Below are 115,343 nucleotides of genomic sequence, written 5' to 3' on the forward strand. Positions count from 1 at the left end.
ACAAATCAAACACTCCAGAGATATGCAAGCACCCCAGCCACCCTAAGCTTCAAAAGCTTAGCTACCCCGGATTTCCCGCGCGATCACTGGGAAGCAAGCCCCTCCCATACACACGTTTTGTCCTATAACCCGCCCTTATGGGGAACATATCTTCTATCGCTTTCACGGTGGATAGAACATATATCCACATAGCGAATTACACCCATGTAATTCGCTCCGAGCTCTCCGTAGCGTGGAATGTAATCCACCCGCCGAGCTGAGGGAGCACCCCATGAAACCGTCAACTTCTGGATACCTACGCCACCTAGACGAGCCCCGCGAGCACCTAATTTGGCGCAAATCACCACCTAGACTGCCCCAAAACGGTCTGTGCAAGGCCGTTTTGCCACCTAGCCCTGTTTTCACGATCTAGCCTGCGAAGTGAGCCGCATGTCGGGCATCCACAAAAACAGAAGGCTAGGTCGCGTGTTCGATTCAGAGGTGCAACGAATCCTGGACTTCGTTGCACGCGGCATCGGAGTGAGAGTTGTCGGGGCACCGGGTAGCGGCAAAACGACGGTCCTACGCAGCGTCATGAGCAACTTGGAGAAGGCCGGAGTGTCCGTGCACTTCATCAGTGGCCTCCGCACGCATCGAACCATCCCCTACGCAGCCATCAAAGGACTCGGGCTGGACGTGAGGCCGGGCCGCAGCGGTGTGTTTGACATCGCTGACGTGTTCTCCAGCCAGCTCTCCATGGCAGGCAAACACTTGCTGGTTGTTGACGATCTTCACTTGGTGGACAGCGAATCCCTGGCTGTCCTTGAGGCCGTCAGGCGGAGGTCGGATTGTCCTATGGTTGCTTCAGCCCCCGAAACATGGGCCTTCTCCAGAGGTCAGTTGGCCGTCCTTAACAACGGCCGGGAGGCGCACCTGCAACTGGATCCGCTCCACTATGAGCAGGTCCACTTCCTCATCGCACAGGTTCTCGGGGCCCCGGCCGATGCTGACACAACTGCCCGCATCCTCACCAAATCCGCCGGCAACCCGCGCCTCATAGTGCGGATCGCGGAGACCGCCTCACTGAGCAACCTTCTGGTCATGAAGGACAAGCAATGGTCCATGACGGCCGAAACCCTATGGAACGAGCACCTACGCGGCACACTCGAGGCACTCCTGGCTGAATTGAGTGCTGACGAGTTCACAGCACTGCACATCATGGCGATTCTTGGTACGGCACGTGTGGACATACTTCGAAAGGTCATACACACGGACGCCTTGGAAGGCCTGGAACGTAGGGGCTTCCTCTCCGTACTGGCAGATCAACACAACGGCTCGATAGCCGCGATCAGCCCGCCCGTCATCGCCGACTATTTCCGCGGGAGCAAGAATCTACGGGACCGCAAGTTACTGCGCAGCAAGATCGCAGGCGTCCTTGAGGCAGCTCCACACGAGATCCCGGAAGAGCGCGCCACCTCGGACGGGCTCTCGCGGGTGCTGTCATCGCTCCGACTTGAGAAAGGGGACGACGACGCCGTTACCTCCCGGCAAATCCACGAGCACAATGCGGACCGGGAACGCATCCGTTTTGAACGCTGGCAGGCCAACAAGTCAACGGCAAACGCCGCGGCATTCCTCCGCATCTACTGGGGTGCACCCTTGGACGTGGAACGCGCCAGCCGCGTCTGCGCAGAAACAACAAACTTCGACGCCGATCCCAAGGACCTCCTGTTTGTCACCATCACAGAGGCCATGCTTGCCATTCACACCGGACGCGGCCCGAGCGCCGCCGTTGGCATTCTCCAAAAGTTCGCAGTGAACAACCCGAATTTGAGTGCCGAAGTGGAAGATGCCATCTTGTTCCTCAGTGCCTCGCACGGCAGGGTTCCGGTGGACACGGCTCAAGACCCAGGAGCTCATGAAGGCGCTAACCCGGGAATGGGGAGCTTGGTCCACGGGTTGCTGGATCTCTACCGTTTCAAGCCCGTAGCAGCCCTGGACGCTTGTGATGGCGAGGGAGACGACGATGCCTTCTCCTACCTCCGCCCTTTCATCCGCAGTTTCGCATTGTTCGCGGCAGGCCGGGTGGAAGAGTCCTTGGTTCTTGCCCTGGACTGGCGAACCGAAGCGCGAAAGAACCTGGACCAATTCGGTGTCATCACCAGCAGTTACGTGGCCGCCCAGGGCCTGCTCTACCGGGGTCACTTCGAAGAGGCGGAGTACCTCATGAGCAGTGTCTTTGCGATGGGTCGCCCAGGCTTCGTGGTCGACTCGCTCTACGATGCAATGCTCAGGCTCGCAGGGCTCAGGCACGCAACAACAGCCATGGAGCCTGCCCTCTCCATAGCCGCCCAGGCGCGAACAGAAGTATCGGATGTGGGGCCGCTTCCCGGCATCGGCAAGGGAGCTTATGAGCTGGTGGCCCACCACAGCACGCAGCCCTCAGCATTCGACCGAAGAGCCTCCCAACTTATCAGGCGGCAGTTGAAGAGCGGCTACGTCCTCGAAGCCATGATGACGGCTCTGCTTTGTACGTGCCTTTGCCCGGGACGGCCGGTTCTGGACCTCCTGCAGAAGATCCTGCGCGAGAGTGGCCTGACAGTCCATGACCAACTCCTAGCCATCGCGTCGGCGGTGGTGGAGGGGGACCATAAGATGCTTGGGCTTCTGCTCAAACACTACGAGCCTGACGTTGACACCTATCAAGTTGGAATGCTGCTCCGGGGAGCTCTCAAACGTCACGTGATCGACGGCGATGCCACCGCAGCTGATGCCATGGCGCAAGCTTCCTCTGTCTTCGCTGTCCGATTCCCGTCAGCAAACGAGCAGCTCTCCTACAACTCCTTCAGGAGCACGCCGCTCACTGAACGAGAGATCGAGGTTGCCACCTTGGCCGGACACCTTACTAATGTGGAGATCGGCGAACAGCTGGGGATCAGCGCCAGGACAGTGGAGAACCACATCTCCAACGCATTGCGTAAATCGGGCGCCACGTCCCGAAATAGCCTCTTCATGCTCGTGGGGAATTCACTTTCGCCACGCTGAGCCGGGATAGGGTGGACCCACCTCAAATCGCGGGTGTTAGTCATTCCCAGCTACGCCCGGATCCCCAGCGCGAAGGGTTTCAGTGAGCAATTCTCCGGCTTTGGCCCGCCGACTAGGCACGTTCGACGCATCACTGATTGGGCTAGGGTCCATGATCGGTGCCGGTGTTTTCGCTGCCTTCACGCCGGCTGCTGCAGCCGCAGGATCAGGGCTGCTCATCGGACTGGTGGTGGCCGCCTTCGTCGCCTTCTGCAACGCCACATCATCGGCCCAGCTCGCTGCCGCCTACCCGACCTCCGGCGGCACCTACATATATGGTCGAGAACGGCTCGGCCCATGGTCCGGGTTCCTGGCAGGCTGGGGATTCGTCATCGGCAAGACCGCCAGTGCAGCGGCCATGGCGATGACCTTCGCGGCCTACGCCGCACCGCAAGGTTGGGAGCGCCCGGTGGCGATTGCCGCCGTCGTGGTTCTGACGGCGGTGAACTATCACGGGGTGACCCGCACAGCCGGGCTGACCCGGGTGCTGGTGATAGCCGTGCTTGCTGCCCTGGCCATTGCCCTGGCAGCGGTGTGGGGCGGCTCCGGCCCGGACTTTGGCAGCTTTGTGGGTGACGGGCTGCTGGCGCACGGCTGGTACGGCATTCTGCAATCGGCGGGGCTACTGTTCTTCGCGTTCGCCGGGTACGCAAGGATCGCGACAATGGGCGAGGAAGTGCGCGAGCCCAAGCGCACCATCCCACGCGCGATCAGCATTGCCCTGGGTATCACCATCCTCATCTACGCCGTCATAGCGGTTACCCTACTGGCGTCACTTGGCCCCGATGGAGTAGCCGCTACGCCCACGCCATTAGCCGATGCTGTGAGCGCGGGTACCTGGGCTTGGGCTGCGCCGGTGGTCCGCGTTGGTGCGGCCGTGGCCTCACTCGGTGCGCTGCTGGCACTCATCGCAGGGCTCGGAAGGACGAGTCTCGCGATGGCCCGGGAACGCGACCTGCCACACTGGCTATCGGCGGTACATCCTCGCTATAAGGTCCCGCATCGTGCCGAGATCGCGGTCGCCGCGGTGATCTGCGTGATCATCGCTGTGGCTGATCTTCGCGGAGCAATCGGATTCTCGTCCTTCGGTGTTCTGCTCTATTACTTGGTGGCTAACATCGCCGCCTACACCCAGCCAGCGGTAGACCGCCGATATCCGAAGTTCCTGCAGGTGGCAGGCGCGGTTGCCTGCGTGGTTCTTGTTGCCACCCTTCCGCCGGTGTCCGCGTGGTTGGGTGTGCTCATGTTTGCAGTGGGCATCGCGTACCGTTTGGTGCGATTGCGGCTGAGCCGTCCAACCCGCTGACGTTCCGGCTAGGCGCGGCCCCACCAGGGGGTGGTAGGTGGAGCCGCGCCGTAGTGCCTCCAACGCCAGGGCGGTTGGGACTCCCGCCGGACACCGGGATATCCGCCCCGGAGGCACAAGAAGAGATTATGGGCAGTTTTTGGGATCTAGGTGGTACAAAGAGGAAAATAGGTGGTGAAATGGCACAAATTAGGGGTAGTCGAGGACCAAAATAGGTGCTGGACGGTGGCACCTAGGTGTTGGCCCGCCGTCGAGCGTTTCTGCGCTCAACAGATTCCATGTACGTAATGATGCTGGCAATAGTCAGGGCCAAGGAGCAGACAACGGCCAGCATGGTGGACGTTTCCTGAAAAGGAACCACCACCAACGGGCTCAGCATCATGGCATTGCCGAAACCTGAGGCAGCAAACACGCCCGCTTTGAGCAAAAGGCATTTGAGGGAACCTGCAATCAACATCCCTACTGGCGCCACCACTCCCAAAGCCATGGTGAGAACCACAGCGGTGGTCCTCACGTCTGAGGGGTCAAGGATGTCCAATCCTTCCGGCGGAGGGGCTGCTCCCAGCAAGGTGGCGGACACGGCGGAGCACACAGCGATGACGCATGTGATGACGCGCAGTAAGGCTGGGTAGAAGTGTGTGATCACTGGCAAGTCCTCGTCTTTGTCGGTCAACCCCGTTCCATAGAGGTAGTAGCCCGGACCGCGGACATGTGACGCGAAACCACTCCGCGGCACTGGCAGAATGGCGGACATGGAATCACCCGCCACCGTTCCCGCCGTCGAACTGCGCATTTCCATCAGCGAAACTGAGCCGCTGATCTGGCGACAACTCGTTCTCCCCGAAACGGCCACAGTCTCTGAGCTGCACGAGGCCATTCAGTGCGCGTTCGGTTGGAAGAATTCGCACCTATACGCCGTTGCCGGCCATGACAGCGCGGGCAAGAAACGCATCATCATGGAGGTTGACGACGGCGACCTCCCCGCAGGTAGCGAGATATCGGCTGGAGTGCGGCTACTCGAGCTCTTTGACGCGCAGAAACCAGGGGAGTCGGACCTTGAGTACGACTACGACTTTGGGGACAACTGGACCCACGAGATCGAAGTTGTTGGGCCCGGCGTGCTTGAGGGCAATGCCATCACGTGCACCGGTGGAGCAATGCGGGGTCCTGTGGAGGATTCCGGGGGAGCCCACGGCTACGCAGATATGGTGGCCGTGGTTTCCAACCGCAAGCATCCTGAGCACCGAGAGACTGTGGAATGGCTCGAGTCCGTGACGCAGGAGCATGCATCGAAATTCGACCCGACTGCCTTTGACCTGGTTGCGACCAATGAACAACTCCTCAGTCTGGCGCAACGGTTGTGGCCAGGTGAGGTTACGGCCGCCGACCACCAAGCCGTTCTTCGACCAATTTTATGGTTTCTCAACGAGGCCCAGCCGGACGGGCTGCCGCTGACGTCAGCCGGGTATCTGAAACCCGCCTTCGTGAAGCGGGCCATGACCGAGCTTGGCTGGGACGACGAATGGATCTCCGCAGGACGAGTGGAAGTCAGCACCCCGCCCATCAGAAACCTCCGGGAGCACTTGCAGGAGTGGAAGCTACTACGCAAGCTGAAGGACAAACTGCTCCTGACGCCCAAGGGACGGAAACTTGCAGGGAATCCCGCTGGCCTGTGGGATTTCCTCGCCGACCAGTTGGCGAATCCGGGCACCGACGCTGAGAAGATCGCAACACCCGTGCTGGTCCACTGGGAACTAACCGGAGAAGAACCGCCCTACCAGGTGAGGGATCAGGTTCTTCAAAGTGCGCTTCATCAGGCTGGGTTGAGGACCAGAGCGGGCAACGGCGAAATACCACTTTCCTGGGCTACTGACCTCTACTACGACATCAGTCGCCGTTTGCACGGGCAGGAGCTGTGGGAGAGGCCCAGTTGGGCTCGATACGACGAGACATTATCCGACGCCGGCATCAAGTTCCTGCTCGACGTGCAGAGCCGCTGGGACGGCCGCAGTATCTAGGACTGCGGCCGCTCCAGATGACCGTTACCTCTCGCAGCCGATCCCGTCTTTATCGTTGTCAAGCCCGTAAATGTCGGACCCTGTAACCGTCACAGGGCCCCTCACATAGGATGGTCCGTTGCCACTTCCGCCGGCGCAGTCCACGTCCGAATCAATAGGGACACATCCGGAGTAGTTGGGGTCGCAACCGCCCTGGGCAGGAGGAGCAGCCGGAACTACCTTTGCTTTCGCTTGGGCTTGGGCTTGGGCTTGCGCTGCAGCAGCATCCGCGGCCGCCTTGGCTGCGGCTGCATTATCTGCTGCCGCCTTTTCGGCAGCCGCTTGAGCAGCCGCTGCTTGAGCTGCCGCTTGATCGGCGGCCGCCTTGTCCGCTGCCGCCTTTTCGGCCACTACTTTGTCGGCCGCGGCTTTCTCCGCGACTGCCTTTGCCGCAGCTTCCGCAGCCCGCTGATCCGAGAGTTTCTTGGCGCTCGCAGAGTCCAGCCAGGTCAACTTGCCAGCTTGGTCAACCACGCAAATGTACGTCTGGCCGGATGAAGTCTGGGCTGCCTTCTCAGTGGTGCAGACGGTGCCAGCGACTTTGCTGGGCGTCGGAGTCGGTGTTGCGGATTGCGTTGCCCCCGCACTATTTACAGAGCTGGCGCCTGTTGGTGCCCCTTGAGCACAGGCTGCCGTTGTGAGAAGCAGCGATGTGATGGCCACCAGCCCTAGTGCTTTTCGCCCTTGTGACGACGAAGACTTGCTTCGGAAATGCCGGTTTTTGGCCGTGCGAATAGAACCCTTTTCCAATGTATTGCCCCCTTGTAAATGCGCCGATGCGATGGCGCGTCCAGTGACCATAACACCCTGCGCAACAGCAAAGGGAGGAGAAGTTTTCTATGACTTAGCGCGCCGCGTGCTTCTTCAAACCCGCAGGCTTCGCAGCGCCACCCTCTGCACCAGTCACCGAAGCGCCCGTCCCCAACCCGCGGACCGTCCACCCGGCACTCCGCCAGGCCTCAGCGTCCAGTACGTTGCGGGCGTCCAGCACCATCCGGCGTCGTACCAGTGCTCCCGCCACAACAGGCGAGAGTGACACGTACTCGTCCCACTCCGTCAGCAGCAGCACCAGCTCGGCGCCTTCAAGGGCGCGCTCGGTGGAGGCTTCGAAGCGGATCTGTGGGTAGCGGATCCAGGCGTTGTTGATGGCTTTGGGGTCGGTGACGGTGACGTGCGCGCCGGCGGCGGAGAGTTGTTGGGCGACGTCCAAGGCGGGGGAGTCACGGATGTCGTCGGTATCGGGTTTGAACGCCGCGCCAAGGATGGTCACGGTGCGCCCGGACAGGAAACCGCGGCACATCTCGCGGGCCACCTCCACCGCACGGGAACGCTGGTCCAAGTTCACCGAATCAACCAGGGCCATCCACTCATCCACCGACGGCACCGAAAGCTCGCGCGCCTGCGCCCGGAAAGACCTGATGTCCTTCGGCAGGCAACCCCCGCCGAAACCGAGCCCGGCGTGCAGGTACCGGTTCCCGATGCGCGGGTCCAGGCCCATCGCCTCGCTCAGTTCACTCACGTCAGCGCCCGACGCGTCGCACAGCTCAGCCATCGCGTTGATGAAACTGACCTTCGTCGCCAGAAACGCGTTCGACGCCGACTTGATGAGTTCCGCCGTCGCGAAATTGCAAACCAGCCGTGGGATGCCGGCGCTGATGAGGGGCTCGTACACGGCGTCCAACACCGCGGTCACTGGCGCGCCGGCAGCGGCACCCTTACCGCCGGGGACGCCGTAAACGAGGCGGTCTGGAACCAACGAATCCTTCACGGCTGTGCCCTGCCGGAGGAACTCGGGGTTCCAGCCGAGCAGGACGTCCGAGCGTCGGGACAGGATCGCACGGAGAGTCTCCACCGTGCCTACCGGCACTGTGGATTTACCCACGACGGCGGCACCCTTGGACAAGTGCGGCAGGAGGCTCTTCGTGGCGCCCATCAAGTAGGAGAGGTCAGCGGTGTCAGAGGTTTTGGACTGCGGAGTACCCACGCACAGGAAGTGCACTTCAGCATCGGCCGCAAGGGCGAAGTCCGTGGTGAACACGAGCCGGCCAGTGGTACGGCCATCGCGCAGGAGCTCATCCAAACCAGGTTCATGGAAAGGAGCCAGCGCCTTGTTCAGCTGCTCAACTTTGGAGGAATCGACGTCGATGCCCACCACGGTGTGGCCCATCGAAGCGAGCGTCGCGGCATGGACAGCGCCGAGGTAGCCGCAACCGATCACGGAGATCTTCATGAGGAGGGTCCTTTGCTTGAGGTGAATTCGCTGGGCCCGGATGTTCCGATGGGCACGCCAGCGATGACGTCGTTGTAATGGCGCACCAGGTCTGCGCTGAGCACGGGCCACGTCCGCCCCTGGACCGAGGCGTGCGCTGCCGTGGCGAACGCGCGGCGCTTGGCGTCGTCGCCGATCAAGTCCTGCACGTAACCGCGCAGCTGAGCGAGATTACCGGGTTCATACAGCCAGCCGGTGCGCGAATTCTCCACGAGATCCAAGGGGCCGCCACGGCCAGTCGCCACCACGGGAACGCCCGATGCCATGGCCTCCTGGATGGTTTGGCAGAAGGTCTCGAACTCACCGGGATGGACGAAGAGGTCGAAACCGGCCACGGCCTCCGCCAAGGCATCTCCGCCAAGGAAACCGGCGAAGTGGGCGGTAGGGAGTGCTGCTTGCAGTAATTCTTTCTGGGGGCCATCGCCGACGATGACCAGCTTCGTGTTCGGCAGATCGGCCAGCACCGCCAGATCTTCAACCTGCTTCTCGACGGCGAGCCGGCCAACGTAGCCGATGATCCGGTGACCGTCGGGCGCTACCGAGCTACGCCACGCCGTCGAACGCTTAGCAGGGCTGAAGCGCGCGGTATCCACACCACGACGCCACATATCCACGCGCAAAATGCCCCGTCCGCGCAACTGGTTCAGCGCGAACGTGGACGGCACCAAGGTTCGGGTGGCCAGAAGGTGGATGTTGTCCACCCGGTTCCAGGCCCAGTTCTCCAGGAACGGCACGCCATAACGGGCTGCGTAGCTGGGGACCTCCGTTTGGTAGATCGCCACAGTGGGGATGCCCAGCTGATGGGCGGCCTGCACGGCGCGCCAGCCGAGAACGAACGGGGAAGCGAGGTGCACGACGTCGGGGGAGAAATCGGCAAGGATTCGCTTGACCCGATTCACACCACCCAACGCAACCCGCACATTCGTGTAACCGGCCAGCGGCACCGAAGGAAGCCGGTGCACATACGCACCCTTCTCGACGCTCGAAACATCAGTGTCCGACGTCGACGGCGCGATCACCATCACCTCATCCCCGCGCTCCTGCAGATGCTCCAGCACCCGCAGTATGGAGTGGGTTACCCCATTCATCAATGGCAGGAATGATTCGGCGACGATTGCGATCCTCACGCTTACAACGGTGGTCTGGGCGGTTGGCTTAGCGGGTTCGAACTGGTGGCTTGTGGGGGAAGAGTTGGTTAACAGGAGGGGGGCCTGTTTTGTCTGAGGGCGGTTGTAGACTTCCCATATTCGACGTGCTGGGCGTCAAAAGTTCTGGGGGTTTCAAAAATGGGTGCTGTTGATGATTTTTCGCGCGCGCTTGGGAGAGTAAACGTACGACGACGGCGCCGGGCAGCGGCGGGGACGGTCGCCGTCGGTTTGGGGCTGACCATGCTGCTGGGAACCGCGGCGTCGCCGGCACTGGCCGACGACGTCGCCAACGTGATTCCCGTTGGCGAGCGGCCGACGTCAATCGCCGTCAACCCGGTAACGGATAAGGCCTATGTGGTCTCGGGCGACGGCGTTTCCATCGTAGGCGGCACCGCGTCCGAAGGCATGCTGTACTACACCGGAGACAGGCCAGCGGATGTGGCCGTGAACCCCGTGACCAACAAAGTGTTCGTCAGCGAGGTTGGCGGCTCGGTTGCCGTGGTGGATGGAGCCACCCGTACGTCCACCTCAGTACCCGTGGGCGCATCCCCTGGGACCATCGCGGTGAACCCCGTGACCAACAAGATCTACGTGGGAGTAAATAACGGCGTCACCATGATTGACGGTGCCACGCTGAAAACCACGCCCTTGCCCCTCGCGGGCGCCCAAGAGATCTTCGTCAATGCCACCACTGGGAAGGTCTACGTCCTGGCTGGCGGGATCATCAAGGTGGTCGGCGCCGGCGGTACCGTCACGTCTACCATCAACATTGGTGCAGGCGGCATCCTGGACCTGGCCATCAACGAGCAAACCAACAAGATCTACTTCACCACCCTTGGCAAGTACGGGGCCAGCGTGCGGGTGATCGACGGCATCACGGACACCGTCACGGCCTCTGTTCCCACCACCAACAACGTGGGCAAATTGGCGGTGAACCCGGTAACCAACACCATCTACGTTGCCGCGGACAGCACCTCGATTGACGGCTTTGTGACGGTCATCGATGCCTCGACGCTCTCTCAGGTCGCCGAGCTACGGACCCCCACCCGGATCAGGGACATAGTGGTCAACTCAGCCAGCAACAAGGCCTACGCCCTCCTGAGTGGCAGGGGCGTGACGGTGGTTGAGGGTGACAACACCGCCACCGCCGTTTTCTCCGGGCAGGAGCCTTTTGATGCGGCGGTCAATCCGACCACGGGCCGGGTATACGTCTCCAACACCAACAGTTCCTCTGTATCCGTGATCGACGGCACAGTTGCAGCGCCGGTCCGGAATGACTTCAACGGTGATTCCTTCCCCGATGTCCTGGCGCGGGATGCCTCCGGAGTTTTGTGGCTGTATCCGGGCAACGGATCAGGCGGCTGGCTTCAGCGGATCCAAGTTGGGCAAGGTTGGAACGTCATGAATGCCATGGTGGCGCCCGGCGACTTCAATGGTGACTCCTTCGCCGATTTGTTGGCCCGTGACTCCGCCGGAATCCTGTGGCTGTACCGCGGAAATGGAAAAGGCGGCTGGTTCCCCCGCGTCCAGGTAGGGCAGGGATGGGAGGGCATGAGCGCAATCGAACCCATCAACTTCTTCGGCGACGGCTTCGGTGACGTGGTGGCGCGCGACCGCATCGGTACGTTGTGGCTTTACCGCGGCGACGGCAAGGGTGGCTGGTTGCCCCGCATGTGGGTGGGATCAGGCTGGTCCGCAATGTCCGAGATCACCGGTGTTGGCGACTTCAACGGTGACGGCGTGACCGACCTGGCAGCCCGCGATAGTGCAGGCGCCCTCTGGCTTTACCCGCCCACAGGAAGCAGCGGATGGCTGCCCCGGCAGCAAATTGGAAACGGCTGGAACAGCATGGATTCTCTGGTTGGCCCCGGCGACTTCGACGGCGACGGACGCGAGGACATCCTTGCACGTAACTCCGCCGGTGAGCTCTGGCTGTACTCCGGCCAAGGCGGATACGCGTGGCCGACTGCCAAGCGTGTGGGAGCTGGCTGGGGAGTGATGACTGCGATCCTTTAGTAGTCAGCCTTAGACGAGGTCAGTACCAGGCATTTCTTCTGAAGGAATTTCGGCATGTTGGAGTTGAATTGTGTTTGTTGTCTGGTCTATATATCCTGTCGGATTAGCTATTCCGTCCAAGGTCGAGAACTTCGAGAAGGCTTCCTCCAAGGCGGCGCTTTGGCTCGTCGCGCTTAGCTTTTCGTCAGTCCGGAGCTCGACCTTGAAAGGCAGAGACCGCAACGTTTTGCGCGAATCTGAAGACGGTTTTCCGGCAAAAGAAATGATACCTTTCGGACCAGAACCGCCTGTCCACTCAGCTTTGGAAAAATTTGGATCGGACGCTTCGATCGATGCGACCGCTGCGCTGAAGTTGTCCTGGCCGAGAAGTTTGTTCGTGACTTCCTCGACTGAGAGGCCCATGGAAGCTGTGGCCGCGGCAATGTCTTGGGTCGAAAGGATTCTTAGTGGTTCTGGAGCTTCATTGCCGACCAGAACTCGTCCATCAGTTTTCGCGCTGAAAAGCTCGCAGGGGCTCCCTGGAACGCGAGTGCCAACACTGAAGCGCAAACGAATAGGTGCCGCCATGACCCTGCTCGAGCAGAATTTGGGTATTTATAACGCATATTTTCCCCTTCTCAATCGAAACTTTCGATTGATGAATGGGAGGCTACGTTGAAAGTGCGGTTCTATAAAGTCAAGTCATTAGGAGGGCTATAAATCAGAATCCTGAATTAAGAAAGCAGCCTTAGTGGTGGGGCATTGATCAATGCTGACGGTAGAGTCCATGACGCCACCTCCGACTGAGATTTGAGTGTCTGTGGCGAAATTTGTGCCCTTCGGAAGAGTGACCCCGCTGTCAGTGGCATGTGAGCCGCTGGGAAAAATGAGAATCATTTCCCGCCCGTCATCCATCACCCCGACCAGGCAACCGTCTACATCTTCCTTGAGTGTCCCTGAAAGCAGTGCTTGCTGTTCCATGTTCCGAGGTGGCCCTGCGTACACAGCTGCCTTGTGGACAGAGTGGCTGGCATCTACTTGAACAACGGTCATGTGAGTGGTCCCGGGTGTGCATGCGACGGCGCCTGCAGCAATCGCCATCAAGCCGAGCACTAGTCTGTGATTTTGACCCATGGAACCCCCGTCGATAATGAATCTGACGCTACTCTACAGCGTGGTTTCAGCGACGGTCGTCTGGTGGCGTGGTGGCCGGGCTCCGGAACTCTTACGCGGATGCCTGCATCAGCGATCGCTTAGGTGCACTCATAAGCACGGCCGTTTGCTGGGTCTTGAGCAGGTCTACTGGTCGTTGGTTTCGCAACGCCGGGCATTCGGTCGTCATCCAGGCTGCGAAGTAGCCTCTTCTACGCCTGTCAAGGCGTTTGTGTTGCTGTTGCTGAGGCGTTGAGCGTGCGGTAGATATGGCGTGTTAGATACCGCTTGATGCAGCGGCGTATCTCCTTGTTGGTTCGCCCTTGGGCGCGTCGTTTCTCCGCATACTCGCGGGTTTTGGCGTCATGGGCCATTTCGGTGACCGCGACCATGTGCAGGGCACTGTTCAGGGACCCGTCTCCGCCCCTGTTCAGTCGGTGGCTGAACGTGTTCCCGGATGATGCGGGTATGGGATTCACCCCGGCCAAGGATGCGACCGCCGCCTCGTAACGGACTCTTCCTTCGTGCGACCAGGGGGTGAGGCACTTCGCTGCGCTGATCGCTGCGAACCCTGCCTCCTCCAGTAAGGGTGCGGCCTCGCTGGCCTTGACCAGCTCATCGAGCTGGTTCTCGTTTACGGTGAGCTGCTCATCGATGGTCAGGACGTGTCTAGCCAGCCGCACGGCCTCGGCGCGGGCGATGGACAAGGAGAGTTCTTCCTCTCGGGACCGCCACTTTGAGACCTCAGTGACCTGGGTGCTGGTGAGCTTCTTGCGGGCGTCGATGCCCAGGCCATTGCTCCGCACCAGGGCGGTGAGCGCATTGACCGACCGGATGCGGTCCTTGCTCATGGATCCCCGCGCCGTCATCAGAATTCTCACGCCTTGACGGACCCCGTCATGCAGGCGGGGGCGGCGAAGCTTGTCCACCGGCAGTGGCAGGGTCGAGATGGCGATCTGGCGGGCGTCCAAGGCTCGGTCTTGCCCACCCCACGGCGCTTCCTGGCATCCATGCGCGGTGCCTCTGCCACAGGGAATCCGTGGCTGGCTACAGTGCCGGCAAGGATCGCCCCGTAGGACGCGGCACCTTCGATCACCCAGGGGGTATCGGAATTACCATCGGTGCGGCGGGCGACCCAGTCGATCGCCCGGTTGATCCCGGCCCCGGTCGCGGGGAAATCCTGGGATTCGAGCAAGGCGCCTGTATTCGCGGCGAGGATCGCGTAGACGTGGTTACGGGCGTGTGTGTCGACACCGACGACAGATGGATGGGTATGCGCGACGATAGACATGGCGGTCATTGGTACCTTTCCTCTTCACGGACGTGGTCATGGCCGTCGCCGGCCGGTACCAGTCCGGACCGAGGTCACCAAGGAACAGCACCGTGATGGGTCACGCCCCCAAAAAGGGGGGTGGACAATCTTCTGATCAAGCTACCGAGGTGGGCCGGACAGGTGCCGGCCGGCCCCCAGTGGACCGACAAATCTGAGTAAAGACACCATGCGGGTCAGTTGGGTCACGAGTCACATCCACGGGGCGGAACGGCCTGCACCCATCCTGCCAGCCAGTCCCAGACCAGCCACGGTCAAGACTCACAGAACCGCGGCCAGATTCCGCTACGAGGGTAGATCTGCCGCTGAACTATGAGCCTCGCTTGGAGGACGCTTTTGGGGTGGAGCCATGACGGTCTATCCGGCGCGCTAAGCTCCGAATTCGTAATCACCGTATGGGTCAGTGCCGATAGTGGCGCTGGCGCTTCCCGAAGAAAATACGTAGCGCCCCGACTTACTTTGACCCATTCGATCTTCCTCGACGAGGTCATCTCGGCCAACTGATGGACGATTCGAATTGTCCGTTCTTCATGCGCTTCCACTGAGGTCGACCTTTCTGAGAGTGAGTTGTGACAGTTCCCCAAAGTCAGCCGTTACCTTGGCGACTGCTGCAACCTGTGAGCTGCCCAGTTCTGCATCTGGGGCGCCTTTCTCGGAGGTAAGACTGCGTAGTTGACCAGCAACGGTTATTGACGTCTGAATGTTTCTGTTGGTCCTCTTATGGGTGGGCTCTTCGTCATCGAGGAGCCCACGGAGCTGTCCAGCCTGCCATCGCCACCGGGTGATGAGCTTGAGCAGGAGCTCTTGCTGATTCGCATGAACTGCCCGCACTAGCTCACTCCCGCACTCCTGCAACTGTGGAATGAGGATCAGGGCGGAACTATTCTCTAGGCGTGTCGCTGCGTCTTCCGCAGCAGCCTTGGCCGAATCGGCGGATGACTTGGTCTTCCTGATCTGCCAGAGTGCAACCCAGAAACCAGCCACGGCCAAGGGGATGGATGCAAGCGTGTTGATGTTCTATGCCCAGAGCCAAAGCGGCTCGGTCGTGTTGTCCAAAGGGCCCCTTTCGCGTGCACAGACTACGGTACATGCACTTGCAAGGCCTTATATGCATCTCGTCACACCGCACCACATGGTTGGTGAGCTACAGTTGCCGGTTTGATATGTGCGTCAGATAGTTTCGGGCTTGCCCAACATGTGCGCGTTCACCGGGCCTATCTGTCCCCACCCCGCGCCCGCCTCAGATCCTTCCGCAATCCCCGGTTATCCTCCCGTAGCCCCCGATTGTCATCAGCCAACCCTTTGTTGTCCTCAGTCAGCCCCCGGTTCTCAGCCTCCAGCTCCAGCACCAGCTTCACACCGGCCAGGTTCAGGCCCTCATCCAGGAGGGTCGCTATCCTTCGAAGGGTCGCTAGGTCGTTGTCGCTGTATCGGCGGGTGCCGCCGTCGGTCCTGCCCGGGGTGAGCAGGCCCTTGCGCTCGTACTGGCGGATGTTCTGCTGTCCCGTCCCCACCAGTTCGGCTGCGACGGAGATCGCGTAGACCCCGCGCGCGCCCGGGCCCGCAGCAGAGGTGCCGTCCCCACCAGGAGCCACCAGTCCGCCGTCGTACTCCTCAGCGGCAGTCCCGCCGTCCGAACGCGCCATGCAAACCTCTCCAAAAAATCTCCCGAACAACTACTTGCATCCACTCTCTCACTGGTGCTATAAAAAATCTATACCAGCCACCACAGATCGAACAGGCTGGTACGAACAACAGAATCAGCATCAAGATCAAAGGAGTGAGAACCAATGCTGATGCGCACTGACCCGTTCCGCGAATTCGACAGGCTCGCACAACAGGTTTTTGGCACAACAGCACGCCCGGCCGGAATGCCGATGGATGCGTGGCAGGAGGACGGACAATTCGTTGTTGCCTTCGATCTGCCAGGGGTGGATCCGCAGACCGTTGACCTCGACGTCGAACGCAACGTCCTTACGGTCAAGGCCGAACGCAAGTCGCCCGCGGGCGAGAACACCGAGATGATCGCCGCCGAGCGCCCCCAAGGCGTGTTCAGCCGCCAGCTCATCCTCGGTGACACCCTGGATACCGACGGTGTCGAGGCAAGCTACGACGCAGGGGTGCTCACACTCCGCATCCCCGTCGCCGAGAAGGCCAAGCCGCGGCGCATCGAGATCCAGTCCCATGGGCAGGGGCAGGAAATCAACGCCTAAACCCGTTCGCCCTGCCGGAAGGCTCACCCGGGGGGTGGCCAACCGACAGGGCGACAGCCGGGAACAACGGAGGCGGCCGCATCGGAATAGTTGGGCGCAGGCTTCGCGCCACGTCACCGCGTTTCTTAGCGCACAGGAAAGCGACCCCCGCCCGTCGTCTCCCGAGTGATGGCCCCCGGTTCGCGCCGGGGGCCATCCCCAAATCCGCAGCAGGAATCGGAACCACCAGTGAGCACGCAACCCGACCACTACGCCACCCTCCACGTGTCGCCGGACGCGACCACCCGTGAGATCACCCGCGCCTACCGTGCACTGCTGCGGACCCACCACCCGGACACGCGTCAAAGGCTCGACGACGGCGACACCACCTCCGCGGCCAACCTCCAGGAACTGCACGCCATCATGCAGGCGTACGTCGTTTTGTCGGACCCAGGAAAGCGGGCGGCATACGATCGCGCGCGGACTGCCGGCGGTAAGGGCGGAACGTCTGGCGTCACGGGCGGGACACCGGTGAAAGTGCGCTTCCACCGTTCCGCGCCTCAGCAGCGGGAACAATCACCGCTGACATTTGGGCCATCCCGTTGGGAGCCCTCACCCCAGAGAACACCGAGGAGTAATCCATGAGCGCTTGGCGTCCGTACGACGGTCACATCATTCCCGCGTTCTACGAACGGTTCGAGAAACGTTGGGGGAGGGGAACAGCGCCGTTCCTGGACCCTGAAGTCCACGAACAACCCTTGCCCCGCGCCCAGTGGATCAACCCGGACACCGGGGCCGCCGTAGCAGTGGTCCCTATCTGGACTGACGACCCCGAGCACCGCTCTTTCGGTGTGTTTTACCTCCCGCCAGCCGGGGATATTTGGATGCTCCGCCCGGGCCCAACGACGTTCCTGGAACCCAATGCCGGAGCCAGTCGCGAGCAAGTGACTCTCCGCAACGATGCCTTCAAGAAAGCCGTCAACCACGCCAAGGAGTTCATTTACGGCCCGCAGCTTTAAGCGGCGCGTGTACCGCATCGAGGGGTGAGCTCTCGGGTCTAAGGGTGCCCCAAAGGGCGGAGATCCCGCCCCTCGCGCAAGTTGCAGCCAAAAAGAAGGCTGGTGCAGCCTGTGGAACGAATTCCGAGGCGGCTGCACCAGCTGCTAGTACGACTTTCTGCTATGAGTTGTGACACCTATTCATTGGCCGCTCCTAGTTCCCGGCTTCGATGGTTTCCGGGCCTTTCAAAGTCTGTGCAGGGCGGGGAGGAGCTGAGGTTGGTGGTTGAGGGCTCCGTCCCCGGGAGAACACCTCCCATTTTACGGCGGCCCTTGGGAAAAAGCGCTGGAATTCGCGGTATTTCAGGGGAGCCTGCCGGGGGAGCGCGGCGTACCGTGGCACGATAGATCACGATGAAACTGCGCGCTGATCAGACCGGAAACCGTGGCCTCCCGATGCCCCTTTGGCTACAGGGTGGTTTGGAAGCGGCTCAGGCAGCGTTCATTTCCGCCATTGTTGTGATTCTTCCCTTGGTGGGGGTGTGGGCCACAGACGGGTTCCAGGACCGGAATGTGGACTCCCTGGCCCGTTTGGCGGGCCAGGCCTGGCTGCTGATTCACGGTGTTCCGCTGGAGCTGGCGCACGTGAACCTCGGCACTGCGGCTCAACCCGGTTCGGGGCTGCTGTCGCTCATACCCCTCGGCCTGACCTTGATTCCGTTCCTGCTTGCCTGGCGGGCAGGCCGGCGACTGGCCCGGGCGTCCTACACAGACCAGTTGTGGCAGGCGTTCCTGGGCGCGTTCGTGGTGTACGCGTCGTTCGGTACGGCCACCGGTTTCGTGTGCCGTACCCCGGAAGTTGTCATCAATCTGTGGTTCGCCATGACCATTCCGCTGATCTCCTTTGGCCTCGGCATGATCGTGGGAGCCCGACGCGAGGCAGGCTCGTGGAGCAGGTTGATCGGCGTGGACGCGGTTGCCTGGCTCGCGAAGACCAGCCAGCATTCCCGGTGGGCGGGCTCGTACGTGGGTTCTGCATTAAAGGCGGGATTTGTAGCCGCCATGGCCGCTGTTTGCCTGGCCGCACTGCTCCTGGCTGTGACTATTGTGTGGCATTGGACGGACATCATTGCCGTCTATGAGGGTTTGAAAGCCGGGGCCCTTGGCGGTGCCGTGCTCACCATCGCGCAACTGGGCTACCTGCCCAACCTCGTCATCTTCGCTTTGTCGTGGTCAACCGGCGCCGGCTTCTCGCTCGGCGTCGGTTCAACAGCGGGTCCGCTGGGCACCGCCGTCGGACCGCTCCCGGCCGTCCCCGTTCTTGGCGCACTTCCCGCCGGACAATTCGACGCCGGGGCCATGGCCCTCGCGCTGCCGGTGGTCGCCGGGATCCTGGCCGGTTGGTGGTTCCTGCGCGAAGGCGAGAACCACTTTGACGAGTGGCTCTCCATCAAAATCAAAGCCCGCTGGTTCACCGCCACCGTTTCCACCCTGTTCCTGGGCGCATTCATTGGCGCCGTCGCGGGGCTTCTGGGCGGGGCGTTGGCGTGGATCGCGCGCGGTTCGGCTGGCGTCGGACGCCTCACGGAAATCGGTCCCCACCCGTTGTGGATGGCAGTCTGGCTGGCCGCCGAAGTGGGCATCGGCGTCGTGATTGGCTACGCAGTGGGGCCGTGGCTGGAACGCAGCCAGAAGCAGCGCGAGGCGAACCTCGACGAAGCAGCGTACGACGACGAACACTCCTGAGCGGGTCCGTTCAGTAGCGCCGTGGTTCTCAACGCAACGGCCCCGGCATCGAGTTCTCGAGCTGCGTGAGGCACTGCGTCTTTGCGGATTCCGTGAGCGCACTGCGTGAGCAGTCCTGGTACGTGCTGACCTGGTTGAAGAAGAGCGCGGATGTCAGGATCAGCAGACACATGACGGCAGTGACAACCAAACCGGAAATGGTCCCGAACAGCATCAGTTTCGGGTGCTTATGCTTCAGCGTGCGAACCAAGACGACGATGCCCAACACCAACGCTGCAAGAGTCAGGATGGCGCTCAACCACACGTAATTCACGTTCAGTGAGAACACGAAGAACGCACCCAAAGCCGCCAAGAGGAATGCGCGGAAGAGATTCTGGCTCACGCCGAGGGTGGACTTTTCGGCCTCGGAGCGGGGTTGTTGGTTCGGTTTGGAACCGACGTCGGGATTCATGTTTTCCAGCCTACGCGAGCCGCCCATAAGCTAGTGCAATGCGCATTGTTGTCCTCGTCTCCGGTACCGGTTCAAATCTTCAGGCAGTCATCGACGCCGTGAAGTCGGGTGAACTGGATGTCGAGATCGCCGCAGTGGGCGCCGACCGGCCCGACACGTATGGCGTAGAGCGCTCCGACGAGGCTGGCATCGAGACGTTCGTGGTCAACTTCAACTCGTTCGAAACCCGCGCCGAGTGGGATACCGCCCTGCGCGACAAAGTCCAGTCCTACCAGCCGGACGTGGTGGTTTCCTCCGGATTCATGCGCATTGTGAGCGAGGACTTCATCAACGCTTTCGGCGGGAAGTACGTCAACACGCACCCAGCCTTGCTGCCGTCGTTCCCGGGCGCCCACGGAGTGCGCGACGCCATCGCCTACGGTGTGAAGGTCACTGGGTGCACTGTTCACTGGGCCGACGCCGGCGTGGACACGGGCCCCATCATCGCCCAGGAAGCCGTGACTGTACTTCCCGAGGACTCCGAAGAAACCCTGCACGAGCGCATCAAGGTAGTGGAGCGCCGCCTGCTGGTCCAGACCCTGGCAGACCTCGCCGCCGCCAAGTAGCGCACCCCCCAACTAGGTAGCAGATCAGGTCGTTCTCAGCGCTGGGAACGACCTGATCTGCTACTCAGATTGCGTTCCAACGCCCGAGGCTGTGGATAACGCTCCGCCGGCTAGCTGATTTCGTCAGCATGGGGCATGAAGTATCCACGCCCACTACCCGAGTCCCTTTTGGCAGCGTCCTTTACTTTGCAGCAGGCGCTCGACGCCGGTGCATCACGACGGCGGCTACGGCACCCGAGCCTCGTCTCACCCAGCCGCGGCATCCGGGTATCGAGGCAGGACACCGAAAATGGCATGGTCCATGACGTTCGTCCGCTGACCCACGTCACGTCATTCTCCGCCGCCTCGCATGCAACGGCATTCCTGCTATGGGAGTTTCCAGGTTTCCTGCAGGGAAGCAACAAACCCGGTATCCACATTTCCTGTCCAGACACCATGGCCATTCCCCGCCGCGCCGGGGTGGTGGGCCACAGGGGGCAGTTCTTCGATGACGAGATCGTGGTTCTCGACGGCGTGTTTGTCACTAGCCGGGCTCGGACATGGCTGGATTGCGCCCGGAAGATGGACATCGACGAGATCACGGTTGTGGCTGATCATTTGCTCCGCATTCCCAGGCCGGAATTCGAGGGTCGCAGCTCTCCGCACTGCACCATGGATGAGCTCGAAGAGATGCTCGACCGGCATTGGGGGACACCGGGAATCCGCAAGGCCCGCCTCGCTTTGGAGCAGGCATGCGTGGGTGCCGACTCGGCCCCCGAAACGCGACTCAGGCTGGCACTCATGTGGGCTGGGCTGCCCACAGCGGAAGTCAACGTGCCCACGGAACTGAGTCCCGGCGTCGTGCGTCAACCGGACCTGGGCTATCGCGAGTGGAAGGTCGCCGTGGAGTACGAGGGCGAGGGGCATTCCGATGCGGAACAGATTGTGAAAGACATTGCCCGTGAGGAGGATTTCAGCCGCGCAGGATGGATCCTGGTGAGAATCTCCAAACGCCATATGACAACGGGCGCAGTCACCGCCGTGGCCAAGGTGAGGCGGGCGCTCGAACAACGCGGCTGGTCACCCAAGTAGGTAGCAGATCAGGTCGTTCTCAGGGCTGGGAACGACCTGATCTGCTACCCAGTTGGGTGCGCGGGGAGCGGGTTAGGAGAGAACGCGCTGCTTCGTTTCCGGTGCGAAGAACGCCATCCACAGCACGGACAGCAGCACCAGCCCACCAGCCATCGCGAACGACTGCGCCAACCCGAACTCAGGCCAGAAGAACGAGGCAAACACCAAGGGGCCGAACCCGGCGCCAATGCGGGAGAACGTCGAAGCCCAGCCGAAACCAGAGCCGCGAAGTTCCGTCGGGTACAGCTCGGACACGTAGGCATACAGCACGGGAATGGCCACCTGGACCACAAACCCGAACACCAGCAACCAGAACACGGCAGCCGACGGCACATCCACCACGAATGCCACGATCACCAAGGTCAAAGCAGACAACGGGCCGGTGACGGCGAGGATCCACTTGCGGCCCACACGCTCCACCAGCAGCGCTGCGACCACCACGCCCAGAAGTCCGACGGCGGTCATGCTCGCCGTCGTGACGAACGCCTTGTACTCCTCGAAACCAGCGCCGATCAGAATGCGGGGCATCCACGTCAGCGACAAGTAATAGACCAGAAGCACAGAGAAGAACAACGCCCACGCTGCAGTGGTGATCTTCCAGTTGAACTGCCAGATTCCCCGCAACTGGGCCCAAGCACTGCCGGGGGAGAGGCGCGGTGCGGCCTGGGGTTCGGGCAAGCTGTACGCCCGTGGGGAAGCGCCGGTTGCCTCGACCAAACCATCAATCACTGCCGCCGCCTCAGCGCGTCGGCCCGCCCGAATGAGGAACAGGGGCGACTCCGGAACCGAACGCCGTACCCAGAAAACCAACAACGCCGGCAGCACCATGATCAGCATGGTGAGCCGCCAATCGCCAAAGGCCGCAACCAGCCCGGCGGAAACAAAACCGCACAGCGCTGCACCAACAGGCCACCAGCCATCCATGGCCGTGAGCACCTTGCCGCGTTGCTTCCGGGGCGTGAACTCACCCACCAACGCGTAATCCACGGGGATGCAGCCGCCCAGACCGAAGCCGGCCATGAAACGGAAAATGCAGAACCACACGATGTCCGGGGCAAACGCGCCGAAAACCGTGAAGATGCTGAAAATGAGGAGGGTGGCCGTGAAGGCTTTCTTGCGGCCGATGGTGTCCGCGATGGTGCCCCACGCGAACGCGCCCACAGCCATGCCGATCAGGTTGGCCGTCCCGATCCATGCAGCGTCAGCCGGCTGCAAGGACCAGTGCTTGGACAGCAACGGAATCAAGATGCCGTTGAGCGTGACATCCCAGGCGTCGAACATGAACCCGAGCCCACCGATCAGGAAAATCCGTCCCTGGACCTTCCACCGCCATGGCAGTTCCTGCACAACTTGTTCGCCGCTGGGCACGGCTGTGTATGTATTCATTTGCCCTCCTGCATGCAACTTTATGCGCTGGGCACGGCACCGCCGTCCGGGTTACTTCTGGTTCTCAATGGCCCTGCGCAGGAAACCGCCGGCTTCCTCGAGGGCGCCCTTGGCCTGACCAGCCTCGATACCCGTCAGGAGCACCAAAATGGCAGCCTTCACCGAACCGCCAACAGAGTCCAGGGCGGCGGCTGCTTCCTGGGCAGAAACCCCCGTTGCGTGCTGAACCGTCCGTTGCGAGCGGGCCAGCAGCTTCTCGTTTGTGGCCCGCAGATCCACCATGAGATTCCCGTAGGTCTTGCCAAGCTTCACCATCACCAAGGTGCTGATCATGTTGAGGACAAGTTTCTGCGCCGTTCCCGAGTTCAGCCGCGTGGAGCCCGCGATGAACTCCGGACCCACCACAACCTCGACCGCGGCGTCGGCCACATGACTCACGGCCGAGCCCTTGTTGCAGGCCAACGACGCCGTGAACGCCCCCCGTTTCCGGGCCTCCTCCAGCGCGCCGATCACGTACGGCGTCCGGCCCGAGGCAGTAATACCGACGACGGCGTCCGCTTCGGTCACGTTGATGTGGTGCAGGTCCCGCGCGCCGGCAGTCGCGTTGTCCTCGGCATATTCCACCGGTTTCTGGATAGCCTCGGTGCCGCCAGCGATCAGTCCGACGACGAGTCCCGGCGGTGTGCCGAACGTCGGCGGGCACTCGCTCGCGTCAAGCACGCCGAGTCGCCCGGCTGTCCCGGCTCCCACGTACAGAAGGCGACCCCCGCGCTGAAGCCGCTCCGCAACGGCGTCGACGGTGTGAACAATGGCGGGGCGTGCAGCCTCAACCGCGGCGTGTACTCCTGAACTGTGTGCGAGCATCGCGGAAACGAGTTCTTCAGTACCGAGGATGTCCAGGTTTTCCAGGCCCTCGGCTGTGGCCTCGGTCTGCAATCCGGCGAGTTCCGTGCGCAGGCCCGCTAGGTTGTCGGCGTTAGTCGGGCCAGTTTGTTCCGTCACGGTGGATGTACCTTTCCTGGATGAGCCCGCGGCGCGTCGCAGCGAGGGCAGCCCCGTCCAAGCCATCGCCCAGCGCGGCCACCACCTCAATCCCAGCCGAAGCGAGGGACTTCCGCAAGAGCGCAGCAAAGAAGTCCGATCCCACTACTCCGCCCAGGAGCGCGACCCTGGGCGTGCCGGGTTCGGTGCCGCTCGCGCGCCTAACGGTATTGGTTAGGATTCGGCACGCCTCGCCCACAATGTCATGTGCGACGGCGTCACCCGCCTCCGCTGCGTGCAGAACCAGCGGTGCGAAACGGGCCATCGCCCTGTAGGGGTTCTCCATGGCCGCGAGCCAGCCCGGCAGCATGTCCGGCGACTCAACCAGAGCGCCAGCCGCAGCCGACAACGACGTGGCAGGGCCGCCGTCGTGCGCTTCAAGAACTGCCTGTAGACCCTGCTGGCCGATCCAACGGCCGCTGCCGCGATCGCCAAGATAGGGACCCCAGCCGTCGGCCCGGTGGAGGATTCCGGCTTCGTCGAAACGGAAGGCCACAGCGCCTGTGCCCACAATGAGCGTGGTGCCGGGGGCGCCTTGCAGTGCGCCAAGCTGGGCAGCCGTGGCGTCGGAGAGGACAGCAGCGGGGGCACTGAACCGTTGGGACAACATGGTGGCGAGTTCCTGCGACTTTTCCGCGGAGGCTTCAACACCGGCAACTGCGGCGCCGATACCCGTCAACGTGCTGACCGGAAGGCCTGGCGGCAGTTGGCGGACCGTTTCGAGCAGGAGCTCGAACGCGAGGGTGGGTCCGTTGTCCACGTGTACCCCGGGAAAGCCGTGCTGGTCGGCTGCGCCCAGCAACTCGTTGCCGCTGCGCAACTCCACCCGGCAACGACTCTTCCCAACATCGGCAACAAGAACAACCTCGGTGGCTTCCATGGCTCAACCCTATGTTGTGGGGCCCGTTGTGCGTGTTTGGTGGGTGGTTTGGGGCGCAGAGCAGGCCTCGCAAGTCCTGTGTGATGCGTTGTGGGGCCCGTTGTGCGTGTTTGGTGGGTGGTTTGGGGCGCAGAGCGGGCCTCGCAAGTCCTGTGTGATGCGTTGTGGGGCCCGTTGTGCGTGTTTGGTGGGTGGTTTGGGGCGCAGAGCGGGCCTCGCAAGTCCTGTGGAGGAGCAGTCGGGAGTGTCCCTGAGGGCGATTTCTGTGGATAACCGAACGTGAGCCATCGTTTCCCGAGAGCATGAATCCATGCGGAATCTCACCCCTTTGCCGACGGACGTTGACCCTCAAGGCTTTCTCGTCGCCGACGCCTACGCTGCCGGTGTGCCACGGTGGCGACTCCAGACGAAAGAGCTTGTGACGCCGAGTCGTGGCATTCGTCTTGCCAAGGGCGGTGAACTGGACCTCGCACTACTCGGACGGCTGCACACCACCGTCACTCCTCGCTGTGCAGTCAGCCACGTCACGGCAGCGTTGTTGTGGGCCATGCCGCTCCCCATTTACCTCGAGGAAGAGGGCAGGAACGGGCTATGTCATGTGACCCGTCGGCAAGAGATCGGCAGGGTCAAGCGTCGGGGAGTCATCGGACATCGGGCTCCACTGCTTGCTCGGGACGTTCGTGTGTTGAACGGGGTTCAGCTGACGTCGCCGGAATGGACGTGGGTGGATCTGGCCAGGCATATGGGGAGGTCGTCGCTCGTGGCAGCTGGCGATTTTCTGTTGGCGCGCGAGAATCCCCTGTCCTCTCTTGAGGCGATCCAAGAAGTCATCGACCGGCGTCCCAAGGTCAAGGGAATCCGCATGGCCCGGGAGATTCTGCCGTTGCTGAGGCCGGGGGTTGATTCGCCGCAGGAGTCGAGGCTACGCCTGAAAATCGTCGACGCCGGACTGCCGGAGCCAGCAATTACCGCGCCGATCTTCGACGAGCACGGGAGATACATATCGACGCCCGATCTCCAATACAAGGAGTACAAAATTGCCATGGAATACGAGGGTGATCATCACCGCTCCGACCCAGTGCAATGGGGCAGGGACATCGAACGAGACGATCGGCTTCGCGCGTTGGGGTGGATCGTCCTGAGATTCTCCGATGTCCAAATGAAGGGTGGGTGGGCCAACGCGGAACGGAAGGTGCGCGATGCGTTGGCCTCCCGCGGGTGGCGGGGGCCGTCGTCGTAGTTTTTGGTCTCCTCCACACTTGTGGGGCCTGGTGTGCGCGTTTGGTGCCGCGAGTGGGGCGCAGAGTAGGCCTCGTATCGCTGGGGGGTAATTTGTGGGGCCTGGTGTGCGCGATTTGGGCCTCGAGTGGGGCGCAGAGTAGGCCTCGTATCGCTGGGGGGTAATTTGTGGGGCCTGGTGTGCGCGATTTGGGCCTCGAGTGGGGCGCAGAGTAGGCCTCGCAACGCAACGCAACGCAACGCAAGAGAGGGGGGCAACCCAGGGGCCGCGACGACGCAAAACCGGGGCGGCAACGAAACGCGATAAACTCTCCGTATCCCCACCACCCGCGAAACCACCCGCGATATCTACGCGAACTAAGACGGAGACTTTTGTGAGCTTGACGCAGCTTGACCGTGTTCCCATCCGCCGTGCACTGATCTCGGTTTACGACAAGACGGGACTGGAGGAGCTCGCGAGGGGCCTGCACGCAGCCGGCGTCGCCCTTGTTTCCACCGGCTCCACCGCCAAGAAGATCGCCGCCGCAGGCATCCCGGTCAAGGAAGTCGAAGAAGTCACCGGCTCCCCGGAAATGCTGGACGGCCGCGTCAAGACCCTGCACCCGCGCGTGCACGGCGGCATCCTGGCTGACCGTCGCGTCCCGGCGCACATGGACACCTTGGCCGGCATGGAGATCGAAACGTTCGACCTCGTGGTGGTGAACCTGTACCCGTTCGTGGAGACTGTGAAGTCCGGCGCAGCGCAGGATGACGTTGTTGAGCAGATCGACATCGGAGGCCCTGCCATGGTGCGTTCGGCCGCGAAGAACCACGCCGCCGTCGCCATCGTCACGGACCCCAACTTCTACGGCGCAGTGGTCGACGCCGCCGCGCACGGCGGGTTCGACCTGAACACCCGCCGCCGCCTGGCCGCCAAGGCCTTCGCTCACACGGCCAGCTACGACAATGCTGTGGCTTCCTGGACTGCCAGCCAGTTCCTGGACGAAGACGGCGACGGCATCATCGACTGGCCCGCCTACGCCGGCCTGTCCCTGGAACGCTCCGAGGTCCTCCGCTACGGCGAAAACCCGCACCAGCAGGCCGCGCTCTACGTGGACAAGGCTGCTCCGGCCGGCATTGCGCAGGCCGACCAGCTGCACGGCAAGGCCATGAGCTACAACAACTTCGTGGATGCCGACGCCGCCCTCCGTGCTGCCTTTGACTTCGCCGAGCCCGCAGTTGCGATCATCAAGCACGCCAACCCGTGCGGTGTCGCCGTCGGTTCCGCTGACGCTGCAGACCCGATCGCTGACGCTCACGCCAAGGCCCACGCCTGCGACCCCGTCTCCGCGTTCGGCGGTGTGATTGCTGCCAACCGCACCGTCACCGCAGGAATGGCCCGCACGGTTGCCGACATCTTCACCGAGGTTGTCATCGCCCCGGACTTCGAGCCTGAAGCAGTGGAGATCCTCTCCAAGAAGAAGAACATCCGCCTCCTCGCACTGCCCGAGGGCTACGGCCGCTACCCGTCCGAGATGCGCCAGGTTTCCGGTGGCGTCCTGGTCCAGATGAGCGACAAGGTAGACGCCGACGGCGACAACCCCGCCAACTGGACCCTCGCAGCCGGCGAAGCCGCCGACGAAGCTACCCTCGCTGACCTCGCTTTCGCCTGGACCGCGTGCCGCGCGGCAAAGTCCAACGCCATCCTGATCGCCAACCACGGTGCAGCCGTGGGCATCGGCATGGGCCAGGTCAACCGCCTGGACTCCTGCCGCCTTGCCGTGGAGCGCGCCAACACGCTGGGCGTGACGGTGGAGTCCGACGTCGAAGGTGCTGGCGGCGCGTCCAACGCCGACGCGAGCAACGCACCTGAGCGGGCACGCGGCGCCGTTGCATCCTCGGACGCGTTCTTCCCGTTCGCTGATGGGCTGCAGATCCTGATCGACGCCGGTGTCCGCGCTGTGGTCCAGCCGGGCGGTTCGGTCCGCGACGAGGAAGTCATCGCCGCAGCCAATGCTGCAGGCATCACCATGTACTTCACCGGCGCACGCCACTTCTTCCACTAGTCCCCACCGCCGCCCTCACCTCGCTGCGCTTCGGCCAGGGAACCCGGGCGGCTTGGGCCCAGCGCCACAAGACACAGAGCACCACAACGCGACGGCGGCCGCCCCCGGAAGGGGACGGCCGCCGTCGTGCTATGTCCGCACGAATTTAACAGGGGCGTGCCTACAAAGGAGAGTCCGCTACGAAGCCGCTGCAGCAGTGTTGTAGGTGGACTGGATGACGGTGCCCCAGTACGGGCCGTACATGGTGGTGGAGTTGCTGCCGTATCCGTAGCTGTTCACGGAGTTCTGGTAGCCGGTGGAGCTGGTGCCGATGAACCACGGTCCGCCCGAGGACCCACCGGTCATGTTGCAGGGGATTCCCTGGCTGTTGAACTGCGGGTTGTAGGGATCGTTGGTGGCTTTGCCGGAGCAGCTCTTGAGCGATTCGCCGTTGAAGGGCGAGCCTGCCGGGTAGCCAAAGGCCTTGTAGCTCAGGCCGCGGGCGGCGTTGAACTGGACGCCTGAGGAACCAACCACGTCGGCGAGCTTCTGGCCGTTGAGGGTGTTCATGACGGCGAAGGCGGTGTCGTACTGCATGTTGCCGTTGGAGGCCCACTGGGTGGGGGCGTACAGCGCCTTTGCCGTCCACTTCCCGTAGGGTGCTGCACCGTTGAGGTAGGCGGGGACGAAGACGAAGTTGGTGGCGTAAGCGCCGGGGCCTTCGTTGAGGCAGTGCCCGGCGGTGGATACGGTGCTCTTGTTGGCTGCGGTGACGGAGTTGCCTGAGCAGACGTAGTTGGAGCCGCCCAGGGTGAAGAAGATCTTGCCGATGTGCTTGACCGGGGTTTCGCTCTGGTTGACTTTGCGGTCGATGACCTTGGAATCAGCAGAGGCCTGCTGGCCTGCGATGCTGCTGATGGCGCCCGGGGCTTCAGTGACCGGGGCTTTGCCGAGGTTGAGGAGCTTGCCGCGTTCGAGTGCTTTTGCGGCCAGGATTTCGCCGGAAGCGGCATTCTTCATGCGCTCCGGGGTCCAATAATCTGCAGCGCCGGCGTCCGACACTACGTGGCTGCTGACCGCAGCGCCGCTGGAGTCTGTGGTGTTGACCGGCGCCGCGTTGGCGCTGGTGGTTCCAACCAGCGCCAGGATTGCGGCAGCGGACAGACTCAGCAGGCTTGTGGCCAGGGTCTTGGTTTTTGTCACGTTGTTCCTACCTATCGAGGGAGTGAGGCGGCCAGTGATGGCGACCGCCGACTGACGGAATCGAAGGTATCGAACGTATGACAACTTTGTAAAGAGATGTTTCATACTTTGTGATAATTTGCTGTCACTTGCTTGTTAAGTGGCAAGGTCCTTTTGGCGTGCGCGGGGCACGCCTGAATCTCCGGTGGCTGGAGGTTCTCCCATGGTGAGTGTCAGTGGTCCTTGACCGTGACCCTGTCCGAGAGTGGTTTTGGCACAACGCCAGGCCATGAACCGTCCCGTTTGAACATTGAAAGGTTGCGCGCGCCCTCGGGATCGTCGGCGCTGAGGGGAATGATGATGCTGTTGTGCTGCTTGGGGGCAGAGGGCTGTCCGCCCATCCAGGCCGATCCCACGCCTGCGGCGGTGAGGTCGAAGAACGGCTCCCCGTCAGCGGTTCGGGCACTGATCTGGATCTGCGTGTTGGGCATGTAACCCTCGCCCACAGACCAAATGTTCCGGACGATGTAATCCACCAGCAAGTCGCCGTAGAGGACGGTGTAGCCGGGCTCGATGGCTAGCTGTACGGAGTATCCGGTGTTGCCTTTCACGTTTGGTGGACCCCCTCCGTCGAATCCGATGACCGAGATCCCGGGAACGGCGTCGATTGCCTCGCGGGCTTCGGCAATCGTCTGACCGGTATCGGCGTCGTGCGGGATGGTCTGCCGGGGCGTCGGTGCCGGCGCGGTGCAAGCGGTTAGTGCGAGGAGCATCCCTGCCGCCAAGGCAGCCAGGGACGCAGTCAATGAGGCAGCCGCGGAGGCAGGTCGAAGGGTGCGGGTCATGATTTCACTATGTTCGGTTTCGGCGTGAATGCGATGTTGACGCGCCCGGGAACCGGACATTTGCTCACGCAGCCAGCGCACGACGACGGCGGGCAGCGGCGGCGGTCAGGCCGCCGTCGGGCGTTAATGGCGGGAGAGCGGTAACGAACACGTGATCCCGGACACGAAGGGCCGTCAAAACGGTCTACTCGGGTAAGTTAGAGATGTTGAAATCTGCAGACTTTCAGGGAGAACCCCACCAATGGCCAAGATTATCTATACCCACACAGACGAAGCGCCGATGCTGGCAACTTACTCATTCCTGCCGATTGTTGAAGCGTATGCCTCGACCGCAGGAGTAGAGGTGGAGACCCGCGATATTTCGCTGGCCGGCCGCATCATCGCCGTCTTCGGTGATTTCCTGACAGAAGAACAGCGCACGGGCAACGCGCTTGCTGAACTCGGTGAACTGGCAAAGCAGCCGGAAGCCAACATCATCAAGCTGCCCAACATCAGTGCTTCCGTGCCGCAGCTCAAGGCTGCCATCGCCGAACTCCAGGCCCAGGGTTACGCCCTCCCGGACTACCCGGACAACCCCTCCTCGGACACCGAGACGGACATCCGCTCGCGCTACGACAAGATCAAGGGCTCCGCTGTGAACCCGGTGCTGCGTGAAGGCAACTCGGACCGCCGCGCACCGTTGTCGGTGAAGAACTACGCCCGCCAGAACCCGCACTCCATGGGTGCCTGGTCCGCTGATTCGAAGACCAACGTTGCCACCATGGGCGAGAACGACTTCCGCTCCAACGAGAAGTCCGTTGTCCTCAATGCTGACGATTCCCTGACCATCCAGTTGGTCCGCGAAGACGGCACCACCAAGGTCCTCAAGAAGGACTTCCCCGTCCTGGCCGGCGAAGTTGTGGACGCCACCGTGCTCCGCGCTGACGCCCTGGACGAGTTCCTCAAGGCACAGGTTGCACGTGCCAAGGAAGAGGGCGTCCTCTTCTCCGCACACCTGAAGGCCACCATGATGAAGGTCTCGGACCCCATCATCTTCGGCCACGTGGTCAAGGCTTACTTCTCCGAGCTGTTCGAAACCTACGGCAAGCAGCTCGCCGCGGCCGGCATCAGCCCGAACAACGGCCTCGCCGCGATCCTCAGCGGCCTGGAAGACCTGCCCGAGGACGTCCGCGAAGGCGTCAAGGCAGCAATCACCAAGGGCCTCGAAGACGGTCCGGCACTGGCCATGGTGGACTCGGACAAGGGCATCACCAGCCTGCACGTTCCGTCGGACATCATTGTTGACGCCTCCATGCCTGCCATGATCCGTTCCTCCGGCCACATGTGGGGCCCGGACGGCAAGGAAGCAGACACCCTGGCGGTGATTCCGGACAGCTCCTACGCCGGCATCTACCAGGTTGTCCTGGACGACTGCCGCGCCAACGGTGCGTTCGACCCCACCACCATGGGCACCGTTCCCAACGTGGGCCTCATGGCACAGGCAGCCGAAGAATACGGCAGCCACGACAAAACCTTCGAGATCCAGGCAGCCGGCACCGTCCAGCTCGTGGACAGCAAGGGCAACGTCCTCACCGAGCACCAGGTCTTCCCCGGTGACATCTGGCGCGCATGCCAGACCAAGGACGTCCCGGTCCGCGACTGGGTCAAGCTGGCCGTCACCCGTGCCCGCGCATCCCAGACTCCGGCCGTGTTCTGGCTGGACGAGACCCGCGCTCACGACGCCAACCTGATCGCCAAGGTCAACGAGTACCTCAAGGAACACGACACCGAGGGCCTCGAGATCAAGATCCTTTCCCCGGTTGAGGCCACGGCCTTCACCCTGGAGCGCATCCGCAAGGGTGAGGACACCATCTCCGTCACCGGTAACGTCCTGCGCGACTACCTCACGGACCTGTTCCCGATCCTCGAGCTTGGCACCAGCGCCAAGATGCTCTCCATCGTTCCGCTCATCAACGGTGGCGGCCTGTTCGAGACCGGCGCCGGTGGCTCCGCTCCCAAGCACGTCCAGCAGTTGGTCAAGGAAAACCACCTCCGCTGGGACAGCCTGGGCGAGTTCCTTGCCCTGGCCGTCAGCTTCGAACACCTTGCCACCACCACCGGCAACGCCCGCGCCCAGGTCCTGGCTGACACGCTGGACCGCGCCACGGGTACGTTCCTGCTGGAAAACAAGTCCCCTCGCCGCAGCGTTGGCGAGCTGGACAACCGCGGAAGCCACTTCTACCTGGCCACGTACTGGGCCCAGGAGCTGGCCAAGCAGACCGAGGACGCCGAGTTGGCCAAGGACTTCGCAGCAATCGCTGAAGCCCTGACCTCCAACGAGGAGACAATCGTCGGTGAGCTGGCCGCAGTCCAGGGTCCCGCCGTCGAACTGGGTGGTTACTACCGTCCGGACGCTGCCAAGGCCGCTGAGATCATGCGCCCGTCGGCCACCTTCAACAAGGTTCTCGCGGACCTGAAGAAGTAGTCACGGCATAGCAAACTGGCCCGCAGGCATTGCCTGCGGGCCAGTTGCTTTAAGTGTTGATTTAGCGCTCCGCGTGGAACCGCTCCGGTGCCATGCCGCCGTCGACGATGTCTTTCAGCACCCGGCCGATAGCGGGTGTGAACTTGAAACCGTGACCCGAGAAGCCGGCGCCCACCACCAGCGGACCGAAATGGTCCAGCACAAAGTCCTCGTTGGGTGTGGTGGTGTAGGTGCAGCTGATGGGAACCGCTGTGGAGGGGTCGACGCCGGGAAGCCACTCTTCCGCGTACCTCACCAATGCTTCCATCTGGTGGGGGATGGGCTCGAACGTGCGCTCGTCCGGATCCATGACCGGGCCGACCCCATGCCAACCGGCTTTTACGCCTTCGCCCGGGGTGAGCATGCCGTAGACGGGGCTGTACCAGTACTCGTAGGCTTCGTTGTTCGGATCGGGGTCCGGGCTGTGGTTGAAGCTGGGCCACACCAGCGTGTTGTCCCTGGGAGTGAAGTGAGCCGGTTGTTCCTGGGTGACCACCAAAGCCGGGAGCTTGACGTGTTTGCTGACGAGCTTGTTGGTCCACGCACCTGCCGTGACCACCACGCGGTTGGCGGTGTATTCGGTTTCCTCCGTGACCACCACCACCGATTCGGCGCCGTCGATGCGGATGTCCAGCACCGGCGTCGAGTACTTGAACACGGCTCCGCGAGCTTCGGCTGATGTCCGCAGCGCCACCAGGGCGTCTGCGGAGCGGATCCGGCCGGAGCCTGGAACGAAGAGGACGTCGGTGGCGAAATTCATGCCCAGCCACCGGTTGGCGGCTTCGTCGGGGGAGATGAAGTAGCTTTCGATGCCCCGTGCCTCGTGCGCTTCCCTGACCTCTCGAAGGCGGGGGACGTTTCCGTGGTTCACGAGGCCCACCATGTCCAGCAGCGGTGCGCCGTGCTCTGCCGCAAGCTCGTCCCACAGGGTCTTGGACTCGGCGAGGAGGTCCAGGTAGTCGGCCTCGGCGTAGGCGGTGTTGAAGTTGCGGGTGGCGCCGTGCGAAGCGCCGATGTGGTGGCCGGCCTCAAATTGCTCCAACAGAACCACTGAGCGACCCGCCCGGGCCAGTTGCCAGGCGGCCGCCGATCCCATGGCTCCTCCGCCAACAACTACAACGTCAACCTGCATGCCTGCTCCATCCACAATGGCCCTCTTGAAACGCGACCCCGAAACAGGGCCACCTCCCATTCTGCCCCCACTCACCCAAGTAGGTAGCAGATCAGGCCGTTCTGAGCGCTGAGAACGACCTGATCTGCTACCTACTTGGGTCGGCTTAGGTGGGGGCGGCTGGGTATTACGCGGCGAGGCGCCTGCGGATCCAGGCGGAGAACTGGTCCACCACGATGATCAGCACCAGCACGATCAGGATGTGGGTAAGCATGGAATCGAACTGGAACGACTTGATGGACTGGTTGATCAGCAGCCCAATGCCCCCGGCGCCCACCAAGCCAAGGACCAGCGAGGACCGTACATTGACGTCGAAACGGTAGAGCAGCAGGCCCACGAACTGCGGGACCACCATGGGCAGCGTTGCGTTGGCTACCTGCTGGATCCGGTTGGCGCCCGCGGTTCGGAGTGCTTCCTGGGGTCCGGAGTCGATCTCTTCCATGGATTCGGCCCACAGCTTCCCCATGACACCGGTGTTGTGGCAGATCAGCGCGAGCACACCCGCGAACGGACCAAGCCCCACAGCGGTGACGAAAATCAGCGCGAACACGATGTCCGGCACGGCACGGAAAAACGACAAGACAGAACGCGCAGCTTGGTAAACGAGCCGGTGCGGGCTGGTGTTCTCCGCGGCCAGCGCAGCGAGCAACAGGGCGAACGGCACGGACAGTGTGGTTCCCAAGAGCCCGATCCACAGCGTCACCAGGGTGGCTTCCAACCCGGGCCGGATGGTCTTCTCCCAGCTGAGGTCCGGCGGGAACGCGTCGCCGATAAACGCGGCCATGCCCTTCCAGCCGTCCACCAGCAGTGCGGGTTTGAAGTCCGTCCCTTCGATGGCCACAGCGTGAAGTCCGACGACGACGGCCGCCACTGCCGCCGTCGTGATCCACCGCAGGGGCTTCTTGGGGCGGACCAGTGCCACCCGGGTTTGCGCCGAAGGGCTGCGGCGGGCGACGGCCGGGGTGAGGATTTGGGGTGTCATGCTGCGGATTTCCTGTCTGAAACGTCCCGGTCCGGGGCGTACAACGTGTCAAGGTGATCGGCCGTGATCTCTGTGGAGGGAAGGTCGAAGGTCATGGATCCCTGCAACAACCCGATGGACCTGTCCGCATACCGCAGAGCAAGATCAGGCTGGTGCAGCACCGCAGCCACGGCCAGCCCCTCCGCGTGAGCGAGTTCACGCAGCAGCGCCATGACTTGCTCGGCGGCGTGCGGGTCAAGTGCGGATACCGGCTCGTCGGCAAGTACGACGTCGGCCCGCTGGCACAGCGCCCGGGCTACGGCCACGCGCTGCTGCTGTCCGCCGGAGAGCCGGCCCACGCGATCGAGGGCACGGTCTGCGAGTCCGACTCGGTCCAGGCAATCGAGGGCCTCTTGCTGAACGTCGGCGGGGAACAGCAGGGGACTGAGCGAGCGGACCGTGGGGATGCGGGACAGCGCGCCAGCACACACGTTGTCCAACGCGGTGCGCCGGGGGACGAGATGGATTTTCTGGAAGATCATGGCCATACGCTGTCGGACTTGCTGCAGGTCACGCCCTTGGAGGGTTTCCAGTGCGGTTCCGTCGATGCTGATGCTGCCCGAATCCGGGGCGGTGATGCCCATGACGCAGCGCAGGGTGGTGGACTTGCCCGAGCCGTTGGCGCCGAGGAATGCCACCAGCTCACCGGCTGCAACGGAAAAGTCCACGCCTTCCAGAACCGTCCGTCCGTTGAACGACTTTCGCAAGCCGTGGACAGAGAGCGGCATTACAGGTCCTTCTCGGTGAGACCCATGGTCTCGGCGAGTTCGAACAGCGGGGTGTAGTTGTCCTTGGTGACCTCAAGCAGCGGGCCGGGAGGGGTAACGTCCAGGAACTCGCCAACCTTGGCCACGTCAGCGTGATCGAGGCTGAGGAATGCGTCCTTCACGGCAGCCTTGAACGCGGGGTCCGCGTCGCCCCGGACGGTGATGGGATCGTTGGGGATGGGGTTGGATGTCCACACCTGCCGGAAGTTCTCCGGGGTGAAGGTGCCCGCCGCAATGGCCGTGGCGAGCGTCTGCGAGTTGATCTGGGCCGCATCCACCTTGCCGTTGGTCAGGGCGAGCAGAGCTTCGGGATGACCACCGGTGTAGTCCATCTTGATGTCGGCGTCGGCGATCCCGGCTTCACGGAGGCCGAAGCGCGGCAACACGTCGCCTGAGGTGGATCCGACGCTGCCCAGGGCCAACGACTTACCTTTCAGATCCCCAATGGCCTGGATAGGGCTGTCCTTGGGAACCCAAATCCCCGCCGTGTAGGTACTGAGTTCCTTCTCCGCCGTGCCGAAAGACACCAACGGTTCAGCACCCGCCTTGGCGTCGGCGAACACGTAGCCCAAAGGACCGAACTGCCCCAGGTCCAGTTTGCCGTTGCGCATGGCCAGAACCTCCGCGGCGTAGTCCTCCACCACCTGGACGCTGACCGGGCATTCCAGCTTCTTGGACAGCGCTGCGGCCAGGACGTCGTAGGCCGGCGTCAATTTGGCCGGGTCCTCGTAGGGCTCAATGCCGAACTTGATCTCGCCATTGGGGCAGGTAGCACTCGTGGCTTCGGGGGAGGACTGCGCCGAGCCGCCACAGGCAGTGAGCGCCAGAACGGTGGCGAGGGCAAGCGCGGAACCGGTGAGGAGCGAGGTTTTCATGGGGATCCTTATGCGAAGGGAAGGGAATGGGAAATCAGGACAAGCGCGACACGTTGCGGTGTGCCAGGCCGAAGGACAGGGTCATGCCGACGCCGGAGGTTACGGACACCACGGTGACGCCGGGTTGGGTCTCCCGGACCAGGATCGGCGCCACATCGGAGGAAGCGTAGATGCCTTGCCAGCGCTGGAGGATCTCCAGCGGTTCGCCGATCCTGCCCGTGATTTCGGTGTTGAGGGTGGCTGTGACGGCTTCGTCCAGGAACGGATCGGCCGTGTGGTGGTAGTGGTGCGAGTCGCCCAGGATGACGGTGCCGTCGGGGCGTTGGGTGAACATGACGTTGGCGCCGATGTCCAAGAGTTCCGGCTGCTTTTCCGACACCTCGGAGTGGAGAGCTGCGGCAGCGGGCATGTCCGTGAAAGCGGGGTAGCGCAGCATGGAGGTGGCGGTGAGAACCGCTGGCGTGAATTCCGCACCCGACGGTTTGGCAGCCAAGGACATCTGCAGCGCACACCGTTGGATCCGATGTTCCGCGGCGAGATCCGGGAAGAGGTAGTCCACGTCGTGCCCGACGCACACGAAGACCTGCTTCGCGCGAAGTTCGCCGCGCGAGGTCTGGACGGTCACGCCATCAGCGTTTCCGTCGAAGCCAAGCGCCGCCGTGTTCCAGTGAAGTTCGACGCCGGGTTGCTGGCTGAGCCACTCGGCTAACTTTGCCACGGTGGTGCGGGGATCCACCCGGAGGTCGTCCCGGAGGAAGGCGCCGCCCACCAGGCCGGGCCATGCGCCGTGGTGAGTGCCGTCGTCGTGCGTTTGGTCTGCAGCGGAGACAGCGGCACCCAAGCGGTCGCGGGTCCCGGCGGGGGACAGCAGCTCAACTTGCCCGGGTTCACGGACGGCGGAGAGCTCGCGAAGGACGTTCATTTCTGCCTCGGTGCGGGCAAGGACCACAGCGCCGGACTCGGACGCCCAGAAGCCGGCGCGCTCGGCGAACTCGAGCCAGTACTTACGGGAGGTCTGCGCAAGTTCGTAGAGTTCGCCGGACTGGGCGGTGATGCAGCAGTGGCCGAAGTTGCGCACTGAAGCGCCTGCGGCGTGGTGGTCGCGCTCGATGATGGTGACGGTCAGGCCGTTGGCAACAGCGTGGGCCGCGTGGGCCAGGCCCACGATTCCGGCGCCGACAATAACGACGTCGGTGGGCTGGCCCGCGGTGTTGTTCGGGGCTGGAGAGGAGGTGCTCGGGTTGTTCACACCACTGACATTGGCTGGTGAAAAGTGGAGAAGCAAGCCCAAATGCGACTTGTATATACAAGTTAATCAGAATTTAACGTTTGTTCACGTGAGTTCACTGCCAGTTCACCTTGTGGCCCTCAAAAACTGCGATGTCGGGTGAATCAACTTGTATTATCAACTGGTGAGCACACAGCAGAACGCACCCCTCCACGTCCGTCTCAGCGAGGAATTCATGCGCCGCATCACTGACGGTGAATGGCCTCCGGGCTACCAGCTGCCCAGCGAGGCTGAACTGTGCCGGGAGTTCGGAACATCGCGCGGTCCCATCCGCCAGGCGCTCGCCTTCCTCCGTTCGGAAGGTGCCGTGACGGGCGGCCGTGGTCGTCCTCCCATGGTGCGATCGTCTGTGCCCTCGCAGTCGTTCTCCACGTTCAACTCGTTCACGGAATGGGCCACCGGGATCGGCAAGAAGCCCGGCCAGCGAACCCTCGAAGTGGCACGGCGCGAAGCCAGTCCGGAAGCCGCGGAGGCTCTTGGCCTCATGCCGGGAACCACCGTGGTGGAGGTCCTGCGTGTCCGCTACCTGGATGAGGCTCCGGCCATGATCGAGCGGACAACGTTCACCCTGGACGTGGGCCGCAAACTGTTCGACTTCGATACCGATTCCGGGTCCATCTTCGCGTTCCTCAAGGAACAAGGCGTGGATCTGCACAGCGCCCGGCACACCATCGACGCCGTTGCGGCCAGTGACGAGGACGCCGAACTCCTGGAGCAACCCGAAGGCATTCCGCTGCTGCGCGAACGCCGCATCACCCGTTCCGCCGACGGGCAACCCCTCGAATACTCCGAGGACCGCTACCTGCCGGCACTGACCAACTTCACCATCGACAACACCGTGGAACGCCGGGCCGCCCTGGTCCGCATCCACACCGATCCTCAATCCACTCAAGGAGCCACCCCATGATCAAGCTTGTTGCCTGCGATATGGCCGGAACCACCATCGACGAACACGGCGACGTGTACGTAGCCCTTGCCCGCTGTGTTGAGGAAACCGGTGTGAGCACTACGCCCGAGGCTGTGCAGGAATGGATGGGTGCGGACAAAGTCGAGGCCATCACGGCCCTCATTGAAGCCGGCGGGGGAGCAGCTACACCGGGCGTGGTGGCCGCCGCCTTCATCCGCTTCAAGGAACTGCTCGTGGAGTTCTACGACGCCAACCCGCCGGTCGCTTTGGAAGGCGTGGAAGATGCGTTCCGTGAACTCCGCAACCAAGGCATTAAGGTGGCTCTGACTACCGGGTTTTCGCGCGACGTCGCCGAGCCCCTGCTGGAGCGGCTGGGATGGGGCGTCGGCGGCGATCACCTGCTGGACGCCGTCGTCTGCTCCGACGAAGTTGCCGCCGGCCGCCCGGCGCCGCACATGATCCACCGCGCCATGGAGCTGACAGGCGTGCAGGATGTCCGGACCGTGATGGCCGCCGGGGACACCGTGAACGACCTCGCCGCAGCCAACAACGCCGGCGTCACCGCCGTGGGTGTCCTCACCGGCAAGCTGGGCCGCGAAGACCTGGCCGTGCACCCGCACCACCACATCCTGGACGGGGTGAAGGACATTCCGGCGCTGCTTTCCTAGCAGACCGCGTTTGGTGGGGGACGTCCGGCATGGAAGATTGGAACCCGTGAAATTCCTTCACCCGTCTCCCAAGTCCTCCTCCCGCGGCGTCACCATCCTGAGGGTGGTTTTCGGCGCGCTCCTCATGGTCCATGGCTTCCAAAAGTTCATGGCCGGGCATGCCGCGTTCGCCGCGTCTGTTGCCGCCATGGGGGTGCAGAAGCCGGAGATTGTTGCGTGGCTGGTGATCGCCGGCGAATTGGGCCTCGGCCTGCTCTTGGTGCTCGGCGCCCTGACCCGGGTGGCCGGTTTCCTGGCAGCGATCATGTTCGCGGGGATCTGGTTCGTGACCGAAGCGGGCAAACCGCTGCTCACGGACAAGTCCGGTGTTACCGCCGAACTCCTGATCATCTATGTGGCGATCTCCATCGCGTTCGTGTTCCTTGGGCCCGGTGCCCTGTCGCTGGACCGCAAGCTGGCACGGCAGCCGGCCCGCCCAGGGCGTTAACGCGCCTGGGTTAACTCACGACGCCGGTGCTCGCCTTTGGTTGTGAGGCCTCCTCTGCGGGGTATCCCTGGGTTTTATGGCGCATAGTGGGCCTCGCAACGCAGCCGCAAGTGCTCAATTCACCCGTAGGCCAGTTCACCGAGCGTCGTTCGGGTAGCGGATGCCCAGCTGAGACCGCACCCCGTCAAAAAGACGCATGACGTTGACCGAGTCCTCCAACGGCATGACCGGGCTTTCGCTCAGGCCCTGCTGGACGCAACGGGTGACTTCGCGGAGTTCGTAGGTGTAGCCGATGCCCACAACGTCAAACTGCTCGCGCCGCGGCTCGTCCCAACCAACCCGGATCATCAGTTCGCGCGGGTTGTTCACCGAGCCAACAGTCTGCAGAAACCCCAGGCCCCCGGCCACTGTGGCCGTCCGGGGTCCGTGTGCCAACAGCGAGGACGTCAGTTGCGCCTGTGCACCCGTGTCATAGCCGAGAGTCAGGGCGTTCTGGCTGTCCACGCCGTCGTCATTGAGCGTGCCGATCGCGGTAACCGACTGCGGGAAGCCCAGTGTTCCCAGCGCCCAGAGCAACGGGTAGACGGTGATGTCCAGGAGCGCTCCGCCTCCGTCATTGAGGGCCCAGATGCGTGCGGAGGGGTCGTAGGGCGCCGGGAAGCCAAGATCTGCGCTGACCCACTGGATCTCTCCGAGCTCCCCGGAAGCGGCGATCTGGAAAGCACGCTGCATGCTCGGCAGGAAGCGGCTCCACACGGCCTCCATGAAGAACACGTTCTGCTCCCGGGCCAGTTTGACCAGCTCGGTGGCTTCGCGGGCGTTGATGGTGAGGGCTTTCTCGCACAAGACGTGCTTGCCTGCCCGCAGAGCTGCTGAGGCTATCTGGAAGTGCTGGGCATGGGGAGTGGCCACATAAACCACGTCCACGGCGGGATCGTCCACCAGGCGCTGGTAGCCGGGAACACCGCCGTCGTCCCCGTAGGCCTTGCCGAAGCCATGGGCCTGGGCGAAAGCGTCAGCCGAGGACTGCGTCCGTGAGCTCACGGCATACAGCTCCGCATCGTCCAGCAGCGCCAGGTCCTTTGACGCGCTGGCGGCGATGTTGCCCGTGGACACCACTCCCCACCGCAGCGTACGCCCGGTTGCTGCCCGGGGATCCTGGTTGGTCTGGGTTGAAAGCCACGGCACGGCGATAGGGAGTGTCATGCCGTTCATCCTCTCATTTCCCGGTTACAGGGAGGTGGGGCGCACCCTTTAACGCAGCCCGCACCCGTAACCCCTGGTGCGCCCGGCGGGCACGGGTGCGCTGGCGGGGAACGTGGGGTGCGCCCGGCGGGATTGGGTGCGCCTCAGGGTCATCGACGCGATCCGGTTCTGACCTCCTCTGTGAGCTTGCCCTGCTGCAGCCGGAAGCAGCGCTCGGTTTTCTGCGCCAGGCTGCGGTCATGCGTGACCACCAGGATGGTGGTGTTGTGATCGCGACTCAGGGAACTCAACAGCTCGATGATGTGCTCACCGGTTTGCTCATCCAGGTTTCCGGTGGGCTCATCGGCAAGGATCAGCTTGGGTTCGTTGGCCAAAGCACGGGCAATCGCCACACGCTGCTGCTCGCCACCGGACAATCGGTTGGTGCGGCGCGAGTGCTTCTCCGGGTCCAACTGCACCTGCTCCAACAGCTCTTTGGCCCGCTGCAGCCTGGCCGCTTTGCGGACACCGGCGAACTCCATGGGCAGCATCACGTTGTCCACTGCGCTGAGGTTGGGGATCAGGTTGAACTGCTGGAACACGAACCCGATGTCCCGGCGGCGGTACTCGGTCAGTTTGCCGTCCGGCAAACCGGCGAGGCTGACGCCATCCACGACGACGTCTCCTGAGGTGGGTTTGTCCAACGCACCCAGGAGGGACAACAGCGTGCTTTTGCCACTGCCGCTCTTGCCCACGATGGACGCCAGCGAGCCCTTCTCGAGTTCGAAGCTGACGCCGTTGACCGGCTTGATGGTCCGGTCACCGGACTTGAACTGACGGACCAGGTCCTTGACTACGATCACGGCTATTCTCCTCGGAGTACTTCGATGGGACGGATGCGGGCGGTCAGCAATGCCGGGACCAACGCGCCGATGATGGCTACTGCGAACACGGCTGCGATGCCGGCAGCGAGCACGCCGGGGGAGACACTGGCTGTGACCGAGGTAAGCAGCTGGGACGCGCCGCCGAACGGACCACCCTGACCACCTCCCATACCGCCACCGGGCATCCCGCCACCAGGAACTGCGCCGTTAGGCATGGCCCCGGCGAGTCCTCCGCCGCGCTGGGTGGTGGTGGCCGCCGTCGTGGTGGTGTTCGAACTGATGAGGGCCGAGGCGATGCCGCCGCTGGCCAGTGAAGCAATCACGGCACCCACAACACTGCCCAAGGCAACCAGGACCAACGACTCAAGGACGAACTGCAACCCGATGGTGCGATTCCGGGCACCGATGGCTTTCAGGACGCCGATTTCGCGACGGCGCTCGCGGACCAGCATGACCATGATGAGCAGGATGATGATCCCGGCAGTGGCCAGTGCTGCGATGAACGCGATCAGCGAGATGTTCTTGACGCTGTCCAGTGAGCTGACGGCCGTTTCGAGGTTGCGCTGGCCCTGGGTGACGTCTGCTTTGTCTGTGCCGAGCGCAGCTTGCACGGCGGTTTTGGTGCTGTCCACGTTTTCCATGCTGTTGACCGTGACGATCATGGTGGAGAGCTCATCCGGGGTCTCGGCCAGTGTCTGGGCTTCCGGGAGGGTCACGTAGACGGCGTTGTTGCCAAAGGTGGTCCCGGCGTCGAAGATGCCAGCCACGGTGAAGGTCTTGTCCTGGATGGTGAACGTGGAGCCCACCGTCAGGCTGTTCTTCTCGGCCAGCGATGTACCCACCAAGGCCTTCGCCTCCGATGCCGTGTAGTCGCCCAGGCCGGTGCCGCTGGTGATGTCCAAGGCCTTGCCCGTGCCGTCCACCTCGGCGCCAATGCCCGTCGCCGTGATGGGGAGCGTGCGCGAGGGCTGGGTGGTTGTTCCAGATGTGCCGGTTGCGCCCGTTGTTCCTGCGGAGCCGTTGCGGTTGCCGAGCGTACCGGCGTCGACGGCGGCCATCAGGTTGGTACTGACCGTCGCCTGCTGCCCGCCGGGGCCGAAGCCACCCCCGGGTCCCGGCTGCGTGGTTGCGGTGGATGAATCAGCTGTGGTTGCCGTCTGCAGGCGCAAGGCCTTGGTACCAACTACAGCGGTCACATTGGCGACCGATGCCGCAGTCTCAGCTTCCGCCGTCGTCAGTGGTTCGCCGCCGCCTTCGAAGCCTTGGCCGCCTGCTGGATTCACCGTCAGGGTGGTGCCCACGGAGGCGTTGAGCTCCTGGACCTTGGCACCCACTGCCTGATTGGCCACGAGCATGGCCAGTGCCAGGCCGATGGCTACGGCCAGCACGGCAACAACGGCCGCCGTTCTGATTTTGTTGCGGAAGGCATTGCCTACGCTTCGGGCAAGGACGCTCACGTTTCTCCTCTTGACCTGCAAGTTCTAGGGACCCACTGAACGTGGGCCGCAGATCCAAGACTCGTGAGTACTGCTGTGCGTGAAGCCTGCCGAAGCTATGCGTGGGCTGTGAAAGGTTGCGCGAAAGCGAGAGGTGCGTCATCCGAACAACCCTTGACAGCGTGGCGAGCGGCACAGGCATAATAGGAAGGCCCCGGAGAAAGCGCTTTCTCGCTGGTGGGGCAAGGTTCCCAAGCTAGTCGAATTGCCCATCCCTACAAGGCATGTGCTCTCTTTGGCATGCCGGAAAACAGGCCAATGACGTCCACAGCACCACAAAATGCGCACACCAAACCACTACACCTCGCGGCAGTGTCCACCATCCTGGGCATCACCCTTGCAGTTTCGCTGGCGACGGCTCCTGCCAGTCAGGCCGAACCGGTCACTGTGCACGGTTCCCCCACAGTCTCAGTCCACGACTCCGCTCCCACGGGCTGGGCATCAGTAGGACCGGGGACCAACGGTGGTTCCGACGCCCCGCCGGAAAACATTCACGTGGTCAGCACGTTGGCCGAGCTGAAAGCGGCAACGTTGAACAACGGAGACCCCAAGGCACCGAAAATCATCTACGTCAGGGGAACCATCAACGGCAATGAGGCTGCCGACGGCACGGTCATGGGAGAGCAGGACTACGCGCCTGGATATGACATCCAGAAGTACATGAGCTGCTTCCTGGACAACGGCAAGACCTGGAGCGACCAAGCCTTCCCCTATTGCAAGCAGATGCGGCAGTTACGCCAGCAGGGAAGTAATGCCATGAAGCGGCAGATCGAGGTAAACCTCCCGAGCAACACCACGCTGCTGGGGCTCGATGATGCTGCGGGCCTGGTGGGCGCAAACGTGATCATGCACGTCGCGAGCAACGTGGTCATCCGGAACCTCAGCATCGAATCACCCGTGGACTGGTTCACCACCTGGTCACCGGACGACGGGGACGGCGCGTGGAACGCCCGCTTTGACTGCCTGTCTGCCGTGACGTCCGACCACATCTGGATTGACCACGTCCTCCTGACCGATGGACGCTACCCCGACAGCGAAGCGCCGAAGGACTTCAAAAATGAACCCGTGATCCGGCACGACGGCCTCCTGGACCTGAAGGACGGTACGGACTTCGTCACCATTTCCAACAGCCAGCTCCGCGACCATGACAAGACCAGCCTCCTGGGCTCCGGTGATGAGCACGTGGACAAAGACGGCGGGAAACTGCGCGTCAGCTTCATCTCCAACCTGTTCGAGAACACTCAGCAACGAGGACCCCGCGTCCGATTTGGGCAGGTTCACGTCCTTAACAACTACTTCGTGGGCAGCGTCGATGACCCGGACTACCCCATGATCAGCGAAGCGCAGGGCGGAACCAGCTATTTCTTGGGAGCGGGGTATGACTCAAGGATCTTTTCCGAATACAACGCCTTCGACTACGACGGCGCCGATGCGGACAAATCCATCACAGTAAGCAGCTACAACGGCAACATGTTCAGCGACACGGGGTCCTGGTTCAATGGCGAGTCCGTTGACCTGAACGCCGTCGCTGAAGGTTCCTTCGCGAAGCGGAAAGCTGAAGCGATCGCGGCCGCAGCTGAGTCAGGGACCGCGGTGCCTGAGTGGGCCAATCGTGACTTCACGTCCGACGTCGGATGGTCACCCTCGGACGTCTACGGATACAAGACGCTGAAATCGCCAGCAGCAGTCCGGAACTCCGTGCTCAACTTCTCAGGCCCGGGCGTGATCAAGGTCCGCGAGGGGAAGTAGCAGACGGCGCGTTTCAAAGCGGCAAAGCGAAAGCCCCGGCCCGCCTGCTGGCGGACCGGGGCTTGCTTTGTAAGGTGTTACTTGGTGATCAGTTACTTGGTGATCGGGCCGAGTACCGGATCGTCGACGTAAGCGGTCTTCACGTTCTCTGCCGTAACGATCTGCGGAGGCAGGAGGAACGCGGGGACGGTCTTGACGCCGTTCTTGTAGGATTCCTTGTCGTTGATTTCCAGTTCCTTGCCGGCCTGGAGGTCCTTCACCATGGTGATGGCGTGCTCAACGAGTTTGCGGGTGTCCTTGTTGATGGTGGAGTACTGCTCGCCAGCGATGATCGACTTCACGGACTCAACTTCGGAGTCCTGGCCGGTTACCACGGGGAGCGGCTTGCCGGCAGCCTTGACGGAGGTCAGGACTGCGCGGGCCAGGGTGTCGTTCGGGGAGAGAACGCCGTCCAGGGAAGCGGTGCCGTAGCTGCCGGTAAGCAGCGTGTCAGCGCGACGCTGGGCATTTTCAGCCTTCCAACCCTGGGTAACAGCCTGCTCGAACGTGGTCTGGCCGGACAGGACCTTGAGGGTTCCGTCATCGATCTTCGGCTTCAGGACGCTCATGGCACCGTCAAAGAAGACCTTGGCGTTGGCATCATCCGGGGAGCCGGCGAAGAGCTCCACGTTGTACGGACCGGAGGCCTTCTTGGCCTTCATGCCGTCCAACAGAGCCTCGCCCTGGAGGACACCAACCTTGAAGTTGTCGTACGCCACGTAGTAGTCCACGTTCTCGGTGTTGAGAAGCAGACGGTCGTAAGCGATGACTGTGGCGCCGGAGTCCTTGGCCTGCTGGAGCTGCGTACCCAGCTGGGCGCCGTCGATGGCTCCCACAATGATGACCTTTGCACCCTTGGTGACCATGGCGCTGATCTGGTTCTGCTGCTCGGACACGCCGCCGTTGGCGAACTGGACGTCGGCCTTGAAGCCAGCGCCGGTGAGGCCATCGTTGAACAGCTTCTCCGCGAGGACCCAGTTCTCACTGGTTTTCTGCGGAAGTGCGACGCCGATCAGCGAGTCCTTGGGGAACGCTTCCCCGCCTGCCGTGCTGGTGCTTGAGCCGCTGTCAGTGCGGCCGCAGGCTGTCAGCGCCAGTGCCGCGATGGCAGCGACTGCTGCTGCCTTTCCTGCTTTACCAAACATTCGCATATCTTGGTTCACTTTCTGTGTGGGTGGGGTGGAGCGAGTCGGTGGGGAAGCGGATTACGCTTCCTTGGAAATGACCTCTTTGGTGGACGTGGTTTCGTCCGGCTTGATCTCGTTGTTGTTTCGCTGGAATCCCTTGATCAGCATGCCCGTGATGGACCGCTTGCCCTGGGACTTGTTGTAGACATCGAAGGCGACTGCGGCCAGGAGCACCAGGCCCTTGATGATCTGGGTGAGGTCAGCGCCAACACCCAGGAGCTGAAGGCCGTTGTTGAGGACAGCCATCACCAGGCCACCGACGATCGAGCCGATCACGGTACCAACACCACCGGTAACGGCGGCGCCACCAATGAAGACGGCTGCGATGGCGTCCAATTCCCAACCGACGCCGTCGAACGGACCGGATGCCGTGGAGCGGGCAACGAAGATCATGCCGGCCAGGCCAGCCAGGATGGACATGTTCATCATCACCATGAAGTTGACCTTCTTGGACTGAACGCCGGAGAGTTCAGCTGCGTGGCGGTTGCCACCTACGGCGTAGACGTGACGGCCAAGGACCGTCTTGTCAGCGATGAACCCGTAGATGAGGACCAGTACCGCGAGGATCAGGCCGGGGATGGGGAAGGAGGTTCCGGGGCGGCCCGTTGCGAACAGGTACGTTGCGTAAAGGATGGCACCGCAGATCAGGACCAGCTTGGTGACCTCTACCCAGAGCTCGGGAACATCGGCGCCAAGGGCCTTGGATGCTGCACGGGCACGCAGGGACATGATCACAACGAATGCTGCCGCCACAATGCCGATCAGCAGTGTGAGGTTGTTGAATCCGGTGTTAGGGCCAATCTCGGGCAGGTAGCCGGAACCAATGAACTGGAATTCCTTGGAAACCGGGATGGTGTTGGACTTGCCCACAAACTGGTTGAAGCCACGGAACAGGAGCATGCCGGCCAGGGTCACGATGAAGGCAGGGATGCCCACATACGCCGTCCATAGGCCTTGCCAAGCGCCGATCACCGCGCCCAGAAGCAAGCCGAAGAGCACGCCTGCCCACCAAGGCAGGCCCCAGTCCCGCATGGCCAGGGCAACCGAAACGCCCACGAATGCTGCCACGGAACCCACCGAGAGGTCGATGTGGCCGGCGATGATGACCAGGACCATGCCAATTGCCAGGATGAGGATGTAGGAGTTGCCGTTGAACAGGTTGATCACGTTGCCTGGGGTCAACGTGCGGCCCCCGGTGAAGATCTGGAAGAAGACGATAAGTGCCACCAGGGCGAAGATCATGCCGAACTGGCGGGTATTGCCACCAAAGAGCTTCTTGAGCGCGTTCATTGTTTTGGTCCTTGTGTCAGGAAGGGGTCAGGCTGGGCCAACGGTCAGGCTGTCTTGCGGGCGGAAGTCATGAGCTTCATGAGGCTTTCCTGGGTTGCTTCGTTCTTGTCCAGGACACCGGTGATGGCGCCTTCAAAAATGGTGTAGATACGGTCGGACAGGCCCAGAAGCTCCGGAAGCTCCGAGGAAATGACAATCACTCCCTTGCCCTGGTTGGCGAGCCTCTGGATGATGCCGTAGATCTCGTACTTGGCACCCACATCGATTCCACGGGTGGGTTCATCCAGGATCAGAAGGTCCGGATCAGTGAACATCCACTTGGCCAGCACCACCTTCTGTTGGTTACCGCCGGAGAGTTTGGCAACGCCTTCCTCAACCGACGGAGTCTTGGTCCGCAGCGATTTCCGGTATTCCTCGGCTATGGAGAATTCCTTGCGGGTGTCCACCACCGTGTAGTTGCTGATCTTGTTCAAAGCCGCCGAAACCGTGGTGGTCTTGATGTCGTCCAACAGGTTCAGGCCCAGCGACTTGCGGTCCTCCGTGACGTAACCGAGCCCCGCATCAATGGCGGAACGGACGCTGCGGAGATTGACCGGCTTGCCGTCCTTGTACACCTGCCCCTTGATGAAGCGGCCGTAGGAGTGACCGAACAAGGACCGGGCAAGTTCCGTGCGTCCGGCACCCATGAGACCGGCGAAGCCAACAATTTCGCCCCGGCGGACGTAGAAGTTGGAGCCTTTGCAGATCAGGCGGTCCTGGATCTGGGGATGTCCCACCGTCCAGTCCTTGACCTCGAAGAAAACTTCACCGATCTTCGGTTCGTGATCGGGGAAACGGGACTCGAGCGTCCTGCCCACCATGCCTTTGATGATGCGGTCCTCGTCCACGCCATCGCGCTTGACGTTCAACGTTTCGATCGATTTACCGTCACGAATGATGGTGATCTCGTCCGCGATCTGTTCGATCTCGTTGAGCTTGTGGGAAATGATGATCGAGGTGATGCCTTTGCCTTTGAGGCCAAGGATCAGGTCCAGCAGGTGCTGGGAATCGGATTCGTTCAGCGCAGCGGTGGGCTCGTCCAGGATCAGCAGCCGAACGGACTTGTTCAGTGCCTTGGCGATTTCCACCAGCTGCTGCTTACCAACGCCGATTTCCTTGATGGGGGTGTCCGGGTCTTCCCGGAGGCCCACCCGGGCCAGCAGTTCCATGGAACGCTTGCGCGCTTCTGCCCAGTCGATCACACCCCACTTGGTGGGTTCGTTGCCCAGGAAGATGTTCTCCATGATGGACAGTTCCGGGATCAACGCCAGTTCCTGGTGGATGATCACGATGCCCGCTGCTTCGCTTGCGCGAATGTCCTTGAACTGCTGGGTCTCAGCCTGGTACACGATGTCGCCCGTGTAGCTTCCGTAGCCGTAAACGCCAGACAGGACTTTCATGAGCGTGGATTTACCGGCGCCGTTTTCTCCACAGATTGCGTGGATTTCGCCGGCCATCACGCGCAGGTTCACATTCGACAAGGCCTTCACGCCGGGGAATTCCTTCGTGATCGAGCGCATCTCCAAGAGGATGGGATCACCTTGCGTGTCGAGGGATGTCATCAGCCCTTACGCCTCCAATGCATGACTTCGTTGTCGGCCCCGCAATGGCGAGGCTGTCTGATGAAAAAGTAAACTGGATCACCCGTCTTGTCGTCAAGACTTGAACGCATGATCCAGCTAACGATTTCGTTACCTACCGGTAATACCGGCGTGTTGGAACACCAAAGCAGCTGCTCCAAGCGCTTCTGCACGTGCCCCGAGGGAGGACATCGCCAGGTGCGTCGTCTCGCCCACCACAGGCACGGCGTGGCGTACCAGCCCCCTCCGGATGGGGTCCAAAAGGAGGTCGCCGAGGCCCGCCAGTGGGCCTCCGACCACGATCACTTCAGGGTTAATCAGGTTGGAGACGTTGCCCAGCGCGCGGCCCACCGCCAAGCCGGCGTCGTCCACTACGCGTTGGGTTGCAGAGTCGCCGGCGAGGCAGTTGCGGACGATGTCCTGCGGCGTCAACAGCGCCTCCTGGCCGCGCCCCAACAACTCGATCATGGTGGTGGTGGACGCTATCGTTTCGAGGCAACCCCTGTTTCCGCAGCGGCACACCAGGCCGTGCTCATGAATGGTTGCGTGGCCGATTTCCCCGGTGATGCCAACGTTGCCGTAGTAGGGGAATCCATTGAGGATCAGGCCGGCGCCGATGCCCGAGCCGATCTTGAGGAACATCAGATTTGAGACTCCACTGTGCGGCCCCCACGTCACCTCGGACAGGGCGCCCAAGTTCGCGTCGTTATCAACAAAGACGGGGCAGTTCAGCGCCTCCTCCAGCCGATGGAGGATGTCGATCCCCACCCATTCGGGCAAGATGGCGCCTTGTGCCACGGTGCCTGATCGGCGGTCAATGGGGCCCGGGATGCCCGCCCCGGCCCCCACTACCGCGGTACGGTCGATCCCGTTCTCTTGGAGCAGTCTTTCCAGCAGCCGGACCGCGGCCGCAATGCCTTCCTCGGCCTGGTGACCCAGCGGCAACTCGATGTAATCCTCGGCAATGACGTGATAGCCCAGCGAGGCAAGGACGACCCGCAGGTGCCGCCGTCCGAAGTCGATTCCGACGGCGACCGCACCGTTGCTGTTCAACCGGACGTTGGTTGCCCGGCGGCCGGAGCTCGTGGTCGGCTCCGTGGATACCAGTCCGGCGTCCTGCATGATTTTGACGATGTTGGACACCGTTGCCGTGGAGAGTCCGGTTTGACGCGAGAGCTCTGCCTGCGTGGAGGGCCCACTCAGAAGGCATTCAATGATGCGCTGCTGGTTCAGGTGGCGCAGTGCGGACTGCGAGCCGGGTTTTCTTGGGTGGCTCTTCGTTGAGCGCTGCGTTGCGGACATGACAAGAAGATTGCCCCACAATCGAGCTTGTAGTCAAGAAGTGAACACAAGGAGTCAAGCATTGCCGACATACTCCAACGCATGAACACCAGCTATGTACCCCTTGTGGGGCCCGATATGCGCCCCAACTCCATGTTTTGGCGCGCAGAGTGGGCCCCGCAACGCGGGGGTGTGCGAGGGGTGGGTGTTGTGGGGCCTGGTGTGCTCCCTAAGATCCCGGGTTGGCACGCAGAGTGGGCCCCGCAACGCGTGGGGGGCGTGCATTGCGTCCTGTTCCGGACAGATGCGGGTCCAATTGCCTCACCATCACCCCTCTTCACGCGCCTACGCTGGACATAAGAAACCTCCCGGGCGTGCGAAGCAGGCATCGGGATCAGGCGAAACCAAGGGGTAATGATGCTGCTCTCAGTCCTTCAGGCGAACGCTTCCGTCATGGACGTAGAGGCGAACCTGCGCACCATCGACGACGCCGCGCAGCGCGCCGCCCACGCGGGGGCGGGCCTGCTCCTGACGCCGGAGCTGTTTCCCGTGGGATATGCCCCGCTGCGTCTGCACGCCGAACTGGACCCAGCCATCCTCCCGGACCTTCGCGAACGCCTGGCAGGCATCGCCCGCCGGCACAAGGTCGGTCTGGTTTACAGCCTTCCGGCGCTAAGCCGGCAACACACAGCGGACGACGACGCCGCGCAGCCGCCTCACGCTGATGGCGCCTGGCACATCACGGCTACTTTGCTTGACGCCTCAGGTTCTGAGGTCCTGAACTACGCGAAAGTGCACCTCTTCGGCCCGGAGGAGCACAAGGCGTTCGTAGCCGCCCAAGAACCTCCCGCCGTCGTGGACTTCAACGGAATCCGGACGTCGATGGTGATCTGCTATGACGTCGAGTTCCCGGAAGCGGTGCGTGCCGCCGCCACGAGGGGCGCCGAACTTCTGCTGGTGCCAACGGCCTTGTCCGAGGGCTTCGATAACGTCCCTCAGGTGCTCATCCGTGCCCGTGCGTTGGAGAGCCAGTTGAACGTTGCGTATGCCAACCACAGCGGGCACGAGGATGTGTACAACTTCCTGGGCGGCAGCGTGGTGGCCGGGCCGGACGGATCGTTACTCGCGGCGGCGGGTGAGTCCCCAACGCTGCTGTTCGCCGAAGTTGGCACTGAAACCGTGAAAGCAGCACGCGCTGAAGTTCCGTACCTGAGCGACCGCCGGCCGGAACTGTACGGGCAATGGCGGGACAGGCAGGGCTAGGGGTCAACCTGAACCAGTTGTATTTGCCGCCGCCATGCTAGTAGGCCTTTGACCAGGCTTCTGCCGTCGCCAAAAAATGGCAACAAGAATATGGCGTGAAGGAAGAACCACCAGTGAAGTGCGTAGTGAGGCAGCGTCAAGGCAATCGGGACCCCGGCAACACACGCCGCCAATGGGCCGGCCAGGGCGATAAGTGCCGCCTGCCAACCCACGAGTCTTCCCATGGGAATGACTGAGAATCTCAGCAGTGTGCTCGCAAAGATGACGTGGGTAATTCCCGGGCTCAGCTTGAGGCCGACGACGTGGGAGCCCTCGTGAATCACAAAGCCGATCAGCAGGCCGGATGCATGGATCAGCAGCCAAAAGGCCGGTTGCAGAATCCCGGGAATCCCCGCGACCGCGGTGACTGCGCAGGCAGTGAAGCCGGCAGCGACTGCGGCGGCCGGAACGCGGACGGCCCAAACCAGGCTTTTAACGGCCGCCATGACTTTGACCTCGTCAATGGGAACCGTGCTGAGATTCACCGCTGCTGTGCCTGCAGCAGTTGCTTTTTGCGGAGCTTGAGCTTTTCAAGGACTACAGTGACCGCCACGCAAAAAACGAAGATGATGACGAAGATGATCGCAATGGGTGTGCCGTCGGCGACCCCAATTTCCAAGGCCGTTGCGCCGCTGGCCTGCTCGTGGGCCTCGAAGAAGATGGCACCGAAAAGCCCAAATTTTCTGACGCCCGCGTCCATAGTGGAAAACATGGCCATGATGAATCCTGCCACCACCATTGCCATGGTGATCACAAATGAGACGGAAAATGCCGTGATAACTCTAAGAAGCCACTTCATGGCGTCGAATCCTTTCCATCCTCTGCATGCCGAGGATGCTGTACGTCACAACCAAGATATTTAGAACTGAGTAAACTACTGCGCTTATCGCCGGTTCGAGATTGAATACGTTGAGGCCGAGCGCGATCGTCAAGATGACGATAATCGCCAGCACCGCACCGACCAGAACAGTGAATGGGTTCCCCTTTTCCGGTGGAAACGCAATACCAATGAGAGTGGAGATAAGAATGTTGCTGAGGCAGAATCCTGCTACGGGCAAACACGCAGAGAGCTCAATGCCTTGAGCAAGGCTGGCCGCGGTAACCGGAATCGCGACCGTAACCCAGAGGATTATCTGCGAGCCGAGGATGCTCGCGTAGTTCCTCCACGCGCTGACGTGCAGCACTGACATGCGCCGCAATGGTTCAGAATTTACGTAGGCGTACACACCCTGAAATGTAATGAGAGCCAAAACATAGGGTGGAATGACAATGTGTTGCAGCCATGCAAACAGCGAAAACGCTAAGACGAAGATGACGGAAACGAGCGTTTCGAAGCTGCGGAACAGCACCAGCGTGTAGGCCCCCAGCCTCCACGTTGCAATCTTGGAAGGAAGCAAGATGATGAAGCGACGGAGGGGGACGTACGCTCTGGGAGCAGCGGCTACGATGCCGGCAATAACGGCCACGGAGGCTGCGGCAAAGCTCACCACCGCGAGCCACAATCCGAAGTTCTTTTCAAGTGTGGAGTACACCAGCAGCGGCGAACTGTAGTCACGCCCCTCGACGAAGCTCTCGGCAATCACCGCCGTCTGCTCATTCGTATAGGGGAACAGAACTGAGAGGCCTATCGCCAGGACAATCGGTACCAGTAGTCCTCGGAGCCGTGCCAGCCGCATGATGAGGAGGCTGCGTTCCAAGAGATAGTAGGCCAGGCTGAGGAGAAGATAGACAGTCGCTACGGGAAGCCAAATGCACACCGCAATCTTCGTAATGAAATCCGGCCCCTCAAGAAGCACCGTTGATATCGAGAATGCGCCGAAAACGAAAACCGTCATCACTGCCACCACCGATGCCTCGAATAAAGCGAAGGCAAGCGTTCGTTCCTTGTTGGTGGCAGGAAGGTGAAAGGACAACTTTAGAAGCTCATCCGCCTTCAAGAAGAGGACCCGTATCAGCGTGTACGCAATGAGGACCCAAAAACCCACCGAAACGTTGGCGATTGCGAGGACGGGTTCGAATAAATCAGTTCCGCCGAGATACTGCCGCATCACCGTGTAGCTGAGAACATTGAATCCCGCAAATCCGAGCAGCACAATAAAGGCGCCAGCGATTCGCATTGCTCTCGAGGCCAGGAGTCCACGTCCCAGAACCCGCCGGAGAATGAATGTCCAAAATAATCGAAACAACAGGATAATGCTTTCGAGCCGCATCTACTCGACTTCCATTGACTGGATGTACTCAGAAGCAAGGGCCGAGAGGTTGCCATAGTCCTTGTTGACTGAACCCAGGTCCCCTTGGAAGACCAGGGCTCCTTGGATGAGGACGGCAACGTCATCGGCCACATTCTCAAGAACGTTGAAGTCATGGCTGCACAAGAGTACCGAGCGCCCATCGCCTGCGAGTTTCCGGACGTCTTTTTCGAAGACCTTTACTGATTCGATGTCCACTCCATTGAGTGTCTCATCGATAACAGTGAGACGACGTTCCAACATGAATGCGGCAATGAGCTGGAGTTTCTTACGCATTCCATGGGAGTAGTCCTCAATGAGGTCACGGTGACGACCGCTCATTGAATAGCGGTCAAAGTGATGACCAAGGACATTCAGATCGAGCGGTTCGGTGTAGAGACCATGCATGAATCGAAGGTATTCTTCACCGGTTAGGAACTCGGGCAGGTAATCATTGCTCGAGAGGTATATGGCAGACATTTTCGCACTGCGACTGGAATTCCGATGCCCGTTGATGTGGACGCTGCCACCCTGCATTTGCAGCAGGTCCAAAATCACCCTTATGAGGGTTGACTTGCCTGATCCGTTGGGGCCGATAAGACCCATAATTCTGTTTCCGGAAATGCTGAGTGAGACGTCATGCAGGACTTGCTTCTGAAAGTTGTACGCATAATCGATGTGGTCGACAGTAAGGGGCATTGGGCTTTGGCTCCATGGTCTGGCTGTGGTGGTGGCATCGCACGACGATGCCACCACCGCGGTTATCTGACGACTAGACGCACTCCACCCAGACGGAAACGCCCCACTGGCTCCAACTCCAGTTGCCGACGAACCGCCCACGGCCGGACGTCAGGCACCAGATGGCCATGGCGCCCAGAATTGCGAATGCGAGGACCATAAGAACAGCGAGCAGGACGAGGAACCAACCGTCGTAACGAATGACCATATCGTCGATTTTGCTCCTGATTGCGGCCACGGTGCTGGGGGCCTGTACTGCTGTTGCAGCGAGCATATTTCCCCCTCGGAAATGATGATCTGTACGGCGCCGATGAGTTTCGGCACCCACGAGGAGGCTAGATACCTTGAGCGGCCCCCTAGCCGCCCGACAGCCCAAATAGGTACCAATAGCGGCAAAGTTGAGTGGGGAAAACCGCTTGCACAGAAGAATTCGGTGTCATCTAGGGGGTGCCCGCCAGATCCGTGGAGTCCACCAGCTCGTCCACGTACTGCAACGCGAACCACAACTCAGCACGCACCTGCGCCTGGTTGAGGTCCATGTCCAGCAGTTCGCCGAGCACGCCGATTTGGCGTCGCACGCTGTTCCTGTGCAGCCCCAGCAGCTTGGCGGAGCCGTCCCAGCTGCCGTTTTCGCTGAGCCAACCTCGCAAGACGGTCAGCAACGGGTCACGGCGGTCCGGTTCCTGAGCGAGTACTGGCGCAAGCAGCCGTGCGGCCAGCAGGGTTCCGGCTTCGCGCCCCAAAAGGCCCGCCACGGACCACGTCACCTCGTCCACCCGCGCGCTCTTGCCGGAGGCCGCCACACGGCCCCGCAGGGAGCTCACCCGTTGGTAGGCCGCCTGGAGACCAAGAAGCTCAGTTGGTTCGCCGATCACCAGCCGCCAACCAAGTTTCTCCACATCGGCGAGTAATGAGTCATCCACCTTGAAACGGGTAATGGCAGCGAAACCGTAGTCAGTAATCTCCACCAGCTTGGTGTCGAAAAGCCTGCGCCATTGCAGAAGCTCGCGGACCGGGCCGTCGTCCGCGCCGTCCACCCTGACACCTTGGATTACCCGCATCTGCCCGGATCTAGTGGAAGCCAAGCTTTGGGCCAGCAGGTCCCTGAGTCCGTTGACGTGCTTAGTGCCGCCCGACGTCATCGATTCAGGGTGCAGCAGCATCGCAGTGGCCAACTGGCTTGGAGCAAGCGAACCGCTGGTCCGCTGCCGCACCAACAGCTCCAGCAACCCCACGGCCGACTGCACCACGCTGTTTTGGGCAGGCGTCAGGGGGGCATCCGAGCCGAGGATCAGTGCGCCCAGGTTGGCGTCCTTGGTACTCCGCAAAGGATGCCCGAACACCAGCGCCGATCCCGGTTGGTCGAAACCGTCCATTTCTACCCGCGGCCCGCTGCCGGTCAGCAACCGTTCCAGCATGGGCGCCAGCAAAGAATGCTCGACGCCGGTGCTGCCGCCGGCGTTGTGCCCGCCTGTGGACTGGTGCCCGGCACCCTGCCCGGTTGTGCTGTGCCCTCGCGCCCGAACCCGCCCGTCCGCGCCAACAAGGACAGCCCACACGGGCACCCGCTGAACCAGGGCCGCGAGCAGTTCGTGTTCTGGCCTGGGGGAGAGGACTGCCCGCATGAGTTGGCGATTGGTGTCTGCCAGTTGCCGGAAGACCCTTGCGTTATCCGTTTCCAGGAGCTGCGAGAATTCCAGCCCGATCGCTGCGAACGGCAAGGATTCCGGAACTTCGAACAAGGTGAGGTTGTGCCGGCGGCAGGCATCCACCAAGGCGTCGGGGACGGCATCGAAATACGGCCTGATCCCGAAGCCCAGCGCCGCCACCTTCGCGTCCACCAGCCGTTGGACGTAGGCATCCACCTTCGCCGCCGAGCCGCCATTCCCCAGGAAAGGCAGCCCGGCGGTCAGGAGAAACTCCCCCTCCGGCAGGTACGGGGTGGGGTCCTCCAGCTCACTGGGTTCCACCCACCGCAGCAGCGAGGCGCCACTGCCGCCGTCGTGAAGCATTGCCAACTCCGGCGGCAGCTGCTCCAGGAACTGTTCGAGAGTGACGAAACTCAGGCGGGCGGTGGCGGGCTCAGGCGACATTGCCCTGCCCGGCGGCGGCCGGCTCCTGGTAGTCGGGGCACCGGTACGCACTAGTCGCGTACGCCCGGGGGAGCCGGGGCGCAATCCTGTTGATGATCTCGTCCCCGTGGCTGCCGATCGCGGCACCCCAATCGTCGGCGCTCGCCGCCCCACATGCCGGGTCGCCGAACAACACGGCGGTGTCGCCGACGTCGATTCCTCCTGCGTCCGGTCCCAGATCCACCATGAACTGGTCCATGCACACCTTGCCGATCACGGGCACGCTGCGTCCTCCAATGTTCACCACGGAGCGGCCACTGATGCCCTTGGGGATGCCGTCCGCATAGCCGAGCGGGATGAGGCCGAGGTACCGGGGTTCATAGGTGATGGCCTGGTGTTCGTAGCTCACACCGGTGCCGGCCGGAACTTTTTTGACCATGACCAGCGGCGCCGTCACGCTGAGCGCGGGGCGCAGTCCGAAGTCCGCCGGGTCCAAGTGATCAGCGGGGGCGAGGCCGTAGATGGCGAGCCCTGCACGCACCATGTCGAAGTGGAATTCGGGCCGGTCCAGGATGTTTGCGGAGCTGGACACGTGCCGGAGTTCAGGGTTCAGCCCGGCTTCGTGGGCCTCGCGGACGGCGTCCTCGAACTCGGCCACAGCAGTGGCGTTTCCCGGATGTGCGGGGACGTCGGCCCAGGCCAGGTGGGTCCAGAGGCCTAGAACGCGAAGGGTCCCGTCCAGTTCGGCTTGCCGCGCCCGGGCCACGAGTTCGGCCCAGTCTTCCTTGCGCGCGCCGCCGCGGCTCAGGCCGCTGTCCAGTTCCAGGTGCACGACGGCGGGACGGCCTAGGCGCGCAGCGATGCCTTCCAGCACCTCCAGTTGGCCGACGCTCCCGAGGGACACATCGACGTCGTTTTCGAGGGCTTCAAGAATGGTGGCGCTGGTCTGGGATGCCAGATACAGCCACGAAAGGATGGGTACTGTGATCCCGGCCTGCCGCAGGGAGATGGCTTCGGTGAGCTGGGCGGTTCCCAGCCAGTCAGCCCCTGCATCCACTGCGGTTCGCGCCACTTCCACCAGTCCGTGGCCGTACGCGTTTCCCTTCACCACGGCCATGAAATACGGGGCCTTGGTGCGCTTTTTCAGGGCTTTGACATTGTCTGAAATCGCGGACAGGTCCACGGTGACCTGTCCTGAAAGGGCCGCCGGGGCAGCCACTTGATATTGTGCATTACGTCTCATGGTTGAACACTATAGGTCATTTTGCACCGCGGTGAGAGGTGGCTCACATGCCAGTCTTGTGGAGGGGAAATCGAAACTACTTGGAAGGGACGTCAAGGGTGACTGTGCCTGTGAACACCGAAAATTCAGCGGCGCCGGCCGTCACGAGGCCAAGCCTCGGGGCTCAGCTTTTGCGACGCAAGCCCATTGGCCAGATGGTCAGTGAAGCCGGAAGCAGCGAGGGCGGTACGCCTTTGGTCCGCAGCTTCGGCGTCCTCCAGCTGACCATGATCAGCGTGGGCGCCACGCTGGGCACCGGCATCCTGGTGATCCTTGGTGAGTCCGTTCCGCTGGCAGGTCCGGCTATTTGGATCTCCTTCGTCATCGCCGGCCTCGCAGCGCTGCTCTCCGCCGTGTCCTACGCGGAAATGGCGGGGCTGGTCCCCGTGGCAGGCTCCAGCTACTCCTACTCCTACGCCACCATGGGCGAGGGCATGGCCTGGATCTGTGGGTGGTGCCTCGTGCTGGAATACGCAGTCTCTGTGGCCGCGGTAGCCGTTGGTGCGGGGCAGTACGTCAATGAGACGTTGGCGGCCTTTGGACAGTTCCTTCCGGACGCCGTGAGCCAACCGCCCGGCGACGGCGGCGTGGTGAACCTCCCCGCGATGGTCATCGTGGTGCTGGCCATGATTCTTCTGGTGCGCGGTGCGCGGGAGAGCGCATGGATCAACACAGCCATCGTGATCGTCAAGGTGGGCATCCTCATCTTCTTCTGTGCCGTGGCCTTCACCGCCTTCAACGCAGGAAACTTCGAGCCGCTCCTGCCCATGGGTGCAGCAGGGGTTTCCGCCGCAGCCTCGAGTGTCTTCTTCTCCTACATCGGCTTCGATGCCGCCTCCACCGCCGGTGAAGAAGCCAAGAACCCCAAGCGCGACCTGCCCCGGGCCATCATGCTGTCCATGGTGATCGTCACCAGCATTTACGTCTTGGTTGCCGTGGCAGCCATCGGCGCCCGGCCGTGGAACTGGTTCGACGGTACCGAAGCTGCCCTGGTGCAGATCCTCCACGAGATCACCGGCCAGCCGTGGATCGCTTTGGTCTTCTCCGTCGGTGCTGTGCTTGCCATCGCCAGCATTGTGCTGACTGTTCTCTACGGCCAGACCCGCATCATGCTGTCCATGTCCCGCGATGGCATGGTTCCCAAGGTCTTTGGCCGTGTGTCCCGCCGCACGGGCACGCCGGTGGCCGGGACACTCATCATCGGCATCGCTGTTGCCCTCACCGCTGGCTTGGTCCCGCTCGGCGCCCTGGCCGACGCAACCAGCATCGGCACACTCTTCGCCTTCGCACTGGTGAACGTCGCGGTCATCTACCTCCGGCGCAACCGCCCCGATCTTGAGCGGAGCTTCCGGGTCCCGCTGTATCCCATCACGCCGATCCTGGGCACATTGATGTGCGCCTACCTGATGCTCAACCTGGGCGCCGACACGTGGATCACCTTCGGCGTATGGATGCTTGTGGGCATCGCCATCTACTTCGGCTATGGACGCCGGAACTCCAAGGTAGCCGCGCTCAGCGAGCAGGACTACCGTGAATTAACCACCAGGGCCGTGAGCCCGGAACCTGTGAAAGCAGAAAACTCATGACCATCGCCACTGAACTCCCCGTTGCTGATCCGCAGGGCCAAGCCCCTGCAGACGAGGCACCCATCACCATGCTGAACCCGGACTTCCCGTTCAGCTACGACCACTACCTGGCGCACCCGGACGGTTTGGGCTCTGTTCCCGAGGAGCTGTACGGAACGGAAGTGGCCATCATCGGTGCCGGCCTGTCCGGGCTGGTCACGGCGTATGAACTCATGAAGCTCGGCCTCAAACCGGTCATCTACGAGGCCGACCAGATCGGTGGGCGCCTCCGGACAGCAAGCTTCCCCTCGGCTCCAGGTGTGGTGGCCGATCTCGGTGGCATGCGGTTCCCGGTATCCGGCAAGGCCTTCTACCACTACGTGGACCTGCTCGGCCTGGATACCAACGAGTTCCCCAACCCCATGGCGCCAGCCACGTCCAGCACGGTGATCGAGCTGGCGGGCAAGAAGCACTACGCCACCACGGCCGACGAACTGCCGGAGTTCTTCCGCGAAGTGGCCGACGCCTGGAAAGCCGCCGTTAACGATGGTGCTGCCTTCGCTGAAATGCAGGAGGCCATCAAGGCCCGCGATACCAAGCGGATCAAAGAACTCTGGAACGCGCTCCTGCCTGAGTTGGATGAGCAAACCTTCTACGGCTTCATCGCAGCCAGCAAGTCCTTCAAGGAGGCCGGCTTCGCGCACCGTGAAGCATTCGGCCAAGTGGGCTTCGGCACCGGTGGTTGGGATACCGACTTCCCCAACTCCATCCTCGAAATCCTCCGTGTGGTCTACACCGACGCCGACGACCAGCACCGCTCCATTGCGGGAGGAGCGCAAAGGCTCCCCGAGGCACTCTGGAACCACGCGCCGTCGGGCCTTAAGTATTGGCCGGAAGGCACCTCGTTGGCTTCCCTGCACTCCGGTTCGCCGCGCGGAGCTGTGGACAACATCCGCCGGGCGGAGAACGGCGACCTCCTGGTCCGCGAGAACTGGGGGCGCGAGGCCACGTACCAAGCCGTGGTGACCACGTGCCAGTCCTGGTTGCTGTCCACGCGCATCCACACGGAGGAAGCGCTGTTCCCCGCCGAGTTGTGGACCGCGATTGAGCGTTCGCACTACATGCAGTCGTCCAAGACGTTCGTGATGGTGGACCGGCCGTTCTGGAAGGACATCGATCCTGAGACCGGCCACGAGGTCTTGTCCATGACGCTCACCGACCGCCTGAACCGGGCAACGTACTTGCTCGACGACGGCCCGGACAAGCCCGCTGTGATCCTCCTGTCCTACACATGGAACGACGACGCCCTGAAATGGCTTGCGCTCACCGCCGAGGAGCGCGTGAAGCTCATGCTGCACTCCTTGGAGCAGATCTACCCGGGCGTGGACATTTCGAGCCACATCATCGGGCAGCCGATCACGGTGTCCTGGGAAGCGGACCCCAACTTCATGGGCGCGTTCAAGGCCAACCTGCCTGGACACTACCGGTACCAGCAGCGCTTGTTCACGCACTTCAAGCAGGATCAGCTGGCGGAACACCAGCGCGGAATCTTCCTCGCGGGGGACGACGTGTCCTTCACCGCTGGATGGGCCGAGGGTGCTGTGACCACGGGCCTGAACGCAGTGTGGGGAGTGGTGAACCACCTCGGCGGATCATCGGCCGCCGGAAACCCCGGTCCGGGCGACCTGCTGGACGAACTCGGCCCGATCAGCCTGGACTAAGTTCCCCTTGTCCGTTGCGAGGCCCGCTCTACGCCCCAAACCCACAGGTTAGGCCGCAGAGCGGGCCTCGCATTCGTCCTTAAGCGTGCATTTCCCGGTGCGCTGCAGCCAGCTCCTTGTAGTGGGCGGCGTTGTGCTTGACGCCCTCGAACTCCTCATCGCTGAGCTCCCGGCGCACTTTTGCTGGAACCCCGGCCACCAGGGACCGGGGCGGTATAACCGTGCCTTCAAGAACCACGGCGCCGGCAGCAATGAGCGAGCCGGAACCGATCACCGCGCCGTTGAGGATGGTGGCGCTCATGCCGATGAGGCAGTCGTCCTCCACAGTGCAGCCGTGAACTACTGCGCTGTGCCCCACGGAGACGCGCTCGCCCACGGTGCAAGGAAAGCCGGGGTCGGCATGGAGGACCACGTTGTCCTGGAGGTTGGACCCTGCGCCCACGCTGATCGCGGCTAAATCGGCTCGAACGGAGACGCCATAGAAGGCGCTGGAGTCCTTGGCCAACGTGGCCTTGCCGATGATGGACGCAGTGGGTGCCACGAAGGCGGTTTCATGGATGGCCGGGGTGTCTCCGGCGAAAGTATAAGAGGGAGCCATGGCCCCAGCTTAGTTCCCAAGTAGGTCGCAGATCAGGTCGTTCTCAGCGCTGGGAACGACCTGATCTGCTACTCAGTTGGGTGCGGGGGTGCGGAGGAGCAGAAATTGGTAATGCTGGGACCAGTTTCCCGCGCCCGGCCCGGACTCCACGCCCACACCCTCCGGCCACGTCCGGAAGTGCTCCACCGAGCCGTGTTCGCCAAAGATCCGGCGCACGGTATCGTCGCTGCGGCGGCTGAAGAAACGCCGCGGTTCTTCGAGATCTTCAGGGTTCAGGACTTCGTCGTCGTCACCGGACCAGAGCCCGACGGCGATCGGCGCACCAGGGGCGGTGACCCGCACAAGTTCGCTGACGACGTCGTGAATCCTGCTATTGGGGACGTGCAAAAGGGTGCTCATGGTCCAGGCGGCGTCGAAGACTGAAGCTGTAAAGGGCAGGTCCCGTCCGCTGGCCACCGAGGCGTCGAGTCCGGCCAATCGCGCCACATGAACGCTCTCCGAGGACAGATCAACGCCGGTGTAGTGCAGCCCGGCGCGGACGAACTCCACACCCTCCACACCGGTGCCGCAGCCGAGTTCCAGCAGTGAGTGCCGCAGCTCAGCCTTCAGCAGCCGGATGAACCATTCCCGGCATTCAATCCGGTGCGGGGTCAAAGCCCGGGTGTTCCGGACGGCAGCATGGCGGTTGTAGTAAACCGCCAAGTCAGCTTCGTGATCGGCCTCGGGGATGCCGTGCATACCCTCAGCATAGGAGTGGCGCTAGTTAAACACTACGGTGCGGGTGCCGTCCAAGAGGACCCGGTGTTCTGCGTGCCATTGGACCGCCTGAGCCAGCGTGCGGCCCTCCACATCGCGGCCCATCTGGACGAACTGGGCTGCCGTCCGGGCATGGTCCACACGGATGACTTCCTGCTCGATGATCGGCCCTTCGTCGAGGTCCGCCGTCACGTAATGGGCAGTGGCCCCAATGATCTTCACGCCGCGGGCGTGCGCCTGGTGGTAGGGCTTGGCGCCCTTGAAGGACGGAAGGAAGGAGTGGTGGATGTTGATGGCCCGGCCGTTCAGCTCAGTGCAGAGGTCGTTGGAGAGGATCTGCATGTAGCGGGCCAGGACCGTGAGTTCAACGTCGTGTTCGGCGATGAGCTTGAGCAGCGCGGCCTCTGCGTCGGCCTTGGTATCGGCAGTGACGGGAATGTGGTGGAACGGAATGCCGTAGAACTCCGCCAGTGACTCCAGGTCCCGGTGGTTGGACACGATTGCCGGGATCTCAATGGGCAGTGTTCCGCCGCGCTGGGCAAACAGGAGGTCGTTCAGGCAGTGGGCGTCCTTGGAACACAGGATCAGGGTGCGCACTTTTTGACCCACGGGATTGATCTGCCATGTCATGCCAAACGCTTCGGCCACCGGCCGCAGCGCCGCCGTCAGTTCCGTCTGGGAGCTCGACGTCGTCGCCTCCACGCGCATGAAGAAGTTGCCGGTGCTGGGGCTTCCGTATTGCTGGGAGTCGGCGATGTTGCAGCCTGCCTCGAGCAGGGCGCCAGCCACCGCGTGCACGATGCCGGGGCGGTCGGGGCAGGAGAGTGTTACTACGAAAGCGGTGGAGTCAGTCACACGATCAAGCCTACCTGTGCTGCCTTGTTGTACTGTTAACGGGTCGCAACTGGCGTTGGGTGGACTACCACCAGGGAGCGGCAATCATGAAGACCACGGATCGTACGCCTGGGCCGAGGGTCATGTCTTACCGTTGCACGCACGTGACCGATCCCTCCGTCAAAAGGGGGACGCGGGAATGCTGCTGCCGGTAGCCTGACCTGTAGCACCACCCGTTGCCTAGCCAGGAGATTTCCGTGACTACCACAACCACTTCCGCGTCTGTCAGCAACCAGTCGCTTGCCGATCTCGATCCCGAGATTGCAGCAGTCCTCAACCAGGAACTTGGCCGCCAGCGCGGCACCCTGGAAATGATTGCGTCCGAAAACTTTGCGCCCCGCGCGGTGATGGAAGCCCAGGGCTCCGTCCTGACCAACAAGTACGCCGAGGGCTACCCGGGCCGCCGCTACTACGGCGGCTGTGAATACGTCGACGTCGCCGAGCAGCTTGCGATCGATCGCGTCAAGGAACTCTTCGGTGCTGAGTTCGCCAACGTCCAGCCGCACTCCGGTGCGCAGGCCAACGCTGCAGCTCTCTCCGCCATGATCACTCCCGGCGACAAGATCCTGGGCTTGTCCCTGGCACACGGTGGGCACCTGACCCACGGCATGAAGCTGAACTTCTCCGGCAAGCTCTACAACGTAGCTGCCTACCAGGTTGAAGAAGACAACTTCCGGATCGACATGGACAAGCTGCGCGAGCAGGCCATCGCCGAGAAGCCGCAGGTCATCATTGCCGGCTGGTCCGCGTACCCCCGCCACCTCGACTTTGCTGCTTTCCGCTCCATCGCGGACGAAGTTGGCGCGCTCCTGTGGACGGATATGGCGCACTTCGCCGGCCTGGTTGCAGCAGGACTGCACCCCAGCCCGGTGCCGTACTCCGACGTCGTCACCTCCACGGTCCACAAGACCTTGGCAGGTCCCCGTTCCGGTGTGATCCTTGCCAAGCAGGAGTGGGCCAAGAAGCTCAACTCCAGCGTCTTCCCGGGCCAGCAGGGTGGGCCGCTGATGCACGTGATCGCAGCCAAGGCTGTTGCGTTCAAGATCGCCGGCAGTGAAGAGTTCAAGGAGCGCCAGGAGCGTGTCCTTGAGGGCGCCAAGATCATTGCTGACCGCCTCAACCAGTCAGACGTCGCCGAAGCCGGCGTCTCGGTCCTCACCGGCGGTACCGACGTTCACCTGGTCCTGGTTGACCTGCGCAACTCGCAGCTGGACGGTCAGCAGGCTGAAGACCTCCTGCACTCCGTGGGCATCACCGTGAACCGCAACTCTGTTCCGTTCGATCCCCGCCCGCCGATGGTCACCTCCGGCCTCCGCATCGGTACGCCTGCCCTGGCTACCCGCGGATTCGGTGCCGCTGAGTTCACCGAGGTTGCCGAGATCATCGCCACCGCGCTCAAGGCCGGTTCCTCGGCAGACGTCGAGTCGCTGCAGGCCCGCGTGGACAAGCTCGCCGCTGACTTCCCGCTGTACCCGCAGCACGAGCAGTGGTAATCCGCGTCCCCGCGGAGAAATAACGCATCACCCGGGCATTGAACCGGGGCTGACGGGACCCGCCGCCATACGCCACGGCAGCGGGTCCCGTTGGCATGAGCCATTAGGTCACCCACCAGAAAGAGCAGATGGAATGACACAGTCCACCGCACAGATCCTTGACGGCAAGGCCACCGCCGCCGCCATCAAGGCAGAACTGACCACTCGCGTTTCCGTCCTGGCCGCCAAGGGAATCGTCCCCGGCCTGGGCACCATCCTGGTGGGCTCGGACCCCGGCAGCACCTGGTACGTGGGCGGCAAGCACAAGGACTGCGCCGAGGTTGGCATCCAGTCCATCCGCCGCGACCTCCCTGAGGACATCAGCCAGGAAGACCTCCTGACGGTCGTCCGCGAGCTCAACGACAACCCGGAGTGCACCGGCTACATCGTCCAGCTCCCCTTGCCCAAGCACATCGACCAGGACGTCATCCTGGAAGCGATGGACCCGGAGAAGGACGCCGACGGCCTGCACCCCATGAACCTTGGCCGCCTGGTGGCCAACGTGAACGGCGAGATGAAGTCCCCGTTGCCCTGCACCCCCAAGGGCTGTGTGGAGCTGCTCCGCCGCCACAACATTGACCTCAAGGGCAAGCGTGTCCTGGTGGTTGGCCGCGGAGTGACCATCGGCCGCCCCATTGGCCTTCTGTTGACCCGCAAGGAAGTCAACGCCACGGTGATCCTGGCCCACACCGGAACGGTGGACCTGCCCGCAGAACTCAGGCAGGCCGACGTCGTGATTGCCGCTGCCGGCGTGCCGCACATGATCAAGGCTGAAGACCTCAAGCCGGGCGCCATAGTGCTCGACGTCGGCGTCAGCCGCGTTGACGACGGCAACGGTAAGGCGGTTGTCACCGGAGATGTGGACCCGGCAGCTGCCGACGTCGCCGCCTGGCTGTCCCCGAACCCGGGCGGTGTAGGTCCGATGACCCGTGCCATGCTGCTCGCGAACGTTGTGGAGAGCACCGAACGCCAGGCCGGCATCGCCTGAAGACAGCAGTGAGGGAGGGCTCTTGCAGGAATATCTGCAAGAGCCCTTTCACATGTCGGTGGGTCCTACTAGTCTGCTGAGGGTGCACAACGAAGCAATCCGCTCTGCAAACCCTTCAGAATCGTCGCAATCCGGCGAGGACGTGAACCGGCCAACCGTCATCAGCGCCCGCAACCTCACCAAGAGCTACGGCGACCTCACGGCCGTGGACAACATTTCCTTCGACGTACCGGCGGGAGAGTCCTTCGGGCTACTGGGGCCCAACGGTGCCGGCAAATCCACCACCATGAAGATGATCGGCGGCGTCTCCCAACGCACGTCCGGCTCGCTGACCATCATGGGCTTGGACCCCGAATCCCACGGCCCTGAGGTCAGGGCGCATCTGGGGGTGGTTCCGCAGCAGGACAATCTCGACGAAGAGCTCAAAGTCCGCGAGAACCTGATCGTCTACGGCCGCTACTTCGGCCTGCCCCTGAGCTACTTAAAGCCGAAAGCCGATGAGCTCCTGGAGTTCGCGCAGCTGACGGACAAAGCCAATTCCAAGGTGGATGCACTCTCTGGCGGCATGAAGCGGCGGCTCACCATTGCGCGGTCGCTCATCAACGAGCCACGGATCCTGCTCCTCGACGAGCCCACCACGGGCCTAGATCCGCAAGCGCGCCACATCCTCTGGGACCGGCTCTTCCGGCTCAAGGAAAGCGGCGTGACCCTCATTCTCACCACCCATTACATGGACGAAGCTGAGCAACTGTGCGATCGCCTGATCGTGGTGGACAAGGGCCGCATCATGGCCGAGGGCTCTCCGGCTGCGCTGATTCGCGAGCACTCGTCGCGCGAAGTACTCGAGCTCAGGTTCGGGTCCGAGCGGAACGCGACCATCGGCGTCGAACTTCAAGGCATCGGCGAGCGGCTGGAGACGCTGCCGGACCGCGTGCTCATCTACGCGCACGACGGCGAGGCTGCCTTGGAGCAGGTCAGTGCCCGCGGGTTGCGACCCGTGACGTCGCTGGTGCGCCGCTCATCGTTGGAGGACGTGTTCCTTCGGCTGACCGGCAGGAGCCTCGTTGATTAGGCGACAGTTGACTGACTCCGCGAACAAGCCAATCACGACGCCGGTGCCTCCGTTGCGGGCCCACTCGCCTGAGGTTTCTGCTGCCCGGGCGCGGCGTTGGGGTGCCTTCTTCTATGCGGAGCAAGTGCTTCGTGTCATGCGCAACTACGGCTGGTCCGTGGTCCTGTACAGCGTGGGGCAGCCGGTTGCGTATCTGTTTGCCATGGGGGTGGGGCTGGCCAGCCTGGTGGATGCCAACAGCGAGGCTGCGTTCGGGGGCGTCAGCTACCTGGAATTCGTGGCTCCGGCATTGCTGGTTTCCGCGGCTGTGATGACGGCCTCGGGTGAGTTTTCCTACCCCATCATGGACGGCTTCAAGTGGCGCAGGGTGTTCTACGGCCCGCATGCTTCACCGTTGATTCCGCAGCAGATCGCCAGCGGCCACATCATGGCCAGCACGGTGCGGTTCCTGCTGCAATCCGTGGTGTATTTCGCGGTAGTGGCCATGTTTGGTGCTTCACCGAGCCCGTGGGGATGGGTGTCTGCGCTTGTGGCAACCGTAGCGGCGTTGTCTTTTGGGCTCCCGTTGATGGCGTACGCCGCGAGCATCACCCAGGACAAGGGTCAGTTCGCGCTGGTGCAGCGCTTCATTGTGATGCCGCTGTTTCTGTTCTCGGGGACGTTCTTCCCGCTGGATTCTCTGCCGATCGCGGTGCGTTGGATCGGCTGGATATCACCGGTGTGGCATGGAACCGAGCTGGGCAGGGTCTTCACGTACGGCATGGATCAGGACCCGTTGCTGACCATCACGCATGTGGTGTTCCTTCTGGCCACGGCAACTGTGGGCTGGGTGCTTGTCCGGCGCCAGTTCGTCAAAAGGATGGGCTCATGAGTGTGCTGACAGGTGGCCACAGTGCCACGGATCTTGCCCGGGAGCGGAAGTTCGGTTCCCTGTACTCGCGCAACGCCAAGGCTGTTGTGGGCCGTGGGCTGATGGCGGCCAAGAGCAGTACATGGCTGGTGATGGTGTCCGGCTTCTTCGAACCAGTGTTGTTCCTGCTGGCCATGGGCGTGGGTATGGGCTCGATTGTGGGAACGGTTCAGGGGCCGGGCGGCGAGGAGATCAGCTACGCGGCCTACATTGCCCCCGCGCTGTTGGCGGTCTCTGCCATGAACGGGGCCATCTACGACTCCACGTGGAACGTTTTCTTCAAAATGAACTTCGCCAAGCTCTACCAGGGGATGCTCTACACATCGTTGGGACCCTTGGACGTAGCCATCGGTGAGATCTTCCTGGCCCTCCTGCGCGGACTGCTGTATGCCACCGGATTCACGGCCGTCATGGGGGTGATGGGGTTGCTCACCAGTTGGTGGGCCATCTTGGTGATCCCCGCCTCGGTGTTGATCGCGTTCGGCTTCGCGAGCTTCGGGATGGGTATTACCAGCTTCATGAAGACGTTCCAGCAGATGGACTGGATCAACTTCTTCCTGTTGCCCATGTTCCTGTTCAGCGCCACGTTCTACCCGCTCAGCGTCTACCCGCAGGTCATCCAGTGGTTCATTCAGGCAATGCCCCTCTGGCACGGCGTGGAGTTGTTGCGGCAGATCAGCGTTGGCTCGTTCAGTCCTGCAACTGCCATTCATGTGGGGTACTACGTAGTGATGATCGCCCTCGGCATCATGCTGACCACCGGAAGGCTCCGCCAGCTGTTCCTCAAATGACTCCCTGTTCGCCGTCCGTGGAAGCCGGCACGGGCACCATTCCACGTTTGAGACAATTGAGCCATGCAATCTCTCGGTGACCCGCACCCGTCCACGTCCCCCGCCGGCAAAGGCATGTTCAAGGGCTTCCGCATCGGCGGCCTGGGGATGACCGTCGTCATCATCGCTTTCCTGGTAGCCGTCATTTTCGCGGCCAACCAGAACGATGTTGTGGGCTGGGTCGTGGCAGTGGTGGCCTTCGGATGGCTGGCCCTTGCAACGTTCGTGGTGCTGAGTATCCGCAAGGCCGCGCAGCGGGCCGGCGCCAAGTTGACCGAGGCGCAAAATGCGTTCAACGCCGCAGCCGGCCGCGCGCCATCGTCGTCCACTGCTGACAATGGCGGCACCCGGGTGGTTGCCGAGCGCAGCCAGGCCGACGAGGTGCGCGACCTCAAACTGGACCACTCGTTCAAGATCGTCCAGGTGCAGGTCCGTGTGGTGGACGAGGAACGTGCCAAGGGCGGCGCAGCCGACCAGGACACCATCAACCGCGCCTTGGAAACCATCGCTATTACGGCAACCAACGCACGGGACATGATCAAGTCCTCCGGAGGCTCGGAAGAGCCCATGTCCGGCACCATCATCGACTAGAGTGGACCGGGTGAGTACGGCATTGAAGAAGGACTTCCTTCGCATCGCATCAGTAAACGTCAATGGCCTGCGGGCTGCCTACAAGAACGGCATGGCGGAGTGGCTGGAGCCTCGCGGGGTAGACATTCTCTGCTTGCAGGAAGTCCGGGCCCCCGACGACATCGTCAGGAAGTTGATCGGCGAGGGATGGTACATCCTTCACTCCGAGGCTGAAGCGAAAGGCCGCGCCGGCGTCGCCATCGCGTCCCGCGAGGAGCCGACTGCCACCCGCGTGGGAATCGGCGACGATTACTTCGATACGTCCGGCCGCTGGGTTGAAGCGGACTTCTCCGTCAACAACAGTGCAGGCGAATCCGCCACCCTCTCCGTGGTCAGTGCCTATGTGCACTCCGGAGAAGTGGGAACTCCCAAGCAGGACGACAAATTCCGGTTCTTGGACGCCATGACTGTCCGACTTCCGGAACTTGCCAAGCACAGCGACCATGCGCTGGTAGTTGGCGACCTCAACGTCGGACACACCGAACTCGACATCAAGAACTGGAAGGGCAACGTCAAGCGTGCCGGCTTCCTCCCGGAGGAGCGTGCGTACTTTGACCGCTTCCTCGGCGAAGAAATCGGATGGAGGGATGTCCACAGGGGCCTGGCAGGTAATGTCGCCGGCCCCTACACCTGGTGGTCCCAGCGCGGTAAGGCCTTTGACACCGACACTGGCTGGCGCATCGACTACCACCTGGCCACTCCCGGTCTCGCAACAGCGGCTTTCTCGGCTGTCGTTGACCGGGCGCCTTCGTGGGACACCCGCTTCTCTGACCACGCACCGCTGGTAGTCGACTACCGGCTCTAAGCTTCCTAAGGTATTCCTCCATGACTAGTTCCATCACGACTGAAACCGGCACGGCCGCCGCTGATCCCCAGTCCGCGACGTCCACCAAGCTTGCAGTTGGCGCCAAGCACCGTGTCCTGTCCGGTATGCAGCCCTCCGCCGACTCGCTGCACCTTGGCAACTACCTGGGCGCGCTGGTCAACTGGGTTCGGATGCAGGACGAGTACGACGCCGTCTACTTCATCCCGGACCTCCACGCGATCACGGTCCCGCAGGATCCCGCAGAGCTCGCACACCGCACCCGTGTCACCGCGGCCCAGTACATTGCCGGTGGCGTGGACGTGGACAAATGCACGTTGTTCGTCCAGTCTCAGGTTCCGGAGCACGCCCAACTGGCGTGGGTCCTTAACTGCATCACCGGCATGGGTGAAGCCTCCCGGATGACCCAGTTCAAGGACAAGGCACAGAAGCAGGGTTCGGACCACGCAAGCGTTGGCTTGTTCACGTACCCCATCCTGCAGGCCGCGGACATCCTCCTGTACCAGCCGCACGGTGTGCCGGTGGGCGAAGATCAGCGTCAGCACGTGGAGCTCAGCAGGGACCTCGCCAACCGCTTCAACAGCCGGTTCGGGGAGACATTCCAGGTGCCTGAGGCCTTCATCCAGAAGGAATCGGCAAAGATCTACGATCTCCAGAACCCCACGGCCAAGATGTCCAAGTCGGCCGAGTCGCCCGCCGGCTTGATCAACCTGCTGGACGATCCCAAGACGGTGGCCAAACGCATCAAGTCGGCAGTCACGGACACCGAGACCGAGATCCGCTACGACCGCGAGAACAAGCCGGGCGTCTCCAACCTGCTGACCATCTACTCTGCCATCAGCGGCACTCCGGTGGAGAAGATCGTGGCGGACTATCAGGGCAAGATGTACGGCCACCTCAAGGTTGACCTCGCCGAGCTGGTCTCCAGCCACTTGGCTCCTATTCGGGAACGCGCCAACGAACTCCTTGCTGATCCGGCGGAACTGGACCGGCTCTTGGCGCTCGGAGCGGACAAGGCCCGCGGGATTGCCTCAGCCACCCTGGCGGATGTCTACTCCAAGGTTGGGTTCCTGCCCTACCGTGGGGATTCCGCACGCGGCGAGCAGGGAGTCCGCTAACTCCATGTGCTCTGCTGGCCAGTTCAACGTCAAGACCGACACCCGTCGTGGTGCCGGTCCGGACGATTCCAGCCAGCTGGCTGTCACCGGTGCTGATTGCGGTGCCGGTGACACCATGTGCGTGGGCGTGATCCTTGGGTTCCCACCGGAAATTGCCCGCGAACTCCAGGAGTGGCGGGCCTCCTTCGGTGATCCCATGGCCGAGGTTATTCCCGCCCACATCACGCTGATCACCACAACGCCCACTCAGGACTGGGCCGCCACCCGCGAGCACGTACGGGACGTCGCCAGGACGCAGGAACCGTTCAACATCACCATCTCGGGCACGGGGTCCTTCCGGCCTGTCTCGCCTGTGGTGTTCGTCAACGTCGAAGAAGGCTTCGAAGAATGCGTGCAGCTGCACGAGAAACTTCAGAGCGGCCCACTCGAACGCATGCTGCCCTTCCCGTACCACCCGCACGTCACGGTGGCCCACGATGTCGCCCAGGAAAATCTCGACGAAGCCGAAACGGTGCTCAGAGATTACCGGGCGACCTTCCCAGTGGTTAGCATGGGACTTTACGAGCACGACACCAATGGAATTTGGCAGCTACGGGAAGAGCTCGACTTTGGCGGCAATACTGACGAAGAACAGCAAGCGGATTCACGCCACAGAGGCGGACGTTCCTCCGCTGCCAATTGAGCTGGCCAAGCTCAAACTGGAGCTTCTCCGCAAGCGGCAGGACTGGGGCCAGGCCAAGCGCTCCAGCGGTGGCCTGCCCCAAAAGGCCGGCGCGTTCTTTGCGCTCTTCATGGCCAAACTCAACACCATCCGGCCCATGCGTGCCTTCCAGCATTACACCCGCCAGCACGGGCCCCTGCTGAGCGCAGGTATCGGCTTCAACATGTTCTTCTCCGTGACCGGTTTGCTCACCACTGGTTTTGCGGTGGCAGGCATCGTACTGGGCGGAAACCCGGCCCTGCAGAATGCTGTGATCAACAGCGTGGCAGCGGCCGCCCCGGGGCTCCTGCAGGTGAATGGCGGTGAAGGCCTGGTGGATCCACAATCACTGCTCAACCCATCCGGACTTGGATGGACGGCCGTCATCGCAGCGGTTGTGACGGTCTTCGTTTCCCTCGGCTGGATCGCCAGCATCAGGGAAGGACTCCGGGGGGTCATGAGCGCCGACCCCTTGGTACGAAACCCGATTCTTCAAAAGCTCATCGACGCCGGCACTCTGCTGCTGCTCGGTGTCATCCTTGTCATCAGTGCAGGCGTCTCGCTCGTCTTCGGCACAGCGGCGGACTGGCTCATCGAGTTGCTCAAGCTGGACGAGGCCATTACCGGGCCCATAGCTGCGACCGTCAAGATTGTGGTTCCGCTGCTGCTGAACTGCGCGACGGCGGCGGTGCTGTTCCGGATTGCGGGTGGCCTCAAGCTGGGGCGCCGGGCGTTCCTGGAGGGCGTGGTGCTGGCGGGTGTTGGGACCACGGTCCTGCAGTTCTTCAGCACGGAGCTTCTTGCACGCTCCGGCAACAATCCGGTTCTGGCCTCGTTTGCCATCATCATCGGCTTGCTGATCTGGTTCAACCTTGTGAGCCAGGTGTATCTGGTCTCGGCGTCATGGTCAGCCATTCGCGAGGCCGACACGGGGTCGGGAGATTCCCCGCGCAAGAAAGTCCTCGGTTCGCGTCGGGTAGCGCCGCGTACCTGACAGTTCAAACCGGGAGTACGCCATGAACAACCAACTGTGGATCGCTTGCCTCATAGGGGCTGCGGCCGGGCTCGTTGTTGGGCAGCTGGTTTTCAACTCGCCCTTCCTGGGCATCCTCATCGGTGTTGGTCTCGGCGCGCTCGTTGGGGCTGCCGTAGGACCCCGGCGCGGATAGCTGGAACAACGCGGGGTCACTTATGGCCCTTTAGAGGGCGCATAAGGGGCCATAAGTGACCCCGCGTTGCTGCACCTATGGCGCCTGCACCAGCCCTTCCCACGCTACGGTCCAGTCGGAAGGGAACCCGGGTGCGTGCCGTTCGGGTCCGTTGTCCCAGCCGGCGGCCATCAGTGCCACCGCAGCAAGAAGCCCGCCATTGCCCGGCAAGTAGAGCGGCAGGGAGTCGGTTTGGCGGTTGTGGCCGTTGGGGAGGACCGTATTCTTACCGGCGCCCAGGAGGAGCGCGTCCACTGCGGCCTGCGGGTCCTCGAGCCGTGCGGCGGTCATGGCCATGACGGGGTAGTCCCAGCCCCAGGTGCTGTCCCAGTCCCAGTCGGCCAGGACGTCGGTGAGGGTCGCGCGCATGATGGCCGGATCAATAAGATCGGTTTGCGGGAGGACTCCGAGGGCGCACAGCATGGACGGGTGATCGGTGCGAATGGTGAACGGTTCAACGTCGATCGCAGCGTAGACGCCGTTCATCACACGCGGTGGCACCATTCCAGCAGCCACGTCAGTCCATTCCTGCACAGGTTCAAGTCCCAGCCGCTCCCGCCAGGCAGCGGCAGTCTGGAGGCCCCACTGCCAGTAGGCCAGCTCAAACGTGGGATTGCTGACCTTGGCCCGGATGGAGCCGTAGCTTTCCTGCGCCGGAATCAAGGGTGGGCCAAGGTCGAACCCGCGTGAGGTGGGATGCGCAAAGCTGGCCATGAAGGCAGCAGACTCGAACACGATCTCCGCGAACTCCTCCAGGACTTCCCGGCTGGGGTCGGCCCGGTACACCAGTTCGGCAAGGTGAATGGGGTGGGGCTGCTGCCAGATCAGGAACGTCCCGATGGGGCTGGGGCTCTCCCTGCCGTCCGGTCCCACCTGTTTGGGCCAGCGAACGCCGTCGAATCCTTGCGCTTTGGCCGTCTGGCGTGATGTCTCCAGCACGGTGGAGTACCACCGCATCGACGGCAGGAGCAGTTCCACACGGTTCCAGTGAGCAAAGTGCGCGGCGTGCCACCAGTGCATCTCAAGATGAAAGCGGCCACGCCACGAATTGCAGACCAGCCCTGTTTCCTGCGGAGGCAACGAGCCTGAACAATTGATGGCCGTCAGGTACTGGGACAACACGATCCTGCGCTCCAGTTCCTTCGCCCGCGGATCATCTGTGGCATCAAGCTCAATTGCACCACCCGAGGACCAGAACTCCGGCCAGTAGGCCGCGGATGCCTCCATGACGGAACGTGCCGCTGAAAGTTCGACGCCGTTGCCCGCCTTCGTGGAGCGGGTTGGCTGGTGTGCTTGGCCGGCGTGCCTGTTGTTGCCTCTGGGGATGCAGTCACCATCCCCGGCGGAAACGAAAGCAACGCTGAAGTCCAGGACACCAGCGGAACCGCTGGGGGAGACCCGTAGCCTGTGTTGTTCGGCCTGTTCCACCGCCAGGTCTTCACCGGTGATCAACACTTGGTAGCGGGAAGCGTCCAGTTCGCGGTGCGCTGTCCACACTGGGGAGGCGTGGTGGTCTTGCACGGGCGATGGTTCGCTCAGCGTGGTGGTGTGCGCCTCCGGGCTGTTCCAGTCTGCTGCGTCGTGCCAGGCTTCGGAACCGTACGGGAAGCCGATGCTGACAACCAGGCCGGCACCAAGCGCCGTCGACTCCACGCGGAAGCCCACCTCATCGCGGTCCGGGTGGCACGCCGTCGTGACTGTGACGTGGTGGCCTGCCAGCGTGAAGCGGCTTGTTACTACCCCCGTCCACAGATCCAGGGTTTGTTCGGTGCCGGTGATGTCGGCGGGGATGAGGGGACGTTCGGCTCCGTCCTCCATCCAGCTGAAGCCAATGCGTCCCAGGTCCAGCCGATGGGAGTTGGCGCGGAGCCACGTTTCTGCTCGGGAGGTGTCCGTCTCGCGGTCGTTGACGATGTTGCCCACCATGTCCACGTAAGGCACAGGGCCTCGCGGCGAATCGTAGAGGACGGTGGAACCAGCCAGGTGGTAGGGCTCCGGTGGTGGAACCGAGTGCCAACCCCACTGCGCTTGAGTGCCGAGCAATGTTCCCGGTGGTAGCTCGTCGCGGGCGCCCACGGGGTAGTCGTTGGGCAGTGATTGGAGCCCAGTGAGATCCACTGTAAAGGCAAACTCGCCATTGCCCACGGAGACGGGGCTTCGCGGATCCAGTTGGTGCTGCCTGACGTTGTGTCGCTGGACAAGTGCCTTGCGATCGATGGTGGGGGATTCCGAAGTCTTGCTTTGGCTGTGCACTGCGCACGCCCTCCTGATGCTGTCTGCTTTGACTGCTGCTGGGGACAATCCGGTCAAATGCTGTTGGGACGACGGCTCCGCCGTGGCGGAGCGGCCATGAGAAACCGTTTTCCGAAACGATTCAATCCTTGTCATGCTGCGAGTGGATGTCAACCCCTCCTTCGCCGAGGCTGGTGCTACGCAAGCACCACGGTGTCCTCAAGCTCGTCGAGCGGGAAGAACGCCGCCCGCTCGTGCGGACTGTTGTTGGGCTGGTGGAGCGTCAGGAACAGGCCGCCGTCGAGGTTCCGGCCGATCATGCCGTGGCCGCCATCGGTGCTCCAGAGGGGTTCTGGTTCCTGGACCCAGGGCCCCGCAACTGTTCCGGATTCGCTTCGCGCGATTCCCATGGCGTAGCCTTGATCGCCGAAGCTGGACCAGAGCATGATGAGCTTCCCGCTGGAAAGCCGGAAGAGGAACGGGCCGTCGGTGACGTACACGGGAAACTCCCTGTTCCGGACTGAAGGGACGTCCAGGGCGCGGGACCATGGAGCCTCCGAAGCGCTGAAGAGGAAGACCGGTTCGCCCTCAGCGGTCCGCAGGTCAGGGCTAAGCCGCTGCGCCATCATGGTGCCGTCGTGGACCTGCTTCCACTCGTGGCAGAACACCATCCACGGATTCCCTTCATGGTCCACGTGGAGCGTTCCGTCCAGGCACTCCCAGCCGCCGGGAGTGACCGGACCATCGCTCCATGGCTCATAGGGGCCCTCTGGCTTGTTTGCTGAAAGTATCTGTGTTCCCCGGACGTGCTCAGGAGCGGTGAACGTGGAAAACATAAAATACCGCCCGTGGTACTCATGGACCTCCGGCGCCCAATATTGCTCGTGGCTCCAGAAATCCGGGGATGGGCGAAAGGCGGGCTGCGGACCCTCCCATGTCTCCAGGTCGGTGCTTCGATAACAGTCGAAGCCTGTGGCGGGCCCTGACCAAATGTTCTTGTCAGTGCTTCCGAAGAGTAGATATTCCCCGGATTCCGGCAGGGTGAGGACGAAGGGATCCCGGATTTGGATCTGGTCCAAGTGGTGGGTCAAAGCGTGCTCCTTTGCAGGCCTAAATAGTTCACGGTGGAAACTATTGACGAATATACACTGCCTTGATACGTTTCAGGAACCGTTTTCTTGAGTCTGAAAGAAGCTTACCCAATGGCGCGTAAATCTCCCCGCAGCATCCGAAAATCCATTGCATTCTTCACTGCGGTGGGCCTGCTTGGCCTCACCACAGCGTGTTCCAGCCCGTCGTCCAACCAGCCCGAGGATGGCCCGGTCGAGATTCGGTTTTCGTGGTGGGGCAACGCCACCCGTGCCGAACTGACCAACAAGGCCATCAAGGAGTTCGAGGCAGCCAACCCCAACATCAAGGTCAAACCGGAGTACGGCGACATCGGAGGCTACTTCGACAAATTGGCCACCCAGGTCGCGGCCAACGACGCCCCCGATGTCATCACCATGGGTGGCGCCTACCCGGCGGAATACGCCAACCGTGGCGCACTGCTGGATCTGTCCAAGGTCGAAGGGCCGCTGAATCTCTCCGCAATGGATCAGGGGGCCTTGGAAAACGGTCAGGTCCAAGGCAAGCAGTACGGTGTCTCCACGGGCGCAAATGCCCTGGCCATCGTGGTCAACCCCGCCGTCTTCCAAGCTGCGGGCGTGGCCCTTCCGGACGACAGCAAGTGGTCCTGGGACGACTTCGCAAAGACAGCTGAGGACATCACTGCCAAGAGTCCCAAGGGAACCTACGGCACCGCCACCGTCCTCACCCATGATTCACTTGATGCCTTCGCCCGCCAACGCGGAGAATCCCTGTACACGCAGGATGGCCAGCTGGGTCTGAGCAAGGAGACCGTTCAGGACTACTTCGATTTCTCCGTCAAACTCAGTGAGTCAGGGGCAGCGCCCAGTGCTTCCGAAACTGTGGAGAAGCTCAATGTCAGCACCGAGCAGACACTCATGGGGATGGGGCAGGCCGGCATGATGCTCACCTGGACCAACTCCTTGACCGCCCTCAGCAAAGCCTCCGGCGCTGAACTCAAGCTGCTCAAACTGCCCGGCGAGACCCCAACCCCCGGCATCTGGCTTCAGTCATCGCAGTTCTACACCATCTCTGCCCGCAGCAAGCACACGGACGCTGCTGCAAAGCTCGTCAGCTTCCTCGTCAACAATGAGGCTGCCGCCAAGATCATCCAGAGCGACCGCGGCGTGCCCAGCAACTCCGGCATGCGCACGGCCATCCAGGACCTTCTGACACCTCAGGGCAAGGTGGAAGCAGCTTACATAGATCAGATCGGCAAGATGGACTTCGCGCCAACATTCATCGGTCCCACCGGTTCAACGGCTGTCTCCGAGATCACGGCACGCATCAACACCGAGGTCCTCTTCAAGAGGCTGAGCCCGGAGAAGGCCGCCGAGCAGTGGTTGAGCGAAAGTAAAGCGGCCATCGGCAAGTAGTACCCATGTAGGTCGCAGATCAGGTCGTTACGAACGCTCATAACGGCCTGATCTGCTACTTAGTTGGGCGCGCAGGGCACCTTAGTCGGCGTCCCGGACCACAAGATACGGGTCTGCCCAGGCTCCGATGATCCTGGCAACCCGTGCCGCCTGGCCCTTCCCGGTGAGGAGATGCTCGCTGCCCTCCAACGAGATAAAGCTCCGGGGATGCCGGGCCGTCCGGAAAATTTCACTGGCGTTGTCGATCCCCACGGTGTTGTCAGTGGGGGAGTGCATCACCATCAGCGGCTTGTGGAGGGTGCGGATGCAATCGCGTAGATCAGCGCGTTCCACGTCCTCCACAAAATGGCGCCGAACCTCCATGGGCCTACCGCCCAGATCCACCACAGCGCTGCCATCACGTAGGATGGAGTCGATCTCGGTGTCAAACATGTGCTCAACATGCTTGGGCTCGTAAGGTGCGGCAACGGTCACCACGGCGTTCAGGCCGGGGATGTCGCGGGCTGCGGCCAGCACAGCGGCACCCCCAAAGGAGTGGCCCACCAGGAGTGAGATTCCCCGGCCTTGGTCCTGCATGAAGGTGGCAGCCAGGATGGTGTCGGCTACCTTGACGCTGAAGGATCCGGCCGACCATTCACCGGCGGAGCCGCCCAGGCCCAGGTTGTCGAAGCGGAGCATCCCAATGCCCTGTTCCGCCAGCCCTTTGCAAATGCGTGACGCTGCCGGGCTGTCCTTGCCGAGCGTCAGGCCGTGGGAGTACAAACCCCAACCGCGCACGGGTCCCTCGGGCACGTCCACGATGCCGGCCAAAGTCTCGCCGGTGCTTCCGGTGAAGCTGATCTTCTCAGAGCGTGACACGCTGATCTCCTTGCGTAGCGGTGACGGTTCCGGCGGCGGCTGGTTCCGGCAGGTGATTAACGACGACGGCGCCACTCACCAACAGTGGTGAGCGGCGCCGTCGTCGTGCTTGTTCTTAGGTGAACGCTGAACTAGATCTTGCGGGCCAAAATGGCCTGCTTGACCTCGGCGATTGCCTGGGTGACCTGGATGCCACGGGGGCATGCTTCCGAGCAGTTGAAGGTGGTGCGGCAACGCCACACGCCTTCTTTGTCGTTCAGGATCTCAAGGCGCATGTCGCCGGCGTCATCGCGGGAATCGAAGATGAAGCGGTGGGCGTTGACGATCGCGGCCGGCCCGAAGTACTGGCCGTCGGTCCAGAAGACCGGGCAGGACGAGGTGCAGGCAGCGCAGAGGATGCACTTGGTGGTGTCATCAAAGCGCTCACGGTCTTCAACGGACTGCAGGCGTTCCTTGGTGGGCTCGTGGCCCTTGTTGATCAGGAACGGCATCACTTCGCGGAAGGACTGGAAGAACGGTTCCATGTCCACAATCAGGTCCTTCTCCACAGGGAGGCCCTTGATCGGCTCGACGGTGATGGGCTTGGTGGTGTCCAGGTCCTTCAGCAGCGTCTTGCAGGCGAGGCGGTTGCGGCCGTTGATGCGCATGGCATCGGAGCCACACACACCGTGGGCGCAGGAGCGGCGGAAGGAGACGGTGCCGTCAATCTCCCACTTGACCTTGTGAAGGGCATCCAACACGCGGTCCGTGCCGTACATGGTCAGCTTGTAGTCATCCCAGCGTGCCTCGTCCGAAATCTCGGGATCGTAGCGGCGCACGCGCAGCGTGATGTGGAACGTGGGAATTTCACCGTCGCCGGCAACGCTTGCCGGGAGCTCGATCTTGGAAGCGGGCTCTGCCATTTCGGTCGTCATTAGTACTTACGCTCCATCGGCTCGTAACGGGTGAAGATCACGGGCTTCGTCTCAAGACGGATGCCCGCAACGGATTCCGCCGAGGAGTCGACGGTGACGGAAGTGTCCAGGTAAGCCATGGAGTGCTTCATGAACTTTTCGTCATTGCGGTCCGGGAAGTCTTCGCGGTAGTGGCCACCACGGGACTCTTCACGGTGCAGAGCACCGACGGTCATGACCTTGGCCATGTCCAGCAGGAAGCCCAGTTCCACTGCTTCCAGGAGATCCAGGTTGAAGCGCTTGCCCTTGTCCTGAACGGTGACGTGCTTGTACCGCTCTTCGAAGGACTCGATGTCGCGGAGGACCTGCTCCAAGGACTCCTTGGTGCGGAACACCTGCATGTTGGCGTCCATGGTGTCCTGCAGTTCCTTGCGGATCTGCGCAACACGCTCAGTGCCGTTGCCGGTGAGCAGGCCGTCAAGGATGCCGCGGGTCATTGCCTCGGGATCCTCAGGGAGCTCAACAAAGTCGGCAGTCTTGGAGTACTCCGCAGCGGCGATGCCGGCGCGCTTACCGAACACGTTGATGTCCAGGAGCGAGTTGGTGCCCAGACGGTTGGAGCCGTGAACGGACACACAAGCAACTTCACCGGCTGCGTAGAGGCCCGGGACGATCGTGTCGTTGTCCTGGAGCACTTCGGTGGTGATGTTGGTGGGGATGCCACCCATGGCGTAGTGCGCCGTGGGGAACACAGGAACGGGATCGGTGAACGGTTCCACACCAAGGTAGGTGCGGGCGAACTCCGTGATGTCCGGAAGCTTGGCCTCGATGTGAGCGGGCTCAAGGTGGGTCAGGTCCAAGAGGACATAGTCCTTGTTCGGACCACAACCGCGGCCTTCACGCACTTCGTTGGCCATGGCACGGGCCACGATGTCACGGGGTGCAAGGTCCTTGATGGTGGGGGCGTAGCGCTCCATGAAGCGCTCACCTTCCGAGTTACGCAGGATCGCGCCTTCACCACGTGCACCCTCGGTAAGGAGGATGCCCAGGCCGGCGAGGCCGGTCGGGTGGAACTGGAAGAACTCCATGTCTTCCAAGGGGATGCCACGGCGGAATGCAATGCCCATGCCGTCGCCCGTGAGGGTGTGTGCGTTGGACGTTGTCTTGAAGACCTTGCCGGCGCCACCGGAGGCGAACACAACAGACTTGGCCTGGAAGACGTGCAGTTCGCCGGAAGCGAGGTCGTAGGAGACCACGCCGGCAACACGCTTCTGCTTGTACGGGGTACCGTCTTCACGTACTGCGTCCTCTTCGACGATCAGCAGGTCAAGGACGTAGTACTCGTTGTAGAACTCAACGTTGTGCTTGACGCAGTTTTGGTACAGCGTCTGCAGGATCATGTGACCGGTACGGTCAGCTGCGTAACACGCGCGGCGGACGGGTGCCTTGCCGTGGTCGCGGGTGTGGCCACCGAAGCGGCGCTGGTCAATCCGGCCCTCGGGCGTGCGGTTGAACGGCAGACCCATCTTTTCCAGGTCCAGCACGGCGTCAATGGCTTCCTTCGCCATGACCTCGGCGGCATCCTGGTCAACCAGGTAGTCGCCACCCTTGATGGTGTCAAAGGTGTGCCACTCCCAGTTGTCTTCTTCGACGTTGGCTAGCGCTGCGCACATTCCACCCTGGGCTGCACCGGTGTGCGAGCGGGTGGGGTAGAGCTTGGTCAGTACCGCGGTGCGTGCTCGCTGACCGGATTCGATCGCGGCGCGCATGCCGGCGCCACCTGCACCGACAATGACGACGTCGTACTTATGGACCTGCATACCAGATGCTCTCTCTTTCAAAATTCAGATGGTCGGCGGAGGCTGCTCCGCTACGTCAGGCGAACCGGTTCACTCACTGGGAGCCACCGGGAAGCGCCGCTACGGGGCCGGGCAGAAACCGCCAGGCAACTGAACGCCGTCGACGACGGGGCACGGGTTGAAGGTGAAGATCACCAGCGTGCCAAGGATGATGATGACCAGGGTGGCCGCGTAGAGGACCATCTTGAGCCAGAAGCGCGTGGAGTCCTTCTCGGCGTAGTCGTTGATGATGGTGCGGACGCCGTTGGTGCCGTGCAGCATGGCAAGCCACAGCATGGCGAGATCCCAGAACTGCCAGAACGGATCGGCCCACTTACCTGCAACAAAGCCGAAGTCGATTGCGTGGATGCCCTCGCCCACCAGCAGGTTCACGAACAGGTGGCCGAAGATCAGTACCACCAGGACGATGCCGGAGAGACGCATGAAGAGCCAGGCGATCATTTCGAAGTTGCCACGGCTGGAGCCGGTGCGGTTGTACTTCGGTGCGATCTTTCCGCTGCGCGGAGATTCGATGGTTGTCATGGCTTAGTGGCCTCCCAGCGCGAGGGAAAGGTGGCGGATGGCGAAGCCTGCGAACGTGACAAGCCACAGCGCAAGCACGACCCACAGCAACTGGCGCTGGTACTTTGCGCCCTTCTTCCAGAAGTCAATGGCGATCACACGCAAACCGTTAAAGGCGTGGAAAATGATCGCGGCGACCAAGCCCGTTTCACCCAGGGCCATGAGGGGGTTCTTGTAGGCACCAATGACGGCGGTGTAGGCCTCCGGGGACACGCGCACCAATGAGGTGTCCAGCACATGGACCAACAAGAAGAAAAAGATCACTACACCTGTAATGCGGTGTCCAACCCAGGACCACATGCCTTCACGGCCGCGGTACAAGGTGCCAGCTGGTTTTGTCGGCACTGATTAAACCTTCCTGCAACACAGCGGCGCTGGCATGGGATCCACGCGGGGGGAACGCCTGCTGCGAGAGCACTCGTAGCTCACGCCTAAATCTAGGCTTCGCTCACAGCATATTCAATTTAGGACGGGCTTCTCTCCTTGTTAATTCCATGTTTCCTGCCGATATTCAGGCGTTTTATGGCCACTGCCTGAGACGAACGCCACACGTGTGTCCTGCTGCGGGGCTTCCCGCCAGCACAGGATAAAGTGTTGCGGTGAGTACAGAAGACGCGAAATACCCGGAATCGCCATTGAACCGCTTTCACGCGGTTATTCCGGCGGGCGGTGTGGGGACCCGGCTTTGGCCACTCTCGCGTGCCGCTGCGCCCAAGTTCCTCCACGACCTGACCGGTTCCGGCAGCACGTTGTTGAGGGCTACCTACGACCGCCTGGAACCCCTGGCCGGTGAACGGGTCCTCGTTGTGACCGGCGAGGCGCACCGCGCCGCCGTCTGCCGTCAACTCCCTGAAATAGGGGACGACGAACTGGTGTTGGAAAGCGAGCCCAAGGACTCCGGCGCCGCCATCGGCCTTGCCGCCGCCATCCTTTACCGCCGTGATCCGGAAACCATCATGGGTTCCTTTGCTGCAGACCAGGTCATCAGCCCGGACGATCTCTTCCTGGAGACCGTGCGCGAGGCCATCTTTACCGCGGCCACCGGCAAGATCGTCACCATCGGCATCAAGCCCACCCACCCTTCCACAGGCTTCGGTTACATCCGTTCGGGCGCTGCCCTCAACGTCGAAGGTGCTCCGAACGCGCTTGCCGTGGCTGAGTTCGTTGAGAAGCCCAGCCAGGAGGTTGCCAACAAGTACGTCGAGGCGGGGGACTACGTCTGGAACGCCGGCATGTTCGTGGCTCCTGTAGCCCTCATGCTCAAGCACCTTGAGGCGAACCAGCCGGAGCTCTTCGCGGGCCTGCAGGAAATTGCCGAGGCCTGGGACACGCCCCAGCGCGCAGAAGTGACCTCCCGTGTGTGGCCAACCCTGCCGAAGATTGCCATTGATTACGCCGTTGCGGAGCCCGCAGCGGAAGCCGGCGATGTCGCCGTCGTGCCTGGTACATTCCGGTGGGACGACGTTGGCGACTTCGCAGCGATCGGCCGCCTGAACAACGCAGGTGACGTTGATGAAGTGACGGTGCTTGGCGAGGGCGCACGGGTGTTCGCCGAGAACGCCAGCGGCGTGGTGGTTTCCGATACCAAGCGCGTCATCGCCTTGATCGGCATCAAGGATGTGGTCATTGTGGACACTCCGGACGCCCTCCTGGTCACCACCAAGGAACACGCTCAACTGGTCAAGGGCACTGTTGACGCCCTGAAAGCCAGCGGCGATACGGACGTGCTGTAGTACATCCGCCTTATACCGTGAGCCACCTCTTTGGTTGTCCTGCGTCTGAACGCAGCGTAACCAAGAGGTGGCTTTCGTTCTTCAGGAGCCGCGCATGGCTAGAGTTGTGACGTGCGCAATTACACCACTGAAACCGAGCCCGCTCCCGTTGTGAGTCCTTGGGTTGATGAACTGCTCCCCGGACTCATCGAATTCCGGCGTGACCTCCATGCGCACCCGGAGCTGTCCTTCAAGGAGTTCCGCACCACGGACAAACTTGTGGAGCGGTTGGAAGCAGCCGGGTTGAAGCCGCGGCGGTTGGAGGAGACCGGGCTGACGGTTGACGTGGGCGAGGGCCCCATTGCCACGGCTCTCCGCGGGGACATTGACGCGCTTCCGATCATTGAGGAAACCGGCCTGCCGTTCGCGTCGAAGAACCATGGCGTTACCCATGCCTGCGGCCACGATGTCCACACCACTGCCATGCTCGGCATTGCCCTCACGCTCCAGCGGATGCACAAGAACAATCCGCTGGGCGGCACGGTCCGGATCATTTTCCAGCCCGCAGAGGAGACCATGCCGGGAGGCGCCCTGTCCTGCATTGAGCAGGGTGTGCTTGTAGGCGTGCCCCGCATCCTGGCACTGCATTGTGATCCCAGGATTAACGTGGGCCAGATCGGCACCCGCATCGGTGCCATCACCTCGGCCTCGGACACCATCAAAATTGAGCTCTCAGGCCGCGGCGGCCACACCTCGCGGCCGCACCTGACCGAGGACCTGGTGTTTGCACTGGCGCAAATCGCGGTCAACGTTCCGGCTGTCCTTTCCCGGCGGGTGGACGTACGCAGCGGCGTGTCGGTCGTCTGGGGTCAAATCTCTGCCGGGTCCGCACCCAACGCCATCCCGGGCTCCGGCTACATGGCAGGCACCATGCGCTGCTTGGATCGCGACGCCTGGCATAGTGCGGGGGAGTTGCTGGACGACGTCGTACGGCAGGTTGCCGCACCCTATGGCGTGGACGTGCACCTGGAACACACCCGTGGCGTGCCGCCTGTGGTGAACTCGGAACACGAGACGGCCCTCATCGAAGCTTCGGCCCGCGCTGAGCTGGGTGAGAATGCAGTGGTCCTCACTCCGCAGTCCATGGGTGGTGAGGACTTCGCTTGGTTCCTGGCCGACCTTCCGGGAGCCATGATGCGCTTGGGAACGCACACTCCCGGCGGCGAAGAGTATGACCTCCACCGCGGCGACTTCATTGTTGACGAACGCGCCCTCGGCTACGCCATCCGCGTCCTGACCGCAGCCGCACTCCGCACTATCCGCGACCTCGAGCAGTAGACCCAACTGAGTAGCAGTTGAGGTCGTTCTGAGCGCTCAGAACGACCTCAACTGCGACCTAGTTGGGTGCGTGAGGCTTGGATGAGTTGTGCACAATTGAATTGTGCACTATCGTTTTAGTCATGAGTGATGCACCCCGCCTCCGCCATCAGGTCTGCTTTGCGCTGTACTCGGCGTCCAAGGCGGCGACGGCGGTCTACCGCCCCGTGCTGGAGGACCTCGGACTGACGTACCCGCAATACCTGGTCATGCTGGTGCTCTGGGAGCAGGAGCCGCGCAGTGTCCGTGAACTCGGTGCGGAACTGGGCCTGGATTCCGGCACCTTGTCGCCCCTGCTCAAGCGCCTTGAGGCCATGGGACTGGTGGAACGCCACCGCTCGGCCGAGGATGAGCGCCGGGTGGACGTGGTCCTGACCGACGCCGGTACCGCCTTGAGTGCCCGAGCCCAGGCCGTGCCCCAACGCCTCGCTGACGCTGCAGGCCTATCTGCCGAGGAAATCGGGCAGCTGCACGCCACGCTCGGCAAACTCACGGCGGCGCTGAACGGCTCACTCTGACAGACCTCCCGGAAAATCCCGGGGATATCCCTTCCCAAAGAGAACGGAAACACCATGAAGACTCTTTACACAGCCGAGGCCTTGGCATCCGGCGAAGGCCGCGACGGCAACGCCCGCACCAATGATGGCAAGCTGGATGTCGCACTTGCCAGCCCCAAGGAGCTGGGCGGCAATGGCGAAGGCACCAACCCTGAGCAGCTGTTCGCTGCCGGTTACGCCGCCTGCTTCCACTCCGCTCTCCGCCTGGTGGGCCGCAAGGAGCGCGTGGACCTGACGGACTCGGCCGTCGCAGCCAGGATCCACATCGGCGCGCTGACCGACAGCGAAGGCTTCGGCCTCGCTGCTGAACTGGAAATCGCACTGCCCGCCCTGGACCGTGAAACGGCCGAGCAGCTGATGCACAAAGCGCACCAGGTTTGCCCCTACTCCAACGCAACCCGCGGCAACATGGCCGTGGACCTCAAGCTCGTGGAGTTTGCAGCATGAGCGCCGTCGTCACCGAAACCCGTGAAATCCAGCTCGCCTCCCGCCCCGTAGGCCGTCCGGCTCCGGAGAACTTCCGGCTGGCAGCAGCGCAGCTCCCCGAGCTCGGCGACGGTCAGATTCTGGTCAAGAACCAGTTCATGTCCGTGGACCCCTACATGCGCGGCCGCATGAATGACGTCAAGTCCTACTCGGCTCCGTTCCAGATCGATGCAGCGCTCGACGGCGGTGCGGTAGGTGAGGTGATTGCGTCCCGTTCGGACGCGCACAAGGTGGGTGACGTCGTCGTGCATCAACTCGGCTGGCGTGAGCACGCGGTGGTGGACGCCGCGGCAACTACGCCGGTCCCGTCCGGGCTGGCCCCGACGTCCGCGTTCCTTGGAGCGCTGGGCATGACCGGCCTGACCGCTTATGCGGGCTTGCTGAAGGTTGCCGAATTCAAGGAAGGCGACGTGGTGTTCGTCTCCGGCGCTGCAGGTGCGGTGGGCTCGATGGTTGGCCAGATCGCCAAGGCCATGGGCGCGTCCAAGGTCATCGGCAGTGCAGGGTCGCCGGAGAAAGTTGCCCGGCTACTGGAGCTCGGCTTCGATGCCGCCTTCAACTACAACGACGCCCCGGTGCTGGAGCAGCTGCAAGCAGCAGCGGGGGAGCGCGGCATCGACGTGTACTTCGATAACGTCGGCGGCGAGCACCTCGAGGCAGCCCTTGCCACGCTTACCGTTGGCGGGCGCGTAGCCATGTGTGGTGCCATCGCGCAGTACAACTCCACGGAGCCCCCGGTGGCGCCGCGGAACCTGGCAGTGGCGATCGGCAAGCAGCTGACCCTGCGCGGATTCCTGGTGGGCGGGCAGCGACAGCACGCCGCTGAATTCGCTCAGAAGATGGCAGGCTGGCTGGCCGACGGGTCCGTCAGCTATGACGAAACAATCGTGGATGGCTTGGAGAATGCGCCGAAAGCGTTCATGGATCTTCTGGATGGCGCGAACACGGGAAAGATGCTGGTTCGCCTCTAATCCACAGGTGAATCGTGTGTGACTTGCACACCTGGCTACTGCTTGGTAACAAAAGGTCAACAATCTGACCTGGAGTGATCATTTGTGGTAGCTGGGTGTGTTCCAGGCCACTAGTGTGGTTTCATCAATGCGCTTCGGCGCAGCTGCGAGCATCAGTGAAAACAGAATTTCTGCCTCAGGTATAGGAAACGGACACTCATTGACCATCCGTCGTAGCGCCAATCACTTTCTTCCTGGAGGAAAATTGAAGAAACCACTGCGTGCCACCCTGAAGCGCGGTTCAATGGCCGGTGTTGCCACTCTCGGTGCGGCAGCGCTCCTGCTGACCAGTTGTGGCCAGGCTCCCGATGCTGGTTCCGGCACTGCCACCACGAGCGATTTCCTTGGATGCATCGTTTCGGACTCCGGCGGATTCGATGACCAGTCCTTCAACCAATCGTCGTTCGAGGGCCTCAAGAAGGCTGAAGCGGACCTTGGTATCCAAGTCAGGTCGGCTGAATCGAAGGCCAACAGCGACTTCGAGACCAACCTCAACGGCATGATCTCCGCCGGCTGCAACCTGACGGTTACTGTCGGCTTCCTCCTGGGCGACGCCACCAAGGCCGCTGCCGAGAAGAACACGGACAAGCACTTCGCGATCGTCGACTACACCTACGAAGCTCCGATCGCCAACGTGAAGCCGATTGTCTACGACACGGCGCAGGCCGCCTTCCTGGCAGGTTACACAGCTGCCGCCACCACCAAGACCGGCAAGGTGGGCACCTTCGGTGGTATCAAGATCCCCACGGTCACCATCTTCATGGATGGCTTCTACGACGGTGTCCAGGCCTACAACAAGGCCAAGAACAAGTCCGTCCAGGTTGTTGGTTGGGACAAGAACACCAAGGACGGATCGTTCACGGGCGACTTCGAGAAGCAGGACACGGGCAAGCAGGTCACCATTAACCTGCTGGACCAGGGCGCGGACATCATCATGCCCGTAGCCGGACCGGTTGGTAAGGGTGCCGGCGCTGCACTGAAGGAAGCCAAGGCAGCCGGCAAGGACGTCAAGCTCATCTGGGTTGACTCCGACGGGTACCTCACCGCTCCCGAGTACAAGGACCTCATGCTCACCTCCGTGGTGAAGCAGATGGGCGAGGCCGTTGAAGCCGTAGTGAAGGACGACAAGGACGGCAAGTTCAACAACGAAGCCTATGTTGGCACGCTGGAGAACGACGGCGTTGCCATCGCTCCGTTCCATGATCTTGACTCCGCAGTTTCTGCCGAGACCAAGTCCGAACTCGATGCCCTGAAGGCGGACATTGTGTCCGGCAAGCTGGTTGTCGAGTCTGAATCGAGCCCCAAGAAGTAAGCAATTCCCGGACGCGCCGCCAGTACCGAGCCCCGGTACTGGCGGCGCGTTTTTGCCCTGACTACGCTGGGCCTCAAAGCCAGTGGCTTTGGAGCAGTACAGCCGTCCCTCGGACTCACAGAACGGTGGGAGTTGTGAAACTCGAATTGAAGGGGATCTCGAAAGCCTTCGGGACCTTCTACGCCAACCAAGACATCGACCTCGTGGTCGAATCCGGCCAAATCCATTGCCTCCTCGGCGAAAATGGTGCCGGCAAATCAACCCTCATGAACGTGCTGTACGGGCTGTATGAGCCCACAGCAGGCCAAATCCTGGTAGATGACCAGCTGGTCACTTTCCGCGGACCCGGTGACGCGATGGCGGCCGGCATCGGCATGGTGCACCAGCACTTCATGCTCGTCCCCGTCTTCACCGTGGCCGAAAACGTGGCCCTCGGTGCTGAACCCACCACGTTCGGCGGAGTGCTCAGCATCGAAGAGACCCGGAAGAAGATCCGGGAAATTTCCGACAAGTACGGCTTCGACGTCGATCCGGACGCACTGGTGGAGGACCTCCCCGTGGGCGTCCAACAGCGGGTGGAGATCATCAAAGCGTTGGTGCGCGAAGCCAAAGTCCTCATTCTGGACGAGCCCACAGCCGTGCTGACGCCGCAGGAAACCGATGAGCTGCTGGACATCATGCGGCAGCTCAAAGCCGGCGGAACCTCCATCGTCTTCATTTCGCACAAGCTGCGTGAAGTTAAAGCTGTCTCCGACGTCATCACCGTCATCCGCCGCGGCAAAGTAGTGGGGGATGCTCCACCCACGGCATCAGCCACTGAACTGGCCTCCATGATGGTGGGCCGCCCGGTGAGCCTGAGCCTGAACAAGGCTCCCGCGCAGCGGAAGGAAACCACGTTCGTGGTGGAAAACCTGACAGTGCGTGCAGCCAACGGCACCAACGTGGTGGACGGGATCAGCTTCGACATCGCGCAAGGCGAGATCCTGGCCGTCGCCGGTGTCCAAGGCAACGGCCAAACGGAACTCACCGAAGCCATCCTGGGCATTCAGGACCACGTCACCGGCTCGGTGACGCTGGACGGGAAGCAACTGCTGGGCCTGCCCGTGAAGGATGTGCTGCGTTCGGGCGTTGGTTTTGTTCCGGAAGACCGAACAGTGGATGGGCTGGTTGGTCCCTTCTCCGTGGCTGAGAACCTGGTGCTGGACCTGTACGACCAAGCGCCGTTTGCCAGCGGCATCAGCATGAAGCCGGCCAAGGTTGCCGAGCATGCCAAAGCCAAGATTGAAGAGTTTGATATCCGTACGCCGTCCGCGGGCTCGGCTGCCGGGACACTGTCAGGCGGCAACCAGCAGAAAGTGGTGATGGCCCGGGAGCTGTCCCGTCCGCTGCGGTTGTTCATCGCCAGCCAGCCGACCCGTGGCGTGGACGTTGGTTCCATCGAGTTCCTGCATAAGCGCATTGTTGCCGAGCGCGACGTCGGAACCCCGGTCATGATCGTTTCCACCGAACTTGACGAGGTCATTGAGCTCGCAGACAGGATTGCCGTCCTGTACAAGGGCAAGCTCGTGGGGATCGTCCCTGCTGGAACACCCCGCGACACCCTCGGCTTGATGATGGCCGGCGTCGGCCCTGAAGGAGGCTCCGATGACTGAGAACAGTCAGTCCAAGAACGAGCAAACACCCGCCCAGCCCGCGGAAGACCAGCCCGCGGAGGACCTGTCCGCGGAGGACCAGTCCACAGCGGACCTCCGCGCGGCTGATGTCTCACTGGATACCGCAGGCGGCATGCTGGAGCCCTCCATCGTGCCGGTGTCTTCCCAAAGCGGAGGCTCAGGACCGCAGTCGAGCAGCCTCGTCCGCCGGATTGTGATGGGTAACGGCTTTGTCTCCGTCCTTGCCGTCATTGTTGCCCTCTTCCTGGGTGGGCTGCTGATCGCCAGCACGGACGCCCAGGTCGCCAAAACCGCAGGCTATCTCTTTGCCAGGCCCACGGACTTCCTGAGTGCGTTGTGGGCAGCCATGACCGAGAGCTATGTTGCGCTTTTCCAGGGGTCGATCTTCAACCCGCGGCAGGGATTGCAGCCTTTGCTGGAGACCATGACGGTGGCTACACCCCTTATTTGCGCCGGGTTGGGTGTTGCGCTGGCTTTCCGCGCCGGCCTGTTCAACATCGGCGCCCAGGGCCAGATCATCATCAGCGCCACGCTCGCCGCCTACGTGGGGTTCGCCTGGCATCTGCCGTTCGGCCTGCACTTGCTGGTGGTCATCATCATGGGCGTTCTGGGCGGTGCTTTCTGGGGTGCCATTGTGGGCATCCTCAAAGCACGGACCGGCGCGCATGAGGTCATTGTGACCATCATGCTGAACTATGTGGCCTTGTTCCTGCTGGACTTCCTGCTGAACACTGCGGCGTTCCGGCGTCCGGGGGACAGCAGCCCCATTTCGCCTCGCCTCGACGAATCGGCAACGTTCCCCGTCCTCATCCCCGGATCGCGGCTCCACGTGGGCTTCCTGGTGGCGATAGCACTGACGTACGGCGTGTGGTGGCTGTTGAACCGCTCCACCATCGGCTTCGAGTTCCGCGCCGTTGGTGCGAACCCCGTGGCGGCACGTACCGCGGGTGTCAAGGTTTCCCGCGCCACCATCCTGGTGATGGCCATGGCCGGTGCCCTTGCCGCGTTTGGTGGTATTGCCCAGGTGGCCGGTACGGAGAAGGTATTGACTGGCGGCGTCGCGGCCCAGATCGGCTTCGATGCCATCACTGTTGCCCTGCTGGGACGCAGTACACCGTGGGGGACGTTCTTTGCAGGCCTGCTGTTCGGAGCTTTCCGTGCAGGTGCAGTTCAGATGCAGATCCAGACGGGAACGCCCATCGACATCGTGCTGGTGGTGCAGTCACTGATCGTCCTTTTCATCGCAGCACCGCCGCTCATCAAGTCGATCTTCCGGCTTGAGCCCAAGAAGAAGAACAAGACACCAAAAGCGGCTCCCAAGGCTGCCCTGGTCAACGCCTCCGGAGGTGCCAAATGAGCGCGACAACCACCGCTCCCAAGCCGGGTTCAACGGCCCTGCCGGCGTTCCGGCCTTCCATGAAAGTGCCGCTCTCGCTCGGAATCCTGGCACTCGTGGCCTTGGTCTTCTTCGGCTTCCTTGGCCCGGACCAGACGGCCGAGATGAAGATCAGCGATGCCGGTGACGCCGTTGCTGTCCCCGCACTGATGATTCCGGGGCAGGTGGGCGGTGTGGTGTTCGGCATTCTGCTCCTGGCCATGGCCGCTTATTCCATCTATCTCTGGACGCAGGGTGAGCGGTCACCCAAGTGGCTGCCTATCGCCTTCGCCGTGGTGTTCGTGTTTGCCTTGCTGGTGTGGATCGTCGCAGGCGCCCGCCAACCTTCCATCTCGTTGGCCGGCCTCGTTGCCGGTTCAGTAACGCTGGCGGTGCCTTTGGTTTTCGGTTCCCTCTCAGGCGTGCTCTGTGAACGTGTGGGCGTGGTGAACATCGCCATTGAAGGCCAACTCCTTGGCGGTGCTTTCACGGCTGCACTGGTAGCCACCATGACGGGCAGCCCTTACATCGGCCTGATCGCGGCGGCTGCTGCCGGTGCCGCGGTGTCCATGGTCCTCGCGGTCTTCAGCATCAAGTACCTGGTCAACCAGATCATTGTGGGCGTTGTCCTCAACGTGCTGGTGTCCGGTATCACGGGCTTCCTGTACGGCACGTTGATGGTCCCCAACAAGGAGCAGTTCAACACCCCGGGACGGCTGGACATCCTGCCGATCCCGCTGCTTTCGGATATCCCCATCATTGGCCCGATCCTGTTCGAGCAGTCCATTGCCGGCTACCTCATGTACATTGCCGTTGCCGTGGTGTGGTTCGGCTTGTTCAAGACCCGCTGGGGCCTGCGCGTCCGGGCCGTCGGCGAGCACCCGCAGGCTGCTGACACCCTGGGTATCAACGTCAACGCCACACGCTTCTGGAATGTCACCTTGGGTGGTGCCATTGCCGGCATCGGTGGTGCCGTGTTCACCCTGGTGACCATTGACACGTTCACCAAGGACATTTCCGGTGGCCGAGGCTTCATTGCCTTGGCGGCTTTGATCTTTGGCCGCTGGAATCCCATCGGCGCCTTCCTGGCGTCGCTGCTGTTCGGCTTCGCCTACAACCTGCAGTCGATCATTGGCATCATCGGTACCCCGGTCCCGAGCCAGTTCATGGCCATGCTGCCGTATTTGGTGACCATCTTCGCCGTCGCCGGTTTGGTGGGTAAGTCCCGGCCACCGGCCGCAAGCGGCATACCGTACGTGAAGGGTTGACCATGCCCGCGAATGACGTCGATTGGCGGGCACTGGAAGAGGCGGCAAAGCAGGCCATGCAGAATGCCTACGCGCCGTATTCGAAGTTCCCGGTGGGGGCTGCGGCCCTCACCGAGGACGGCCGGATTGTGAGCGGCTGCAACGTGGAGAACGCCAGTTACGGGCTGACTCTCTGCGCCGAATGCGCGCTGGTTGGCCAGCTTCACATGACGGGCGGCGGCAGGATCGCGGCGTTCTATTGTGTGGATGGCCAAGGCAACATCCTCATGCCGTGCGGGAGGTGCCGTCAGTTGCTCTATGAATTCAGGGCACCCGGAATGCAGCTCATGACAACTCAGGGAATCAAATCCATGGACCAGGTACTGCCTGACGCCTTTGGTCCCGAACATCTGGAGGAAACCACGTGACCAGCACCGAAGCGTTCGACGCCGTCCAGATCATTTCCATCAAACGGGACAAGGGCACGCTCACTCCAGAGCAGATCGACTGGACCATCGACGCGTACACCCGTGGCGTGATCGCCGAGGAACAGATGGCGGCACTGAACATGGCCATCCTGCTTAACGGCATGGACCGTGGTGAGATTTCGCGGTGGACTTCCGCCATGATCGCCTCGGGCGAGCGGATGGACTTTTCGTCCCTGACAACGCCCGACGGCGGCCGGAAGGCTACCAGCGACAAACACTCCACCGGTGGGGTGGGGGATAAGATCACGCTGCCGCTGGCCCCGCTGGTGGCCGTGTTCGGCGTCGCGGTTCCGCAGCTCTCAGGCCGCGGGCTGGGCCACACGGGCGGCACCTTGGACAAGCTTGAGGCGATTCCGGGTTGGCGCGCCAATCTGAGCAACGACGAAATCATGGCTCAACTGCAGGATGTGGGTGCTGTGATTTGTGCGGCAGGTTCGGGGCTGGCGCCTGCGGACAAGAAGCTCTATGCCTTGCGTGATGTCACCGGAACTGTTGAAGCCATCCCGCTCATTGCTTCCTCGATCATGAGCAAGAAGATCGCTGAAGGAACGGGTTCCTTGGTCCTGGACGTGAAGGTAGGCTCCGGCGCTTTCATGAAAGATGAAGCACGGGCCCGCGAGCTTGCCGAGACCATGGTGGCCCTGGGCAAGGACGCCGGTGTGCACACCGTCGCCCTGATCACGGATATGTCCACGCCGTTGGGATTGACGGCCGGAAACGCGATCGAAGTTGAGGAGTCCGTGGAGGTCCTTGCCGGCGGCGGTCCGGAAGACGTGGTCGAGTTGACCGTCCGCCTGGCCGAGGAGATGCTGGCCGGCGCCGGCATCCACGACGCCGATCCCGCGGCAGCCCTGCGGGACGGACGTGCCATGGACGTCTGGAACCGGATGATCGAAGCACAGGGTGGAGACCCGCGTGCTGCGCTTCCGGTGGCCAAGGAGTCCGAGGTTCTCTACGCTCCGGCAGACGGTGTCCTGGTGGAGCTTGATGCGCTTTCTGTTGGTGTTGCCGCCTGGCGCCTCGGAGCCGGCCGTGCCCGCAAGGAGGATCAGGTTCAGGCCGGGGCAGGCGTCCGCATGCACGCCAAGCCCGGAGCGTTGGTCCGGGCCGGGGAGCCGCTCATGACGCTCCTGACGGACACCCCGGAGAAGTTTGAACGGGCCAAGGAAGCGCTCCAGAATGCCGTGGTGATCGCGCCTGAGGGTTCACGCCCGGCGCATCAGCTCATCATCGACCGCATCGCCTAGGCTTAAGTGTTCCGGGCCGTTCGCCAAGGACGGCCCGGAACACCAGTCATCCGGCGCCTGTGGGGGAGCCGGCTACCGTAAGGAAACCGTGCAGGGCATCAACGATTTCATCCTCGCCGCAGCGGGGCAGCCATGGGTGTTGTTCCTGGTGTTGGCCTGCTGCGTGATAGATGGCTTCTTCCCGCCCATCCCCAGCGAGTCCGTGGTGGTGGGCCTGAGCGCTGTTTCAGGAAGCAGTGGTGCGCCCAACGTGTGGCTGCTGGGCTTGATGGCGGCCCTGGGGGCATTCTCCGGGGACAACATCGCGTATATCATCGGCCGGCGCATCGGCATCCAGCGCTGGCGTTGGATGCGCACGCAGCGGATGCAGGGCGCCTTCCGTTGGGCCGGCAAGGAACTTCGACGGCGCTCGGCCTCGCTGATCATGGTGGCCCGCTTCATTCCCATTGGCAGGGTGGCCGTCAACCTGACAGCCGGTGCCACGCACTTCCACCACCGGCGCTTCGTTGCCCTCACCGCCATGTCCGCCGTCCTGTGGGCCACGTATTCGGTGATCCTTGGCTACTTCTTTGGCGTCTGGTTCGAGGACAACCATCTCCTGGGCGCCGTCATCGCGATCGTGGTAGCTGTGATCCTGGGGATCATCATTGACCGGATCATCAGCAAAGTCCGTGGATCCGTGCCCTTGGACGGCAAGAACATTCCTGAGGAAGACGCCCCGACTCCACCCACGGTATGACGCTTCCAGCGCAGGAAGATCAGCCCGGCGGTTGACGACGGCACCTTATCAGCACCTATAGCGTTAAGCGTGTGATCCCTTGGCTGGGACGTAGCGAACGACGTCCCGGCCGTGGGACACTAGAGCGACTTCGGTCACATCGTCAAGTCATATTCGTCTAGGAGCTACCGTCGCGTGGAGTTTTTGAACCAAATGCTCGAGCATGCAGCCGGGCAGCCCTGGATATACCCGGTCCTGCTGGTCTTCTTCTTCATTGACGGATTTGCCACCATCCTTCCCAGCGAAACAGCCATTGTTGGCCTCTCGGCGCTGTCCCTTCACAGCGGAGAACCCAACCTCTGGATTCTGGGAGGCACCGCACTGGTGGGCGCCATGGCCGGAGACAATATGGCGTACATGCTGGGCCGGAAAATCGGCCTCACCCGCTGGAAGTGGATGCGCAGGCCCAAGGTCCAAAAGATGTTTGCCTGGGCGCAGTATGAGCTGGATAAGCGCGGCGCGGTCCTCATTTTTACGGCCCGGTACATTCCGTGGGGCCGCGTAGCGGTGAACTACGTGGCCGGACAAACGGGGTTCCGCCACCGGACCTTCTTCTGGTTGGACGCCTTCGCGTGCATCACCTGGGTGGGATACTCCATCGGTATTGGCTTGCTCGCGGGCCAGTGGGTGCACCACAACCCGCTCCTGGGCGTCGGAATTGCCGTGGCGTTCGCGGTGGTTCTTGGCATCGTGGTGGACCACGCCCTTCGCTGGTGGCACAAGTACCTTGAAAAGAAGGACCTGGCCCGCGAAGAGGCTGCGGCCAAGGAAGTACCCGCGGCCAAGGAAGTACCCGCAGCGGAGCCCTCGGACGCTAGTCTTGGTACGTGACTGAGCCCATTCTTGACGCTGCCCCTGCCCTTGACTTCGATTTGAAGAGCCTGCCCAAGGTTTCCCTCCACGACCACCTGGACGGAGGACTCCGCCCGGCCACCATCATCGAGCTGGCCGAGGCCGCCGGCCACACACTGCCCTCCACTGATCCTGTGGCGCTGGGCGAATGGTTCCGCGAATCCGCCGACTCCGGTTCGCTGGTCCGCTACCTCGAAACGTTCGACCATACCGTCGCCGTCATGCAGACCAAGGAAGGCCTGTTCAGGGTCGCCAAGGAATTCGTGGAAGACCTGGCCGAGGACGGCGTCGTCTACGGCGAAGTCCGCTGGGCTCCCGAACAGCATCTGCAGCAGGGCCTGACCCTGGACGAGGTTGTTGAAGCAGTCCAGACGGGCCTTGAAGCCGGTATGGAGTCCGCTGAAGAACGTGGCCAGCAGATCCAGGTGGGGCAGCTCATCACTGCCATGCGGCACGCCGACCGCGGTCAGGAAATCGCCGAGCTCGCCGTCCGCCACCGCGCCAACGGCGCCGTTGGCTTCGATATCGCCGGGGCCGAAGACGGCTTCCTGCCCTCCCGCTTCAAGGATGCTTTCACCTACTTGGCCGAGAATAACTTCCCGGCGACGGTCCACGCCGGTGAAGCCGCCGGCCTGGAGAGCATCCAGTCCGCTTTGGTGGATGGGCGCGCCCTGCGCCTGGGCCACGGCGTGCGCATCGCCGAGGACATCTCGGTGGAGTTCGAGGACAACTCCGACGACGACGGCGAGGACACCGTCGGCATGGTGACCATCGGCAGCGTGGCGGCCTGGGTCCGCGACCGTGGAATCGCCCTGGAAATCTGCCCGTCGTCCAACCTCCAGACCGGTGCAATTTCCGGCTTTGGCGACGGCATCGAAAGCCACCCGGTGGACATGCTCTTCCAACTCGGCTTCAACGTCACCATCAACACGGACAACCGCCTCATGAGTGGTGTCACCCTGACGGACGAGTTCGAGCTCCTGGTGGAAACCTTCGACTACGACCCCGATGATCTGCTGGAACTGACACTCAACGCCGCCGAGGCAGCCTTCCTGCCGCTGGATGAGCGCGAAGCCTTGGTTGAGTACATCAACGATGCCTACGCCAACCTCGGCTAACGATCCCGGCCTGAACGAGATCACGGAGCTGCTGGGTGGGCCCACGGCAGCAGGGGTCCCTGACCGAGCTTGCGAGGTTGGGGAGCTGCTGGGTGGGCCCACGGCAGCAGGGGTCCCTGACCGAGCTTGCGAGGTTGGGGAGCTGCTGGGGACTATCGCGGCCCTGCGCGAGCACTGCCCTTGGATGGGTGCGCTGACGCACGAGTCGCTGGTGGAATACCTGATCGAGGAAGCCTACGAAGTGGTGGACTCGATCGAGGCCGGCGCAGTTGACGATGAACTCCGCGGCGAGCTGGGAGATGTGCTGCTTCAAGTAGTGCTTCACGCCCGGCTCGCCGAGGAGCGCGGCAGCTTTGATTTCGCTGCGGTGGCCCGGGGCATCAACGCCAAGATGATCCGACGCAACCAGCATGTCTTCAAGGCGGACGGTTCCCTGCAGGAGAGTTTCCCGGCCAGCGTCGAGGAAATCATCATCAAGTGGGACGCTGCCAAACGCGCGGAGAAGCCGGAGCGCTCGGATCCTTTTGGAGGCATTGCGCCGCACCTTCCTGCGTTGGCGGCGGCACAGAAGTCCTTGGACAGGGCAGCCCGCGCAGGCCTGGACGTGGAAGCAGCAGGCGGGCAGGCCGCCGTCGGGATCGCTGCTGTACCAGCCTCGGAAGAGGAGCTTGGTGAGCTGTTGCTCGCCGTCGTCGCCGGTGCCCGGGAGCAAGGACTCGACGCCGAACGGGCCCTCCGTGCCGCGGTTCGATCGTTTCAGAATGGTGCCGCCCGGCCTTCATGACGTGAGGGCTTGGAATTTGTTCCGTAACCTGAGCCACTCTGGACTAGGCTAGTAGGGACGAGGACGTTGCGAATTTCCCTCTTCATTCCTGTTATTTGCCCATAAGGAGCACATCCATGGCGCTTATCGATGCCATCCACGCACGCGAGATCCTTGATTCCCGCGGAAACCCGACCGTAGAAGTTGAGGTCCTGCTCTCCGACGGCCAGATCGGCCGCGCAGCAGTTCCCTCCGGTGCCTCCACCGGCGAACACGAGGCCGTTGAGCTCCGCGACGGCGACAAGGGCCGTTACCTCGGCAAGGGTGTCCAGAAGGCTGTTGACGCCGTCATCGACGAGATCTCCCCGGCCCTGATTGGTTTCGACGCCACTGACCAGCGCAGCATCGACCAGGCCATGATTGACCTGGACGGCACGCCCAACAAGGGCAAGCTCGGCGCCAACGCCATCCTGGGTGTTTCCCTGGCCGTTGCCAACGCTGCCGCAGCTTCTGCTGACCTGCCGCTGTACAAGTACCTGGGCGGCCCGAACGCCCACGTCCTGCCCGTTCCCCTGATGAACATCCTCAACGGCGGCTCGCACGCCGACTCCGATGTTGACATCCAGGAATTCATGATCGCCCCGATCGGTGCCGAGACCTTCTCCGAAGGCCTGCGCTGGGGCGTTGAGGTTTACCACAACCTCAAGGCCGTCCTCCAGGAAAAGGGCCTCTCCACCGGCCTCGGTGACGAAGGTGGCTTCGCCCCCAACCTGCCGTCCAACCGCGCTGCACTGGACCTGATCCAGGAAGCCATCAAGAACGCCGGCTACACCCCGGGCACGGACATCGCCCTTGCGCTGGACGTTGCGTCGTCGGAGTTCTACAAGAACGGTGCTTACCAGTTCGAAGGCAAGGCACTTTCCGCCACCGAGATGAGCGCTTACTACGCTGAGCTCGTTGCCGACTACCCGCTGGTTTCCATTGAGGACCCGCTGGACGAGAACGACTGGGAAGGCTGGAAGACCCTCACCGACACCATCGGTGACAAGGTCCAGCTGGTGGGCGACGACCTCTTCGTCACCAACCCGGTCCGCCTGCAGCAGGGCATCGACGCCGCTACGGCCAACTCCCTGCTGGTCAAGGTCAACCAGATCGGTTCCCTGACCGAGACGCTGGACGCCGTGTCCCTGGCCCAGCGCTCCGGTTACACCACCATCACCTCGCACCGCTCCGGCGAAACCGAGGACACCACCATTGCTGACATCGCCGTTGCCACCAACGCGGGCCAGATCAAGACCGGTGCCCCGGCCCGCTCCGAGCGTGTTGCCAAGTACAACCAGCTGCTGCGCATCGAAGAAGAACTCGACGACGCCGCACGCTACGCCGGCCGCAGCGCATTCCCGCGTTTCAAGGGCTAGCCTTCAGCGAAAACAGCTAACCGGTGGCTATGGTGGAAAGACCATGGCCGCCGGTTCTGTTTAACTCCGGTTCTGTTTAACGCGGGCCAGGTTGGAAACAGCAAGCGCAGCAAACCGCCAGGCAAGCACCGGGCATTACAGGAGTGTCATGGCCACCCGTCGTCCAAAGGTACCCAGGGCCGACGCCCTTGGCAGCCAGCCCAGTGGCAGCCGTCCCTCCAGGGGCAGCCGCCCGCCCGGTGGTTCCGGTGAGGGCGCAATCTCCCAGGGCGCTGCCGGCAAGGGATCCGACGGTGCTGAGGTCATCAAGGCCGAGTTCGGCGGCGAGCGTGCACCGTCAAAGACGTCGACGTCGACGCCGGTGGGCGGCAAAGCGGCAGCCACCAGCAAAACTTCAAGCGGCGGAAAGAAGGCCGCAGGCAGGAAACCTGCGGGGATTTCCTACAAAGTCGCGGACACTAAAGCTCCGGACAAGGGCCAGGGTTCCGGGAAACCCGGCACTTCCAAGGATGACCGCGACCTCGACCCCGTACCGGCGAAAGCGTTCTCCGGCAGGATGCTTGCCCTGGCTGTGGTGATGATTGCCATCACTATTCTGCTGGCCCCCACGGTGAAGATCTTCCTGGAGAAACGAGCCGAAATTTCCGCGCTGGAAGCAGAAATTGCCGGGAGGAAAGCCGAGCAAACAGAGCTGAACAAGCAGATTTCCCGGTGGCAGGACCCCAACTACGTGAAACAGCAGGCCCGTGACCGCATTAACATGGTTATGCCGGGTGAAACAGGTTACTGGGTGTTTGGGGGAGAAGAAGCCGCCGGCACACCAGGCGGCCGCACCGGCTCCGGATCGTCGGCCAACCCGGAGAATCTGCCTTGGGTGGATGCTCTCTGGGAGTCAATCAGACGATCGGCAACTGACTAGACGCGGTGCCCGCCGCCGTCGTGTCCGCATGGGACGTGACAAAAAGGGGCAGGAAGGTTGGCAGCGCAAGTGGTAGAGAACACGGCAGCCGTGCCGCAGGAAACCCGCCAGCCGTCAGCACACGATCTTGAGGTCCTGAGCCGCCAGTTGGGACGGCCGGTCCGGGACGTTGTGGAGATCCCGGCGAGGTGCGTCTGCGGCAACCCCTTGGTGGCGGCTACGGCTCCCAGGCTCAGCAACGGAACGCCTTTCCCCACAACGTTCTACCTGACCCATCCCGTCATCACTTCCGCAGTGTCGCGGCTTGAAGCGGGCGGGATGATGAATGAGATGAATGAGCGGCTGACCGCCGACCATGAGCTCGCAGGCGCCTACCAGGGTGCGCATGATGCCTACCTGCAGGCCCGTAACGACATCGCTGGCCGCTCCGGCACCGGAGCGGTGCCGGAGATTGACGGCATCTCTGCGGGCGGAATGCCCACCCGCGTGAAGTGCCTCCATGTCTTGGTGGGTCACTCGTTGGCGGCCGGGCCGGGAGTCAACCCGCTGGGGGATGAAGCCCTGGCCGCCATCACCGAGTGGTGGACCAAGGACCGCTGCTATTGCGACGGCGCCTGGGACACTGCCGGCGAGGCTCCTTCCCGGGACTTGAGCCGCCACGGCCCGCAAGGACTGCCGGACATCGTGGGCCGCCCCGCGCCGGTGCGGAAATCAAAGATTGAGTCCGACACCGAGCAGGAGGGCACCGCGTGAGCCGGGTGGCCGCCATTGACTGCGGAACCAATTCCATCCGCCTCCTCATCGCCGACGCCTCACCTGAGGCTTCAGCCCAGGGCGCAACGGGTCCTCTGACTGACGTCGTGCGGGAAATGCGTGTGGTGCGGCTTGGGCAGGGCGTTGATGCAACGGGTGAACTGGCCCCCGAGGCCTTGGAACGCACCTTCGCGGCGGCACGCGACTATGCGGAACTGATCAAGGAACACGGCGCAGGGCGGATCCGCTTCGTGGCCACATCGGCCACCCGCGACGCCCGGAACCGCCAAGTCTTTGTGGACGGGATCAGGGGCCTTCTCGGAGTGCAGCCGGAGGTGATCTCCGGCGACGAGGAAGCTGCCCTGTCCTTCGCCGGAGCAAGCAGCGTCCTGCCGGCGGAGGGGAACAACCCGATTCTGGTGGTGGACCTTGGCGGCGGCAGCACCGAATTCGTGCTGGGCGACGCGCAGGGTGTTATTGCGGCACGCTCCGTTGACATTGGCTGCGTGCGGCTCACTGAACGGCACCTTCGCAACGATCCGCCTAGTGCCGCTCAAATCACCGCTGCAGAGGCCGACGTCGACGCCGCGCTTGATCTTGCCGCGCTGACGGTGCCGCTGGACCGCGCCACGGCTGTGGTGGGCGTTGCCGGTTCCATCACCACCATCACCGCGCACGCGCTGGGCCTGAGTGAATACCAACCCAACCGCATCCACGGCGCTTCGCTGGACCTGGAAACCATCACCGATGCGTGCACCAGCCTGCTGGAAATGACGCGCGATGAACGGGCAGCCCTTCCGTACATGCACCCGGGACGCGTGGACGTCATCGGAGCGGGAGCTTTGGTATGGCGCCGCATCCTGGGCCGTTTGGCTGCTGTCAGCAACGGGACCATCCGCGCAGCCGTCTCCAGCGAACACGACATCCTGGACGGCATCGCCCTGAGCATCCGGGACGGCCAATGACAGTGCGGCACCGACGCACCCTCTCCGCCGCGCTTGCCACCATCCTGGCGGGCGGGACGCTGGCAGGTGCGCTGTTGTCGGCTCCGGCCGCGAACGCGGATGCGTGGCGGGACAAGGAGTACTGGCTCAAGGAGTCGGGAGTCACCAACGCCTGGCAGGTGTCCAAGGGTGCTGGAGTCAAGGTCGCCATCATCGATAGCGGTGTTGACGGAAGCCACCCGGACCTCAAGGGAGCGGTGGTGGGAGGGACGGATGTTTCTGGTGCCGGAGCCCCCAACGGGCAAAAGAGCATTGGCGCCAAGACCGAGCACGGCACGCTGGTGGCCACCATGCTGGCCGGGCGCGGCCACACCACGCCCACTCCGCCTCCGTCGCCGTCCGCATCTGCGTCAGCGGCTCCAACGCCGCCAACCACTCCGCCTGCCGGGGGACCGGACGGAATCACGGGGGTTGCACCCGAAGCGGAGATCCTGGCCGTCTCAACCTGGCTCGGCTCGCCCAACCCGGCTGGAAAAACCGACCAGGAACAGATACCGGAGGCCGTGCGCTGGGCGGTTGATAACGGCGCCAAGGTCATCAACATTTCACTCGGGAGCACGTCGCCCGATTGGCCGCAGAGTTGGGACGCAGCGTTCCTTTACGCGGAGCAAAAGGACGTAGTGATTGTTGCCGCCGCGGGAAACCGGGTGGGTGGCAACGTCCAGGTTGGAGCCCCCGCAACCATTCCCGGCGTGCTCACGGTAGCCGGCCTCGACGGCGAGGGGCGTGCCAGCGTCGATTCTTCATCCCAGGGCATCAGCATTGGAGTGGCAGCCCCGGCGGAGAACCTGGTGGGTGGCATCCCGGGAGGCTCTTATGCCGAATGGGCAGGAACGTCCGGAGCAGCGCCCATCGTTTCGGGTGTGGCCGCACTCATCCGTTCCAAGTGGCCGGAGATGAGCGCCACCCAGGTCATCAACAGGATTGTGAGCACCGCCAAGGATGCTGGCGCTCCGGGCAAAGACCCGATTTATGGTTACGGCATCCTCAACGCTGAGGCAGCGTTGAAGAATGACGTGCCCGCCACGAGCACCAACCCTTTGGGTTCCATTGCAGACTGGATCCGCGTCCACCGCCGCGGCGACTTCAGCGAGCCCTCGCAGGCGCCGGTGGCAAGTCCTACAAGCGTTGCCCCCACGCTTGTTGATCCGACCGTCCCTGTTGCGAAGACGCCGGCCACCGTGGACGAGGCCCTTCCAGCCGCCGTCGTCCTTGGCTTTGGCGCCCTGTTTGTTGCCTTGATAGCGGGTGCGGCCATTCAGTTGAGAAGGGTTTCAAAGAACCAGCCCGCCGTGCCCGAAGAGCCCGAAACCGGCGCCCTTGTGAAGGTGGATCCTCCCGCCCGGACGTAGTTAGTGAAGATTTTCACAAAGTACGGTACTCTGGAGTTATGGCAACCACCCCTGAGCTCATTGACCGTCCCCGGGTTCTCGTCGTCGGCGGCGGCTACGTCGGCCTCTACGTAGCCCTCAAATTGCAGAAGAAGATCGCGAATGCAGGTGGCATCGTCACCGTCGTGGATCCACTGCCGTACATGACTTACCAGCCCTTCCTTCCGGAAGTTGCCGGCGGCAACATCGAGGCACGCCACGCCGTCGTCTCCCACCGTCAGCACCTCAAGCAGACTGAGCTCATCCAGGGCCGCGTCACCAGCATCGACCACGCAAACCGCACCGCGGTGATCGCTCCGTCCGATGGCGGCGAGAACTTCGAGATCCCGTACTTCGACGTCGTGATCGCAGCTGGCGCCATCACCCGTACCTTCCCCATCAAGGGCCTCGCGGACAAGGGCATTGGCCTGAAGACCATCGAGGAAGCCGTTGCACTGCGCAACAAGGTGCTGGAGCGCATCGAATCCGCTTCCACCATGACTGACCCCGCAGAACGCGCCAAGGCACTGACCTTCGTTGTTGTCGGTGGCGGTTTTGCCGGCATCGAATGCCTCACCGAAATGGAAGACCTCGCCCGTGCAGCTGTGCGGAACAACCCGCGCATCCGCCAGGAAGAAGTCCGCTTCATCCTGGTCGAGGCCATGGGCCGCATCATGCCCGAGGTCACCGCTTCGCAGGCAGAGTGGGTTGTGGAGCACCTCCGCAGCCGCGGCATCGAAGTACTCCTGAACACTTCCCTGGACAGCGCCGAGGGCAACCTCAAGCTGATCAACCTCCCGGACAAGACCTCCGCCGGCGAAGTTGAAGCAGACACCTTGGTATGGGCTGCCGGCGTGCAGGCCAACCCGATGATCCGCTCCACGGACTTCCCGCTGGAACCGCGTGGCCGCGTTCGCGTCCTCCCGGACCTCCGCATCGCAGGCGACGAAGGCATTGTGGAGAACGCCTGGGCAGCCGGCGACATCGCCGCTGTTCCGGACCTCACGGGCAAGGGCCTGCCGGACGGCACCTGTGTCCCCAACGCCCAGCACGCACTGCGTCAGGCCAAGAAGCTCGCGAAGAACCTCTGGGCCTCCCGCTGGGACAAGCCGCTGCACGACTACAAGCACAAGAACCTCGGTGCTGTTGCCGGCTTCGGCGAGTGGAAGGGCGTTGCCAACATCAACCTGCTCGGCCGCATCGGCCTCAAGGGCGGCCTCGCCTGGCTGGCACACCGTGGTTACCACGGCATGGCCATGCCCACGGTGGAGCGCAAGTTCCGTGTGGTCTTCGGCTGGATCCTGGCCTTCTTCGCTGGTCGCGACACCACGCAGCTGATGGACCTGGACAACCCGCGCGGTGCCTTCGTGGCTGCGGCCACTCCGGCTCCCAAGCCCGCTGCCGCTCCGGCTCCAGCTCCGGTGGAAGCCAAGCCGGCTGCTGAGGACGTCAAGACTCCGGTTACTGCTGACGCCAAGTAGTACACGTACGACGGCGGCCGTCCCCTTGAGGGGATGGCCGCCGTCGGCGTTTAACCGTCTGCGTTGTCAGGAGCGCCGCTCCACTGCTGCCCCTAGACTGGCCTCATGTCCGGTGAAACCGATCTGAAAACCCTTTTGGAGTCCCTTCATCCCGTAGCCCGCGACGGCGACTATGTGTATGCCCTGTGGCCGCACGGCCGGCCGTTGGAGGGCAGCATCGAAGCGGCTGTTCGGGAGGCTGAGGGCCTGACGGTTGTCCTTCGCCGTGATGAAGCAGACTCTTTGGGCCTGAGCTACGACTTTGTGGCTACCTGGATCACGTTGCAGGTCCATTCCGCTTTGGAGGCCGTGGGCTTGACCGCAGCCGTCAGCGCTGCACTGACGCACGCGGGAATCAGTTGCAACGTCCTTGCCGGTTTCCATCACGATCACCTCCTGGTGCCAACGGCAGACGCCGGCCGGGCCATGGATGTGCTGCGGCTTCTGGTGCGCGGCGTGGTCCTGCGCTCCGAACGGCCCGAGGACCGGGAGGAGATCCTGGAGCTCACGGCCCGGGCGTTCTCCATCTCACCGGTGGCCGGTGAGCCGGTTGAGGGCACGCCGATTGAAGTTGGGTTGCTGCGGGAGCTTTTTGAGTGCAGCGAGTACCTTCCGGAGTTCAGCATCGTTGCCGAGATCGGAGGCGACATAGTGGGCCATGCCATCAGTACCCGCGGCTGGGTGGGGGAGTTGGAGCTCATTGCCTTGGGGCCTATCGGCGTTCTTCCACCATTCCAGCGACGCGGCGTCGGCTCTGCCCTCATGCGTGAAACTGCCGCCCGCGCCACTGCGGCGGGTGAGCCCGGGATTGCTTTGCTCGGCAGCCCGCTCTATTACCCTCGATTTGGGTACGTGCCGGCCACGTCTGTCGGGGTCCAGCCCCCTGAAGCGGCTTGGGGCGAACACTTCCAGCTGCTCACCCTGCCGGGATGGCCCGACGACGTCCGTGGCACCTTCCGCTACGCCGGTCCCTTCAACCGGCTCTAGCTGGGATACCATGGTCCGGGCGCCCCAGTAGCCCAATTGGCAGAGGCAGCGGACTTAAAATCCGCGTGTTGTGGGTTCGAGTCCCACCTGGGGCACAAAGGCAAGGTGAGAGCTCTTTCTCCCTTCCAGTGCACACTTCTTCTCTTCAGTGACTTTTCCCAGCGAGTTCGTAGATTCCCCACAGGCAACGAGTGTTATAGGGATGTGACCTGAATCACTTATGTTCGCGGGGCAATTGCACTAGTTTGAGTCTTAATCAGGAACACCTGAGTAATCGCATCAAAGGCAGTTCGCACCTTTCGATCGAGGAGACAACGAATGTTTGATCTTTCCCCAGCGGCGCCCCGAGCCGCCAAGCTAACAGCGCTTGGCATTGGGGTCGCTCTCTTGGCCACAGCTTGTGGTGGGTCTTCGACTCCTACCCAGACTGGGTCTTCATCCGCCGCCGCGGCAGGTATCGCCTGCCCTGCACCGAGCGCCGGGGCGGGAGCCGGCAACAGCCAGGCTGCCACCAACACGGGACCAGTACCTCCCTCGACCACCACCACGGCTACGCCGCTTAAGCTTGGATCGCTCCTGCCGACAACGGGGTCGCTGGCGTTCCTCGGCCCGCCCGAAATTGCCGGCGTCAACCTCGGCATCAAGGAAGTCAACGACGCCGGCGGCGTGCTGGGTGCACCGGTGGAAGTGACCCACCGCGACTCCGGCGACACCAAGACCGACATCGCCACGCAGTCCACCACTGCCCTGCTGGGCCAGGGCGTGAGCGCCGTCATCGGTGCGGCCTCGTCCGGTGTTTCCAAGACGGTCATCAACCAGATCACCGGCGCCGGTGTCATCCACTTCTCCCCGGCAAACACCTCTCCTGACTTCACCACGTGGGATGACAAGGGCCTCTACTGGCGCACCGCACCCTCGGATGTCCTGCAGGGCAAGGTTCTTGGCAACTACATGGCTACCTGTGGCGCCCAGACCGTTGGCATGATCGTTCTTAACGACGCCTACGGAACCGGCCTGCAGAAGAACGTCAAGGAAGCCTTCGAGGCAGCTGGCGGCAAGGTTGTTGCTGAAGAACTCTTCAACGAGGGTGATTCGCAGTTCAGCAGCCAGGTGGACAAGGTCCTGGCAGCAAAGCCGGATGCGATCGCCCTGATCACCTTCGACCAAGCCAAGAGCATCGTCCCCCTGATGACCGGCAAGGGCGTCAAGCCCACGCAGCTGTTCATGGTTGACGGCAACACCTCGGATTACAGCAAGGACTTCCAGGCAGGCACCATGAAGGGCGCGCAGGGAACCATCCCCGGCACGTTCGCCAAGGACGCCTTCAAGCAGAAGCTCCTCGCGATCGATCCCGCACTGAAGGATTACAGCTACGCAGGCGAGTCCTACGACGCCGTAAACCTGATCTCGCTTGCCGCTGAGGCAGCAAAGAGCACCAAGGGCACAGACATTGCAGCCAAGCTCAAGGAAGTCTCTGAAGGCGGCGAGAAGTGCACCGACTTCCCGTCCTGCGTCACCCTGCTCCGCGAGGGCAAGGATATTGACTACGACGGCCAGTCCGGTCCTGTAACGTTCTCCGATGCCGGTGACCCCACCGAGGCATACATCGGCATCTACGAGTACCAGGATGACAACACTTACAAGCCGGTCCGCGAAGAGTTCGGCAAGCTCTAAGCCAAACGCCAGCTGGACCGCAGTTAACAACGGGTCCCCTTCCCGCAAGGAAGGGGACCCGTTCTGCGTCCACAGCATGACGTCCAAAGCCATTACACAGGCGGTACACCTACCATGTCCTCATGAAGCTAACCCGGGAAGCCCGCTCCATCGCGGTGGTCATCAACACCGGTTCACGTAAAGGCGCCGCAGCCCGAAAGCTCGTGACCCAGAGTCTGGAAGAGGCGCAGCTCCCGGTCTCCGCCGTGTATACGGTGGATGGAGGGGGAGACCTCGGCCGTACCCTGGAGCTGGCGGTTACCGACGGGCACGATCTTGTGCTGGTGGGGGGAGGCGACGGAACGGTTGCCTCCGCAGCCGGGCTCGTGGCCGGTACCGACGTCGTCCTGGGTGTCCTTCCGCTGGGCACCGCCAATGACCTTGCCAGGACCCTGGAGATCCCCCAGGACCTGAGCGGCGCTTGCGCTGCCTTCGCGGAGGGAAAAGTGGTGGACATCGACCTCGGACGGGCCAACGGCCAGCCGTTCCTGAATGTGGCTTCAGCCGGCCTCTCCGTGGCAGTCACGGAGGCGCTCAGCCCGCGCCTTAAGCGTCTCATAGGCCCCTTGGCATACGGTGTGGCTACTCTGCGCTCCTACGCCAAGCACAGGCCATTCCACGCCCGCCTTGAGTTCCCGGAGGGGGACCATGAGCCCGTGGAGCTGGAGGACCTGCTTCAAGTGGCAGTTGGGAACGGACGATACTACGGCGGCGGCAACGCGGTCTCTCCCACAGCGGGGATTGACGATCACACCCTGGACATTTATGCGATCCTGGCTGCACCGCTGCGGGAGCAGGCCAAGATCGCCCGTTCGCTGAAAAATGGCAAATTTGTGGAAAACGAGCGTGTTTACCACCTCACCAGCCGGAGCGTCAGGCTGGTGACCACTCCGCCGCTGCCGGTAAACCTCGACGGCGAAATCGCAACCAGCACGCCCACGGACTTCACTGTTGAGCGAAATGCGGTGCATGTGGTGGTGCCGGAGAACAGCACTAGCGCGACGTTCGAGGGACGCAGCTGAAAACAGCGAAGGCCTGGTTCCGGCGACACCGGAACCAGGCCTTCGTGACCGACGTCGTTAGACTTCGTCGGCGAGGGTACCCAGGTACAGCTGAATGACCTTGGGGTCCTTCATGAGCTCCCGGCCTGTGCCGGTGTACGCATCCTTACCCTGGTCCAGGACATATCCGCGGTCGCAGATCTGCAGGCAGCGGCGGGCATTCTGTTCCACCATGATCACTGAGACGCCGGCACGGTTGATCTCGTGGACACGGAGGAAGGTCTCGTCCTGTTTCACGGGGGAGAGGCCTGCCGATGGCTCATCGAGCAGCAGCACGGCCGGGTCCATCATGAGTGCCCTGCCCATGGCCACCATCTGGCGTTCGCCGCCGGAGAGGGACCCTGCGCGCTGGGCACGCCGCTTACCCAGCTCCGGGAAGAGGCTGGTCACAAAGTCGAAGCGTTCGGAGAAGTCCTTGGGCCGCTGGAACATCCCCATTTGCAGGTTCTCTTCAATGGTCAGCGTGGCAAAGACGTTGTTGGTCTGCGGCACGAAGCCCACGCCCTGGGTGACCAGTTTGTTGGCCTTCAACCCTGTGAGGTCCTGGCCGCGGACCACCACTGTGCCGGAGTGGACCTTCACCAAGCCGAACATGGCTTTCAGGAGCGTGGACTTGCCCGCACCGTTAGGCCCGATGATGCCGATCAACTCTCCCTTGCGGGCCTCGATGCTGCAGCCGTTGAGGATATTGACGCCGGGAATGTAACCCGCCACCAGGTTGGTGACTTTGACCACCGAGTCGGACGCGGGGGCATCTGCCGAGGCGGGCATTGCGCTGGTGTTGCTCATTGTCCGTCCTCCTTCTTGGTTTCTACGATTTCGGACAGGATGCCCGCATCTTCGGTTCCCACCACCGACTCTTCGTCGGCTTCGAGTTCTGCCTCGAGCACCTTGATGCCCTCAGCGTCACCGAGGTCCACATCGTGGTGGGCGCCGAGGTAGGCGTCGATGACCGCAGGGTTCTTCATGACTTCGCCCGGAGGTCCTTCGGCAACAACCTTGCCTTCGGCCATGACCACAACCCAGTCAGCGATGTGGCGGACCATGTTCATGTCGTGCTCCACGAACAGAACGGTCATGCCCTCTGCCTTGAGGTTCTTGATGTGGTCCAACAATGACTGCGTCAGCGCCGGGTTCACACCAGCCATGGGCTCATCGAGCATCACCAGCTTGGGCTTGACCATCAAGGAACGTGCCATCTCCAGGAGCTTCCGCTGACCACCGGAGAGGGACGCTGCATAGTCGTCCTTCTTGGCATCCAGTTTGAACTTCTCCAACAGCACGTTGGCCTGGGCTGTGATCTCCTTTTCGCGGCCGCCCCACAAGCCCTTGAAAAGGGCCTTGGAAAGCCGTTCGCCAGGCTGCTCGGCAGCCCCCAGGCGCATGTTTTCCATGACCGTCAGCTTGCCCATCACTTTGGTCAGCTGGAACGTGCGGACCATGCCCATGCGTGCAACTTTGTACGAGGAGACGCCGGCCAGGCTGCTGCCTTCGAACTGCCACTTGCCCGTGTTGGGAGTGTCAAAGCCTGTGAGCAGGTTGAACAACGTGGTCTTGCCGGCTCCGTTGGGACCAATCAAGGCGGTGATCTTATGGCGCGGGATCTCAAGGTATTCCACATCCACGGCGTTGATGCCGCCAAAGGAACGGGTCACGTCCTCTGCCACCACAATGGGATCGCGCTTCTTGCAGCCGGGAGTATTTTCCCCGACGGCAATGGGTCGCGAATCGGTCATGTAGTCGATGTTGTCAGCGTTGTCAGAATTACTGGTGTTCTGTTCGTTGGTCTCACTCATGCGAAAGCAAGCTCCTTCTTATTGCCGAAGACGCCTTGCGGGCGGAAGATCATCAGGAGCATCAACGCAACACCCACCAGGATGTAGCGCAACTGGCCGGCCTGGACGGTGGTCAGCCAGGTGATTACTCCTGATTCGATGAGGCCATAGAGCAGGCTCTGGGTCAGCGAGAGCACTACCCAGAAGATCATGGCTCCAATGACCGGCCCCAGAACCGTGGCCATGCCGCCGAGCAGGAGGCAGGTCCACAGGAAGAACGTGAGTTCCGTGCCGTAGTTGGACGGCTGGACGGCGCCGCGGGGGAGCGTGAAGATCATGCCCGCCAAGGCGCCCAGCACGCCGCCAATGATCAGTGCCTGCATCTTGTAGGCGTAGACGTTCTTGCCCAGCGAGCGGACTGCGTTCTCGTCTTCGCGGATGCCCTTCAGGACGCGGCCCCACGGGCTGCGCATCAGGAGCCACACCAGGACGCAGCACACAATGACCAGTCCCCAGGCGACGACGCGAATGAAGAAGTCGCGGTTGTTCATGCCCATGTAGGACCCCTCGGGGAAGGGATTCATGGCATAGAAGGTGTTCTCAAACGCGGCCAAACCGTTGGCGGAGCCAGTGACACTGGTGAGCTGGTTGGTGGTCACTACGTAGCGGACAATTTCTGCCGCTGCGATGGTGACGATTGCCAGGTAGTCGGCCCGCAGCCGCAGGGTGGGTATGCCGAGGATGAAGGCAAAGAGCACTGAGCAGAGAACAGAGATGATCAGGGCGAGGAAGAACGGGGCGTCGAAACTCAGGGTAGAGATTGCAAAGCCGTAGGCACCGACCGCCATGAAGCCGGCCTGGCCGAAGTTCAGCAGGCCCGAGTAGCCGAAGTGCACCGCGAGGCCCAAAGCGGCAAGTGCGTAGGCCGCCGTCGTCGGGCTGAACAATTCGCCAAGGGCGCTGGAGAAAATAAATCCGAAGTCCATGGCCCGCTCCTAACCCACACGCTCACGCCGGCCGAGGATACCCTGCGGTCGGAACAGAAGAACAACAATCATGATGAACAGGGCACCGACGTACTTGAGGTCGGCGGGAAGGCCGAACACTGTAGTCAGCTCCACGAAGATGCCGACGACGATCGAGCCGATCAGGGCACCGAAGACGGTTCCCAAACCACCCAGCGTCACGCCGGCGAAGATGAGCAGCAGGATTTGCGAGCCCATGTCGAAGGTGACGCCCGGGCGGTAGTAAGCCCACAGGATGCCACCGAGGGAGGCGAGGACGCCGCCGACGATCCACACAATGCGGATCACGGAGTCGACGTCGATGCCGGAGGCGGCTGCCAGTGCGGGGTTGTCCGCTACGGCGCGGGTTGCCTTGCCCAGACGGGTCTTCAGCAGGACGATGCCGATCAAGGCGATCACCACGGCACTGATGATCAGGGACCACAGATTGTTCGGGGAGATCGAAACAGGCCCGATCTGGATTTCACTACTCTGCGCACCGGGCAGCTGCTGTGTTGCACCGCCGAAGAAGAACTGGATCACGTAGCGGATGGCCAGGGCGAGGCCGATGCTGACAATCATCATGGGGACCAGGCCTGAACCGCGCTTCCTCAGTGGCCGCCAGAGCCCCGCGTCCTGAACGTATCCGAACAGACCGCCGCCCACCAAGGCCAGCAGGATCGCCAGCCAGAACGGGAGTCCGAAGGCGTTGAACATGAACACCAGTACTGCGCCCAGCGTTACCATCTCGCCGTGGGCGAAGTTGGTCAGGCCGGTGGTTCCGAAGATCAGGGAGAGCCCAACGGCGGCCAGCGCCAGGAGGAGGCCGAAGCTTAGGCCCGCGACGAGGCGGTTGAGGAGGTTTTGGCCGAAGTCCTGTTGCTGGACCACGATTCCCTTGCCGAAGGCGAAGATCACGGACAAGTTGGATGTTTGGCTGAACGTGACGTCGCGGGGATTGTCCTGGCCGTCAGCGAGTTTGATCCCCTCCGGCAAGGTGGAGGTGTCCAGCTCAATGGTGTACGTGCCTTGGACGGGAACGCCGATGCTCCAGGCTCCGTTGGCTCCGGAGGTGGCTTCACCTTCGAACCCGTTGCCCGTGGCCTTGATTTTGACGCCGGGTATGGGGGCCCGTGCATCATCGCGGAGAAAACCGCTGATGTTGTTCTGGAAAGTCGTTGGTGACGGCGAAGGCGAGGGGGTGGTTGCCTGTGCCGAAGGGGCGGCGATCAACAGGGCTGTGATGAGGGCTGCGAACAGCGCCCCCACAACTCTCTGCAGTCCTTTGGACCGTCTCATGGACGGGTCGCGCAGTGTGCTTCTCAAAATGGAAACCTCCACAGTGGGGGTGGTCCCGGCTGCGCCATTGCAGCCGGTGCGAACGGTCATGGGGCTTGTGAACAGTTCTTGCCTAGCTGCCTCGTTTTGTGATCTAAGTCACCCATGTGTGGCCTATGTTACCGCTCGGTGGAGCTAATGAATGCCCAGTTCGGGGCTGTGAAGATCGCGATCAGATAACAACTGTGAAGCTACAGGCAACTAGTGATGTAGGAACGCTTAAGTAAACCTTTGTTGTTTGTGGGTGTTACTAAACGTTCCGGCGGCGTCACTCCTCCGATTTCTTGTCACGGTTGAGTTTCGTCTCCGTGAACAAGGGAACTTTCCCTGCCGCGCGCGCGTGGTAATTGGTACCGTGAATTATCACTAGCCCTTTTTCAGGAGGACACCCGCAATGGCACTTGGCGGAAACCCAGTCTTCAACGGAAAGAATTTCCGTGGAGCAAAGCAGGCCCCGCCTGTACCGCAGAACCCGTACGGCCAGCAGTTCAACCAGGCACCCGGCCGTGCGCCGAGCCAGGTCATGGACGGCCACGCAGCATGGTCTGCCCAGCAGCAGAACATGACCAACGAACAACTGCAGCAGATGTACAACCAGCCCGCTGCAGGCCCGGCCGACACCGGCCGCATGACGTACGACGACGTCATTATGAAGACTGTCGCCTGCCTCGTGGTTCTCATCATCGGTGCCGGCGTCACGCTCTTCGTAGCGCCCGCCCTCTCCACCATGCTCATGATCGTTGGTGCGTTGGGCGGATTCGTCCTGGCGCTGGTCAACACCTTCAAGAAGCAGCCTTCACCGGCTCTGATCCTTGCCTACGCCGGCCTCGAGGGCCTGTTCCTCGGTGGCCTCACCCGCATCCTGGATGGCATGTACCCCGGCGTTGGCCTCCAGGCTGTGATCGGTACGCTGGCAGTCTTCGGCGTCACCTTGGTGCTCTTCAAGAGCGGCAAGGTCCGCGCCACCCCCAAGATGATGCGCTTCTTCCTGATCGCCACCATCGGGTACGCGGTCTTCGCGCTGATCAACATGGTGATGATGTGGACGGGTGCTGTGCAGGAGCCTTTCGGCCTGCGTACCAGCGTTGAAATCTTCGGCATCCCGCTGGGTGTCTTCATCGGCATCCTGGCCATCGGCCTGGCAGCGTTCTCGCTGATCATGGACTTCACCAGCATCGAAGAAGGCGTCCGCGCCGGCGCCCCGGAACGTTACTCCTGGGTTGCAGCATTCGGCCTGACGGTCACCCTGGTTTGGCTCTACGTTGAAATCATCCGCCTGCTCGCAATCCTGCGAGGCGACGACTAGTTACCAACAGCTCCAGCGTGAAATGCCCCCGAAGATCTCTTCGGGGGCATTTTTGCGTTCGTGAGGGGTGAGATCTCGGCGGAATAAGCGCCTCAAAGTGCCGAGATCCAACCCCTCGCCGCCGGAAACCCCCTCGGCTAGCTCAAGCGCTCAAAGACCACTGCCATGCCCTGACCTCCACCGACGCACAGCGTGGCCAGCCCCAGGGTTCCGTCGCGTTCCTTGAGACCGTTCAGGAGCGTGCTGGTCATCCTGGCACCGGTCATACCGAAGGGGTGGCCCAGGGCAATGGCGCCACCGTGGACATTGAGCTTTGCAGGATCAATCCCCAATTCGCGGGCGCTCGCCACCACCTGCACGGCGAAGGCCTCGTTGAGCTCCACCAGGTCGATGTCGTCCATGGTCATCCCGGCCAAGGCCAGGGCGCGGCGTGTGGATTCCACGGGCCCCATGCCCATGAGTTCGGGGGAGAGGGCGCTGACGCCGGTCGAGACCACCCTCGCCAGTGGCTGCAGGCCCAGTTGCCGGGCGCGTGTGTCACTCATGACCACCACGGCGGCGGCACCGTCGTTCAGGGGGCATGCGTTGCCGGCCGTGACGGTCCCGTCCGGGCGGAAGACGGGCTGTAATGCGGAGACGCCTTCCAAAGTGACCCCGGCGCGCGGTGAGTCATCCCTCTCCACCACAGTGCCGTCCCTGCGCGTGTACGGCGTGATGTCCCGGGCAAAGAATCCTGAGGCGATGGCGGCCTCGGCGCGATTCTGGCTCACGACGGCCCACTCATCTTGCTCGGCCCGGCTGATGCCATAACTGGTGGCGACGTTCTCGGCTGTCTGGCCCATGGAGATATAGATGTCGGGCAGCCGCCCG

The 115,343-nt window shown here is 62.5% G+C and carries 105 protein-coding genes, 1 tRNA gene, 2 pseudogenes and 1 riboswitch (1 of these 109 running past the window's edge); of the genes and pseudogenes, 59 read left to right on the plus strand and 49 right to left on the minus strand.

The features are described from left to right. Positions 1-429: 429 nt before the first annotated feature. The 3 genes and pseudogenes from AR689_RS23835 to AR689_RS03105 all read left to right on the plus strand — a co-directional run. Positions 430-819 (plus strand): annotated as a pseudogene (locus AR689_RS23835) (AAA family ATPase); the annotation flags it as partial. Positions 820-2,754: 1,935 nt separating this feature from the next. Beyond that, positions 2,755-3,024: a helix-turn-helix domain-containing protein gene (locus AR689_RS23840; RefSeq protein WP_197412820.1), complete on the plus strand. Its 270-nt coding sequence runs from the start codon at positions 2,755-2,757 to the stop codon at positions 3,022-3,024. Between the two features lie 82 nt (positions 3,025-3,106). After that, positions 3,107-4,369: an APC family permease gene (locus AR689_RS03105; RefSeq protein ID WP_062066686.1), complete on the plus strand. Its 1,263-nt coding sequence runs from the start codon at positions 3,107-3,109 to the stop codon at positions 4,367-4,369. 232 nt (positions 4,370-4,601) lie between these two features. On the opposite strand, the gene AR689_RS03110 is transcribed toward AR689_RS03105, so the two are convergent. Next, positions 4,602-5,123 (minus strand): hypothetical protein, encoded by a 522-nt coding sequence (locus AR689_RS03110; RefSeq protein WP_231745427.1) that lies wholly within the window; start codon positions 5,121-5,123, stop codon positions 4,602-4,604. Between AR689_RS03110 and AR689_RS03115 the strand changes: the two genes are divergently transcribed. Further along, positions 5,122-6,387 carry a plasmid pRiA4b ORF-3 family protein gene (locus AR689_RS03115; protein WP_197412797.1) on the plus strand — a complete coding sequence of 422 codons (1,266 nt, stop codon included), beginning with the start codon at positions 5,122-5,124 and terminating at the stop codon, positions 6,385-6,387. The genes AR689_RS03110 and AR689_RS03115 overlap by 2 nt on opposite strands. Before the next feature lie 24 nt (positions 6,388-6,411). Here AR689_RS03115 and AR689_RS03120 read toward each other — a convergent pair whose 3' ends face one another. The 3 genes from AR689_RS03120 to AR689_RS03130 all read right to left on the minus strand — a co-directional run bounded on the left by AR689_RS03120 (position 6,412) and on the right by AR689_RS03130 (position 9,822). Beyond that, positions 6,412-6,900, minus strand: a complete 489-nt coding sequence (locus tag AR689_RS03120) for a hypothetical protein (RefSeq protein ID WP_231745428.1) — start codon at positions 6,898-6,900, stop codon at positions 6,412-6,414. Between the two features lie 370 nt (positions 6,901-7,270). Continuing rightward, positions 7,271-8,656: a UDP-glucose dehydrogenase family protein gene (locus tag AR689_RS03125; RefSeq protein WP_062066692.1), complete on the minus strand. Its 1,386-nt coding sequence runs from the start codon at positions 8,654-8,656 to the stop codon at positions 7,271-7,273. Next, complete coding sequence (locus AR689_RS03130; protein ID WP_062066695.1) at positions 8,653-9,822, minus strand: glycosyltransferase family 4 protein; 1,170 nt, start codon at positions 9,820-9,822, stop codon at positions 8,653-8,655. Before AR689_RS03130 ends, AR689_RS03125 begins: the two co-directional genes overlap by 4 nt. A 261-nt stretch (positions 9,823-10,083) precedes the next feature. On the opposite strand from AR689_RS03130, the gene AR689_RS03135 reads away from it, so the two are divergent. Further along, the gene (locus AR689_RS03135) at positions 10,084-11,859 is read left to right on the plus strand and encodes an FG-GAP-like repeat-containing protein (protein WP_062066698.1); all 1,776 of its coding nucleotides are present in this window, start codon (positions 10,084-10,086) and stop codon (positions 11,857-11,859) included. Positions 11,860-11,868: 9 nt separating this feature from the next. Here the strand turns inward: AR689_RS03135 and AR689_RS03140 are convergent, their stop codons facing one another. The 5 genes and pseudogenes from AR689_RS03140 to AR689_RS03160 all read right to left on the minus strand — a co-directional run bounded on the left by AR689_RS03140 (position 11,869) and on the right by AR689_RS03160 (position 15,966). After that, the gene (locus tag AR689_RS03140; protein WP_156424522.1) at positions 11,869-12,426 is read right to left on the minus strand and encodes a hypothetical protein; all 558 of its coding nucleotides are present in this window, start codon (positions 12,424-12,426) and stop codon (positions 11,869-11,871) included. Positions 12,427-12,552: 126 nt separating this feature from the next. After that, positions 12,553-12,819 carry a hypothetical protein gene (locus AR689_RS22955; RefSeq protein ID WP_156424523.1) on the minus strand — a complete coding sequence of 89 codons (267 nt, stop codon included), beginning with the start codon at positions 12,817-12,819 and terminating at the stop codon, positions 12,553-12,555. Positions 12,820-13,063: 244 nt separating this feature from the next. Beyond that, positions 13,064-13,180: a hypothetical protein gene (locus AR689_RS23730; RefSeq protein WP_082697768.1), complete on the minus strand. Its 117-nt coding sequence runs from the start codon at positions 13,178-13,180 to the stop codon at positions 13,064-13,066. A 31-nt stretch (positions 13,181-13,211) separates the two neighbouring features. After that, a pseudogene (locus AR689_RS03150) lies at positions 13,212-14,290 on the minus strand (IS110 family transposase). A 1,244-nt stretch (positions 14,291-15,534) separates the two neighbouring features. Then, complete coding sequence (locus AR689_RS03160; protein ID WP_062066710.1) at positions 15,535-15,966, minus strand: MerR family transcriptional regulator; 432 nt, start codon at positions 15,964-15,966, stop codon at positions 15,535-15,537. Between the two features lie 144 nt (positions 15,967-16,110). On the opposite strand from AR689_RS03160, the gene AR689_RS03165 reads away from it, so the two are divergent. The 4 genes from AR689_RS03165 (at position 16,111) to AR689_RS03180 (ending at position 19,256) form a co-directional block, all read left to right on the plus strand. Then, a complete protein-coding gene (locus AR689_RS03165; protein WP_062066713.1) occupies positions 16,111-16,533 on the plus strand; it encodes an Hsp20/alpha crystallin family protein in 423 nt (140 codons plus the stop codon). Positions 16,534-16,761: 228 nt separating this feature from the next. Beyond that, a complete protein-coding gene (locus tag AR689_RS03170) occupies positions 16,762-17,157 on the plus strand; it encodes a J domain-containing protein (RefSeq protein ID WP_062066716.1) in 396 nt (131 codons plus the stop codon). After that, the gene (locus tag AR689_RS03175; protein WP_062066719.1) at positions 17,154-17,531 is read left to right on the plus strand and encodes a hypothetical protein; all 378 of its coding nucleotides are present in this window, start codon (positions 17,154-17,156) and stop codon (positions 17,529-17,531) included. Before AR689_RS03170 ends, AR689_RS03175 begins: the two co-directional genes overlap by 4 nt. A 393-nt stretch (positions 17,532-17,924) precedes the next feature. Further along, positions 17,925-19,256: a cell division protein PerM gene (locus AR689_RS03180; RefSeq protein ID WP_062066722.1), complete on the plus strand. Its 1,332-nt coding sequence runs from the start codon at positions 17,925-17,927 to the stop codon at positions 19,254-19,256. Positions 19,257-19,284: 28 nt separating this feature from the next. Here AR689_RS03180 and AR689_RS03185 read toward each other — a convergent pair whose 3' ends face one another. Continuing rightward, positions 19,285-19,734, minus strand: a complete 450-nt coding sequence (locus AR689_RS03185) for a hypothetical protein (RefSeq protein WP_062066725.1) — start codon at positions 19,732-19,734, stop codon at positions 19,285-19,287. An 11-nt stretch (positions 19,735-19,745) separates the two neighbouring features. Between AR689_RS03185 and purN the strand changes: the two genes are divergently transcribed. After that, positions 19,746-20,312 (plus strand): phosphoribosylglycinamide formyltransferase, encoded by a 567-nt coding sequence (gene purN / locus AR689_RS03190; RefSeq protein ID WP_062066727.1) that lies wholly within the window; start codon positions 19,746-19,748, stop codon positions 20,310-20,312. Between the two features lie 135 nt (positions 20,313-20,447). Next, positions 20,448-21,383, plus strand: coding sequence for a hypothetical protein (locus AR689_RS03195; protein WP_062066730.1), 936 nt, complete (start codon positions 20,448-20,450; stop codon positions 21,381-21,383). 72 nt (positions 21,384-21,455) lie between these two features. Here the strand turns inward: AR689_RS03195 and AR689_RS03200 are convergent, their stop codons facing one another. The 3 genes from AR689_RS03200 to AR689_RS03210 are packed head-to-tail and all read right to left on the minus strand — an operon-like array spanning position 21,456 to position 24,729. After that, on the minus strand, positions 21,456-22,808 hold the full coding sequence (locus AR689_RS03200) for an MFS transporter (RefSeq protein ID WP_062066733.1): 1,353 nt from the start codon (positions 22,806-22,808) through the stop codon (positions 21,456-21,458). A gap of 51 nt (positions 22,809-22,859) precedes the next feature. After that, positions 22,860-23,810 (minus strand): N-acetylmuramic acid 6-phosphate etherase, encoded by a 951-nt coding sequence (gene murQ / locus AR689_RS03205; RefSeq protein WP_062066736.1) that lies wholly within the window; start codon positions 23,808-23,810, stop codon positions 22,860-22,862. Next, on the minus strand, positions 23,785-24,729 hold the full coding sequence (locus tag AR689_RS03210) for an N-acetylglucosamine kinase (protein WP_062066739.1): 945 nt from the start codon (positions 24,727-24,729) through the stop codon (positions 23,785-23,787). The genes murQ and AR689_RS03210 overlap by 26 nt, the downstream gene beginning before the upstream one ends. A gap of 310 nt (positions 24,730-25,039) precedes the next feature. Here AR689_RS03210 and AR689_RS03215 point away from each other — a divergent pair, with 310 nt between their 5' ends. Further along, positions 25,040-25,969 carry an endonuclease domain-containing protein gene (locus AR689_RS03215; protein WP_062066742.1) on the plus strand — a complete coding sequence of 310 codons (930 nt, stop codon included), beginning with the start codon at positions 25,040-25,042 and terminating at the stop codon, positions 25,967-25,969. 373 nt (positions 25,970-26,342) lie between these two features. Then, entirely contained in the window at positions 26,343-28,013 is a 1,671-nt protein-coding gene (purH, locus tag AR689_RS03220; protein WP_062066745.1) for a bifunctional phosphoribosylaminoimidazolecarboxamide formyltransferase/IMP cyclohydrolase, read from the plus strand. Positions 28,014-28,190: 177 nt separating this feature from the next. Here the strand turns inward: purH and AR689_RS03225 are convergent, their stop codons facing one another. After that, positions 28,191-29,300, minus strand: coding sequence for a trypsin-like serine peptidase (locus tag AR689_RS03225; RefSeq protein ID WP_062066748.1), 1,110 nt, complete (start codon positions 29,298-29,300; stop codon positions 28,191-28,193). A 107-nt stretch (positions 29,301-29,407) separates the two neighbouring features. Then, positions 29,408-30,019: a hypothetical protein gene (locus AR689_RS03230; protein ID WP_062066751.1), complete on the minus strand. Its 612-nt coding sequence runs from the start codon at positions 30,017-30,019 to the stop codon at positions 29,408-29,410. 241 nt (positions 30,020-30,260) lie between these two features. Here AR689_RS03230 and AR689_RS03235 point away from each other — a divergent pair, with 241 nt between their 5' ends. Continuing rightward, positions 30,261-32,483, plus strand: coding sequence for an NADP-dependent isocitrate dehydrogenase (locus tag AR689_RS03235; protein WP_062066754.1), 2,223 nt, complete (start codon positions 30,261-30,263; stop codon positions 32,481-32,483). A 61-nt stretch (positions 32,484-32,544) separates the two neighbouring features. On the opposite strand, the gene AR689_RS03240 is transcribed toward AR689_RS03235, so the two are convergent. The 5 genes from AR689_RS03240 to AR689_RS03260 form a co-directional block, all read right to left on the minus strand. Beyond that, positions 32,545-33,654 (minus strand): FAD-dependent oxidoreductase, encoded by a 1,110-nt coding sequence (locus AR689_RS03240; RefSeq protein WP_062066757.1) that lies wholly within the window; start codon positions 33,652-33,654, stop codon positions 32,545-32,547. A gap of 166 nt (positions 33,655-33,820) precedes the next feature. Next, positions 33,821-34,675: a phosphonate ABC transporter, permease protein PhnE gene (gene phnE / locus AR689_RS03245; protein ID WP_062066760.1), complete on the minus strand. Its 855-nt coding sequence runs from the start codon at positions 34,673-34,675 to the stop codon at positions 33,821-33,823. After that, positions 34,672-35,442 carry a phosphonate ABC transporter ATP-binding protein gene (locus tag AR689_RS03250; protein WP_062066763.1) on the minus strand — a complete coding sequence of 257 codons (771 nt, stop codon included), beginning with the start codon at positions 35,440-35,442 and terminating at the stop codon, positions 34,672-34,674. The genes phnE and AR689_RS03250 overlap by 4 nt, the downstream gene beginning before the upstream one ends. Further along, on the minus strand, positions 35,442-36,356 hold the full coding sequence (locus AR689_RS03255; protein WP_062066766.1) for a phosphate/phosphite/phosphonate ABC transporter substrate-binding protein: 915 nt from the start codon (positions 36,354-36,356) through the stop codon (positions 35,442-35,444). The genes AR689_RS03250 and AR689_RS03255 overlap by 1 nt, the downstream gene beginning before the upstream one ends. Positions 36,357-36,390: 34 nt before the next feature. Beyond that, complete coding sequence (locus AR689_RS03260) at positions 36,391-37,605, minus strand: TIGR03364 family FAD-dependent oxidoreductase (RefSeq protein ID WP_062066770.1); 1,215 nt, start codon at positions 37,603-37,605, stop codon at positions 36,391-36,393. 163 nt (positions 37,606-37,768) lie between these two features. Between AR689_RS03260 and AR689_RS03265 the strand changes: the two genes are divergently transcribed. Genes AR689_RS03265 through AR689_RS03275 form a run of 3 tightly spaced genes read left to right on the plus strand, consistent with a single transcriptional unit; the run spans position 37,769 to position 39,706 of the window. After that, on the plus strand, positions 37,769-38,551 hold the full coding sequence (locus AR689_RS03265) for a GntR family transcriptional regulator (protein ID WP_082697827.1): 783 nt from the start codon (positions 37,769-37,771) through the stop codon (positions 38,549-38,551). Beyond that, positions 38,548-39,219: a phosphonatase-like hydrolase gene (locus AR689_RS03270; protein ID WP_062066776.1), complete on the plus strand. Its 672-nt coding sequence runs from the start codon at positions 38,548-38,550 to the stop codon at positions 39,217-39,219. Before AR689_RS03265 ends, AR689_RS03270 begins: the two co-directional genes overlap by 4 nt. A 46-nt stretch (positions 39,220-39,265) precedes the next feature. Continuing rightward, entirely contained in the window at positions 39,266-39,706 is a 441-nt protein-coding gene (locus AR689_RS03275) for a DoxX family protein (RefSeq protein ID WP_062066779.1), read from the plus strand. A gap of 135 nt (positions 39,707-39,841) precedes the next feature. Here the strand turns inward: AR689_RS03275 and AR689_RS03280 are convergent, their stop codons facing one another. From AR689_RS03280 to AR689_RS03290, 3 genes are all read right to left on the minus strand, one after another. Next, on the minus strand, positions 39,842-40,912 hold the full coding sequence (locus AR689_RS03280) for a Gfo/Idh/MocA family protein (RefSeq protein WP_062068537.1): 1,071 nt from the start codon (positions 40,910-40,912) through the stop codon (positions 39,842-39,844). A 149-nt stretch (positions 40,913-41,061) separates the two neighbouring features. Further along, positions 41,062-41,754 (minus strand): ABC transporter ATP-binding protein, encoded by a 693-nt coding sequence (locus AR689_RS03285; RefSeq protein ID WP_062066782.1) that lies wholly within the window; start codon positions 41,752-41,754, stop codon positions 41,062-41,064. Positions 41,755-41,756: 2 nt separating this feature from the next. Then, positions 41,757-43,232, minus strand: coding sequence for an ABC transporter permease (locus AR689_RS03290; protein ID WP_062066785.1), 1,476 nt, complete (start codon positions 43,230-43,232; stop codon positions 41,757-41,759). Positions 43,233-43,529: 297 nt separating this feature from the next. On the opposite strand from AR689_RS03290, the gene AR689_RS03295 reads away from it, so the two are divergent. Continuing rightward, positions 43,530-45,020, plus strand: a complete 1,491-nt coding sequence (locus tag AR689_RS03295) for a pectate lyase family protein (protein ID WP_082697770.1) — start codon at positions 43,530-43,532, stop codon at positions 45,018-45,020. Between the two features lie 92 nt (positions 45,021-45,112). On the opposite strand, the gene AR689_RS03300 is transcribed toward AR689_RS03295, so the two are convergent. The 4 genes from AR689_RS03300 to AR689_RS03315 form a co-directional block, all read right to left on the minus strand. After that, the gene (locus tag AR689_RS03300) at positions 45,113-46,210 is read right to left on the minus strand and encodes a substrate-binding domain-containing protein (RefSeq protein WP_062066788.1); all 1,098 of its coding nucleotides are present in this window, start codon (positions 46,208-46,210) and stop codon (positions 45,113-45,115) included. A gap of 54 nt (positions 46,211-46,264) precedes the next feature. Then, positions 46,265-47,536: a multiple monosaccharide ABC transporter permease gene (gene mmsB / locus AR689_RS03305; protein WP_062066791.1), complete on the minus strand. Its 1,272-nt coding sequence runs from the start codon at positions 47,534-47,536 to the stop codon at positions 46,265-46,267. A gap of 44 nt (positions 47,537-47,580) precedes the next feature. Then, complete coding sequence (gene mmsA / locus AR689_RS03310) at positions 47,581-49,137, minus strand: multiple monosaccharide ABC transporter ATP-binding protein (RefSeq protein ID WP_062066793.1); 1,557 nt, start codon at positions 49,135-49,137, stop codon at positions 47,581-47,583. A 129-nt stretch (positions 49,138-49,266) separates the two neighbouring features. Beyond that, a complete protein-coding gene (locus AR689_RS03315; protein ID WP_062066796.1) occupies positions 49,267-50,457 on the minus strand; it encodes an ROK family transcriptional regulator in 1,191 nt (396 codons plus the stop codon). 393 nt (positions 50,458-50,850) lie between these two features. Here AR689_RS03315 and AR689_RS03320 point away from each other — a divergent pair, with 393 nt between their 5' ends. Next, positions 50,851-51,699: a carbon-nitrogen hydrolase family protein gene (locus tag AR689_RS03320; RefSeq protein WP_197412798.1), complete on the plus strand. Its 849-nt coding sequence runs from the start codon at positions 50,851-50,853 to the stop codon at positions 51,697-51,699. On the opposite strand, the gene AR689_RS03325 is transcribed toward AR689_RS03320, so the two are convergent. The 7 genes from AR689_RS03325 to alr form a co-directional block, all read right to left on the minus strand. After that, the gene (locus AR689_RS03325) at positions 51,696-52,223 is read right to left on the minus strand and encodes a hypothetical protein (RefSeq protein ID WP_062066798.1); all 528 of its coding nucleotides are present in this window, start codon (positions 52,221-52,223) and stop codon (positions 51,696-51,698) included. The genes AR689_RS03320 and AR689_RS03325 overlap by 4 nt on opposite strands. Continuing rightward, the gene (locus AR689_RS03330) at positions 52,220-52,537 is read right to left on the minus strand and encodes a hypothetical protein (protein WP_062066801.1); all 318 of its coding nucleotides are present in this window, start codon (positions 52,535-52,537) and stop codon (positions 52,220-52,222) included. Before AR689_RS03330 ends, AR689_RS03325 begins: the two co-directional genes overlap by 4 nt. Then, positions 52,521-53,948, minus strand: a complete 1,428-nt coding sequence (locus AR689_RS03335; protein WP_062066804.1) for a hypothetical protein — start codon at positions 53,946-53,948, stop codon at positions 52,521-52,523. The genes AR689_RS03330 and AR689_RS03335 overlap by 17 nt, the downstream gene beginning before the upstream one ends. Then, positions 53,949-54,665 (minus strand): ATP-binding cassette domain-containing protein, encoded by a 717-nt coding sequence (locus AR689_RS03340; protein WP_062066807.1) that lies wholly within the window; start codon positions 54,663-54,665, stop codon positions 53,949-53,951. It abuts the gene before it with no gap. A 73-nt stretch (positions 54,666-54,738) separates the two neighbouring features. Further along, the gene (locus AR689_RS03345; RefSeq protein ID WP_062066810.1) at positions 54,739-54,978 is read right to left on the minus strand and encodes a hypothetical protein; all 240 of its coding nucleotides are present in this window, start codon (positions 54,976-54,978) and stop codon (positions 54,739-54,741) included. A 166-nt stretch (positions 54,979-55,144) separates the two neighbouring features. Beyond that, a complete protein-coding gene (locus tag AR689_RS03350; RefSeq protein WP_062066813.1) occupies positions 55,145-56,797 on the minus strand; it encodes a PucR family transcriptional regulator in 1,653 nt (550 codons plus the stop codon). Continuing rightward, entirely contained in the window at positions 56,787-58,019 is a 1,233-nt protein-coding gene (alr, locus tag AR689_RS03355; protein ID WP_231745429.1) for an alanine racemase, read from the minus strand. Before alr ends, AR689_RS03350 begins: the two co-directional genes overlap by 11 nt. Before the next feature lie 110 nt (positions 58,020-58,129). Here alr and AR689_RS03360 point away from each other — a divergent pair, with 110 nt between their 5' ends. Together AR689_RS03360 and AR689_RS03365 are read left to right on the plus strand one after the other, a co-directional pair. Continuing rightward, positions 58,130-59,644 (plus strand): amino acid permease, encoded by a 1,515-nt coding sequence (locus AR689_RS03360; RefSeq protein ID WP_062068548.1) that lies wholly within the window; start codon positions 58,130-58,132, stop codon positions 59,642-59,644. Next, complete coding sequence (locus AR689_RS03365) at positions 59,641-61,344, plus strand: flavin monoamine oxidase family protein (protein ID WP_197412799.1); 1,704 nt, start codon at positions 59,641-59,643, stop codon at positions 61,342-61,344. The genes AR689_RS03360 and AR689_RS03365 overlap by 4 nt, the downstream gene beginning before the upstream one ends. A 79-nt stretch (positions 61,345-61,423) precedes the next feature. Here the strand turns inward: AR689_RS03365 and AR689_RS03370 are convergent, their stop codons facing one another. From AR689_RS03370 to purU, 3 genes are all read right to left on the minus strand, one after another. Further along, positions 61,424-61,942, minus strand: coding sequence for a gamma carbonic anhydrase family protein (locus AR689_RS03370; protein ID WP_062066816.1), 519 nt, complete (start codon positions 61,940-61,942; stop codon positions 61,424-61,426). Between the two features lie 72 nt (positions 61,943-62,014). Continuing rightward, a complete protein-coding gene (locus AR689_RS03375) occupies positions 62,015-62,680 on the minus strand; it encodes a class I SAM-dependent methyltransferase (RefSeq protein WP_062066819.1) in 666 nt (221 codons plus the stop codon). A 21-nt stretch (positions 62,681-62,701) separates the two neighbouring features. After that, positions 62,702-63,553: a formyltetrahydrofolate deformylase gene (gene purU, locus AR689_RS03380; RefSeq protein ID WP_062066822.1), complete on the minus strand. Its 852-nt coding sequence runs from the start codon at positions 63,551-63,553 to the stop codon at positions 62,702-62,704. A 35-nt stretch (positions 63,554-63,588) separates the two neighbouring features. Continuing rightward, positions 63,589-63,674: riboswitch (ZMP/ZTP riboswitch) on the plus strand. A gap of 115 nt (positions 63,675-63,789) precedes the next feature. Here purU and glyA point away from each other — a divergent pair. The 11 genes from glyA (at position 63,790) to AR689_RS23275 (ending at position 73,364) form a co-directional block, all read left to right on the plus strand. Continuing rightward, positions 63,790-65,085 carry a serine hydroxymethyltransferase gene (gene glyA / locus AR689_RS03385; protein WP_062066823.1) on the plus strand — a complete coding sequence of 432 codons (1,296 nt, stop codon included), beginning with the start codon at positions 63,790-63,792 and terminating at the stop codon, positions 65,083-65,085. 133 nt (positions 65,086-65,218) lie between these two features. Continuing rightward, entirely contained in the window at positions 65,219-66,112 is an 894-nt protein-coding gene (locus tag AR689_RS03390; RefSeq protein ID WP_062066826.1) for a bifunctional methylenetetrahydrofolate dehydrogenase/methenyltetrahydrofolate cyclohydrolase, read from the plus strand. Between the two features lie 142 nt (positions 66,113-66,254). Further along, positions 66,255-67,184 (plus strand): ABC transporter ATP-binding protein, encoded by a 930-nt coding sequence (locus AR689_RS03395; protein WP_062068550.1) that lies wholly within the window; start codon positions 66,255-66,257, stop codon positions 67,182-67,184. A 31-nt stretch (positions 67,185-67,215) separates the two neighbouring features. Continuing rightward, a complete protein-coding gene (locus tag AR689_RS03400) occupies positions 67,216-68,055 on the plus strand; it encodes an ABC transporter permease (RefSeq protein ID WP_197412821.1) in 840 nt (279 codons plus the stop codon). Beyond that, a complete protein-coding gene (locus tag AR689_RS03405; RefSeq protein ID WP_011773963.1) occupies positions 68,052-68,885 on the plus strand; it encodes an ABC transporter permease in 834 nt (277 codons plus the stop codon). The genes AR689_RS03400 and AR689_RS03405 overlap by 4 nt, the downstream gene beginning before the upstream one ends. A gap of 63 nt (positions 68,886-68,948) precedes the next feature. Next, positions 68,949-69,515 (plus strand): hypothetical protein, encoded by a 567-nt coding sequence (locus AR689_RS03410; RefSeq protein WP_062066829.1) that lies wholly within the window; start codon positions 68,949-68,951, stop codon positions 69,513-69,515. A gap of 10 nt (positions 69,516-69,525) precedes the next feature. Further along, on the plus strand, positions 69,526-70,359 hold the full coding sequence (locus tag AR689_RS03415; protein ID WP_062068554.1) for an exodeoxyribonuclease III: 834 nt from the start codon (positions 69,526-69,528) through the stop codon (positions 70,357-70,359). Positions 70,360-70,379: 20 nt separating this feature from the next. Beyond that, positions 70,380-71,495 (plus strand): tryptophan--tRNA ligase, encoded by a 1,116-nt coding sequence (trpS, locus tag AR689_RS03420; protein WP_062066832.1) that lies wholly within the window; start codon positions 70,380-70,382, stop codon positions 71,493-71,495. Positions 71,496-71,499: 4 nt separating this feature from the next. After that, positions 71,500-72,177: a 2'-5' RNA ligase family protein gene (locus AR689_RS03425; protein ID WP_062066835.1), complete on the plus strand. Its 678-nt coding sequence runs from the start codon at positions 71,500-71,502 to the stop codon at positions 72,175-72,177. Continuing rightward, positions 72,104-73,189: a YihY/virulence factor BrkB family protein gene (locus AR689_RS03430; RefSeq protein WP_062066838.1), complete on the plus strand. Its 1,086-nt coding sequence runs from the start codon at positions 72,104-72,106 to the stop codon at positions 73,187-73,189. Before AR689_RS03425 ends, AR689_RS03430 begins: the two co-directional genes overlap by 74 nt. 22 nt (positions 73,190-73,211) lie before the next feature. Then, a complete protein-coding gene (locus AR689_RS23275; RefSeq protein ID WP_197412800.1) occupies positions 73,212-73,364 on the plus strand; it encodes a hypothetical protein in 153 nt (50 codons plus the stop codon). A 75-nt stretch (positions 73,365-73,439) separates the two neighbouring features. Here the strand turns inward: AR689_RS23275 and AR689_RS03435 are convergent, their stop codons facing one another. Further along, on the minus strand, positions 73,440-75,656 hold the full coding sequence (locus AR689_RS03435) for a hypothetical protein (protein WP_062066841.1): 2,217 nt from the start codon (positions 75,654-75,656) through the stop codon (positions 73,440-73,442). Between the two features lie 176 nt (positions 75,657-75,832). After that, positions 75,833-76,726: a glycoside hydrolase family 43 protein gene (locus AR689_RS03440; protein ID WP_062066844.1), complete on the minus strand. Its 894-nt coding sequence runs from the start codon at positions 76,724-76,726 to the stop codon at positions 75,833-75,835. A gap of 111 nt (positions 76,727-76,837) precedes the next feature. Here AR689_RS03440 and AR689_RS03445 point away from each other — a divergent pair, with 111 nt between their 5' ends. Next, the gene (locus AR689_RS03445) at positions 76,838-78,139 is read left to right on the plus strand and encodes an ABC transporter substrate-binding protein (RefSeq protein WP_062066847.1); all 1,302 of its coding nucleotides are present in this window, start codon (positions 76,838-76,840) and stop codon (positions 78,137-78,139) included. Positions 78,140-78,220: 81 nt separating this feature from the next. Here AR689_RS03445 and AR689_RS03450 read toward each other — a convergent pair whose 3' ends face one another. The 5 genes from AR689_RS03450 to sdhC all read right to left on the minus strand — a co-directional run bounded on the left by AR689_RS03450 (position 78,221) and on the right by sdhC (position 82,655). Continuing rightward, complete coding sequence (locus AR689_RS03450; protein WP_062066850.1) at positions 78,221-78,997, minus strand: alpha/beta hydrolase family protein; 777 nt, start codon at positions 78,995-78,997, stop codon at positions 78,221-78,223. 131 nt (positions 78,998-79,128) lie between these two features. Continuing rightward, positions 79,129-79,911, minus strand: a complete 783-nt coding sequence (locus tag AR689_RS03455) for a succinate dehydrogenase iron-sulfur subunit (RefSeq protein WP_024820061.1) — start codon at positions 79,909-79,911, stop codon at positions 79,129-79,131. Further along, a complete protein-coding gene (sdhA, locus tag AR689_RS03460; RefSeq protein ID WP_062066853.1) occupies positions 79,911-81,710 on the minus strand; it encodes a succinate dehydrogenase flavoprotein subunit in 1,800 nt (599 codons plus the stop codon). Before sdhA ends, AR689_RS03455 begins: the two co-directional genes overlap by 1 nt. Positions 81,711-81,809: 99 nt before the next feature. Next, a complete protein-coding gene (locus AR689_RS03465; RefSeq protein ID WP_017197835.1) occupies positions 81,810-82,271 on the minus strand; it encodes a succinate dehydrogenase hydrophobic membrane anchor subunit in 462 nt (153 codons plus the stop codon). A 3-nt stretch (positions 82,272-82,274) separates the two neighbouring features. Next, positions 82,275-82,655: a succinate dehydrogenase, cytochrome b556 subunit gene (sdhC, locus tag AR689_RS03470; protein ID WP_011773978.1), complete on the minus strand. Its 381-nt coding sequence runs from the start codon at positions 82,653-82,655 to the stop codon at positions 82,275-82,277. Positions 82,656-82,909: 254 nt separating this feature from the next. On the opposite strand from sdhC, the gene AR689_RS03475 reads away from it, so the two are divergent. The 25 genes from AR689_RS03475 to AR689_RS03595 all read left to right on the plus strand — a co-directional run bounded on the left by AR689_RS03475 (position 82,910) and on the right by AR689_RS03595 (position 109,011). Continuing rightward, positions 82,910-84,043: a mannose-1-phosphate guanylyltransferase gene (locus tag AR689_RS03475; protein WP_024820063.1), complete on the plus strand. Its 1,134-nt coding sequence runs from the start codon at positions 82,910-82,912 to the stop codon at positions 84,041-84,043. Positions 84,044-84,154: 111 nt separating this feature from the next. Further along, positions 84,155-85,360, plus strand: coding sequence for an amidohydrolase (locus AR689_RS03480; RefSeq protein ID WP_062066857.1), 1,206 nt, complete (start codon positions 84,155-84,157; stop codon positions 85,358-85,360). A gap of 122 nt (positions 85,361-85,482) precedes the next feature. After that, on the plus strand, positions 85,483-85,917 hold the full coding sequence (locus AR689_RS03485; RefSeq protein WP_062066860.1) for a MarR family winged helix-turn-helix transcriptional regulator: 435 nt from the start codon (positions 85,483-85,485) through the stop codon (positions 85,915-85,917). Between the two features lie 54 nt (positions 85,918-85,971). Then, on the plus strand, positions 85,972-86,403 hold the full coding sequence (locus AR689_RS03490; protein WP_062066863.1) for an organic hydroperoxide resistance protein: 432 nt from the start codon (positions 85,972-85,974) through the stop codon (positions 86,401-86,403). Then, positions 86,400-87,413 carry an NADP-dependent oxidoreductase gene (locus AR689_RS03495; protein WP_062066866.1) on the plus strand — a complete coding sequence of 338 codons (1,014 nt, stop codon included), beginning with the start codon at positions 86,400-86,402 and terminating at the stop codon, positions 87,411-87,413. Before AR689_RS03490 ends, AR689_RS03495 begins: the two co-directional genes overlap by 4 nt. 244 nt (positions 87,414-87,657) lie before the next feature. Next, positions 87,658-88,764 carry a BMP family lipoprotein gene (locus AR689_RS03500; protein ID WP_502686003.1) on the plus strand — a complete coding sequence of 369 codons (1,107 nt, stop codon included), beginning with the start codon at positions 87,658-87,660 and terminating at the stop codon, positions 88,762-88,764. A 134-nt stretch (positions 88,765-88,898) separates the two neighbouring features. After that, positions 88,899-90,416: an ABC transporter ATP-binding protein gene (locus AR689_RS03505; protein ID WP_062068558.1), complete on the plus strand. Its 1,518-nt coding sequence runs from the start codon at positions 88,899-88,901 to the stop codon at positions 90,414-90,416. Beyond that, positions 90,409-91,794 carry an ABC transporter permease gene (locus AR689_RS03510; protein ID WP_062066869.1) on the plus strand — a complete coding sequence of 462 codons (1,386 nt, stop codon included), beginning with the start codon at positions 90,409-90,411 and terminating at the stop codon, positions 91,792-91,794. Before AR689_RS03505 ends, AR689_RS03510 begins: the two co-directional genes overlap by 8 nt. Beyond that, the gene (locus AR689_RS03515) at positions 91,791-93,080 is read left to right on the plus strand and encodes an ABC transporter permease (RefSeq protein ID WP_062066872.1); all 1,290 of its coding nucleotides are present in this window, start codon (positions 91,791-91,793) and stop codon (positions 93,078-93,080) included. The genes AR689_RS03510 and AR689_RS03515 overlap by 4 nt, the downstream gene beginning before the upstream one ends. 2 nt (positions 93,081-93,082) lie before the next feature. After that, entirely contained in the window at positions 93,083-93,487 is a 405-nt protein-coding gene (locus AR689_RS03520; RefSeq protein ID WP_062066874.1) for a cytidine deaminase, read from the plus strand. After that, a complete protein-coding gene (locus AR689_RS03525; protein ID WP_062066877.1) occupies positions 93,484-94,794 on the plus strand; it encodes a thymidine phosphorylase in 1,311 nt (436 codons plus the stop codon). Before AR689_RS03520 ends, AR689_RS03525 begins: the two co-directional genes overlap by 4 nt. 88 nt (positions 94,795-94,882) lie before the next feature. Further along, positions 94,883-95,533, plus strand: coding sequence for a DedA family protein (locus tag AR689_RS03530; RefSeq protein WP_062066880.1), 651 nt, complete (start codon positions 94,883-94,885; stop codon positions 95,531-95,533). A 192-nt stretch (positions 95,534-95,725) separates the two neighbouring features. Then, a complete protein-coding gene (locus AR689_RS03535) occupies positions 95,726-96,403 on the plus strand; it encodes a DedA family protein (RefSeq protein WP_062068562.1) in 678 nt (225 codons plus the stop codon). Beyond that, positions 96,400-97,542 (plus strand): adenosine deaminase, encoded by a 1,143-nt coding sequence (locus tag AR689_RS03540; protein WP_062066883.1) that lies wholly within the window; start codon positions 96,400-96,402, stop codon positions 97,540-97,542. Before AR689_RS03535 ends, AR689_RS03540 begins: the two co-directional genes overlap by 4 nt. Before the next feature lie 184 nt (positions 97,543-97,726). Next, on the plus strand, positions 97,727-98,326 hold the full coding sequence (locus AR689_RS03545; protein ID WP_062068565.1) for a MazG nucleotide pyrophosphohydrolase domain-containing protein: 600 nt from the start codon (positions 97,727-97,729) through the stop codon (positions 98,324-98,326). A 116-nt stretch (positions 98,327-98,442) separates the two neighbouring features. Then, positions 98,443-99,723, plus strand: a complete 1,281-nt coding sequence (eno, locus tag AR689_RS03550) for a phosphopyruvate hydratase (RefSeq protein WP_062066886.1) — start codon at positions 98,443-98,445, stop codon at positions 99,721-99,723. Between the two features lie 148 nt (positions 99,724-99,871). Then, the gene (locus AR689_RS03555; RefSeq protein ID WP_062066889.1) at positions 99,872-100,642 is read left to right on the plus strand and encodes an FtsB family cell division protein; all 771 of its coding nucleotides are present in this window, start codon (positions 99,872-99,874) and stop codon (positions 100,640-100,642) included. Between the two features lie 69 nt (positions 100,643-100,711). Beyond that, positions 100,712-101,395 carry a DUF501 domain-containing protein gene (locus tag AR689_RS03560; RefSeq protein ID WP_197412801.1) on the plus strand — a complete coding sequence of 228 codons (684 nt, stop codon included), beginning with the start codon at positions 100,712-100,714 and terminating at the stop codon, positions 101,393-101,395. Further along, the gene (locus AR689_RS03565) at positions 101,392-102,360 is read left to right on the plus strand and encodes a Ppx/GppA phosphatase family protein (protein ID WP_062066895.1); all 969 of its coding nucleotides are present in this window, start codon (positions 101,392-101,394) and stop codon (positions 102,358-102,360) included. The genes AR689_RS03560 and AR689_RS03565 overlap by 4 nt, the downstream gene beginning before the upstream one ends. Further along, complete coding sequence (locus tag AR689_RS03570) at positions 102,357-103,751, plus strand: S8 family serine peptidase (RefSeq protein ID WP_062066898.1); 1,395 nt, start codon at positions 102,357-102,359, stop codon at positions 103,749-103,751. The genes AR689_RS03565 and AR689_RS03570 overlap by 4 nt, the downstream gene beginning before the upstream one ends. A gap of 38 nt (positions 103,752-103,789) precedes the next feature. After that, on the plus strand, positions 103,790-105,250 hold the full coding sequence (locus AR689_RS03575; RefSeq protein ID WP_062066901.1) for an NAD(P)/FAD-dependent oxidoreductase: 1,461 nt from the start codon (positions 103,790-103,792) through the stop codon (positions 105,248-105,250). A gap of 105 nt (positions 105,251-105,355) precedes the next feature. Further along, positions 105,356-106,276, plus strand: coding sequence for an N-acetyltransferase (locus AR689_RS03580; protein ID WP_062066904.1), 921 nt, complete (start codon positions 105,356-105,358; stop codon positions 106,274-106,276). Between the two features lie 21 nt (positions 106,277-106,297). Next, positions 106,298-106,371, plus strand: a tRNA-Leu gene (locus AR689_RS03585). Between the two features lie 223 nt (positions 106,372-106,594). Then, complete coding sequence (locus AR689_RS03590) at positions 106,595-107,950, plus strand: ABC transporter substrate-binding protein (RefSeq protein ID WP_062066907.1); 1,356 nt, start codon at positions 106,595-106,597, stop codon at positions 107,948-107,950. 122 nt (positions 107,951-108,072) lie between these two features. Continuing rightward, positions 108,073-109,011 (plus strand): lipid kinase, encoded by a 939-nt coding sequence (locus tag AR689_RS03595; protein ID WP_062066910.1) that lies wholly within the window; start codon positions 108,073-108,075, stop codon positions 109,009-109,011. 57 nt (positions 109,012-109,068) lie between these two features. On the opposite strand, the gene AR689_RS03600 is transcribed toward AR689_RS03595, so the two are convergent. Genes AR689_RS03600 through AR689_RS03615 form a run of 4 tightly spaced genes read right to left on the minus strand, consistent with a single transcriptional unit; the run spans position 109,069 to position 113,218 of the window. Then, positions 109,069-109,839 carry an ABC transporter ATP-binding protein gene (locus tag AR689_RS03600; RefSeq protein ID WP_062066914.1) on the minus strand — a complete coding sequence of 257 codons (771 nt, stop codon included), beginning with the start codon at positions 109,837-109,839 and terminating at the stop codon, positions 109,069-109,071. Next, the gene (locus AR689_RS03605; RefSeq protein ID WP_062066917.1) at positions 109,836-110,846 is read right to left on the minus strand and encodes an ABC transporter ATP-binding protein; all 1,011 of its coding nucleotides are present in this window, start codon (positions 110,844-110,846) and stop codon (positions 109,836-109,838) included. Before AR689_RS03605 ends, AR689_RS03600 begins: the two co-directional genes overlap by 4 nt. Further along, on the minus strand, positions 110,843-111,811 hold the full coding sequence (locus AR689_RS03610; RefSeq protein WP_062066921.1) for a branched-chain amino acid ABC transporter permease: 969 nt from the start codon (positions 111,809-111,811) through the stop codon (positions 110,843-110,845). Before AR689_RS03610 ends, AR689_RS03605 begins: the two co-directional genes overlap by 4 nt. A 9-nt stretch (positions 111,812-111,820) precedes the next feature. Further along, the gene (locus tag AR689_RS03615) at positions 111,821-113,218 is read right to left on the minus strand and encodes a branched-chain amino acid ABC transporter permease (protein ID WP_062066924.1); all 1,398 of its coding nucleotides are present in this window, start codon (positions 113,216-113,218) and stop codon (positions 111,821-111,823) included. A 343-nt stretch (positions 113,219-113,561) separates the two neighbouring features. On the opposite strand from AR689_RS03615, the gene AR689_RS03620 reads away from it, so the two are divergent. Next, positions 113,562-114,473, plus strand: a complete 912-nt coding sequence (locus tag AR689_RS03620; RefSeq protein WP_062066927.1) for a Bax inhibitor-1/YccA family protein — start codon at positions 113,562-113,564, stop codon at positions 114,471-114,473. A 137-nt stretch (positions 114,474-114,610) separates the two neighbouring features. Here AR689_RS03620 and AR689_RS03625 read toward each other — a convergent pair whose 3' ends face one another. Further along, positions 114,611-115,343, minus strand: partial view of an acetyl-CoA C-acetyltransferase gene (locus AR689_RS03625; protein ID WP_062066930.1) — the 3' portion only. 503 nt of this gene lie beyond the right edge of the window; the window shows 733 of its 1,236 coding nt (coding positions 504-1,236); the start codon falls outside the window, past its right edge — the gene reads right to left on this strand; its stop codon occupies positions 114,611-114,613.

It is taken from the genome of Arthrobacter sp. EpRS71 (assembly GCF_001512285.1).
Classification (GTDB): Bacteria; Actinomycetota; Actinomycetes; order Actinomycetales; family Micrococcaceae; genus Arthrobacter.

Bases quoted from the DNA above. Each gene is read 5' to 3' on its own strand.
- AR689_RS23840 (WP_197412820.1), top strand. From the start codon at position 2,755: ATGGCGCAAGCTTCCTCTGTCTTCGCTGTCCGATTCCCGTCAGCAAAC.
- AR689_RS03115 (WP_197412797.1), top strand. From the start codon at position 5,122: ATGGAATCACCCGCCACCGTTCCCGCCGTCGAACTGCGCATTTCCATC.
- AR689_RS03110 (WP_231745427.1), bottom strand. From the start codon at position 5,123: ATGTCCGCCATTCTGCCAGTGCCGCGGAGTGGTTTCGCGTCACATGTC.
- AR689_RS03125 (WP_062066692.1), bottom strand. From the start codon at position 8,656: ATGAAGATCTCCGTGATCGGTTGCGGCTACCTCGGCGCTGTCCATGCC.
- AR689_RS03135 (WP_062066698.1), top strand. From the start codon at position 10,084: ATGCTGCTGGGAACCGCGGCGTCGCCGGCACTGGCCGACGACGTCGCC.
- AR689_RS03140 (WP_156424522.1), bottom strand. From the start codon at position 12,426: ATGGCGGCACCTATTCGTTTGCGCTTCAGTGTTGGCACTCGCGTTCCA.
- AR689_RS22955 (WP_156424523.1), bottom strand. From the start codon at position 12,819: ATGGAACAGCAAGCACTGCTTTCAGGGACACTCAAGGAAGATGTAGAC.
- AR689_RS23730 (WP_082697768.1), bottom strand. From the start codon at position 13,180: ATGACGACCGAATGCCCGGCGTTGCGAAACCAACGACCAGTAGACCTG.
- AR689_RS03160 (WP_062066710.1), bottom strand. From the start codon at position 15,966: ATGGCGCGTTCGGACGGCGGGACTGCCGCTGAGGAGTACGACGGCGGA.
- AR689_RS03165 (WP_062066713.1), top strand. From the start codon at position 16,111: ATGCTGATGCGCACTGACCCGTTCCGCGAATTCGACAGGCTCGCACAA.
- AR689_RS03175 (WP_062066719.1), top strand. From the start codon at position 17,154: ATGAGCGCTTGGCGTCCGTACGACGGTCACATCATTCCCGCGTTCTAC.
- AR689_RS03180 (WP_062066722.1), top strand. From the start codon at position 17,925: ATGAAACTGCGCGCTGATCAGACCGGAAACCGTGGCCTCCCGATGCCC.
- AR689_RS03185 (WP_062066725.1), bottom strand. From the start codon at position 19,734: ATGGGCGGCTCGCGTAGGCTGGAAAACATGAATCCCGACGTCGGTTCC.
- purN (WP_062066727.1), top strand. From the start codon at position 19,746: ATGCGCATTGTTGTCCTCGTCTCCGGTACCGGTTCAAATCTTCAGGCA.
- AR689_RS03195 (WP_062066730.1), top strand. From the start codon at position 20,448: ATGAAGTATCCACGCCCACTACCCGAGTCCCTTTTGGCAGCGTCCTTT.
- AR689_RS03200 (WP_062066733.1), bottom strand. From the start codon at position 22,808: ATGAATACATACACAGCCGTGCCCAGCGGCGAACAAGTTGTGCAGGAA.
- AR689_RS03210 (WP_062066739.1), bottom strand. From the start codon at position 24,729: ATGGAAGCCACCGAGGTTGTTCTTGTTGCCGATGTTGGGAAGAGTCGT.
- AR689_RS03215 (WP_062066742.1), top strand. From the start codon at position 25,040: ATGCGGAATCTCACCCCTTTGCCGACGGACGTTGACCCTCAAGGCTTT.
- AR689_RS03225 (WP_062066748.1), bottom strand. From the start codon at position 29,300: ATGAAACATCTCTTTACAAAGTTGTCATACGTTCGATACCTTCGATTC.
- AR689_RS03230 (WP_062066751.1), bottom strand. From the start codon at position 30,019: ATGACCCGCACCCTTCGACCTGCCTCCGCGGCTGCCTCATTGACTGCG.
- AR689_RS03235 (WP_062066754.1), top strand. From the start codon at position 30,261: ATGGCCAAGATTATCTATACCCACACAGACGAAGCGCCGATGCTGGCA.
- AR689_RS03240 (WP_062066757.1), bottom strand. From the start codon at position 33,654: ATGCAGGTTGACGTTGTAGTTGTTGGCGGAGGAGCCATGGGATCGGCG.
- phnE (WP_062066760.1), bottom strand. From the start codon at position 34,675: ATGACACCCCAAATCCTCACCCCGGCCGTCGCCCGCCGCAGCCCTTCG.
- AR689_RS03250 (WP_062066763.1), bottom strand. From the start codon at position 35,442: ATGCCGCTCTCTGTCCACGGCTTGCGAAAGTCGTTCAACGGACGGACG.
- AR689_RS03255 (WP_062066766.1), bottom strand. From the start codon at position 36,356: ATGAAAACCTCGCTCCTCACCGGTTCCGCGCTTGCCCTCGCCACCGTT.
- AR689_RS03270 (WP_062066776.1), top strand. From the start codon at position 38,548: ATGATCAAGCTTGTTGCCTGCGATATGGCCGGAACCACCATCGACGAA.
- AR689_RS03280 (WP_062068537.1), bottom strand. From the start codon at position 40,912: ATGACACTCCCTATCGCCGTGCCGTGGCTTTCAACCCAGACCAACCAG.
- AR689_RS03295 (WP_082697770.1), top strand. From the start codon at position 43,530: ATGACGTCCACAGCACCACAAAATGCGCACACCAAACCACTACACCTC.
- AR689_RS03300 (WP_062066788.1), bottom strand. From the start codon at position 46,210: ATGCGAATGTTTGGTAAAGCAGGAAAGGCAGCAGCAGTCGCTGCCATC.
- mmsB (WP_062066791.1), bottom strand. From the start codon at position 47,536: ATGAACGCGCTCAAGAAGCTCTTTGGTGGCAATACCCGCCAGTTCGGC.
- mmsA (WP_062066793.1), bottom strand. From the start codon at position 49,137: ATGACATCCCTCGACACGCAAGGTGATCCCATCCTCTTGGAGATGCGC.
- AR689_RS03315 (WP_062066796.1), bottom strand. From the start codon at position 50,457: ATGTCCGCAACGCAGCGCTCAACGAAGAGCCACCCAAGAAAACCCGGC.
- AR689_RS03320 (WP_197412798.1), top strand. From the start codon at position 50,851: ATGATGCTGCTCTCAGTCCTTCAGGCGAACGCTTCCGTCATGGACGTA.
- AR689_RS03330 (WP_062066801.1), bottom strand. From the start codon at position 52,537: ATGAAGTGGCTTCTTAGAGTTATCACGGCATTTTCCGTCTCATTTGTG.
- AR689_RS03335 (WP_062066804.1), bottom strand. From the start codon at position 53,948: ATGCGGCTCGAAAGCATTATCCTGTTGTTTCGATTATTTTGGACATTC.
- AR689_RS03340 (WP_062066807.1), bottom strand. From the start codon at position 54,665: ATGCCCCTTACTGTCGACCACATCGATTATGCGTACAACTTTCAGAAG.
- AR689_RS03345 (WP_062066810.1), bottom strand. From the start codon at position 54,978: ATGCTCGCTGCAACAGCAGTACAGGCCCCCAGCACCGTGGCCGCAATC.
- AR689_RS03350 (WP_062066813.1), bottom strand. From the start codon at position 56,797: ATGTCGCCTGAGCCCGCCACCGCCCGCCTGAGTTTCGTCACTCTCGAA.
- alr (WP_231745429.1), bottom strand. From the start codon at position 58,019: ATGAGACGTAATGCACAATATCAAGTGGCTGCCCCGGCGGCCCTTTCA.
- AR689_RS03365 (WP_197412799.1), top strand. From the start codon at position 59,641: ATGACCATCGCCACTGAACTCCCCGTTGCTGATCCGCAGGGCCAAGCC.
- AR689_RS03370 (WP_062066816.1), bottom strand. From the start codon at position 61,942: ATGGCTCCCTCTTATACTTTCGCCGGAGACACCCCGGCCATCCATGAA.
- AR689_RS03375 (WP_062066819.1), bottom strand. From the start codon at position 62,680: ATGCACGGCATCCCCGAGGCCGATCACGAAGCTGACTTGGCGGTTTAC.
- AR689_RS03390 (WP_062066826.1), top strand. From the start codon at position 65,219: ATGACACAGTCCACCGCACAGATCCTTGACGGCAAGGCCACCGCCGCC.
- AR689_RS03405 (WP_011773963.1), top strand. From the start codon at position 68,052: ATGAGTGTGCTGACAGGTGGCCACAGTGCCACGGATCTTGCCCGGGAG.
- AR689_RS03410 (WP_062066829.1), top strand. From the start codon at position 68,949: ATGCAATCTCTCGGTGACCCGCACCCGTCCACGTCCCCCGCCGGCAAA.
- trpS (WP_062066832.1), top strand. From the start codon at position 70,380: ATGACTAGTTCCATCACGACTGAAACCGGCACGGCCGCCGCTGATCCC.
- AR689_RS03425 (WP_062066835.1), top strand. From the start codon at position 71,500: ATGTGCTCTGCTGGCCAGTTCAACGTCAAGACCGACACCCGTCGTGGT.
- AR689_RS23275 (WP_197412800.1), top strand. From the start codon at position 73,212: ATGAACAACCAACTGTGGATCGCTTGCCTCATAGGGGCTGCGGCCGGG.
- AR689_RS03445 (WP_062066847.1), top strand. From the start codon at position 76,838: ATGGCGCGTAAATCTCCCCGCAGCATCCGAAAATCCATTGCATTCTTC.
- AR689_RS03455 (WP_024820061.1), bottom strand. From the start codon at position 79,911: ATGACGACCGAAATGGCAGAGCCCGCTTCCAAGATCGAGCTCCCGGCA.
- sdhA (WP_062066853.1), bottom strand. From the start codon at position 81,710: ATGCAGGTCCATAAGTACGACGTCGTCATTGTCGGTGCAGGTGGCGCC.
- AR689_RS03465 (WP_017197835.1), bottom strand. From the start codon at position 82,271: ATGACAACCATCGAATCTCCGCGCAGCGGAAAGATCGCACCGAAGTAC.
- AR689_RS03485 (WP_062066860.1), top strand. From the start codon at position 85,483: ATGAGTGATGCACCCCGCCTCCGCCATCAGGTCTGCTTTGCGCTGTAC.
- AR689_RS03490 (WP_062066863.1), top strand. From the start codon at position 85,972: ATGAAGACTCTTTACACAGCCGAGGCCTTGGCATCCGGCGAAGGCCGC.
- AR689_RS03495 (WP_062066866.1), top strand. From the start codon at position 86,400: ATGAGCGCCGTCGTCACCGAAACCCGTGAAATCCAGCTCGCCTCCCGC.
- AR689_RS03510 (WP_062066869.1), top strand. From the start codon at position 90,409: ATGACTGAGAACAGTCAGTCCAAGAACGAGCAAACACCCGCCCAGCCC.
- AR689_RS03515 (WP_062066872.1), top strand. From the start codon at position 91,791: ATGAGCGCGACAACCACCGCTCCCAAGCCGGGTTCAACGGCCCTGCCG.
- AR689_RS03520 (WP_062066874.1), top strand. From the start codon at position 93,083: ATGCCCGCGAATGACGTCGATTGGCGGGCACTGGAAGAGGCGGCAAAG.
- AR689_RS03535 (WP_062068562.1), top strand. From the start codon at position 95,726: ATGCTCGAGCATGCAGCCGGGCAGCCCTGGATATACCCGGTCCTGCTG.
- AR689_RS03545 (WP_062068565.1), top strand. From the start codon at position 97,727: ATGGGTGCGCTGACGCACGAGTCGCTGGTGGAATACCTGATCGAGGAA.
- eno (WP_062066886.1), top strand. From the start codon at position 98,443: ATGGCGCTTATCGATGCCATCCACGCACGCGAGATCCTTGATTCCCGC.
- AR689_RS03555 (WP_062066889.1), top strand. From the start codon at position 99,872: ATGGCCACCCGTCGTCCAAAGGTACCCAGGGCCGACGCCCTTGGCAGC.
- AR689_RS03570 (WP_062066898.1), top strand. From the start codon at position 102,357: ATGACAGTGCGGCACCGACGCACCCTCTCCGCCGCGCTTGCCACCATC.
- AR689_RS03575 (WP_062066901.1), top strand. From the start codon at position 103,790: ATGGCAACCACCCCTGAGCTCATTGACCGTCCCCGGGTTCTCGTCGTC.
- AR689_RS03580 (WP_062066904.1), top strand. From the start codon at position 105,356: ATGTCCGGTGAAACCGATCTGAAAACCCTTTTGGAGTCCCTTCATCCC.
- AR689_RS03590 (WP_062066907.1), top strand. From the start codon at position 106,595: ATGTTTGATCTTTCCCCAGCGGCGCCCCGAGCCGCCAAGCTAACAGCG.
- AR689_RS03595 (WP_062066910.1), top strand. From the start codon at position 108,073: ATGAAGCTAACCCGGGAAGCCCGCTCCATCGCGGTGGTCATCAACACC.
- AR689_RS03600 (WP_062066914.1), bottom strand. From the start codon at position 109,839: ATGAGCAACACCAGCGCAATGCCCGCCTCGGCAGATGCCCCCGCGTCC.
- AR689_RS03605 (WP_062066917.1), bottom strand. From the start codon at position 110,846: ATGAGTGAGACCAACGAACAGAACACCAGTAATTCTGACAACGCTGAC.
- AR689_RS03610 (WP_062066921.1), bottom strand. From the start codon at position 111,811: ATGGACTTCGGATTTATTTTCTCCAGCGCCCTTGGCGAATTGTTCAGC.
- AR689_RS03615 (WP_062066924.1), bottom strand. From the start codon at position 113,218: ATGACCGTTCGCACCGGCTGCAATGGCGCAGCCGGGACCACCCCCACT.
- AR689_RS03620 (WP_062066927.1), top strand. From the start codon at position 113,562: ATGGCACTTGGCGGAAACCCAGTCTTCAACGGAAAGAATTTCCGTGGA.